Raw genomic sequence first — 114086 nt, forward strand, 5'->3', positions numbered from 1 at the left:
AAGGAACTTACCCTTTAATGATCATGCAGAAACGTGCCTGTCAACGCATGCATATGCGTCCGCCCTACCCCACCGCATGAGCCCTACTATCGGCTCGCCATGACAGCAGCAGGGAAGCACCAGGTGAGCCGCGCGGAAACCTCACGCCGAGGCAGCAAGCCGGGTCGAGCGGGCATCAGGGACGTGGCCGCCGCCGCCGGAGTCTCCATCACGACCGTCTCCGATGCCCTCAACGGCAAGGGCAGGCTCCCGGACGCCACCCGGCGCCACGTCCGCGAGGTCGCCGACAGACTGGGCTACCGGCCCTCGGCCGCCGCCCGCACGCTCCGTACCGGCAAGTCGGGACTCATCGGCCTGACCGTGACGACATACGGGGAAGAACCTTTCACCTTCACCGAGTTCGCGTACTTCGCCGAGATGGCGCGTGCCGCCACCTCCGCCGCGCTCGCCCGCGGCTACGCCCTCGTGATCCTCCCCGCGACCTCCCGACACGACGTGTGGTCCAACGTCGCTCTGGACGGCACGGTCGTCATCGATCCCTCGGACCAGGATCCGGTCGTCAGTGAACTGGTCCGGCAGGGTTTACCGGTCGTCTCCGACGGCCGTCCGGCCGGCTCGCTCCCGGTCACGGCCTGGGTGGACAACGACCACGAGGCCGCAGTCCTCGGCATCCTCGACCACCTGGCCGCCGCGGGCGCCCGCCGCATCGGCCTGCTGACCGGGACCACGACCGACACCTACACCCACCTGTCGACCACCGCGTATCTGCACTGGTGCGAGCGCGTCGGCCAGGACCCGGTGTACGAGTCCTATCCGGCACACGATCCGTGCGCCGGCGCCGTCGCCGCCGACCGGCTGCTCGCCCGTCCCGACCGTCCCGACGCCGTCTACGGCCTGTTCGATCCCAACGGCACCGATCTGCTCGCCGCCGCGCGCCGCTACGGCCTGCGCGTCCCGGAGGACCTGCTGCTCGTCTGCTGCAGCGAGTCCACCGTCTACGCCAGCACCGAGCCGCCCGTCACCACCCTCTCGCTCAAACCACGACGCATCGGCACGGCTGTGGTCCAGCTGCTCATCGACGCCATCGAAGGGGTCGATCCGGAACACACGGTGGCGCAGGTGATACCCACCGAGCTGATCGTGCGCACCTCGTCGCAGCGCCGACCACCACGCACGACGGTCAGCCCGCCGCGGTCGCCGGCCTGACCGGCAGAAAAACCGCAGGCCCCCGGAAAGGACGACCGGGCCCGGCTCCCGGAGGGGGAAGGGACGGCTCCCCCTCCGGGAGCCGCTGCTTACGGAAGTGGGCCGGCTGCCCTGAGACGGACGTACGCGGTCCCAGGAGGAGCCGGCACGGCCGGGTGGCCGCAACTACGGGCGAAGCCCTGACCAAATGGGGCGAAAACCGCGGCGAGCTGGAGTCTTGCTCCAATTCACCACCCCTGGGTCATCACATGGCACGATCCGCGTTCCTATGATGGGCCCACGACACCGCGGGCCGCTGCGACCAGGCAGTCCGACGCGGTGCAGTTGCGGCTTGATGGTGGAGGGGTCGATGACTCAGGGGGCCGGTCAGGGACCCGGGGTGGAGCGCACACCGACGGTGCGCGACTTCCGGGTGCCCGCGTACATCCACGAGACCGGTCCGTACGCCCACAGCATGCACCCCGGCGACGCGGCGGCCCCGCCGCCCTCGGAGAGCCTCCCGGAGGGATACACACCCACGCGTCGGGACCTTCCGGTCATCAATCGGGGTGACACTGTGCAGGTGATCGTCGACCCCGCGTCCGTCTCCGCCCCGCAGCCTCCCACCGGGCCCGGCCCGCTGTACGTGGTCGGTGACGTCCACGGGTACCTCGACGAATTGGTCGCCGCCCTCCAGGAGCAGGGTCTCATCGACTCCGCGGGCCAGTGGTGCGCCGGCCCCGCACGGCTGTGGTTCCTCGGCGACTTCACCGACCGGGGACCGGACGGCATCGGCGTCATCGATCTCGTGATGCGGCTGTCCGCCGAGGCCGCCGCGGCCGGCGGCTACTGCAAGGCCCTGATGGGCAATCACGAACTGCTGCTGCTCGGCGCCAAGCGGTTCGGCGACACTCCCGTCAAATCCGGCGCGGGCACCGCCACCTTCCAGGCGGCCTGGCTCCTCAACGGCGGGCAGAAAACCGACATGGACCGGCTCCAGGACCACCACCTGCAGTGGATGGCCCGCCTGGACGCCGTCGAGGCCGTCGACGACCACCTCCTGCTGCATTCCGACACCACCGCCTACCTCGACTACGGCCACTCCATCGAAGAGGTCAACGACACCGTCCGCGAGACGATCACCCGCAACGACGCCGACGAGGTCTGGGACCTGTTCCGCAAGTTCACCAAGCGGTTCTCCTTCCGCGACGAGGGCGGCGCCGAAGCGGTGCGCTCCTTGCTGAATACGTACGGTGGCACCCGGGTCGTTCACGGCCACAGCCCCATTCCGTACCTACTGGGCGAAGTCGGCTCCGAGGACGGCGGGGACGACAGCGGTCCCGTCGTCGAGGGTCCGCACGTCTACGCCGAGGGACTGGCCATCGCGATGGACGGCGGCGTGACGATGGCCGGAAAACTGCTGGTCCAGAAGCTGCCACTCGCCAAGTGAGCGGGTCCCGGGCCAGGCGTCACCGGCCCGGGACCGCACCGGACAACGGCCAATTTCGGTAAACCCCCTGTCACGGCGCACCGTCAGCGCTCTACCATCGGCTTATCCGTAGCAGGCTCCCCTCCGTTTCTGCCCAGCGGCTCGTCAGCATGCCGAGCCACAAGCCCTACGGAGCATCGGGGGATGCACATGAACAGCGTTCCGCAGCACCTGTTGACCGAGGACCGCCAGGAATACGAGCGGATTCTCGATGAGGTGCTGCGCTCCGCACCACACCGCCCGGAACTGACCGCTGTCGGTCAGCGGCTCAACTCCGAACAACTGCGCACCATGGCGCTCAATGCCACCGCGATCATCACGGCGGCCGCGGCGACCGAGTACCAGCACTACATCAAGGTCCGCGAGGAACTGCGCCGGCCACCGGCGTCGGCCACCCCGGCCGTGCGCGAGTCGGGCTCCTCCGAGCCGGAACCCGGCACAGCGGGGCTCGCCGCCGCCATGGGGGAGGCCGCCGAGACCGCCGGCGCGGGTGCGGTCGCCGTCATCGCCGTTCTGGCACCCGTCCTGGCCGGAACGGCGGCCGTGCTCTTCCTGCTCGTCGGCTACATCCTGCGCGTGCTCGACCTCAGCGCGGCCTTCGCCCGGACCATGCTCACCACGGGCTGGACGTTCGGCGCCGTGACCGCGGTCGCCATCCTGGTCGCCGCCGTGGGCCTGCTCCTCACCGCGCTGCGCAACAAGCCCTCGGCCCGGAGCGGGCCGTACGTGGAAGGCGACAAGGAGTTGGCCCTGGCCAGGGATGCCTGGCACGAGGCACTGCTGGAGCGGGGAATCATGCCGTTCCTGCGGGACGCTCTCACCGATCCCGGCACGGCAGCCGCACTGCGCTACGCGGCACCGTCCGAACCGACCAGCCGTATCCCGAACCTCGGCTACCACCGGCCGGGATTCACCAGCCCCGGGGAAGGCCCGAGCCGCGGCCCGCGGCCGAGCTACTCGAGTCCGGACTACAGCAGCCCGGACTTCGGGGGGCCGGAACACCAGCCTGAGTAGGCGAACGGCCGAAGTACCGGCCCGAGTCCGTGGTCGCCGGCCGGCGCTCCCTCACCGGCGGAGCCCTCTCGAGAGGCTCCGCGACGGGGGCGTGTGCCGGGTGCACGGGTCAAGTCATGTCTGGGTCAGTTCATGCCCGGGCCAGATCGTGCCCCTGGTCATAGGATGCCCGCCCGGCTCGCAGCTGTGATCCACAACGGGAACTCGGACAGCAGACGGTCGTACAACTCCGGGTCCGGCACGGTGCTGATGTCGTCGACGGCGAAGAACCCGACGTTGTCGACGCGGCGTCCGGGCAGCGTGTCGAATCGTTCCAGCACGCCGTAGTTCGACCGTCCGAGCCCCACGAACTGCCAGAAGACGGGTTCCTCCACCGCTTCGCGGAGCTCACGCTCGATCTCGGTGTTCCGGTAGACCCCGCCGTCGGAGAAGAACAGCACGAGCGTCGGGGCCGCCGCGGGATTGCTCCCGACGAACGAGCGGACCTCGGCGATGACCTTCTGCTCCTCGTTCTGGATGCCGACCTCCCGCATGTCGACCTGGCTCGGGTCCAGGCCCTTCTTCCGCCCTCGCCGGAAGAGGCTCATCTCCCCCACCCGCACGTGCAGCCGGAGCCAGTCGGACAGCTCGCCCAGCCGCAGGTCCGGCAGCCGTGCCGGATGCGAGGCGAACGTCCATGCCTGCATCTCGCCGTCGTCGTCCAACTGCGCGGCGACCGCGGCCATGCGCTCGACGACGTCCGCCACGACTCCCTTGGAGTACTGGGGTGCCATGGAACCGGAGGCGTCCAGTACGAGGATGACGCGCGCGGTGACCTCGGCGGCCCCGTGCTTGCGCAGGCTGACGGCCACCTGCTCCTTGCGCAGCGACAGCCGCTTGCGCATGTCCACGGGCAGCCGCTCCTCTCCCTTGGTGAGGCGCGGAGCGGCCGGGGAAACGGCCGGGACCGGAGGCACCGGAGCGGGAGGCACCGGAGCGGAGACGGCAGGCGTGACGGGGGACGCGACGACCGGAGGCACGGCGGCGGGGGCCGCCGGGGGAGCGTCGTCCACGGTGATACCGAAGTCAGTGGCCAGCCCCGCGAGCCCGGAGGCGTACCCCTGGCCCACCGCGCGGAACTTCCACTTCCCCTGGCGCCGGTACAGCTCGCCACCGATGAACGCGGTCTCCGTGTCGGCCACCATGTCGAACCGGGCGATCTCGGTCTCCGCCCCGGCGTCGAGCAGCCTGAGCACCAGCCCCGGGACCTGGCCGAAGGTCCCGCCGTCGGAGGACGCGCACAGCGCGATCCGCTCGACGGCCGGTTCCAGCAGGCGCAGGTCGACCTCGACCGTGTCGGTCGCGGCACCGACGGTGCTCCGCTTTCCCCGATGTGTCACAGCGTTGGAGGCGTGCCGCAGCTGGTTGTAGAAGACGAAATCGCCGTCGTCCCGCACTCGTCCGGCCGCCGTGAGCAGGAGAGCCGACGCGTCGATGTCGGGCACACCGGCCCCGGCGGTCCAAGCAAGCTCGACGCGCACCACCGGGGCATCGACGGGAAGGTTGGACCCCTTGCTCATTGATTGCGCTGTCATGGCATACAGTCTGCCGATCCGTCCCCGTGAGGAGCGAGAGGGGCGGGCCCGAACGACCCGCCCCTCGCCCGTTCAACCAGTTCGATTCAGTCAGTTCAGTCCGTCAGCGGCAGGTACACGCGGTTGCCCGCCTCCGCGAACTCCTTCGACTTCTGCAGCATCCCCTCGGCGATCTCCTCGGCCGAGGCACCCTCCGGCGAGGCACCGCCGAACCGCTCCGTGATGCTTTGGCTGATCTTCATGGAACAGAACTTCGGCCCGCACATCGAGCAGAAGTGCGCGGTCTTGGCGGGCTCTGCCGGAAGGGTCTCGTCGTGGAACTCCCGTGCCGTGTCCGGGTCGAGGGCGAGGTTGAACTGGTCCTCCCAACGGAACTCGAAGCGCGCGTCGGACAGCGCGTCGTCCCACTCCTGCGCACTCGGATGTCCCTTGGCCAGGTCGGCGGCATGGGCGGCGATCTTGTAGGTGATGACGCCGATCTTGACGTCATCACGGTTGGGCAGGCCGAGATGCTCCTTGGGTGTGACGTAACAGAGCATGGCGGTACCCCACCAGGCGATCATCGCGGCACCGATACCGGAGGTGATGTGGTCGTACGCGGGCGCGACGTCCGTCGTCAGCGGGCCGAGCGTATAGAACGGGGCTTCATCGCAGATCTCCTGCTGAAGGTCGATGTTCTCCTTGATCTTGTGCATCGGGACATGCCCCGGCCCCTCGATCATGGTCTGCACATTCAAACGCTTCGCGATCCGGTTGAGTTCCCCGAGTGTGCGCAACTCGGCGAACTGGGCCTGGTCGTTGGCGTCCGCGATCGACCCCGGCCGGAGCCCGTCGCCGAGCGAGTACGTGACGTCGTAGGTCGCGAGGATCTCGCAGAGTTCCTCGAAGTTCTCGTACAGGAACGACTCCTTGTGGTGCGCCAGACACCACGCCGCCATGATCGAGCCACCGCGCGAGACGATGCCCGTCTTGCGGTTGGCGGTCAGCGGCACGTACGCCAGCCGTACGCCCGCATGAACCGTCATGTAGTCCACGCCCTGCTCGGCCTGCTCGACGACCGTGTCCTTGTAGATCTCCCAGGTCAGCTCCTCGGCCCTGCCGTCGACCTTCTCCAGCGCCTGGTAGAGCGGCACGGTGCCGATGGGGACGGGGGAATTGCGCAGCACCCACTCCCGGGTGGTGTGGATATTGCGGCCGGTGGACAGGTCCATGACCGTGTCGGCGCCCCAGCGGGTCGCCCAGGTCATCTTCTCCACCTCCTCCTCGATGGAGGAGGTCACCGCGGAGTTCCCGATGTTGGCGTTGACCTTCACCAGGAACCGCTTGCCGATGATCATCGGCTCGGTCTCCGGATGGTTGACGTTGGCGGGCAGCACCGCGCGGCCCGCCGCGATCTCCTCACGCACGACCTCCGGCGACACGTTCTCCCGGATGGCCACGTACTCCATCTCGGATGTGATCTCACCGCGACGTGCGTACGCCAGCTGCGTGACCGCCCCGCCCGCGCGGCCGCGGCGCGGCTGACGGGGCCGGCCCGGGAACACCGCGTCGAGGTTGCGCAGGCCGCCGCGCGGCGAGGTGTGCTTGATCCCGTCGTCCTCGGGACGGCCGGGACGGCCCGCGTACTCCTCGGTGTCGCCGCGCGCGATGATCCAGTTCTCCCTCAGCGGCGCCAGCCCCCTGCGTACATCGGTATCGACCAGGGGGTCGGTGTACGGGCCCGAGGTGTCGTACAGCGTGACCGACTGGCCGTTGGTGAGGTGCACCTGACGGACCGGCACCCGTAGACCGGGGCGCGTGCCCTCGACGTACGCCTTGTGCCATCCGATGGACTTCCCGGCCTCCTCCTGCTCCGACGTCTCCGTCGGGTTCTGCGTGGAGGCAGGCGTGCGTGTGTCCTTGCTGGTCATGAGACCTACTCCCTACGCCGGCATTACCCGGTAACAGGTTCAGCGGTCGACGCAGCGGTTTCCGTCGGTCGGCGTTCCGTGGGGAACATCACTCGGACAGCAGTGATGTTTCATGTGAAACGTCGCTGGGACGGAGGTCAGCGTCCTCTCAGCCCGGTGCTCCGAGCTCCCGCGTGTACAAAAGGTGCCCCCACGCTAGCGTCAATTCTGGCGCGGTGAACAGAGGGCCCTCGTTGTTCTTGCGATGATCGGGCGGTGACCTCGACGCAACATCCCCCGTACCCACCGCCCGAACCACCCTTCGGCTCCGGCGCCCGAAACGGCGGCGGCCGTGGCAGAGGGCCCGCAGCCGGCAACAGCACAGGCCGTGAGGACGGCCAGGGAGACGGCTCCGGTTCCGGAGACTGGTTCGGGCGCGGGCCCGGAGCCGGCCACCCGAGCCAGGAGCAGGAGCGGCGGGGGCAGGGGGCGGGGCAATCGCGGGGGCAAGGTCACGGCCGGGGTCCGGAGCCGGGCAGCGGCCACCATGACCGTGGCCCGGGCGGGGGCGGGGGCGGCCACAGCGGCGGCCACGGTGGCCCCCCTCCGGTCGACGACGGACACGAGCACGGTCCGGACTCCGGCGGCGGACACGGCCACTCGCACGGGCACAGTCACAGTCACGGCCCCGCGGCCCCCGTCTCGAAGCACCTGCGCAAGGTCATCGCGGCGGTCCTCATCCCGTTCACCGCGGCGGTGCTGGTCGGCCTCGTCGTGCTGTGGCCGGGCGGCGCACCGGGACACGAGCGCACCGGCGTCGGTTTCGACCGGCAGACGCAGGAGGCCACGGTCACCAAGGTGGTCGAGGTGAGCTGTTCCTCCGTCAACGCTTCCGGAGGCGTCCCGACCGGCGACACCTCGACGGCCGAGGGCTCCTCCGCGCAGCAGCAGGCGGACGGCACGTGCAAGAGGGCGACGATCCGGGTCGACAGCGGCAAGGACCAGGACCGTACGTTCACCGAGATCGTGCAGCCGGACCAGTCCCGTCAGCTGAGCGAGGGTCAGGAGGTCGTGGTCGCCTACGAACCTTCCGCTCCGAAGGACCTGCAGTACTCGGTCGCCGACGTGAACCGGCGTCTCCCCTTGGCCCTGCTCGCCGGTATCTTCGCGGTCGCCGTCGTGGCCGTCGGACGGCTGCGCGGCGTGATGGCACTGATCGCGCTGGCGGTCAGCTTCCTGGTGCTGAACTTCTTCATCCTGCCCGCCATTCTGCAGGGATCGAACCCGCTGGTCGTGGCGGTGGTGGGGGCGAGCGCGATCATGCTGCAGGCCCTGTATCTCTGTCACGGGCTGTCGGCGCGCACATCCGTGGCGGTGCTAGGCACTCTGGTCTCGCTGCTGCTGATCGGCATTCTGGGCTCGGTCTTCATCGACTGGGCCGTGCTGACCGGCAACACCGACGACAACACCGGACTGATCCACGGCCTCTACCCCGAGATCGACATGAGCGGTCTGTTGCTGGCCGGCGTCATCATCGGGTCGCTCGGTGTGCTCGACGATGTGACGGTCACCCAGACATCGGCCGTCTGGGAACTGCACGAGGCCAACCCGTCGATGGGCTGGCGGGGGCTGTACCGCGCGGGCATCCGTATCGGCCGCGATCACATCGCGTCCGTGGTCAACACTCTCGTTCTCGCCTACGCGGGCGCCGCGTTGCCGTTGCTGCTGCTGTTCTCCATCGCGCAGAGCAGTGTGGGGACGGTCGCCAACAGCGAGCTGGTCGCGGAGGAGATCGTGCGTACGCTGGTCGGCTCGATCGGTCTGGTGGCCGCGGTGCCGGTCACCACGGCTCTGGCCGCCCTGGTGGTCTCGGCCGACCGTGCGGCGGCGCAGACACCCGGGGAGAGCGTCCGGGCGGTTCCGGCGCGGGGCGGGAGGGGCAGGCGCCGGAAGCGGTGACCCCGTTACGGCACGGCGCCGGAGAGCCTGCTGCCGACACATGACCGGCTGCGGCCCCGCCCCGGGTGACCGGCCCACCGGAGTGGCTCGTCCACCGGCGCAAAAGCGTTCCTGCACCGATGTGACGGAACACGATGAACGGTTCCGCCACCGGCTGTCCGAGTGGCGGAACCCTCTACCCGGCGCCCTGCTCCGCCAGGATGCGGTCCAGTGCGTCGTCGAGATGGGCGTCGAAGTCGGCGAGCGCTCCCTCCTGGCCCAGCGGCACCAGCTTGTCGGTGCGGTCGAGAAAGGCCACGAGCGGCGCCGTCGACGAACGGAACAGCGCGTGGTCGCCACCGACCTGAAGCCGGATCAGCACCTCGCCCAGGGCGTCGGGCTCGACCGGTGACACCCGCACGTCGCCCTCGCCACATGGTCTGCCGACGCCGTCGATCAGCAGCTCTCTGCCGAACGCCCAGGTCACAGGCGCGTCACCGGGAAGATGGAAGGTCAGCCGCACGGCGTAGGGATCACAGGTGTCATAGCGAAGCTCCACCGGGATGCGGAAGGACAACTCCTCCGACACGAGAAAGCTCATCATGACCTCTGCCTGTACGGACTCGCGCATCGCCTACCCCGTCATTAGCCGCGGACCAGCCGGGAATGGACCCCTGACACTGGGTGAATCTTGCTCAACGTACACGGTGAATCACAAGGAGTGAGTTTTCAGATGGTGATAGAGAGCCCCAACGGCCCGAGCAGACGGCCCACTTCCGTCTGCAGTTGTTGCGCGGCGGGGAGCAGCCGGTGGGCCTGATGCGCGGGCAGGGAGATGGCGATCGTCGCAGCCGTGGTGCCGGCCGTGATCGGGATGGCCGCGCACACCGTGCCCAGGGCGTATTCCTGGCGCTCGATCACCGGTTCCATGCGCCGGGTCCGCTCCAGGCGTCGGAGAAGACCGTGTGCGTCGCGCACGGTGTACGGCGTGACGGGTTGCACGGGGAAGCGGTCGAGGTGGTCGCGGCGGGCGGCCTCGTCGAGCTGGGACAGCAGGCACTGCCCGATGGCGTGCGCGTGGCCGGTCGCCCGGAAGTCCGCCCATTCCTGGACCGCGGGATTGCCGGGAGTGTCGGAGACGCACACGAGGTCGATCTCGCCCTCGCGGTACACCGCGTAGTACACGGGAGCCCCGATCGCGTCACGCCACCGCGCGAGCGCGTCGACGACCGTGCTGCGACGTTTCTGCGGGGCCCCGCTGCTGCTCAGCCTCTCGGCTGCGTCGCCGAGAAAGAACAGTCCTTTGTCACGGCGCAGATAGCCCTCGTGCACAAGGGTGCGCAGCAGGTGGTACGTCGTGGGAAGGGCCAGTCCGGTCTCGCGGGCCAACTGTTTGGCCGGGGCTCCGTACTCATGCCCGGCGACGGATTCCAGCAGACGCATCGCGCGCTGCACGGAGCCGATGAGGGTGGCGGTGGGCGCCGGTTCGGAGACCGCCCGCGCACGGGGCTGGCAGGGAACAGCAGGCAGCTGTGCGGTGACGGTGTCAGCCGTGGCCAAGGGTCACTCCCGAAGCGAGGGGGGCAGCCCGTGCGGGGGAACACGGGTGGGGGTGTACGCCGCTCGCGGGGATTGCCCCCGCATGGCGTTCCGGACTCTAACCGTCTGTCACCGCACGCGGACGGCCCGTCCGGGAAACTTCCCCCGCCCGAGGGAACCGGTGTCGCCCGTTACCGCTTCACCGGCTCCCCATGGGGCTCACCAGTCGCCGCGCGACGACGAACTCGACGTGAACTTCCGTACGACGTAGATGACTCCGCCGACCAGGGCAGCGAAGACCAACACCTTGAAGAGCAGGCCGATCACGAAGCCGACCACGCTCGCTATCAGCCCCCCGAACACGACCAGGGCGATGACCGGCACCGCGATCCACTTCACCCACCACGGCAGTCCCGTGAAGATCTCTCGCATCGCCTTCGTCCTTACCTCTCCGCCCGTCTCGTGCCGGGTCGCGTGAATGATGTCCTGCACTCGATGCTAGGTCGCCAGGAGCCCCACCGGGGGCCTCGGATCCCTTGTCCTCCCCTGACCGGTCCCCTAGGGAACCCCGAGACCGCGGCTCAGCTCTCGGGGGGAGAGAACACCACCAGGACCCGCAGGTCCTCACTGATGTGGTGGAACTTGTGCGCGACCCCCGCCGGCACGTACACCACGCTGCCGCGTGCCACCTGCGTGGTCTCCAAGCCGACGGTGATCGCCGCCCTGCCGCTGACGACGAAGTACACCTCGTCCTGGTGGTGCGGCTGCTGCGGATCCTGCCCGCCCGCGTCCAGGGCGTACAGGCCGACCGACATGTTCCGCTCCCGCAGGAACTGAAGGTACGCGCCCTCGTTGGCGGCGCGTTCGGCCTCCAGTTCGTCCAGCCGGAATGCCTTCATATCCTGTCCGCCCTTGCCTCACTGCTCATGTCCGGTCCTGTCTGCCACGATCAGACACATGAAGAATTTCGTAGTCAAGACGATCGCCAACGCCGCCGCCCTCGCGGCGGCGGTGTGGCTGATCGACAAGATCACCCTCACAGGTGACAGCACGGGCAAGGAGATCGGCACCCTCATACTCGTCGCGTTGATCTTCGGCGTGGTGAACTTCCTGGTCAAGCCGATCGTGCAGCTCCTGAGCCTCCCGTTGCTCATCCTGACGCTCGGGTTGTTCACACTGGTGGTGAACGCGCTGATGCTGCTGCTCACCTCCTGGCTGGCCGGCCAGTTCGACCTGAGCTTCCATGTGGAGGGCTTCTGGACGGCCGTACTGGGCGGTCTGATCATCTCGGTCGTCTCCTGGGCCCTCAACGTCGTTCTGCCCGACGGGGACTGAGCACCATGACGTACCGCGTCTGTTTCGTCTGCACCGGCAATATCTGCCGTTCCCCGATGGCCGAGTCAGTCTTCCGCGCGCGCGTCGTGGAGGCCGGCCTCGACGGCACGGTCGAGGTGGACAGCGCCGGCACCCACGGCTGGCACGAGGGCGACGGCGCCGATCCCCGCGCGGTGGCCGTCCTGGAGGAGAACGGCTACGTCGCGGGCCACACGGCCCGGCGGTTCGACCCGTCGTGGTTCGCCCGTCTCGATCTCGTCGTCGCGCTCGACACGGGCCACCTCGGAGCACTGCGCCGCCTGGCACCCACCCCACAGGACGCGGACAAGGTGCGCCTGCTGCGCTCGTACGATCCCGGGGCGGGCGACGATCTCGACGTACCGGACCCGTACTACGGAGGTGCGGACGGCTTCGTCGCATGTCTTGAGATGGTGGAGGCAGCGAGTACCGGGCTGCTCACCGCGGTACGCGAGCAGACGGAAGGACGAGCGGCATGAGCGATTCCACAACGGACGGCGGCCACGGGACGGACCCGAAGAGGCCCTTCCCCGGTGACGGCACACGCGCGGTGCGGGCCGGACTGCCCGAGCCGGTCAAGCACGAACCGACCCTGCCCGGCCCCGTCTTCGCCGCCCATTTCCACCTGCCCGGCGACCCCTCCGGCCCCTACACCTACGGCCGGGACGAGAACCCCACCTGGACGCTGCTGGAGCAGGCCATCGGGGATCTGGAGGCACCGGGGCAGGACGGCGCCGAGACCCTGGTGTTCGCCTCGGGCATGGCCGCGATCTCCTCGGTGCTCTTCTCGCAGCTGCGCACCGGGGACACGGTCGTCCTGCCGAACGACGGCTATCAGGTGCTGCCCCTGGTGCGCACCCAGCTGGAGGCGTACGGCATCGAGGTGCGTACCGCACCGACCGGCGGCGACGCCCAGCTCGACGTCCTCGACGGCGCGCGGCTGCTGTGGATCGAGACGCCGTCGAACCCTGGGCTCGACGTGTGCGACGTGCGACGACTCGCGGAAGCAGCACGCGCGCGCGGCGTGCTGGTCGCCGTCGACAACACCCTCGCGACACCGCTCGGCCAGCGTCCGCTGGAGCTCGGTGCCGACTTCGCCGTGGCCAGCGGAACCAAACAGCTCACCGGCCACGGGGACATCCTCCTGGGGTACGTCGTCGGCCGCGACGCCGAGGCGATGGCCGCCGTGCGCCGCTGGCGCAAGATCGTCGGTGCCATCCCCGGCCCCATGGAGGCATGGCTCGCGCACCGCTCGATCGCCACACTCCAGTTGCGGGTCGACCGGCAGAACGCCACCGCCCTGACGCTCGCCCGGGCCCTGCGGGAACGGCCCGAGGTGACGGGGCTGCGCTATCCGGGGCTGCCGGACGACCCCTCGCACCGGGTCGCCTCGCGGCAGATGCGGCGCTTCGGGTGCGTGGTGTCCTTCACGCTGCCCACACGCGCGCATGCGGACCGTTTCCTCGAGGCGCTGCGGCTCGTGGACGCCGCGACCAGCTTCGGCGGCGTGCGGTCCACGGCCGAGCGACGCGGTCGCTGGGGCGGGGACGCGGTTCCGGAGGGCTTCGTCCGTTTCTCCGTCGGAGCCGAGGATCCGGCCGACCTGGTGGCGGACGTGCTGCACGCACTGGACGAAGCAGCCGCCTGACCGAGCCGTCCAGGCAGATGACAGGCGCCCTGCTCCGGATGACGGGCGGTCCGAGCCTCCCCCCTCGTGGCTCGGACCGCCCTCGGTTCTGCGCGCGAAGAACCGCGCGACCAAGGCTAGTTGACTCAGTGTCAGTGTCCAATCACCGTAGCGACAGCGACCTATCGACATATTTATAGTTGGGCCGAGGTGGCAACGGGGCTGACGAAGAGGAGGGCGTGCTGTGGACCTGGCCTTGTTGCGGACCTTCGTGACCGTGCACCGAGCCGGCTCCTTCACCCGGGCCGCCGCCCTGCTCGGCCTCTCCCAGCCGGCCGTGACCTCACAGATACGGACCCTGGAACGGCAGCTGGGTCGACCCTTGTTCCTGCGGCAGGCCCGCGGTGTGACACCGACGACCATCGGGGACGAACTCGCCCACAAAGCAGCGCCGCATCTCGACGCTCTGGTGGAGATCACCGAGACCGGACTCGAAGAGGACTCCTCCTCGCGGACACTGCACCTGGCAGGGCCTCTCGAATTCACTGCCGAGCGGGCGGTGCCCGCGCTCACCGCGCTGGCACGCGAGAACGGCCACAGCTTCGCCTTACGCACCTCCTTCGGGACCGCCGAGGAGACGCTGGAAGGGCTGGCCGCGGGGCGACATGATCTGGCCATCAGCACGGTCCGGCCGCGTGGCACGCTGCTCTCGGCGACCGCGCTCTGCGACGAGGAGCACGTCCTGGTCGCCGCACCCCGCTGGGCTCGGCAAGCCGAATCCGACAAGCTCCACCACACCGGGGGATCCGCGCTGGGACAGATCCCGGTGATCGAGGTGCACGAGTCACTGCCCCTCGTCTCCCGCTACTGGGCCTCTGTCTTCGATTCCCGCCCTGGCACCCCGGGTACCGTCATCGTTCCGGATCTACGCGCGGTGCTGGCCTGCGTCGCCGCGGGTGCCGGGCTGGCCGTACTGCCCCGGTACCTGTGTACGACCGCACTCGAACGCGGAGAGGTGATCGCGTTGCACGAGCCCGCCGTGCCACCGCTGCGCACGTACTTCCTGGTGGTCCGAAACGGCACGCTGGCGATGCCGCATGTCGCGCGCGCTCATGAGTGGTTGCAGCAGACAGCCGCCGACTGGTGCTGATCCTTCGGCCGCGCGGCTCATCCGGGAAAACCGGCCGGCGGCGTGTCGCGATGTTTCACGTGGAACAAGCTGGGCCACATTTCCTCCATGACCGTCCGCCCCGTGGTCAAGCGCACCGCCCGTGCCGTCCTGCTGGACGGTGACCACTTGATCCTGATCAAGCGAACCAAGCCCGGCGTGGATCCCTACTGGGTCACCCCCGGTGGAGGAGTCGAGCCGGAGGACCCGACCGTCGTCGACGCTCTGCACCGAGAGGTGTACGAGGAACTCGGCGCCAAGATCACCGACGTGGTGCCCTGCTTCGTCGACACGGTGGAGCACATCGGCGAGGACGGTGGCGCCACCGGTGTGAAGGTGCAGCATTTCTTCGTGTGCCGGCTGGAGTCCATGGATCCGTCGTTGCGACACGGCCCGGAGGTCGACGAGCCCACCGGCGAGTACCAGATCGTCCGCGTGCCGTTCACCCGCGTGGGCATCGCCTCCGTCCATCTCGTCCCGTTGTCACTACGGCACTACCTGGACGGCAACATCGAGGGCGTACGCGCCATGCACGCTCCCGACCTGGGATGACGCACGGGCATCACGCGAAGGGCACCGGCTCGTGGGCTTCCCGGAGATCTCGGAAACAGGTGGACACCAGCAGCCTCTGTCGGACAGCCTGACCCGCGTGTCGACACTCTCCCTTGCTTCTCTGCCCATCCGTCGCCTCGCCCCCCGCGATCTCTCGGCCTGCGCCGACCTGTCCGAGGATCGCGGGTGGCCGCGTGAGGAGCACAAGTGGGGGCTCCTTCTCTCCGCGGGGAAGGGCTATGGGATCGACGATCCCGACGGCGGTCTGGGCGCCGCCTGTGTCGTCACCGAGTACGGCCCTCAGGAGCACCCCGCGCTCGGGGCCATCGGTATGGTTCTGGTCGCCGAACGGCATGCCCGCCAGGGCATCGGACGCCGCCTGATGCGCCACGTCATGTCGGCGATGAGCGCCACGCCCCTGACACTGCACGCGACACCGAACGGCCTCCCCCTCTACGAGGAGCTCGGCTTCAAGGTCGTCGGCCGGGCGGAGATGCTCCGCGGGCACTTCGTCCCGAACTGGGCAGAGGTTCCAGGGACCTTCACCCGCACCGCCACCGCCGCGGATCTGCCCGCCCTCCTCCGGCTCGACGAGGAGGTGTTCGGGGCGGACCGTACGCACATCGTCACCCGACTGCCCTCGTTCGCCGACCAGGTGCGCGTGGCCGAGGAGGACGGCCGGATCATCGGTTACGCGGCCGCGTGGCCCAATATGGACACCCATGTCGTGGGCCCGCTGATCGCCCGCGACACCCCTACAGCCATGGCACTCCTCGCTTCTCTCGCCGCTCACACCGACCGGCCGCTGCGGACGGACATCGATGTACGGCATGGAGAGCTGCTGACCTGGGCGAAGGGCCATGGTCTGGCGTCCATCGCCTTCAATGCGGTCATGACGTACGGGATCACGGAGATGCCCGGGGACTGGACCCGAAGGTTCGCCCCCGTGACGGTCGCGGCCGGCTGAGGCTCCGGACACGACGACGCCGGTTCCCGGAGGTTTCGGGAACCGGCGTGCTCTGTGGGGACCGCCCGTCAGACGAGGGCATCCACGGCGGCCGTGGCGAAGGAGTGATCCTGCTCCGGCGCACCGCCGCCGACGCCGACCGCGCCGATCAGACGGCCGCCGCGCCGGACGGGCACACCACCGGCGATGAACAGCAGCGGTCGGTCCAGTGCGGTGGGCAGGGTGTGGAAGAGCCCTCCCGGCTGCACGGCCTCGACGAGGTCCGCGGTGGGCACGTCCAGTTGAAGCGCGGTGTACGCCTTGCGGGTGCTGGTCTCACCGGAGATCAGCACGGCGCGGTCGTCCCGCCGGAAAGCGAGCGGATGCCCTCCTGCGTCCAGAACGGTCACGCTGACCGTGACCCCGGCGGCCTCGGCAGCCTGGTGTGCGGCCGTGACCAGGGCTTCGGCGTCGGCGGTGGTGAGCGGGGCGACAGCGGCGGTGGTGCTCATGAGCAAGTACTCCTTGGTGTACGGGCGATGCCGGGTTGTAGCGGTGACGTCGGTGGTCGTGGTGAGGAAGTCGGCCGGTGGCGGCCGAAGACGGGGTGAGGACGGCCCCGGCCTCGTTCTCACCGGCGTTCAGATCAGTGGGGGACCGAGGTCCGCTGTGTGGTGGGCGCCGAGCCTGCGACCCGGGTGCTGGAGGCCTTGTCCCGGTGGTCGAGGGCGGCGGACACGAAGGCCAGCACCAGGGCACCCGCCGCAAGGACGGCGCCGACCCAGTTGGGAGCGGTGTAACCGAGCCCTGCCGCGATCACGAGACCACCGAGCCATGCGGCCAGGGCGTTGCCGAGGTTGAAGGCGCCGATGTTCATGGCCGAAGCCAGGGTGGGGGCGCCGTGAGCCTGGTCGAGAACCCGCTTCTGCAGGGGCGGGACGGTGGCGAAGCCCAGACCACCGATCAGGACGATCGTGACGGCCGCCAGGATCTTGTGGTGCGCGGTCAGTGTGAAGAGTGCCAGGACGACGGCGAGAGCGCCCAGGGACACGTACAGCATGGGCATCAGGGCGCGATCCGCGTACTTGCCGCCGATGAGGTTGCCCCCGACCATGCCGAGGCCGAAGAGGACCAGCAGCCAGGTGACGGATCCGTTGGCGAAGCCGGCGACGTGCGTCATCATCGGCGCGATGTAGGTGATGGCCGCGAAGACACCGCCGAAGCCCAGGACGGTCATCGCCATGGCCAGCAGGACCTGGACGTTCTTGAACGCGGCCAGTTCGTCACGCAGCCGTACGCCCTCTGGCCGGGGAAGATCGGGAACGAGCTTGGCGATGCCGACCAGACCGACGGCACCGAGCGCGGTGACTATCCCGAACGTGACGCGCCAGCCGGCGGACTGGCCGACGAGAGTGCCCAGGGGAACACCGACGACATCGGCGACGGTCAGTCCGGTGAACATCATGGCGATGGCTCCGGCCTTCTTGTCGGGGGCGACCAGGTCGGCCGCGACCACGGAGCCGATACCGAAGAAGGCACCGTGGGCCAGCGAGGCGATCACCCGCCCGAGCAGCATGGCGCCGAAGACGGGGGCCAGAGCCGAAAGCAGGTTCCCGGCGATGAACAGGCCCATCAGCAGCATCAGCATCCGCTTGCGGGAGACCTTGGTGCCGAGCACGGTCATCAGCGGGGCACCGAACATGACACCCAGGGCGTAGCCGGTCACCAGATGGCCGGCGGTGGGAATGGAGACGCCGAAGTCACCTGCGACCTCGGGCAGCAAACCCATGATCACGAACTCCGTCGTTCCGATCCCGAAGGCCCCGATCGCGAGGGCAAGGAGCGCGAGAGGCATGAGGGAAACAGACCTTTCAACTGGTTGCGCATGCGCCTTACAGGCAAGGACAATAGTTGCATGCGCGGGTTACTTGCAAACGCGGTCTATTTCGCTCTTGCTCTACCCTGGCCTCAGCAGCACCTGAACGGAGGGAACGCCCATGACCGCCACGGACCCCGCACTGACCGCCCTCACTCAGGGCTGGTGCGCGCTCTCGCTGCTGCACGGGAGAATCGAGGCCCATATCGAGCGGGCCCTCCAGGCCCAGCACGATCTGAGCGTGCGGGAGTACTCCCTGCTAGACGTCCTGAGCCGACAGCACGACGGCGTCGGGGGGCATCTCCAGATGAAGCAGGTGGCCGACGCGGTCGTACTCAGCCAGAGCGCCACCACCCGCCTGGTCACCCGGCTCGAGAACCGCGGCCTGCTGGAGCGCTACCTGTGCCCCACGGACCGGCGCGGCATCTACACCAATGTCACGCAGGCCGGTCTCCTGCTTCTGGAGAAGGCACGGCCGACCAATGACTCCGCGCTGCGCGAGGCTCTCGACGCGGCGGCGAAGAACCCCGATCTGGCCCCGCTGGTCCGCGCAGTGGAGACACTGAAGACATCGGTATCGGTACCTGCATGAGGCAACCTCCTCGGCACATGTCTGCGTAGGGTGCGACCATGGGAGATCTTGAGATACGCCCCGCGGCCACCGACGACATCCCGGCGATCGTCGACATGCTTGCGGACGACCCCTTGGGCGCACAGCGCGAGTCGCCGGACGACCACCGCCCGTACCTGGCCGCTCTGGAGCGGCTCAGCGCCGATCCGAACCAGCATCTGGTCGTCGCGGTCCGCCAGGGCCGTGTCGTCGGCACGCTCCAACTCACGATCGTCCCCGGGCTGTCCCGGCGCGGTTCCACGAGGTCGATCATCGAAGGCGTCCGCATCCACAGCGACGAGCGCGGCAGCGGCCTCGGGGCCCGGCTCATCGAGTGGGCCATCGACGCGTCCCGCCGCCAGGGCTGCCAGTTGGTCCAGCTGACCTCCGACAACACCCGCACCGACGCCCACCGCTTCTACGAGCGGCTCGGCTTCTCGGCTTCCCACGTGGGTTTCAAGCTCGCACTGTGAAGGCAGGCAGGGGGCTGTTTCACGTGAAACAGCCCCCTGGGCAAGTCACCGTGCAATCGGGCCCTATCCGACCCCCCGCCACCCCTCGGGATCCACTCCGCCCGGCACAAAAGCTTCCTCGTCATACGGTCGACGGCTGAACACGAAGGACCCGAGGTCCAGATGGCTCACCGATCCGTCCGGCCGTCGTACGGGCTTCAGGAGCTCTCCGGCGTAGTAACCCTCCAGTCCTGTCCAGGTGCCGTCGCCGTTCGATCGGAAACTCGAGCTACGACCCTTGCCGGACAGCGGCTCCAGCGACACCAGTCCGTCGGCCGACAGCCGCAGGGCAAAGCCGAGCGTCCCCCAGTACCACTGCCCCACCAACTCCAGCACAGCGGAGTCCTCCTCCCGCAACGGCCTCCAAGGCGCGGGGATACGGGGTTCCGCCTCGGCAACGATCCGAACGAGATCGGCGGCGACCGGGAACAGCATTGGTCCGGACGTGCAGTTGGCCAGGACCACTGCGGCTACGTCGTCCTCCACGCTCATCACAAGACAGGCGAGGAAGCCCGGCAGTGATCCGGTGTGCCCGATGAGGGCCTGCCCGTCCCGGTGACGCACCTCCATTCCCAGGCCGTACGCATAGCCACTCGCCACGTCCGCCGCCTCCACCGGCGCCGCCGGCCTCCTCATCTCTCGCAACGACCCGATACCCAGCACCCGCTCGTCACCACGGGCCAGAAACGCGGCAAAGCGCGCCAAGTCGTCTGTGGTGGACCAGAGTTGCCCGGCGGGCGCCATCCGTCCGAGGTCCTCGGCGGGCTCACGCTGCATCACGTCGGCCCACGGATGCACCGCCCAGCCTTCCGCGTACGGCACCTGCGGACGCACACCCGTCCGATGCAGACTCAGGGGCTCGAGAACTTCACGTCGGAGAACGGCCTCCCACGAAGCACCGCGCACCTTCTCCACGAGCGCGCCGAGCAGCGCGTATCCGGGGTTCGAGTAGTGGAACCGCCTACCGACCGGGTGGACCAGGGGGTGCTCGCCCAGTACATCGGCGAGGTCGGGCCGCAGGGAGCCAGGAGTGCGCTCCCACCAGGGGCCCGGCGTCTCAGCCGCCAGACCACCGGTGTGCGCGAGCAGTTCGGCGATGGTCGCCTCCCCCACGCCCGTACCCGGCAGGTACTTCTCCAACGGCTCGTCGAGGTCGATCGCCCCCTCGTCACGCAGCCGGAGCACCAGAACGGCGGTGAAGGTCTTGGTGAGGGAACCGATCCGGTACTGCGTGTCCCCGTCCGGCGCGTGCCCCTCCAACGACGTCCGCGCGCCCGTCCACACCGCTTCTCCGTCCCGCACCACGGTCGCGACGAGAGACGGGGCCCGCTCTTCGGCCTGGGCGACGGCGATCCGGCGCAACAACGCCCGACGCGTGCCGGCCAGCAGTTCTTCCTGAGGTGTCGTCATGCCCTCAGTTCAGCAGGAATCCGATCAGGTCTGCGCCATGTCCACGAAGCGCGAGTAATGCCCCTGGAAGGCGACCGTGATCGTCGCCGTTGGGCCGTTTCGGTGCTTGGCAACGATCAGGTCGGCCTCACCCGCACGCGGGGACTCCTTCTCGTACGCGTCCTCACGGTGCAACAGGATGACCATGTCGGCGTCCTGCTCGATGGAACCGGACTCTCGCAGGTCGGAGACCATCGGCTTCTTGTCGGTGCGTTGCTCGGGACCACGGTTGAGCTGGGAGAGTGCGATGACCGGCAGTTCCAGTTCCTTGGCGAGCAGCTTGAGGTTACGGGACATGTCCGATACCTCCTGCTGGCGACTCTCCGCTCGCTTGGAGCCACCGGACTGCATCAGCTGAAGGTAGTCGATGACGACCAGTCTCAGGTCGTTGCGCTGCTTCAGCCGACGGCACTTGGCGCGGATCTCCATCATCGACAGGTTCGGGGAGTCGTCGATGTAGAGCGGCGCCGCGGATACGTCCGGCATCCGGCGCGCCAGGCGGGTCCAGTCCTCGTCGGTCATCGTGCCGGACCGCATGTGGTGCAGGGCGACCCTGGCCTCGGCGGACAGCAGGCGCATCGCGATCTCGTTGCGCCCCATCTCGAGTGAGAAGACGACACTCGGCAGGTTGTGCCTGATCGACGCCGCGCGGGCGAAGTCCAGCGCGAGCGTCGACTTGCCCATCGCGGGACGCGCGGCGATGACGATCATCTGCCCGGGGTGCAGCCCATTGGTGAGCGAGTCGAAGTCCGTGAACCCCGTGGGTACACCGGTCATCTCACCGCTGCGCGAGCCGATCGCCTCGATCTCGTCGAGCGCGCCCTCCATGATGTCGCCGAGCGGCAGGTAGTCCTCACTCGTGCGCTGCTCGGTGACGGCGTAGATCTCGGCCTGCGCACGGTTGACGATCTCGTCGACGTCGTCGTCAGCCGCGTATCCCATCTGAGTGATGCGGGTACCGGCTTCGACCAGGCGGCGCAGCACGGCGCGCTCGTGCACGATCTCCGCGTAGTACGCCGCGTTGGCCGCCGTGGGCACCGTCTGGACGAGGGTGTGCAGATACGAGGCCCCGCCGACCTTGTTGATCTCACCGCGTTTGGTCAGCTCAGCGGCGATCGTGATGGGATCGGCCGGCTCCCCCTTCGCATATACGTCGAGGATGGCCGTGTAGACGGTTTCGTGAGCCGGTTTGTAGAAATCGTGGCCCTTGAGGATCTCGACGACATCCGCGATGGCGTCCTTGGACAGCAGCATGCCGCCCAGAACGGACTGCTCGGCCTCCAGGTCCTGCGGTGGCACCCGTTCGAACGCGGCGCTTCCGCCGTCCCACGCTCCGGAGTCCCGGCCGCGGTCGTGCTGGCCCTCGCGGCCCCTGCCTCCGTCGTCACGGCGGCGGGAGGCAGGCAGACGATCACTGGGGCTGCTGTCGGCCCACGGGTCGTCCAAGGGCTCGGAAATGCTCACCGAGCCACCTCCTCCCGTCCGCCGAGCGGACCTAGCCGTGGCCCTCTTTCTACGGCACGGCGCTGACAAATAGGACGCCCGACTCCGGTTGTCGCGCGCCGGATTTGCAGCCATTCGGAAACCGGCGGACGGAGCGGGCGCCGGACCACCGTAGGCCCGTCTGCACCGTCAGCCAATCTGGTTATCCACAGGCCCTGTGGACGACCGGGCCAATGCTGTGGAGAAGTCCGCCAAACCTGTGCACGACCCGGTGGACAGCCCTGTGAACAAGGAACTCCCGGCGCTGCGACAAGCACGTTGACCTGGGGTTTCATAGTCCACTGCCTGTGTAGAAGAAAAACTTTCCCAGACGGGCCAAGATCCCTTCGATCGCTGTGCGCATGCACACACTCTGCGCCATCAAGTAAGGGTCTATAGAGCTTTGCATCTCTTACCTGTGGACGATTAGATTGGTGCGCATGACACAGGCCCCCGGGCGCCCCCGCGCCGTCCGACGGCAGCACGACCGTGAGATCGTCCTGCTGGCCGTCCCGGCTTTCGGCGCACTTGTCGCCGAGCCCCTTTTCGTCCTGGCCGACAGCGCCATCGTCGGCCATCTCGGCACCGCACAGCTCGCCGGTCTCGGCATCGCGTCGGCCCTTCTGGTGACCGCCGTGAGCGTCTTTGTCTTCCTGGCCTACGCCACCACCGCCGCCGTCGCCCGGCGCGTCGGCGCCGGCGATCTCCCTGCCGCCATCCGCCAGGGCATGGACGGGATCTGGCTTGCCCTGTTCCTCGGTGTCGCCGTCATCTCTGTCCTCCTGCCCACGGCACCGGCCCTGATCGACCTCTTCGGCGCCTCGGACACAGCGGCTCCCTACGCGATCACCTATCTGCGCATCTCTGCCCTCGGCATACCGGCCATGCTGATCGTGCTCGCCGCGACCGGTGTGCTGCGCGGACTGCAGGACACGAAGACGCCTCTCTACGTCGCCGTCGGTGGCTTCGTCGCCAACGGCATCCTCAACGTCGGGCTGGTCTACGGCGCCGGCCTCGGTATCGCGGGCTCCGCCTGGGGCACGGTCATCGCCCAGTGCGGCATGGCCGCCGTCTATCTGATCGTGGTGCTCAGAGGGGCACGCCGACACGGCGCCTCACTGCGCCCGGACATCGCAGGGATCAGGGCCTCTGCCCAGGCCGGCGCACCGCTGCTGGTGCGCACTCTCTCACTCAGGGCCATCCTCATGATCACGACCGCCGTCGCTGCCCGACTCGGCGACTCCGACATCGCGGCTCACCAGATCATCCTCTCCCTGTGGAGTCTGCTCGCCTTCGCGCTGGATGCCATCGCGATCGCCGGACAGGCCATCATCGGCCGCTATCTGGGAGCCGGCGACGCGCAGGGCGCCCGTGAGGTATGCCGTCGCATGGTGGAGTGGGGCATCGGCGTCGGAGCCGTTCTCGGCGTGCTCGTGATGCTCTCCCGGCCGATTTTCCTGCCCCTGTTCACCGGCGATCCCACGGTCACCGACGCGGCACTGCCCGCTCTGGCGATCGTCGCCCTGTCCCAGCCGATCTCCGGCATCGTCTTCGTTCTGGACGGAGTACTGATGGGCGCGGGCGACGGACCGTACCTGGCCTGGGCGATGCTCATCACCCTGGCGGTCTTCACCCCGGTCGCCCTGCTGGTCCCCGTGTTCGGGGGTGGCCTCACCGCGCTCTGGGGCACGATGACGCTCATGATGACCATTCGGTTGCTGACCTTGTGGGTCCGTACCCGTTCGGGCCAGTGGGTCGTCACCGGCGCCACGCGCTGACACGTTTCCCGCGGAACGCCATGTTTCACGGGAAACGACGGTGGGGGCCGCACCCCGAAGGGTGCGGCCCCCACCTCACTGCTTCAGTGAGCAGTACTTACTCCGAGACAACCTCGATGTCGACCTTGGCGGCAACCTCGGGGTGCAGACGCACATACGTCTCGTGGGCGCCCAGGGTCTTGATCGCCGTGCCCAGCTCGATGCGGCGCTTGTCGACCTGGGGACCGCCGGCAGCCTTGATCGCGGAAGCGATGTCGGCCGGGGTGACGGAACCAAAGAGACGACCGGCGTTGCCGGAGCGGACCGCGAGGCGGACCTTGACGCCCTCGAGCTGGGCCTTCACCTGGTTGGCCTGCTCGATGGTCTGGATCTCGTGGATCTTGCGAGCACGACGGATCTGCTCGACGTCCTTCTCGCCACCCTTGGTCCAGCGGATCGCGAGCTTCCGCGGAACCAGGTAGTTGCGAGCGTAACCGTCCTTGACGTCGACGACGTCGCCCGCGGCACCGAGGCCGGAGACCTCGTGGGTGAGGATGATCTTCATGAGTCGGTCACCCTTCCCTTATCGCGCGGTGGAGGTGTAGGGCAGCAGCGCCATCTCACGGCTGTTCTTGACGGCCGTGGCGACGTCACGCTGGTGCTGCGTGCAGTTGCCGGTCACGCGGCGGGCACGGATCTTGCCGCGGTCGGAAATGAACTTCCGCAGCATGTTCGTGTCCTTGTAGTCCACGTACGTGACCTTGTCCTTGCAGAATGCGCAGACCTTCTTCTTCGGCTTGCGCACAGGCGGCTTCGCCATGATGTATCTCCTGTGTGATCAAGAAGTGTGGGTGCGGCCCCACCTAGAAGGGGGGCTCGTCCGAGTAGCCGCCACCGCCGCCGGAGCCTCCGCCCCAGCCGCCGCCACCCTGGCCACCGCCCTGGTTGCCACCGGCGGGAGCGCCGGTCGCCCAGGGATCGTCGGCCGGGGCGTTGCCGCCCTGCTGGCCGCCACCGGGGCCTCCGCCCCAGCCACCGCCCTGCTGGCCGCCTCCGCCGTAACCACCCTGTCCACCGCGGCCGGTGGTCTTGGTGATCTTGGCCGTGGCGTTGCGCAGGCTGGCGCCGACTTCCTCGACGTCCAGTTCGTAGACCGTGCGCTTGACGCCCTCACGGTCCTCGTAGGACCGCTGCTTCAGTCGGCCCTGCACGACGACGCGCATGCCTCGCTGGAGCGACTCGGCGACGTTCTCCGCCGCCTGACGCCAGACCGAGCAGGTCAGGAACAGGCTCTCGCCGTCCTTCCACTCGTTCGTCTGGCGGTCGAAGGTACGGGGAGTCGACGCGACACGGAACTTCGCGACGGCCGCACCGGACGGGGTGAAGCGCAGCTCGGGGTCATCGACAAGGTTGCCGACGACCGTGATGACGGTCTCGCCTGCCATGGGGGAACCTCTCGGCGGGTTTGCTGCTGGCTGCTGGTACTGCTACTCGGATCCCGAGAGCGGCTGAGCGGAAACGCTCAGTGGTTCTCGGGACGGAGGACCTTGGTCCGGAGGACCGACTCGTTCAGGTTCATCTGGCGGTCGAGCTCCTTGACGACCGCAGGCTCGGCCTGCAGGTCGATGACCGAGTAGATGCCCTCGGGCTTCTTCTTGATCTCGTACGAGAGACGACGACGGCCCCAGGTGTCGACCTTCTCGACCTTTCCGCCGCCGTCACGGACGACGGAAAGGAAGTTCTCGATCAGCGGGGAGACAGCACGCTCCTCGAGATCGGGGTCGAGGATGACCATCACCTCGTAGTGACGCATGTGGAACCCACCTCCTTTGGACTCAGCGGCCACGGTCGTTCCGTGGCAGGAGGGTCGTGATGCGTTGCGCAACGATGTCTGTCAGTAGAACAGCCGCCACTGACAATCGATGTCGGGCGGCGGTTTCCCCAGGCCGACCGGGGCGGACCGTGGTCCTGCCCTGATCCTGACTGGATCTGTCCGGACAGACACCGGTGCAGACGGTACACAGTACCCGCACAGTGGCTTCCGGTTGAAATCCGGCCCGGAAGCCCGTCAGTCTGTACACATCGGGTGTGTACGGCGCTACGATGCGCCGCCTTTCGCAGGAGGTGCCCATGGCACAGGCATTGCGACCCAACACCGCCGGAGGCCTTTTCGCCACGGATGGAAAGCCCCACCCACTCCAGGACACCCTGCTCGCAGTGACCCTGGTGCTGGGCATCACATCCTTCGTCACAGCGATGTTCCAGCAGCTGCACCTGCTCAGCTCCTGGACCGGCCTGGTGGGAATCCTCACCGGCGCGTACGGCCAGTGGGTCTCGCAGACGACACGGGCGCGCTTCGGTCTCATCGTGGGCTTGGGCGCATCGGCCGTCGGCTTCTTCTTGGGCATGGCCCACGGCGGCCTCTTCGGCGGGCTTCTCGACTGACTCCGGGCACCCCCTCCTGAATACCGTGGAGCGCCCCGGCCGACGACCGGCCGGGGCGAAGGTCCGTGCGCCCAACCGGGTCGGCCCCAAGGCGCAGTAGGCTTCGCGCGAGAGCCGGAGCCCCTGATCCCATGGGGACACACCAGCCCGAGGAGCGCCCCGAATGACCCTGACCCTGAGGACCATCAGCCGAGAGCAGCATCTGGCGTACATCCAGAGCCTGCCGTCGGCGAGTCACATGCAGGTCCCGGCCTGGTCGGACGTCAAGGCGGAGTGGCGCGCGGAGAACCTCGGCTGGTTCGACGACCGGACCGGGGAGATGGTCGGCGCCGGCCTCGTCCTCTACCGGCAACTGCCCAAGATCAAGCGCTACCTGGCCTATCTGCCCGAGGGCCCGGTCATCAACTGGTTCGCGCCAAATCTTCAGGAGTGGATCGAGCCGATGCTCGCGCACCTGAAGCAGCAGGGCGCGTTCTCGGTGAAGATGGGCCCGCCGGTGGTCATCCGGCGCTGGGAGGCGGCGACCATCAAGAAGGGGATCCAGGACCCGGACGTAAAGCGTCTGCGTGACCTGGAAGCCGACTTCATCGAGCCCCGTGCCTTCGAGGTCGCCGACAAGCTGCGCCGCATGGGATGGCAGCAGGGCGAGGACGGCGGGGCCGGCTTCGGCGACGTCCAGCCCCGCTACGTCTACCAGGTGCCGCTGGCGAACCGGTCCCTGGAAGAGGTCCACAAGAACTTCAACCAGTTGTGGCGCCGCAACATCAAGAAGGCCGAGAAGGCCGGCGTCGAAGTCGTCCAGGGCAGCTACGACGACCTGCCCGAGTGGCAGCGGCTGTACGAGATCACCGCCGTGCGCGACCGCTTCCGGCCGCGCCCGCTGTCGTACTTCCAGCGCATGTGGACCGCCCTCAACGCCGAGGACCCCAACCGCATGCGGCTGTACTTCGCCCGGCACAACGGCGTGAACCTGTCGGCGGCCACGATGCTGATCGTCGGCGGCCACGTCTGGTACTCCTACGGTGCCTCCGACAACATCGGCCGTGAGGTCCGGCCCTCGAACGCGATGCAGTGGCGGATGCTGCGCGACGCCTACGCGCTCGGCGCCACCGTCTACGATCTGCGCGGCATCTCCGACTCGCTGGACGAGACGGATCACCTCTTCGGCCTGATCCAGTTCAAGGTGGGGACGGGCGGCCAGGCCGCCGAGTACCTCGGCGAGTGGGACTTCCCGCTGAACAAGCTGCTCCACAAGGCGCTCGATATGTACATGTCGCGCCGTTGATCCCGCACCCGTCGCACTGTTCGATCCATCAATTCCCCTGTCTCTGATCCCCTGCCTCTGATACACCGCAGCCACCAGAAAGGTTCCAGGTCCGGCCATGGCGCTCACGCTCTACGTCGACACCGCGCGCTGGCGGGCGCACCACAAGCACGTGCAGCAGCAGTTCCCGGGGCTCGTCCCGGTCTGCAAGGGCAACGGCTACGGCTTCGGTCACGAGCGGCTGGCCGAGGAGGCCACCCGGCTGGGCTCGGACGTCCTCGCCGTCGGCACGACGTACGAGGCCGCCCGGATCAAGGACTGGTTCGGCGGCGACCTGCTGGTGCTGACGCCGTACCGGCGCGGCGAGGAACCCGTCCCGCTGCCCGACCGGGTGATCCGCTCGGTTTCGTCGGTCGACGGTGTGTACGGTCTGGTCGGCGCCCGGGTGGTCATCGAAGTGATGTCCTCGATGAAGCGGCACGGCGTCAGCGAGCAGGATCTGCCCCAGCTGCACTCCGCCATAGAGAACGTCCGGCTGGAAGGCTTCGCCATCCACCTGCCGCTGGACCGCACCGACGGATCGGACGCCGTCGAGGAGGTCATCGGCTGGATGGACCGTCTGCGGGCCGCCCGTCTCCCCCTGCACACGATGTTCGTCAGTCATCTCAAGGCCGAGGAACTGGTCCGGCTGCAGCAGCAGTTCCCGCAGACCCGTTTCCGCGCCCGTATCGGTACACGGCTGTGGCTGGGGGACCATGAGGCCACCGAGTACCGCGGTGCCGTCCTGGACGTCACGCGCATCGCCAAGGGGGAGAGGTTCGGCTACCGCCAGCAGAAGGCCGCGTCCGACGGCTTCCTGGTGGTCGTGGCGGGCGGTACGTCGCACGGGGTGGGTCTGGAGGCCCCCAAGGCTCTGCACGGTGTCATGCCGCGCGCCAAGGGCGTTGCCCGCGCCGGGCTCGCCACGGTGAACCGGAACCTCTCTCCGTTCGTCTGGGGCGGCAAGCAGCGCTGGTTCGCCGAGCCGCCGCACATGCAGGTGTCGATCCTGTTCGTGCCCACGGAGGCACCGGAACCTCAGGTCGGCGAGGAACTGGTGGCCCATCTGCGGCACACCACCACTCAGTTCGACCGAATGCTCGACCGCTGAGCGGCGGCGTGGGGACGAGGAGCGCAGAACGCGGTGGAGGCGTCTGAGCAGGCGCCCAAACATGAGAAAGGCCGTGCACGGGATTCCCGTGCACGGCCTTTCTCATGTCTCTCGCCCGCCTCCAGGGCGACCGCCCACCAGCCGTTCGCTCAGAGTGAACCGCTGGTGGCACCTGCCCCGCCCCACTTGACCCGTGGCCCCTCGAAGTGTGCGACATGCCGTACGGGTCGGGCGGCGGGGCCGAGCACGAAGACGTCCTCGGCTCGGTCGAGCACCCCTCCCGAAGGATCGTCGTCACCGGAGCGGCGCACCGGGTCCCGCTCGGGCAGCAGGATGTCACGCACGATCATGACGCACAGGTAGAGCGTTCCGAGCAGATGCAGGCCGATGGCCCAGTGATAACCGTCGGCGGGCAGTCCCTTGTGGTCGTCTCCGCTGGTCGTGTACGCGAGGTACATCCAGATGCCGAGGAAGTAGGCCACCTCGCAGGCCTGCCAGATCAGGAAGTCCCTCCACTTCGGCCTGGCCAGGGCGGCCAAGGGCACCAACCACAGGACGTACTGGGGTGAGTAGACCTTGTTGGTGAGGATGAACGCCGCGACGACCAGGAAGGCGAGCTGCGCGAAGCGCGGTCGGCGGGGAGCCATGAGGGCGAGTGCGGCAATACCCACGCAGCACAGCAACATCAGCGCTGTGGCGAGTGTGTTCACGGTGTCCGTACTCAGCGGGTCGGACGAGTTGTGGGCGATGATCAACCAGAAGGAGCCGAAATCGACGCCCCGCTCCTGGCTGAACGTGTAGAACTTCGACCAGCCGTCAAAAGCGAAGAACATCACTGGCCCGTTCACCACGGCCCAGGCGACGACCGCACCGCCCAGGGCGGTTCCGTACTCCCTCCAGCGGCCGGCGCGCCAGCACAGCACCAGCAGCGGCCCCAGGAGAAGCACGGGGTAGAGCTTGGCGGCCGTGGCAAGCCCCAGGAGGACGCCGAAGGCGAGGGGGCGGCCACGCGACCACATGAGCATCGCTGCGGCCGTCAGGGCGACCGCCAGCAGGTCCCAGTTGATCGTCGCGGTCAGGGCGAAGGCGGGCGCCAGAGCGACCAGGAGACCGTCCCAAGGCCGCCGGGTGTGCGTGCGAGTCACACAGACGGCGATGACGGCCGCGCACACCATGAGCATCCCGGCGTTGACCATCCAGTACCACTGCTCCTGGTCCTGGATGCTGCCGCTGCCGGGCGTGAGCCAGGAGGCGACCTCCATGAACACACCGGTCAACACCGGGTACTCGAGGTACTGCATGTCGCCGGGAAGCTGATCGAAGTACGGCACGAGGCCGTCGGCGAAGCCCCGCCCCTGGTAGAGGTGCGGGATGTCCGAGTAGCACGCGTGCGTGTACTGGGAACCGGCGCCGAAGAACCACGCGCCGTTGTAGCAGGGCGCCTTCTGTACCAGGCCGAGGGTGAACAAACCGATCGCCACGAGCACGATCACCCGGACCGGACTCCACCAGGACGCCCCGAGGAGGGCATGCCGCCCGAGCGGACCACCGATCAGCTCGCTGCCGGCCTCGGCGACCTTGTCCTCCCGGGTCGGTTCCACCGGCTCCGGCTCGTGGACGCTCGCTTGCGTCGATTCTCCACTGGGCATGCCGCACATCCTGCCGTACGTGCCGGGGCTACGCAGAGGGCCGCCGTACCCGTGGGGTACGGCGGCCCTCGTTTCACGTGAAACACCCAAGTCGGGCAAGTGGACGGTTACGGTTACCCGGCCGGGCCTCCGAAGAGACCACCGTTGTTGCCGTTTCCGTTGCCGTTTCCGCGGTTGTTGCCTTCCTCTTCCGATTCCGAGGCCGACGGTGAGCTGGTCACCCCTCCGTCCGTCCCACCGGCGTCCGCTCCGCCAGGTCCGGTGCCCCCCGTGTCGTCCTCCTCCTTGCAGCGGAAGTCGAACGGCCCACAGGTATTGGTCTCACTCGGCGTGGGGGTGCTGGGCTCCGGCTCCGGCTCCGAAGTCGACGGAGACGCCGACGGGGTCTCCTCTTCGGTCTCGGTGGGGGAAGGAGTGGGGGTCGGCGACGGAGTGTCGTTGACGATCTCTCCGATGGGCTCCGGTGTCGGGAAAGGCACCGACTTCTGGCCCTTCAACGCGACCTCCATGTAATCCGCCCAGATCTCGGACGGGAACGAAGCACCGTGGATCTTCTTCTGGCCGCCCGTGCCGAACATCTTCAGGAACTCGCGGTTCTTGATGGTCTCGTCGTCGGGGTACCGGAACATGCTGATCGCGGTGGACAACTGCGGGGTGTAGCCGACGAACCAGGCGGACTTGTTGCCGTCCGTGGTACCGGTCTTGCCGGCCACCTCACGGCCCTCGAGCTGGGCGTTGGAGCCGGTTCCGTCCTCGACGACGGTCTTCAGGACGTCCGTGACGTTGTCCGCGACCAGAGCGGTGAACGCCCGCTCGGTCTGGGTCCTGTGCGTGTAGACCGTGCCGTCCTTGCTGCTCGTCACCTTCTTGACGGAGAACGGCTCACGCTGCTCACCACTGGCCGCGAAGGTGGCGTACGAACCCGCCATCCGGATCGCGCTGGGGCTGGAGGTACCGAGGGAGAACGACGGGTAGTTCGTTCCGGCGAGGCTGCTCTCCAGAAGCCCGGACAGCATCGCGGATTCCTTCACCTTGTCCAGGCCGACATCCACGCCGAGCTGGACGAACGAAGAGTTCACCGAGTACTGCATCGCCTCACGGAGATCGATCTTGTAGTCGGGCGCAGTGCCGTGCGTCTCGTCGCCGTCATTGACCTGCTCCCACTGCTCGCCCTTCTCGTTCTGCCAGATCGACCCGTCGTACTCCTTGATCTTGAGCCTGTTCTTGCCGCTGTACAGGCTCTTCTCGGACACCTTCGTCCGCTCGTCCTGGGCCTGTACCCGGTCCCCGTCGGGGTCCCGGACGCCCCACTGCATGGCGGCCGCCAGCACGTACGGCTTGAACGTCGAGCCGACCTGGGCACCGGTCGCGTCGGCGTTGTTGGTGAAGTGCTTGGTCGCGTCGGTACCGCCGTAGATGGCCACGATCGCGCCGGTCGCCGGGTCCACCGTGGCCCCGCCGAACTGGACGTGGGTGTCCGTCTCCGGGCGCTCCTCGGGCTTGATGTTCTTCTTGTAGACCTTCTGGACCGACTCCTCGAGTGCCTCAACCTTCTTCTTGTCGAAGGTCGTGTAGATCGAGTAGCCGCCCTGCTCCAGCATGTCGGCGGTGATGCCGGTTTCCTCGCTGTTGTTGACGATGTACGCCTTGGCGAGGTCCACGAGGTAACCGATCTGCCCGCTCAGCGCGGTGTTCGACCGGGGGTTCTGCACCTTGGGCAGCTTGGTGTACTTGGCCCTTTCCGCAGGATCCAGGCGGCCGTACTCGACCATCTTCTCCAGCGTGTCCTGCATCTGGAGCAGGGCACGCTTCTTGTTCGCCGCAGGGGCGGCGTTGACCGGGTCGATGGAGCTGGCACCGGCCGGGTCGTAGTAGGTGGCTCCCTTGAGGACCGCCGACAGGAAGGCGCACTCGCCCACGCTGAGTTTCTCGGCCTTCTTGTCGAAGTAGGCCTGGGCCGCGGCCTGGATCCCGTAGGCCCCACGTCCGTAGTAAGCGGAGTTCAGGTAGCCCTCGAGGATCTCGTCCTTGTCCTTGGTGGTGCCCACCTTGACCGAAACGAAGATCTCCGTGATCTTGCGGGAGATGGTCTGCGACTGATCGTCCAGCATGGCATTCTTGACGTACTGCTGGGTGATCGTGGAGCCACCCTGCGTATTGCCGCCTCTGGCCATGTTGAACACGGCGCGGGCGATGCCCTTGGGGTCGATGCCGCTGTCCTCGTAGAAGGTCTTGTTCTCCTGAGAGATGACCGCGTCCTGCATCGCCTTGGGGATCTCTTCGAGGCCGATGATCTGGCGGTTGCGCTCACCACCCGTGGCGACCATCTGTGAGCCGTCGGCCCAGTAGTAGACGTTGTTCTGCGCCGTGGCCGTCTCAGCGAGGTTCGGCACACCCACCAGTGCGTACCCGATTCCCGCGGCAGCCACCATGCTGCCGAAGAACGCGATGCACAGACCGGTAACAAGCCTCCAGGACGGCATCCAGCGGCGCCAGCCGTACTTGTCGTGGCGCGGATAGTCGACGATCCGCTTCTTGCCGGGAGGCGCCGCCCGGCCCCGGCCGGGCCCGGTGGAACCGGCCCGGCGACCCCCGCCTCTCTGTGCCGCGCGTCGCGCTTCGGCGCGGCTTCCATAACTGTGGCCCTCACCACCCGAGTCGCGGGAGTCCGACCCATAGGAATCGGACGGAGACCCGGTGGCGCCTCGCGGCGCCGCGCGGCGGCCGGAGGACGAGCCTGACTGGCCGCGTCGGGCCGCGGCACGTCCGCCACCCTGCGGCTGCGGTGGTTTGCGACGGTGCTCGCTCATCGAACGACTACTCCTCGGGCAGGCGCGTCTCACGCGCCTGGAAACGGCAGCTGGTTTCCGGTCCCCCCGAAGTACGGATGCGGTGGGTTCCGCATTCATCCCGTACTGCACCGGGGACGAGGACGCCCCCAGGCGTCACTCGGTTCCCGGTGTGTTGTGCATGGCGCACAGACTACGCATCGTCAAAACCTGCCGAGCGCAGAAGTTCGGCCCAAATCAGGCAACTTGCTCGGATTGAATCGGTGATGTGATCCCGTTCACCACCCATCCCCTTGCCCCAGCCGGACCACCGTTCTATCGTCGTGATGTATCGAGTCGATACATCAGCTCGGCATAAAGACGGCGATGAGCCAGACACGAGGCCGTCACGGCACGACCGCGGCAGAGAGGAGGCGACGATGAGCCGGCGTTCCGGGATTCTCGAGTTCGCCGTGCTCGGCCTGCTCCGCGAGTCTCCGATGCACGGCTATGAGCTGCGCAAACGACTCAATACGTCACTGGGTGTGTTCCGTGCCTTCAGCTACGGGACGCTCTACCCCTGCCTCAAGACGCTGGTCGCCAACGGCTGGTTGATCGAGGAACCGGGGAACACCACAGAGGACGCCCTCGCCGCTCCGCTCACGGGCCGTCGCGCCAAGATCGTCTACCGGTTGACGGCCGATGGTAAGGAGCACTTCGAACAACTGCTCTCCCAGACGGGCCCCGACGCGTACGAGGACGAGACCTTCGCCGCGCGGTTCGCCTTCTTCGGACAGACGTCACGCGACGTACGCATGCGTGTGCTGGAAGGCCGCCGCAGCCGGCTGGAGGAGCGCCTGGAGAAAATGCGGGTCTCACTGGCCCGGACCCGGGAGCGTCTCGACGACTACACGCTCGAACTCCAGCGTCACGGGATGGAGTCCGTGGAGCGGGAAGTGCGCTGGCTGAACGAGCTCATCGAGAGCGAGCGGGCCGGGCGAGACCTCAAGGGTCCCGCCTCCGGGGCGACCCCTCGACAGGACACCACATCTGGAACGTCGGGCGACCTGCCCCGGTCCGGGGACCACCCCCGGCCGGATTCGCCCGACGACACCGCCACGTGAGTCCCCCTCAGGGCCTCACTCGTATACACAGGGAGCAACCGGAATGGGTTCGGTTCGCGTAGCCGTCGTCGGCGTGGGCAACTGTGCCGCATCGCTGGTGCAGGGAGTCGAGTACTACAAGGACGCCGACCCGGCGTCCAAGGTGCCGGGCCTGATGCACGTTCAGTTCGGCGACTACCACGTCCGCGACGTCGAGTTCGTCGCCGCTTTCGACGTGGACGCCAAGAAGGTCGGCCTCGACCTCGCTGACGCCATCGGCGCCTCCGAGAACAACACCATCAAGATCTGCGACGTCCCCAGCACCGGTGTGACGGTCCAGCGCGGTCACACCCTCGACGGTCTCGGCAAGTACTACCAGGCCACCATCGAGGAGTCCGCGGAGGAGCCGGTCGACGTCGTCCAGGTCCTCAAGGACAAGCAGGTCGACGTCCTGGTCTGCTACCTGCCCGTCGGCTCCGAGGACGCGGCGAAGTTCTACGCCCAGTGCGCCATCGACGCCAAGGTCGCCTTCGTCAACGCCCTCCCGGTGTTCATCGCCGGTACCAAGGAGTGGGCGGACAAGTTCACCGAGGCCGGCGTGCCGATCGTCGGTGACGACATCAAGTCCCAGGTCGGCGCCACCATCACGCACCGCGTCATGGCCAAGCTGTTCGAGGACCGCGGCGTGGTCCTGGACCGCACGATGCAGCTGAACGTCGGCGGCAACATGGACTTCAAGAACATGCTCGAGCGCGAGCGCCTGGAGTCCAAGAAGATCTCCAAGACGCAGGCCGTCACCTCCCAGATCCCCGACCGGGACCTCGGCGAGAACAACGTGCACATCGGCCCGTCCGACTACGTCGCCTGGCTGGACGACCGCAAGTGGGCCTACGTGCGCCTCGAGGGCCGTGCCTTCGGCGATGTCCCGCTGAACCTGGAGTACAAGCTCGAGGTCTGGGACTCCCCGAACTCCGCGGGTGTCATCATCGACGCCCTGCGCGCCGCGAAGATTGCCAAGGACCGCGGCATCGGCGGCCCGATCCTGTCGGCTTCGTCGTACTTCATGAAGTCCCCTCCGGTGCAGTACTTCGACGACGACGCCCGCGCCAAGGTCGAGAAGTTCATCCAGGGCGAGGTCGAGCGCTAGAACCTCCCCGCTGTGGGCAGCTGGGGGTCCCCGGGTCGTGTGACCCGGGGACCCTCCCCGTATGTGAGGCTGTGGCTCATGGCCGTCGTCCGTGACCTGCGCGTCCTGCTGCGTTTCCAGGGCTTCAGACGCCTGCTCGCCGTCCGGCTGCTCTCTCAGGGCGCCGACGGTGTCTACCAGGTCGCCCTCGCCGCCTACGTGGTCTTCTCACCGGAGAAACAGACGTCCGCCGTGGCCGTCGCCTCCGCGATGGCGGTCCTGCTGCTCCCCTACTCCCTGGTCGGCCCTTTCGCCGGTGTCCTGCTGGACCGCTGGCGCCGCCGTCAGGTCTTCCTGTACGGCAACCTGCTGCGCGCGCTGATGGCCTCGGTGACCGCCGTCCTGATCCTCGGCCAGGTCCCCGACTGGCTTCTCTACGTCTCAGCCCTGTGTGTCACCGCCGTCAACCGCTTCGTCCTCGCCGGCCTGTCCGCGGCCCTGCCGCGCGTGGTGGACTCCGAACGGCTGATCGTCGCCAATTCCCTCTCGCCGACGGTCGGCACGCTCGCCGCGACCGCGGGCGCCGGTCTGGCCTTCGCCGTACGCCTGGTCGTCGCCGACTCCGACGCCGCCGTGGTGCTCGTGGGCGCGGCGCTGTACCTGTGCGCGGCCCTGGCGTCGCTGCGCATCGCGAGGGAACTGCTCGGTCCTGACCGGGCGCTGGTCCATCCACGGCTCGCCACGGCGCTCACCGGCACTGCTCGCGATCTGATGGCAGGTCTGCGCCACCTTGCCGCATCCCCGCGCAGGGAGGCGGCCTGGGCGCTCACCGCGATGTCCCTGATGCGGTTCTGCTACGGCGCCATGCTCGTCATGGTGCTGATGCTGTGCCGGTACGCCCTGACCGACACCACGGCCGAGGGACTCGCCCTTCTGGGACTGGCGTTGGGTGTGTCCGGCGCCGGCTTCTTCGTTGCGGCCGTCATGACCCCTTGGGCCGCGGGGCGGTTCGGGCCCGGCCGATGGATCATGCTGTGCTCGGCGGCCGCCGCGGTCCTGGAGCCCGCGCTCGGACTGCCCTTCGCCACCGGCCCCCTACTGATCGGGGCGTTCGTCCTGGGGCTGACCACCCAGGGCGCGAAGATCGCCACGGACACCATCGTCCAGGCCTCCGTCGAGGACGGTTTCCGAGGCCGGATCTTTGCCCTCTACGACGTCCTGTTCAACGTGGCTTTCGTCGGTGCCGCCGCGGTGGCCGCCCTGATGCTGCCACCGGACGGCCGGTCGGTCCCACTGGTGGTAACGATCGCCGTTATCTACGGAGCAGTAGCTGTGGCTATCAGTCGTTTTGAGCGCCGGTAAGTGTCACATCAATGCCACAGAGCTCCAGCACGGCGTGGCGTTGTCAGTGGCACCCGATACCTTACGTACGTCTTATCAACGCGCTTTTCACGCCACGCACTCACGTTCCAGGGGGACCTCCAAGTGACCACTCCGCCGCCTCAGGGCAACCCGTTCGCCCAGGGTCAGCAGCAGCCCCAGGGCCAGGCTCCGCACCCGCCCCAGGGTGGTTTCCCCCAGCAGGCCGGTCAGCCTGGCTTCCCCACGCAGGGCGTCCCGGTTCCTCCGCCGGCTCCCGCCGGGCGTTTCAGCAAGAAGCTACTGCGCATCGTCGGCTTCATCGTCATCGCGGTCCTCATAGCCGTGGGCAAGTGGCTCTTCGGACAGACGGACGCAGAGACCACGTCTGTGGGCAGCTGCATGCACAACGAGGGCACACAGGTAAGTCCGGACCTCAAGACGGTCGACTGCTCTTCAAGCGATGCTCAGTACAAGGTCGTCGAAAAGTTCGACAACACCAGCGACGACAGCAAGTGCGAGGCCGTCGAGGAAGCGACGATCTCGTACTACCAGACGGGCAACAGCAGCCACAACGTGGTCCTCTGCCTCAAGGAAGTGAAGTAACACCTCCAATCAGGCCACGTGGGGGGCGGTGTTTCACGTGAAACACCGCCCCCCACGCATGCCAACGGGGGCTACGTTTCACGTGAAACGTAGCCCCCGTTGGCATGCTCTCAGCCCTGCTGCTCGGCCCACCACTCCTTGAGGGCCGCCACCGCCGCGTCATGGTCCATCGGACCGTTCTCCAGTCGAAGCTCCAGCATGTGCTTGTACGCCTGGCCGACCGCCGGTCCGGGCTTGACGCCGAGGATTTCCATGATCTGGTTGCCGTCGAGGTCCGGGCGAATGGAATCCAGCTCCTCCTGCTCCTGGAGCTTGGCAATGCGCTCCTCCAGGCCGTCGTACGCACGGGACAGCGCGGCCGCTCTGCGGCGGTTACGCGTCGTACAGTCCGAGCGGGTCAGCTTGTGCAGCCGATCCAGGAGTGGCCCCGCGTCCCGGACGTAGCGGCGGACGGCGGAATCCGTCCACTCTCCCGTGCCGTAGCCGTGGAAACGCAGATGAAGCTCGACCAGGCGCGAGACGTCCTTCACCAGTTCGTTGGAGTACTTGAGGACCGTCATGCGCTTCTTCGTCATCTTCGCGCCCACCACCTCGTGGTGGTGGAACGAGACCCGGCCGTCGCCCTCGAAACGGCGCGTGCGCGGCTTGCCGATGTCATGCAGCAGAGCCGCAAGGCGCAGTGTCAGGTCAGGGCCGGTGTCCTCCAGCGCCATTGCCTGCTCCAGGACGATCAGCGTGTGCTCATAGACGTCCTTGTGTCGGTGGTGCTCATCGCTCTCCAGACGCAGGGCCGGCAGTTCAGGCAGCACGTGGTCGGCAAGCCCGGTGTCGACGAGCAGTGTCAGTCCCTTGCGGGGGTGAGCGGACAGGACCAGCTTGTTCAGCTCGTCCCGGACTCGTTCGGCTGAGACGATATCGATGCGTCCGGCCATCTCCCGCAGAGCCGTGACCACCTCGGGAGCCACCTCGAAATCAAGCTGAGCGGCAAAGCGCGCGGCTCGCATCATCCGCAGCGGATCGTCCGAGAAGGACGCCTCAGGGGTGCCCGGTGTGCGCAGCACACGGGCCGCGAGATCGTCCAGGCCGCCGTGCGGGTCGATGAACTCCTTCGCGGGAAGTGCGAGGGCCATCGCGTTCACCGTGAAGTCACGGCGGACGAGGTCCTCCTCGATGGAGTCTCCGTACGCCACCTCCGGCTTGCGTGACGTGCGATCGTAGGCCTCCGAGCGGTAGGTCGTCACCTCGATCTGGAAGCTTCGGTCAACGTCTCCGACGCGGACATCCTTCTGGGCTCCGACGGTGCCGAAGGCGATCCCCACCTCCCAGACGGCGTCCGCCCACGGGCGGACGATCTTCAGAACGTCCTGCGGGCGGGCGTCGGTCGTGAAGTCGAGGTCATTGCCGAGCCGGCCGAGCAGAGCGTCCCGGACCGAACCGCCGACCAGGGCGAGTGAGAACCCGGCCTCCTGGAAGCGGCGAGCGAGGTCGTCGGCGACAGGGGCGACCCGCAGCAGTTCGTTGACCGCTTGGTCCTGCACCTGGCTCAGGGCACTGGTTTGTTCGTTGGCGTTCGGCACAACAGAAAAGGGTACGTGGCTCGGGCGGCCGGAGGCTCCCCCTGGGGCAGACGCGGTCACCTCCGGCGAGACCCGCACAAGGCCTGCGCCCGAGGCACGGGACGTGCTCCCCTTATACAGCCACATAGAGGGCAGGGCGGCGCTCCCCCCGATCTTGTGGACCGGTCCGCGGCACTCACCCCCGCCGCTCCTCGTTACCATGCGTGGACGTACATTCCGACGACCACTGACGACGACAAGGGACGGGCGAGCGCGTGGCCGAGGCGGCAGACTTCCAGGGGACGAGTGCCTCACCTGCCCGCCGCTGGCTGCGGCGCACCGGAACCCTGTTCGCCGGAGTACCCCTGCTGGCCGGCCTGCTCCAGTTGCCCGCCGCGTCTCCGGCGGACGCCACCGCGCAGAACGCCCGGCAGGCTCCCTCCGGTACTGGCTCGGTCTCCGTCTCCGTGAACTCGCTCACCCCGAGCGCCCCCACCGAGGGAGACACCGTCACCGTGTCCGGCACGGTGACCAACAAGGGCGGTAAAGCGGTCACCGACGCCCACGTCGGTCTGCGTGTGGGCCCCCTGCTGAACACCCGCTCCGGGATCGAGACCGTCGCCAGCAACAGTGACGACATCCAGGGCACCGTCGGTCCGGAGATCGACGACAAGTACTCCCAGGAGTTCGAACGTCTCGCTCCGGGCGTCTCGCAGCCCTTCAGCATCTCCGTGCCGGCGGACGAGCTGAGCCTCGGAAAGAACGGCGTCTACCAGCTGGCGGTGGCCCTCTCCGGGCAGACCTCCGCCCAGCCGTGGGAACAGACCCTCGGCGTCCGGCGCACGTTCCTGCCGTGGCAGCCCGAGGAAGCCGACAAAAAGACGAGAACGACGTTTCTGTGGCCGCTGATCTCCACGGTCCACACGACGGCGGAGACCGGTTCGGACGAACAGCAGACCCCGGTCCTCCGCGACGACGACCTGGCCAAGGAGATCTCCCCGGGCGGCCGTCTGGACCGGATGGTGGCACTGGGCAAGGACCTCGATGTCACCTGGGTGGTCGATCCGGACCTGCTGGCGTCCGTCGACGCGATGACCGAGAGCTACGAAGTCCGAAGTGAGAGTGACACCACCACGGCGGGCCGTCATCAGGCTGTCGCCAAAAGATGGCTCGCCCAGGTGCAGAGCGCGGTGGCGGACAACGAGGTCGTCGCGTTGCCCTTCGGCGATCCGGATCTCGCCTCCCTCGCCCACAACGGCACGCCGGTCACCGGCTCCCTGAGTCATCTCAAGGAGGCCACGGACGTCGTCGTCAACACGGTGGAGCCGATACTCCACGTGAAACCGACCACCGACTTCGCCTGGCCCGTCAACGGCGCGGTGGACCCCTCCATCGTCAAGGTCGCCACGTCCGCCGGTGCCGACAAGGTGATCGCCCGCAGCGACAGTTTCCGGGAGACCGGTGACCTGCCGTACACGCCTTCGGCCGCACGCCCCATCGGGGGCGGCACCACGGCGGTGGTCGCGGACGCCCGGTTGTCCACCCTGTTCCAGGGCGATATGACCAAGGCCTCCACGTCCACGTCCACGGTGCAGCGGTTCCTCGCACAGAGCCTGACGCTCAGCCTCCAGACCGGTCGGCAGCGCAGCGTCGTCGTGGCCCCGCAGCGCACCCCCTCCGCGAGCCAGGCCCAGACGATGGCCGAGGTGCTGAAGGCCGTCCGGGACGGAAACTGGTCGGAGTCCCAGGACCTCACCGCCGCCGCGAAGGCGAAGCCGGACCCCGCCGCCACCACCGAGGTTCCCTCGGCCTCCTCGTATCCCTCCTCGCTGCGCAAGCAGGAGCTGCCGCAGTCGGCGTTCGAGCAGATCGCGAGAACACAGGACAAGCTCGACAAGTTCCAGGTGATCCTCTCCGACCCGTCCCGGGTGGTGACCCCGTTCGGCCGGGCCCTGAACCGGGGGATGTCCGTTTCATGGCGCGGCCGGATCGCCGAGGCGGCCACCTACCGCAGCGGGGTCGAGGCGTACCTCGACGGACTCCTCGACCAGGTGAAGCTGATCGAGAAGTCGGAGACGAAACTGTCCGGCCGCAGTGCCACGATCCCCGTGACCGTCCAGAACAACCTGGTACAGGGCGTCGAGCACCTGACACTGCGGCTCACCTCGACCAACCCGACCCGCCTCGAGATCAGTGGGGCCGCCTACGAGGAGCAGCCGGTCACCGTCTCGGGCGGTCACAGCCAGTCGGTGAAGTTCACCACATCCGCCAACGCCAACGGCCGGGCAACGGTGATCGCCCAGCTGTACACGCAGGACGGCCAGAAGTACGGCGAGCCGGTCACCTTCGACGTCAAGGTCACCGAGATCACCGCCACGGTGATGCTGGTCATCGGCGGCGGTGTCCTGTTGCTCGTCCTTGCCGGCTTCAGGATGTACACCCAGCGCAAGCGTGCCGCGGCCCGCGAGGCCCAGGAGGAGAAGCACACGCTGGCCGGGGGCACCGAAGGTCCGCAGAACCCGGACGCCCCCGCGGTATGTCTCACCAAGGAGCCGGAGGACGGTTCGGAAACGGACGCCCCGGAGCAGCCGAGTGACCCGGCGTCGGACACCGCACCGGAAAGCGCAGACCCGTCCGACACGGGTGAGAGAGTGAACCGTTGAGGATGTCGTGGCCGGGTGGGCCAGGGACGATGAGGTGGGGTAACCATGAACGCGCCGTACGACGGTGACCGCGGTCATGCCGCGGGCAACTCGGGCCATCCCGAGTCGGACCCGCCCGAGGGTCCGCCGCCCGGGCACGACCAGGCTCCGCAGCCGTCCGCTGATACGTATCTCCAGGACGCCTACGACCAGGACCCCTACCGCGCACAGGACATCGCCGCCCAGGACCCGGTCGCGGAGGCCCTGTACGACCGTGCGGCGCATCCCCCGCCCCCGCAGGGCGCGTACACCCCTCAGCAGCCGCTGTACGGGCAGCCTCCCCAGTCGCCCCACGCGCCCGATCCACGGGTATGGGCCCAGGCCCCGGCGCCGGAACCGGACGGTCCGACCCAGTACCTCCCGTACGGGGATGATCCGCGCACGACGCAGTTCGTGGGCGTGGACGACCTGGTCGGCCAGGCCGGAGGCCAGCGCCGTGAGCCGGACGCCTTCGCCCACCTGCTCCGCGATCAGCAGCAGGACGGCTACGCCGAACAGCACGGCGGTGGGTATCCCGGCCACCAGCCGGTGGCCGGCCGACAGTCCCCCGAGTCGATTCCGGTACCCGGCACGGCCTCCGCGGCACCCGGCCACTACGCGGGAGCCACACCACCGCCTGCCGCCGAGTCGCCCGCACCGCAACCGGCTCCCGTGCCGCCCGCGAAGAAAGGCGGCCGGGCCGGGGGGCTGCTGAAGTCCAGTGCCGTGATGGCGGCGGGCACGATGGTGTCCCGCCTCACGGGATTCATCCGCTCCGCCTTGATCGTTTCGGCGCTCGGCCTGGGTCTTCTCGGTGACTCGTTCCAGGTCGCGTACCAGTTGCCGACCATGATCTACATCCTCACCGTCGGCGGCGGCCTCAACTCCGTCTTCGTCCCGCAGCTCGTCCGCGCCATGAAGGAGGACGACGACGGCGGCGACGCGTACGCCAACCGGCTGCTGACCCTCGTCATGGTGGCCCTGGCCGTGCTCACCTCCGTGGCATGGCTCGCCGCGCCACTCCTCGTGCGTGCGCTGTCCAACCCGGTCGCCTCCGACCCCGCGGCCAACGAGGTCGCCATCACCTTCACGCGCTACTTCCTGCCCTCGATCTTCTTCATGGGCGTGCACGTGGTGATGGGGCAGATCCTCAACGCGCGCGGGAGGTTCGGCGCGATGATGTGGACCCCGGTCCTCAACAACATCGTCATCATCGTGACGCTCGGTACGTTCATCTACGTCTACGGCACCGCCGCCGACTCCCAGATGACGGTCACCAGCATCCCGCCGGAAGGCCGGCGCCTCCTCGGCATCGGTGTCCTGCTCGGCCTCGTCGTTCAGGCCCTGGCCATGATCCCGTACCTGCGCGAGACCGGGTTCCGCATCCGTCTGCGCTTCGACTGGAAGGGCCACGGACTGGGCAAGGCGGCGATGCTCGCCAAGTGGACCATCCTGTTCGTGCTCGCCAACCAGGCGGGCGCGCTGGTCGTGACCCAGTTGTCCACAGCGGCCGGCCTGAACTCCGATGTCCAAGGCACCGGCTTCGCCGCCTACGCCAACGCCCAGCTTATCTGGGGCCTTCCGCAAGCCATCATCACCGTTTCCTTGATGGCCGCTCTACTGCCCCGTATCTCCCGCTCGGCGGCGGAGGAGGACAGCGGCGCCGTCCGGGACGACATCTCCCAGGGCCTGCGCACCACAGCCGTCGCGATCGTGCCGATCGCCTTCGGCTTCATCTCGCTCGGCATCCCGATGTGCACGCTGATCTTCGGCTCCTCGGGTATCAGCGAAGCGACCAACATGGGTTACATGCTGATGGCCTTCGGCCTCGGTCTGATCCCCTACTCCGTGCAGTACGTCGTCCTGCGTGCCTTCTACGCCTACGAGGACACCCGGACCCCCTTCTACAACACGGTCATCGTGGCCGCGGTCAACGCGATCGCCTCGGCCGTCTGCTTCTTCGTTCTCCCGGCCCGCTGGGCCGTGGTCGGCATGGCCGCCGCGTACGGCCTCGCCTACGTGACCGGCGTCGGTGTCGCCTGGCGTCGGCTGCGCAAGCGGCTGGGCGGGGATCTGGACGGCGCCCGGGTACTGCGGACGTACGCCCGGCTGTGCATCGCCTCGGTTCCGGCCGCACTGCTCAGCGGTGCGGTCTGCTACGGCATCGGGCACAGTCTCGGTCAGGGTGCCGGAGCTTCGTTCGCCGCACTGCTGGCCGGTGGGGCCGTCCTGCTCGGCGTCTTTTTCGTCGCCGCCCGCCGGATGCGCATCGTGGAGGTCAACTCGCTGGTCGGTATGGTCCGCGGACGCCTGGGACGCTGAGTCACGGGTAACCGCACAACCATCGTCAGCCCTTGTGTGTCGTGCATAGCGGCGGACTGTGGGCACAATTGGTTTTGGCGTCGGACGGCGCGCGAGGGCGGTCGCCGACGCGCAATGGATGGGGAGGCAGGGAACGACGGTGGCGGAACGGAGCACAGCTGCCGTCGACGTGGCAGACAACAGCGGCGAGCAGCCGCTGACCGCGCAGGCGGACCAGTCCACGGCCGACGGGGTGGTCAAGAACCGGGAGCAGGACACGGACAGCGACGCGGCACAGGAGAACACCGGGACCGACGGCTCCAGGACGACGTCGCCGCTCGAGCTGCACAGCGGTCACAAGCTCGCCAGACGCTACCGTCTCGAAGAGTGCGTCACCCGTTTGGACGGATTCAGCAGTTGGCGTGCCGTGGACGAGAAGCTCCGCCGCGCCGTCGGTGTGCACATTCTGCCCGCGGACCACTCCCGTGCCCGCTCCGTCCTGGCCTCGGCCCGCGCCTCCGCCCTGCTGGGCGACCCTCGCTTCGTACAGGTCCTGGACGCCGTCGAGGAGAACGACGTCGTCTACGTCGTACACGAATGGCTCCCCGACGCCACCGAGTTGACCACGCTCCTGGCGTCCGGCCCGCTCGAGGTGTACGACGCCTACCAGATGGCCAGTCAGATCTCCTCCGCCATGGCCGCGGCCCACCGCGAAGGACTCGCCCATCTGCGGCTGAACCCCAATGCGGTCCTGCGCACCTCGACGGGCCAGTGGCGCATTCGGGGTCTCGCCGTGAACGCGGCGCTGCGCGGCATCGAATCCGACACCCCGCAGCGCACCGACACCGAATCCATCGGCGCCCTGCTGTACGCGGCGCTCACCCAGCGCTGGCCGTACGAGAGCGACGCCTACGGTCTGTCAGGGCTGCCGAAGGACATCGGTCTGATCCCGCCCGACCAGGTGCGGGCCGGTGTCCACCGCGGCCTGTCCGAGCTCGCCATGCGCGCACTGGCCAACGACGGCGCCACCGCCTCCCGCCATGAGTCCCCGTGCACCACGCCGGAGGAACTGGTGAAGGCAATCGGCGAGATGCCCCGCATCCGCCCGCCGGAGCCGGCCTTCACCACCCCGCCGGACTACCAGCGCACGACGTACCAGCAGGGCTCCTACGGACGTCCGGCGCCCGGTTTGGGCGTCACCCAACCGGTACCGGCCCCGCCGCCACCGCTGCAGAGCCGTACGGGCAAGGCACTGAAGTGGGCCGTGTCAGCACTGCTGATCGCCGCGCTCGGTCTGGGCAGCTGGCAGCTCGCTGACGCCCTCATCGGCCAGGGCGGCAGCGCGGACGACACCAACAAGACACAGACGACGGACGGCAACGACAAGAGTCCCAAGAAACCCAAGCCGGCCAAGCCACTCACGATCCAGGGTGCTCAGGAGTACGTCGCGAAGGGTTCGGCCCAGGCCCCCGGCGACGTGGACAAAACATACGACAACGACCCCTCGACCTACTGGCGGACCAAGTACTACAACGACGGCCCGACGCTCGCGCCGTACAAACCCGGAGTGGGCATCGTCTACGACCTCGGCTCGGCCAAGGAGATCTCGACGGCGTCGATAGGGCTCCGGTACACCGGTGATCACACGGCGGTGCACCTCTATGCCACGGACTCACTGTCGCCTTCGACCGGGATCGACGGCATGAAGAAGATCGGATCCGCCACGACCAGTGGTGGGTCGCTGGAAGTGAAGGTGTCGGACTCGGTGAAGACGCAGTACGTACTGCTGTGGATCACGGCCGTCCCGAACGCGCCCGCCGACGGCTACAGCAGTGCCGGCTACAAGCAGGCCATCACCGACCTGAAGTTCACCGGCTGACGTCTCACCGAGCAAGGGGAGGGGGTCCGATGCCGGACGGCACCACGCACCACGATGCAAGCGATCAGGACCTCCTCGCCCACCATGTGAAGGGCGATCCCGAAGCCTTCGGTGAGCTGGTGCGCCGGCACCGGGACCGGTTGTGGGCGGTGGCCCTGCGGACACTGGGGGATCGTGAGGAGGCCGCTGACGCGGTTCAGGACGCTCTTGTCTCCGCCTATCGGGCCGCCCACACCTTCCGAGGTCAGTCGGCCGTCACGACATGGCTGCACCGGATCACGGTGAACGCGTGCTTGGACCGTGCGCGCAAGGCTGCATCCCGGAAGACCTCCCCTGTCGACGACACAGAGCGCCTGGAGCAGCTGCTGGAGCCCCACGAGTCCGCCTCGGCTCCTGCGGAACGCAACGATCTGCACCGTCAGCTCATAGCGGCCATGGGAACTCTCCCACCCGATCAGCGGGCAGCTCTCGTACTGGTGGACATGCAGGGCTACCCCGTCGCGGAGGCCGCCCGCATCCTCGATGTGCCCACCGGCACGGTGAAGAGCCGCTGCGCTCGAGGCAGAGCCAGACTCCTTCCCCTTCTGCAACATCTACGGCCGGACGGGAGCGGTGACGGCAGGAAGCGGGGTGAGGAACGGAACCGGCCGCAGGGGGCATCCGTCCCATCCGCAGCGGGACCGCGTCGACCGGATCCGCCGGATACCGGACCAAGTGACCCAGCGGCAGTGAAGGGCGGAGGTGGGAAAGCGTGACATCGACGACAGGCATGACGGAACACCCAGACGTCACGGAGATCTCCGACCTCACCGAGGGACTCCTGCCGCCCACTCGAACCGCCGCTGTGCGCCGACACCTGGACGAGTGCGACCTCTGCGCAGACGTCCATGCGTCGCTGGAGGAGATCCGGGAACTGCTTGGCACGATGCCGGGTCCACCGCGTATGCCTGCCGAGGTGGCAAGCCGTATCGACGCCGCGCTCGCCGCGGAAGCGCTGCTGCAGGCCAGGGCACCGGGGTCCGAGAACGTCGCAGAGCCGGCCGGTGTCTCCCCTCCCCAGTCCGATGAGGACCGCGCGCATGTTTCACGTGAAACATCGACGCCGACGGACCGCCCCACAGGGCGTCCTCGCCCTTCCACGACCGGCCCAGGTCGCAAGGGCCGTATGCAACGTGGCCGCCGTAGGGCCGCGGTGCTGGGGACCGTGTTCACCGTTGCGGCTCTGGGGCTCGGCACGCTGTTCGTGACGTCCCAGAACGACGAAACGGGTCCGGGTGGCGTTCAGCAGACGACCTCGGACACATTCTCCGAGGGTGAGCTGGGGAAGCAGGTCTCCGATCTCCTCGCGCAGAACCAGCGGAAGGGCGAATCCTCTCGCACGCCGCAGACCTTGGAAATGGAGTCGGAGGCCGGAGCCGCCAGCCCCAGGGTTCTCCAGCAACCCGCGGTCCCGGCATGCATCCGTGAGGGAATCGGCCGCAATGACGCCGCACTCGCCACAGAGCAGGGCATCTACAAGGGGCGAAAAGCCATCCTGGTAGTACTTCCCAACCCCTCCGACGACACCCGTGTGACCGCCTACATCGTCGATGCCACCTGCGTCGGCAACCCATCCTCGGCCACCACGGCAAAGGTTCTGCTGAAGAGCTCCTACGCCCGCGGCTGACAGTCGACGCTTCGTCTCCGTCCTGAGTGGTATCTCGTACGGTGTGTGCCTGCCCGCGCCCACCTGAGAACCGCGTCCGTCAGCTCCATCGGTGTGCTCAGGCACAGCGGGAATGCTCGCCCCTTAGGATCCGTTGGGTGAGGTGAGAGTTCCGACAGAAGCTCCCACCGGTCGGATGACACAGACCAGAGACGAGGAAACAAGCCGTGAGCGACGTCCGTAACGTGATCATCATCGGTTCGGGGCCGGCCGGCTACACGGCAGCCCTCTACACCGCCCGTGCGTCGCTGAAGCCCCTGGTGTTCGAGGGCGCCGTGACCGCCGGTGGTGCGCTGATGAACACCACCGATGTCGAAAACTTCCCCGGCTTCCAGGACGGCATCATGGGCCCCGAGCTCATGGACAACATGCGCGCCCAGGCAGAGCGCTTCGGGGCAGAGCTCATTCCGGACGACGTGGTCGCCGTCGACCTGACCGGAGAGATCAAGACCGTCACGGACACCGCAGGAACCGTTCACAAGGCGAAGGCGGTCATCGTCGCCACCGGCTCGCAGCACCGCAAGCTCGGCCTGCCGAACGAGGATGCCCTCGCCGGCCGCGGTGTCTCGTGGTGTGCCACATGTGACGGCTTCTTCTTCAAGGACCAGGACATCGCCGTCATCGGCGGCGGCGACACCGCAATGGAGGAGGCCACTTTCCTCTCACGGTTCGCCAAGTCCGTCACGGTCGTCCACCGCCGCGACACCCTGAGGGCCTCGAAGGCGATGCAGGAGCGTGCCATCGCCGACCCGAAGATCTCGTTCGTCTGGGACAGCGAGGTCGCAGAGGTCCAGGGTGACCAGAAGCTCTCGGGTCTGAAGCTGCGGAACGTCAAGACCGGCGAACTCTCGGACCTGGCGGTGACCGGCCTGTTCATCGCGATCGGGCACGACCCTCGCACGGAGCTCTTCAAGAGCCAGCTGGAGCTGGACGGAGAGGGCTACCTGAAGGTCGATGCGCCTTCGACACGTACAAACCTCACTGGAGTGTTCGGTGCCGGTGACGTGGTCGACCACACCTACCGCCAGGCGATCACTGCGGCCGGTACGGGCTGTGCCGCCGCCCTCGACGCCGAGAGGTTCCTTGCCGCTCTCACGGACGGGGAGCAGGCCGAGCCCGAGAAGACCTCTGTCTGACCTCCACCCTCACCACGCACCAACCAGTTAAGGAGCCCGCCGTGGCCGGCACCCTGAAGAATGTGACTGACGACTCCTTCGACCAGGACGTCCTCAAGAGTGACAAGCCCGTCCTGGTGGACTTCTGGGCCGCCTGGTGCGGTCCGTGCCGCCAGATCGCCCCTTCCCTCGAAGCGATTGCCGCGGAGTACGGGGACAAGATCGAGGTCGTCAAGCTGAACATCGACGAGAACCCGGGTACGGCCGCCAAGTACGGCGTCATGTCCATCCCGACCCTGAACGTCTACCAGGGTGGCGAGGTCGCCAAGACCATCGTCGGTGCCAAGCCGAAGGCCGCGATCGTCCGCGACCTCGAGGACTTCATCAGCGAATGAGCGTCGACCGCCTCGTAAGGGGCACATGTTTCACGTGAAACACGAATGGGCCGACCCGTCTGGGTCGGCCCATTCGCATGACGCGCACCAGCACGTGGCACATCAGAGGGGGCGCAACACCGGCTCCTTCTGGACGGCTCCGAGCAACCGGTCCAACGCCATCTCGACATCGTCCTTCCACGACAGTGTTGTCCTCAGCTCCAGTCTGAGCCGGGGATACGCGGGATGTTGACGAACCGTCTTGAAGCCCACCGCCAAGAGGTGATCAGCGGGCAGAACACAGGCTGGCTCTTTCCAACGCGCGTCGCCGAAGGCTTCGATCGCCTTGACCCCGCGACGCAGTAGGTCCTTCGCCACCGTCTGCACCATCACCCTCCCCAAGCCTTGCCCCTGGTAGCCCGGCACGATAAACCCGGTCATCAGCTGCACGGCATCAGACGACACAGGGCTCGTGGGAAACGCCATGGCACGCGGCACATAAGCAGGCGGGGCGTAGAGAACGAAACCCACGGGGAGGTCATCGACATAGACGACCCTTCCGCACGACCCCCAGTCCAGCAGCACAGCCGAGATCCACGACTCCTTCTCGACCGCCGCCGTTCCCGCTGTTACTGCTGCCTCACCACTGACGGGGTCGAGCTCCCAGAAGACACACGAGCGACAGCTCCGGGGAAGGTCTTGAAGGTTGTCCAGCGTGAGCGGTACGAGCCGACGCCCCATGAAGCCTGTCCCTCGCTTCCTCCGCCTGCTGCCTCACAGGCGGCTGCCAGAGCATGCCGCTCCTTGAGGAGGCTGCCGATGAACCCTCCGAAGACGGCAATCGCCAGCCCCGCTCCCACCCGTCCGGTGCGGCTCATCATTCGCATGGCCCTGCCTTGCGCTCGAAGATTCAGGTACTGGCGGCGGGCACACCCTGTCTCACCGCATCGTATCCATGAAGCGATTCCGTCGATACCGCCAGAAAGCAAAGGGCGGATCGTTTCCGGGATATACCGGACACGATCCGCCCACGGGCGACTGTTCGGCTGACCGAGCCGAAGCCTCAGAAATCTTCCACGGAGTCGTCGTCCACAAGACTCTTCTGCAGAACCGGCCCCTCATCAGGAGCAAGAGTGCCAAGAATGCGCTCGAGGTCCTCCATGGAGGCGAACTCGACGGTGATCTTCCCCTTCTTTTGGCCTAGGTCGACCTTCACCCGCGTCTCGAAACGATCCGAAAGGCGGGTGGCCAGATCGGACAGCGCCGGAGACACCAGGGCACCCGCCCTCGGCCCCTTGGAGCGCGGCGACTTCTGCGGCCCGGACCCCATCAGGGTCACGATCTCCTCGACAGCCCGCACCGAGAGACCCTCGGCCACGATCCGATGGGCCAGCCGGTCCTGCTCCTCGGAGTCCTCCACGGAGAGCAAGGCCCGCGCGTGCCCGGCGGAGAGCACTCCGGCAGCCACCCGGCTCTGAACTCTCGGCGAGAGCTTCAGCAGACGCAGGGTGTTGGAAACCTGCGGGCGGGAACGACCGATGCGGTCCGCCAGCTGATCATGCGTGCAGTTGAAGTCCTTCAGCAGCTGGTCGTAGGCGGCTGCCTCTTCCAGCGGATTCAGCTGGGCACGGTGCAGATTCTCCAGAAGGGCGTCCAGGAGGAGCTTCTCGTCCTCCGTGGCCCGCACGATCGCCGGGATGGCTTCGAGCCCCGCGATACGGCACGCCCGCCAGCGGCGCTCACCCATGATGAGCTCGTAGTGCGCGGGCCCGACCTGCCGTACCACGACAGGCTGGAGGAGACCGACCTCCTTGATGGACGTGACAAGTTCTGCCAGCGCATCCTCGTCGAAGACTCCGCGCGGCTGGCGCGGATTCGGCTTGATGGATTCGAGGGGAATCTCCGCGAAGTGTGCCCCCAGGGGAGGCATGGGCATCTCCGCCGCGCCATGCGTCGACGACTCCTCTGTTTCACGTGGAACAGAGGGAAGTGCGGCCAGTTTGGCCACGGCCACCCCGCGCTCGTTCGACAGCACCGGAGGCGCGGCGGAAGAGGCGGAAGCTGCGCCTCCTGTCACGGTCGGGGAGACCGTCTTCTCTGCCGGGGCAGCAGGGATAAGTGCGCCAAGACCACGGCCCAGCCCCCTCCGTCGCTCACTCACTGGACGCCCTCCACCATGCTCGGATCGTTCTGCTGTGCACCGATGTGTGCGTTCGACGCGTCATAGCTGACGCCAACGCCCCTCAGCGCGATCTCGCGTGCCGCCTCAAGGTAGGAGAGGGCACCGCTCGATCCAGGATCGTAGGTCAGCACCGTCTGCCCATAACTCGGCGCCTCCGAGATGCGCACAGAGCGAGGAATGCTTGTCCGCAGCACCTCGTCGCCGAAGTGACTACGCACCTCGTCCGCAACCTGGGACGCAAGGCGCGTCCGGCCGTCGTACATGGTGAGCAGGATCGTCGATACGTGCAAGGAGGGGTTGAGGTGGCCCCGCACCAGATCGACATTGCGGAGCAGCTGTCCCAGGCCCTCCAGGGCGTAGTACTCGCACTGGATCGGGATCAGGACCTCCTGTCCCGCCACCATCGCGTTGACCGTCAGCAGGCCGAGGGACGGAGGGCAGTCGATGAGGATGTAGTCCAGCGGCTGCTCGTAGGCATGGATGGCACGCTGCAGCCGGCTCTCCCGTGCCACCAGCGACACCAGCTCGATCTCCGCGCCGGCGAGATCGATCGTGGCGGGTGCGCAGAAGAGACCCTCCACGTCGGGGACCGGCTGGACAACCTCCGCCAGCGGCCTGCTCTCGACCAACACGTCATAGATGGAAGGAACTTCGGCGTGGTGGTCGATCCCCAGGGCCGTAGAAGCATTGCCCTGAGGGTCGAGGTCGATCACCAAGACCCGAGCGCCATGGAGCGCAAGCGACGCGGCGAGGTTGACGGTCGTCGTCGTCTTGCCCACGCCACCCTTCTGGTTGGCGACCACGATGAGGCGTGTCTGCTCGGGCCGTGGCAGGCCCTCGCCTGCGCGACCCAGTGCATCCACCGCCAGCTGGGCAGCACGACCGATGGGAGTGTCGTCCATAGGAGGCGGTGTTTCACGTGAAACATCCGCCCCCATCGATTCGGCACGGGGACCGGGGACCGGGTCGGTCATCGGTCCCGCGATGTTGGCGTCGGACCGCAAGGTGGATTCACTCTCCTCGACTTCAGGCTCGCAATGAACAGAGCCTCCCATGTCTTCGGGGTCGTGAACCAGTGAGGCCTGACGTTCTGTGGAGAAATCCACTTCTGTGGACAACTCCGCACCCCCTGAGGGGGGCGAAGTCTCGTTGGGAGCAGGCCCCTCTCCGAGTGAACCGAGAGGCTTACGATCGCGGGGTTCGGCCGCGGCGCGACCGCGACTGATGATGCCGTGCAGCAGGGAGCGACGTTTCACGTGAAACACGATGCACAGCAGCCGGGGCTGCACTGCCGCGACACTCCGGCCTACGGAGGTTCGGCAGCTTGTGTGGAGTACGTCTGCCCCTTCAGGGGGTAGGCCTGCCCGCCAGATGTCCTGCAGCCCGGCAGACCACGCCTCTATCCGCGTCGGCGCCGTGCACGCCCGGCGCGAGCGGCCTTCGCGCGCTTCGCCGCGAAGCGCACACCGCCGGGACTTTCCCCCACCTCGACCCGCACCACCGTGGACATCGGATCCACCACACCCTCACCCACATGCACGACCGATGTCGCCACGGCGCCGAGCTTGCTCAGCGCCGAGGTCGCATTCTTCAGCTCCTCCTCGGCGGCATCACCCTTGAGCGCGAGCATCTCTCCGTACGGCCGAAGGAGGGGGATGCCCCACGTGGCGAGGCGGTCAAGGGGCGCCACGGCCCGTGCGGTCACCACGTGCACCGGAGACATCCGGCCCATGACCTCCTCGGCCCGGCCACGCACGACCGTCACATGGTCCAGTCCCAGCAGCTCCACGACTTCGGTCAGGAAGGTGGTACGCCGCAGCAGTGGCTCCAGCAGTGTGATCTTGAGGTCCTCGCGGACCAGCGCCAATGGGATACCCGGCAGACCGGCACCCGAACCGACATCGCACACCGTGACGCCTTCGGGCACGACTTCCGAGAGCACCGCACAGTTCAGCAAATGCCGCTCCCACAGGCGCGGCACCTCCCGCGGGCCGATCAGACCACGCTGAACGCCCGCCTCAGCGAGCAGCTCCGCGTAACGCACCGCGTCCGCGAAGCGCTCGCCGAACACCTCGCGAGCCTGCTCGGGCGCGGGGGGAAGCTCCGCTGCCTCCGTCACGGGGGACCGTCCTTCCGTAGCGTGCCGACATCGGGCGCCGACACCACAGAACTATCAGGCTGACAAAATTCGGCCCCGCCTGCGCAACAGACGGGGCCGGTTGAACGTGGAACCGTTCAGGCGGGAAGCACGACGACGAAGCGCTGCGGCTCCTCGCCCTCGGACTCACTGTTCAGGCCGGCGGCCTTGACCGCGTCGTGCACGACCTTGCGCTCGAACGGCGTCATCGGGTCGAGCTTCACGGGCTCACCGCTGCTCTTGGCCTCGGCGGCGGCCTTCGCCCCCAGCTCGGACAACTCGGCCCGCTTCTTGGCGCGGTACCCCGCGATGTCGAGCATGAGCCGACTGCGGTCCCCGGTCTCCCGGTGCACGGCCAGACGCGTGAGCTCTTGGAGCGCTTCCAGCACCTCACCGTCCCGACCGACCAGCTTCTGCAGGTCACGGCCGGCCGAGTCGCTGATGATCGAGACGGAGGCACGGTCGGCCTCGACGTCCATGTCGATGTCACCGTCGAGGTCGGCGATGTCGAGCAGACCCTCCAGGTAGTCCGCTGCGATCTCACCTTCCTGCTCCAGGCGGGTCAGGGTGTCTGCGCCCTCGGCAGCGGTGGAGGTGGTGCCTTCCGTCACGGGATGGACTCCTTCTTACTTCTTGGACGGGGACTTGGGCCGCTGCGGGCCCTTGCGCTGTCCGGACTGGGCCCTGCTGCGGGTGCTTCCGCCGGACTTCGCGTTGCCCTTCTTGGCAGCGGCGGCGGGCTTGACGTCGTCCTGAGGCGTTTCGGGCTTGGACAGCGAGGTGGGCTCACCAGCCGCCTTCGCCGCACCGCCCTGCCGCTGGGACTTGGTCTGCCGCTTGGGCTGCTGACGCTTCGCGGTCTGGATCGTGGCCGTAGAGCCGTCCTCGGCCTGTGCGGCGGCCGTGGCATCGCCCTTGATCACCGCGCCATCGGTCTGGGCCACGAGGCCCGCCTTGCTCAGACCGTTGATGAACTTGCGCTCGTATTCGTTGCGGTCCCGGCCCTTGGCCATGATGGCCTTGACGATGGCACGCTCACGGCGGTTGCGGGTCTTGCCGTGGTGGGTGACGTGCTTGGCAAGGCGCTCCAGGTAAGCGGCCTGCGCCTTCGAACCCGGCGTCGGGTTGTTGTGGATGACGTACATCTGCTGGCCCATGGTCCACACGTTGGTGGTCAGCCAGTAGACGAGGACACCGACCGGGAAGTTGATGCCGAAGACGGCGAAGATGACGGGGAAGACATACATCAGCATCTTCTGCTGCTGCATGAACGGCGTCTTCACCGTGGTGTCGACGTTCTTCGTCATCAGCTGGCGCTGCGTGTAGAACTGCGACAGCGACATCAAGACGATCATCAGGGCCGTGACGATCCGCACATCGGTCAGCGAGGCGTTGAGGGCTTCGACCTTGTCCGCGCTGTCCGTGAACTTCGCCGCGAGCGGGGCACCGAAGATGTGCGCCTTCTGCGCACTCTCCAGCAGACGCTCGTTGATCACACCGATGGTGTCGTTGGACGCGATGCTGTTGAGCACGTGGTACAGAGCGAAGAAGAACGGGGACTGCGCCAGGATGGGAAGGCACGAGGAGAGCGGGTTGGTACCCGCGTCCTTGTACAGCTTCATCATCTCTTCGGACTGACGCTGCTTGTCGTTCTTGTAGCGCTCCTGGATCTTCTTCATCTCCGGCTGGAGCGTCTGCATCGCGCGCGTCGCCTTGATCTGCTTCACAAAGAGCGGGATCAGGCAGATACGGATCAGGATCACCAGGGACACGATGGACAGGCCCCAGGCCCACCCGGTGTCGGGGCCGAAGATGGCCCCGTACACGGAGTGGAACTGGACGATGACCCAGGAGACAGGTGTCGTGATGAAGCTGAAGAGGCTGGCAATCGTGTCCACTAATCATGCTCCTTGGGCATGGGGCGAGGTCTCTGCGGCCGGATTCGAAGGGCTCGTCGGACTTACGGAAGAAGTCTGTCCTTCGGTGGCCGGTTCGGCGGAGGCAGGCCCGCCCTTGCGTGCACGCCAGGCGTCACGCAACATTTCGTGCCACCGCGGGCGCTTGCGCGGCGGGACATGGTCCACGCCACCCAGCGACCACGGATTGCACCGCAGGATGCGCCAGGCCGTGAGTGCTGTGCCCTTGACGGCACCGTGCCGGTCGATGGCCGTGTAGCCGTAGTGGGAACACGACGGGTAGTACTTGCACACGGGCCCCAGCAGCGGACTGATCGTCCACTGATAGAGCTTGATCAGAGCCAGCAGCGGGTACTTCATCGCGTGCCCCCTCCCAGCAGCCGCTGCAGAGCGGCATCCAGGTCTTGGGCCAGTTGTGCATGGTCGGCGTCGCCCGCGCCGGGCAGCGCTCGTACGACTACCAGGCTACCGGGGGGCAGCAGGGCTACTCGATCGCGCATCAGGTGGCGAAGTCTGCGCTTCACCTTGTTCCGCACGACCGCTCCACCCACAGCCTTGCTCACGACGAAACCCGCACGTGTCGGGGGAGCGCTCTCCCCAGGCACATGCGGGTCCGTGACACCGCTGCGAAGGTGTACGACGAGGTGCCTGCGTCCGGCCCGGCGTCCTCGTCGTACCGCGGTCGCGAAGTCCTCGCGCCGCCTCAGCCGGTTGTCGGTGGGCAGCACGACGTCATGACCTGATCGGGATCAGGCGGACAGGCGGGCGCGACCCTTGCTACGGCGGGACGCGAGAATCGCGCGGCCGGCACGGGTGCGCATACGCAGCCGGAAGCCGTGGGTCTTCGCGCGACGACGGTTGTTCGGCTGGAAGGTGCGCTTGCTCACTCGGGGGCTCCAGAAAGATGTCGTTGATTGCGGGGTGCCGTCCTGGCTGTCACCGTGCGCCCACGAGTAGCTCGCGTTACGCCCGAGTGCACCGCTGACCGATCATCTTGCGCGATCTGTGCCCATCGGAGGCAGGCGGCAGCAGCCATCGACAACTCGACCTCGTCACGGTACGCGCGGCTGCCTCCTTCGGTCAAACCAGCAGCCTCGGGGAGACACTTGTCCACAGGCTGGGGACAACGACTTGAACAGCACCGGCCGCCCTGACTACCGTGACGGAACTCCGATTCGTTCCTTTGTCCCTCGACCACCCCCTTTACAACCCCGACCCGTCCCCGAATCACACGTTCGAGGGACCTGTGAGAGAGCGTGCCCTGTGGCTGACGTACCTGCCGATCTTGCCGCAGTGTGGCCACGCGTCCTGGAAGAGCTGCTCGGAGAGGGCCGGGGCCAGGGAGTCGAGGGGAAGGACGAACACTGGATCCGGCGCTGCCAGCCGCTGGCACTGGTCGCCGACACCGCGCTGCTCGCCGTGCCGAACGAGTTCGCCAAGGGCGTGCTCGAGGGCCGCCTCGCGCCGATCGTCAGCGAAAGCCTGAGCCGCGAGTGCGGACGCCCCATCCGCATCGCCATCACCGTCGACGACTCCGCGGGGGAGCCCCCGGCTCCGCCGGCCGCCCGCCCCCAGCCGCGCTACGAGGAGCCCGAGTTCCCTCCCACCCGGCAGGACCGACCGGACCGGCAGGACCGCCAGGAACACGAGCAGTACGAGGGCTATGGCCGGCGCCGCGCCGACCAGGACCCCGGACCGCCCGGCGACCAGCTCCCCACCGCCCGCCCCGCCTACCCCTCGGAGTACCAGCGCCCGGAGCCCAGCTCCTGGCCGCGACCGGGTCAGGACGAGTACGGCTGGCATCAGCAGCGCCTCGGTTTCCCCGACCGCGACCCGTACGCCTCGCCCTCGCAGAACGCCTACGGCTCCCCGGACGGCTACGGCGGCGCGCCCTCGCAGGACTACCGTCCGCAGCCGATGGAACGGCCCTCCTACGAGCAGCAGCGCTCCGACTACGAGACGTCACGCGCGGAGTACGACCGCAGTAACTACGACCGGGGCGGCTACGACCGCGGTGACTACGACCAGCGCGACACCGCCCGCCGCGAGCTCCCCGAGCCCCCGTCCGGCTCGGGGCACGTCCACCGCGGTGGCCCCGTCGGCCCGAACCTGCCCACGAGCGGGGCGCCCGGCCCACTGGCCGCACAGCCCGCGCCGGCGACCGGCCCCGGCGAGCCGACCGCGCGGCTGAACCCGAAGTACCTCTTCGACACGTTCGTCATCGGCGCCTCCAACCGCTTCGCGCACGCGGCGGCGGTGGCGGTCGCCGAGGCACCCGCGAAGGCGTACAACCCCCTGTTCATCTACGGGGAGTCCGGGCTCGGCAAGACCCACCTGCTGCACGCGATCGGACACTACGCGCGCAGTCTCTACCCCGGCACGCGGGTGCGGTACGTGAGCTCGGAGGAGTTCACCAACGAGTTCATCAACTCCATCCGCGACGGCAAGGGCGACAGCTTCCGCAAGCGGTACCGGGAGATGGACATCCTGCTCGTCGACGACATCCAGTTCCTCGCGGACAAGGAGTCGACGCAGGAGGAGTTCTTCCACACCTTCAACACGCTGCACAACGCCAACAAGCAGATCGTGCTCTCCAGTGACCGGCCGCCCAAGCAGCTGGTGACGCTGGAGGACCGGCTGCGGAACCGTTTCGAGTGGGGTCTGATCACCGACGTCCAGCCTCCGGAGCTGGAGACACGTATCGCGATCCTTCGCAAGAAGGCGGTGCAGGAGCAGCTCAACGCCCCGCCCGAGGTGCTGGAGTTCATCGCCTCCCGGATCTCGCGGAACATCCGCGAGCTGGAGGGCGCGCTGATCCGGGTGACGGCGTTCGCCTCGCTCAACCGGCAGCCGGTGGACCTCGGGCTGACGGAGATCGTCCTGAAGGACCTGATCCCCGGCGGCGACGACTCCGCGCCGGAGATCACCTCGACGGCCATCATGAGCGCGACCGCCGACTACTTCGGGCTCACGGTCGAGGACCTGTGCGGCACCTCACGCGGCCGCGCCCTGGTGACCGCACGGCAGATCGCGATGTACCTGTGCCGTGAGCTGACGGACCTGTCGCTGCCGAAGATCGGCGCGCTGTTCGGCGGCCGCGACCACACGACGGTGATGCACGCGGACCGCAAGATCCGCAACCTGATGGCGGAGCGACGCTCCATCTACAACCAGGTCACCGAGCTCACCAACCGCATCAAGGCCGGCTGAGCACCCGCAGGCCCCCGCAGAGGGCGTTCCCGGAGCACATCCGGGAACGCCCCTCTTCGTGCGCCCGCCGACCGGCCTTCGCGTACCTGCCGACCGGTGGGGGCCGACCCTCGCGGCCTCCGGTGTCCCGCCCACTGTTCGATTTCGGCACCGGGTTACGGCTGTCCTCCACAGATGTGGCAACTTTCTCCCGTCCACATCCTGGGGACTGTGAAGTTGTCCCGAAACTGTCCACAGCCCTGCTTGCTGGGGCAGCATCGAGCCAGGTCAACCGGCTGTGGATCCGTGGACAAGCGATCTCCACAGGCTGTGGACAAGCCGGTGCCCCACAGGCTGTGCACAAAGTTTTCCACCAGCAACCCACAGGCTGAGGCCAGTTGTCCCCAATGATCAGGCGCTTCTCCACACGCCTGTCCACTGTTCGGCAACGCCACGCGCCTCCTCACCGGGTCGAGTGAAAGGCGTCACAGCAAGGTGCCGAGGCCGCCTGTGGGAAAGACCGGCAAACCTGGGGACGGAGCTGGGGAGAACTCGCCCCTCCCTGTGCACGGAGTGTGCAGAACTTTTTGTTCTCCACAGAAACCCCGAGTTGTCCACCGCCTCCACCCACAGGCCCGGTGGACAAAATCTTGGCCCTGAGCTGGGAAAACAAGGTTATCCACGGTATCCACAGGCCCTACTACTACTCCCAACTAGAGAGAGGGAGAAATTCGTTTCGAAGAGGGTCCTGTGCACAACTCGCCGGTTCGACGCCGACTGCCGCTCGTCACGACTTGACCCCGAGGGGCACCTACTGTCAGTGCGGTGCGTCAGACTGGTCTCCGGTGTCCTTCCCTCACAGAGGCAGACGACACCGAGGCAGACGACGAAGGCGAAGCAGGGCGTGAGAACGCCGGCAACAGCAGGAGGCGGCTTACGGTGAAGATCCGGGTGGAACGCGACGTACTCGCGGAGGCAGTGGCCTGGGCTGCGCGCAGCCTCCCGGCCCGTCCGCCGGCGCCGGTCCTCGCCGGCTTGCTGCTGAAGGCGGAGGAGGGACAGCTGAGCCTGTCCAGCTTCGACTACGAGGTCTCCGCACGGGTCTCGGTGGAGGCGGAGGTCGAGGAGGAGGGCACCGTCCTCGTCTCGGGCCGTCTGCTCGCCGACATCTCCCGCGCGCTCCCCAACCGGCCGGTGGAGATTTCCACAGACGGTGTGCGGGCGACGGTGGTGTGCGGTTCCTCGCGGTTCACACTCCACACCCTGCCGGTGGAGGAGTACCCGGCCCTGCCTCAGATGCCGAACGCGACAGGCACCGTCCCCGGCGAGGTCTTCGCGTCCGCCGTGCAGCAGGTCGCCATCGCGGCCGGCCGGGACGACACCCTGCCCGTCCTGACCGGTGTCCGCATCGAGATCGAGGGCGACACGGTGACGCTGGCCTCCACCGACCGCTACCGCTTCGCGGTCCGCGAGTTCCTGTGGAAGCCGGAGGACCCGGAGGCCTCGGCGGTCGCCCTGGTGCCCGCGAAGACGCTCCTGGACACCGCCAAGGCGCTGACCAGCGGCGACCAGGTGATCCTTGCGCTGTCCGGCTCGGGCGCGGGCGAGGGGCTGATCGGCTTCGAAGGAGCGGGCCGCCGCACCACCACGCGGCTGCTGGAGGGCGACCTCCCGAAGTACCGCACGCTGTTCCCGACCGAGTTCAACAGCGTCGCCGTCATCGAGACCGCCCCCTTTGTGGAGGCCGTCAAGCGCGTGGCCCTGGTCGCCGAGCGCAACACCCCGGTGCGGCTCAGCTTCGAGCAGGGCGTGCTCATCCTGGAGGCCGGCTCCAGCGACGACGCACAGGCTGTGGAAAGGGTCGACGCCCAGCTGGAGGGCGATGACATCTCGATCGCCTTCAACCCGACGTTCCTGCTGGACGGCCTGAGCGCCATCGACTCCCCGGTGGCGCAGCTGTCGTTCACCACGTCCACCAAGCCCGCGCTGCTCAGCGGCAGGCCTGCGGTGGACGCGGAGGCGGACGACGCCTACAAGTACCTGATCATGCCGGTGCGGCTCAGCGGCTGACCCGCACCACCTGGCCGCGGCTGCCCCCGGCAGTCCACAGTTGTGCACAGTCCTTCCGGGCCCGGTGGACACCGGATCGTGGATACCGGTCAGAGCCGGACCCGGAAGTGGCCGTGAGCGAAGCCGCAGGTGAGGGCGTGCGCATGAGCGCGTATGCCCACAGATGTGCGTGAGCGCCCGGGTTTAGGGTCGTGCCGGTACGTAAGTGCCGCGGCACACCCGTGCCGCCATGCCACGTCGCAACCTAAGGAACACAACTGATGGAGCTCGGTCTCGTCGGCCTCGGCAAGATGGGCGGCAACATGCGTGAGCGGATCCGCCGCGCGGGCCACACCGTCGTCGGATACGACCGCAACCCGGACCTCGCCGATGTCCACAGCCTGGAAGAACTTGTGGGCAAGCTCGAGGGCCCGCGTGTGGTCTGGGTGATGGTCCCGGCCGGCCAGGCGACGCAGTCGACCATCGATGAGCTCGCCGAGCTGCTCCAGCCCGGCGATGTCGTCGTGGACGGCGGCAACTCCCGCTGGACGGACGACGAGAAGCACGCCGAGGAACTGGCGGCCAAGGGCATAGGCTTCGTCGACTGCGGTGTCTCCGGCGGCGTCTGGGGCCTGGAGAACGGCTACGCGCTGATGTACGGCGGCGACAAGGAGAACGTCGCCAAGGTGCAGCCGGTCTTCGACGCCCTCAAGCCGGAGGGCGACTTCGGCTCGGTGCACGCGGGCAAGGTCGGCGCGGGCCACTTCGCCAAGATGGTCCACAACGGCATCGAGTACGCGATGATGCAGGCCTATGCCGAGGGCTGGGAGCTCCTGGAGAAGGTCGACTCGGTGACCGACGTCCGGGAGGTCTTCCGTTCCTGGCAGGAAGGCACCGTCATCCGCTCCTGGCTCCTCGACCTGGCGGTGAACGCGCTTCACGAGGACGAGCACCTGGACAACCTCCGGGGTTATGCACAGGACTCCGGTGAGGGACGCTGGACTGTGGAGGCCGCGATCGACCACGCGGTCCCGCTGCCGGCGATCACCGCGTCGTTGTTCGCGCGGTTCGCCTCCCGTCAGGAGGACTCGCCGCAGATGAAGATGATCGCGGCGCTGCGCAACCAGTTCGGCGGTCACGCGGTCGAGAAGAAGTAGTCCGAAGAGCTGGTCCGAAGAAGTAATCCACAGACCGCAGAGCGGCCAGGAGTGGCTACAGCACAGCCGTAGAAGCAGTCACGGGGCATCTCCCTGGCTGTCCGTCCGCAGGACCGTACGACGGTCCACAACGTCGGGGAGGTCGGCGCACGACCATGCACGTCACGCATCTGTCGCTGGCCGATTTTCGTTCCTACCCCCGGGTCGAGGTCCCGCTCGATCCGGGGGTGACGGCCTTCGTCGGCCCCAACGGGCAGGGCAAGACGAATCTCGTCGAGGCGGTCGGCTATCTCGCCACACTCGGCAGCCACCGTGTCTCCTCCGACGCCCCGCTGGTTCGCATGGGCGCCGATCGCGCGATCATCCGGGCCCAGGTCCGGCAGGGCGAGCGGCAGCAGCTCGTCGAGCTCGAGCTGAACCCGGGCCGTGCCAATCGCGCCCGTATCAACAGATCCTCGCAGGTCAGGCCCCGGGACGTGCTGGGGATCGTCCGCACCGTGCTGTTCGCCCCCGAGGATCTCGCCCTGGTGAAGGGTGATCCCGGCGAGCGGCGCCGCTTCCTGGACGATCTGATCACGGCCCGTTCCCCGCGCATGGCGGGTGTCCGTTCCGATTACGACCGGGTCCTCAAGCAGCGCAACACGCTGCTGAAGACGGCCGCGCTGGCCCGCCGGCACGGCGGGCGCACCATGGATCTGTCCACCCTCGACGTCTGGGACCAGCATCTCGCCCGTGCGGGTGCCGAACTGCTGGCTCAGCGTCTGGATCTGATCGCCGCGATCCAGCCACTCGCCGACAAGGCGTACGAACAGCTCGCGCCGGGCGGCGGTCCCGTCGCCCTGGAGTACAAGCCGTCGGCGCCCGGTGAGGCGCACACGCGCGAGGACCTGTTCGAGCAGTTGTCGGCGGCTCTCGCCGAGGCGCGCAAGCAGGAGGTCGACCGGGGCGTCACCCTGGTCGGCCCGCACCGGGACGATCTGCTGCTCAAGCTCGGTCAGCTGCCGGCCAAGGGCTACGCCTCCCACGGCGAGTCCTGGTCCTACGCCCTGGCACTGCGCCTGGCCTCCTACGACCTGCTGCGTGCCGAGGGCAACGAGCCGGTGCTGGTGCTCGACGACGTCTTCGCCGAGCTGGACGCACGCCGCCGCGAGCGCCTCGCCGAGCTCGTCGCGCCAGGGGAGCAGGTCCTGGTGACCGCGGCCGTCGACGACGACGTTCCCCGTGCGCTGTCGGGGACGCGGTTCGTCGTGGCCGAGGGGACGGTGCGGCGGGTATGAGCGAGCCCGGCCGGCCCGAGGGCCCCCCTACGGGAATGCCCGGGGCGGCTGCTGAGCCCTCGGGCGTCGACCTGGCACGCGTGGCGTTGCGCGCGGCCAGGGAGGCGGCACGCGCGCGTGGGGATGTGGCGCAGCAGAAGAAGCAGGCACGGCGCGGTGGCCTGCGCTCCGGCGCGCGCGGCGACCGGCGCGATCCCATGGCGCTCGGTGCGGCGATCAACCGGCTGCTCACCGAGCGTGGCTGGGAGGCCCCGGCCGCGGTGGGCGGTGTGACGGGGCGCTGGCCCGAGATCGTCGGTGAGGACGTGGCCAAGCACTGTGAACCGGAGCGCTACGACGAGGACGAGCGAGTGCTGTTCGTGCGCTGCGACTCCACGGCCTGGGCGACGAACCTGCGGCTGCTCGCCCCGACCCTGGTCGCCCGGCTGAACGAGGACCTGGGCCACGGCACGGTGAAGCTGATCAAGGTCAATGGACCGGGTGGCCCCGCCCGCCGCTACGGCCCCCTGCGTGCTCCCGGGAGCACCGGGCCCGGGGACACGTACGGGTGACCCGGAGGCCTGTTCCGGGCCGTCCACTACAAGGTGATCGACGTCACATCGGGGCTTTTCGGGAGTGCGTTCGGTCCACCGATGCCCCTTTCATCGTACGACCGGACGGGGTGCGGAATCGCCACCTGACTCATAAGTAGCCAAGGGTTGACGGTCGGAAGCGCTGGGTGCCCTCGTGAGCCTCTTGGGGCCCCCATCCGTATACCGGGAGTCGGACGAGACCGGTTGAGGGCGGCACATGCGGACTCAGGCACCGGCAAACCCCCATCAATGTCCGAGCTACCGGTAGACTGGAAGCAATCCCGCCCCGACCGTGGGGACCGCCCGGGAAAAGCTGAGCAACGCTGATCAAGGCTTACCAACGCAACATGCCGCAGCCGCTCCGGCAACCCGCCGCCGAGCCTGGCTCGTGGTGTGCCAGAAAGGGCGCTTCGTGGCCGATTCCGGCAACCCCAACGAGAACATCCCGTCCACCGACACCGGCGTGAACAGCGAGGCGACCGCCCTCGACAGCGAGGTCACCGCCTCGTACGACGCCAGTGCCATCACCGTCCTCGAGGGCCTGGACGCGGTCCGCAAGCGACCCGGTATGTACATCGGCTCGACCGGTGAACGAGGCCTGCACCACCTGGTGCAGGAGGTCGTCGACAACTCCGTCGACGAGGCGCTGGCCGGGCACGCGGACACGATCGATGTGACGATCCTGGCCGACGGCGGCGTCCGGGTCGTCGACAACGGCCGAGGCATCCCGGTGGGCATCATCCCCTCGGAGAACAAGCCGGCCGTCGAGGTCGTGCTGACCGTGCTGCACGCGGGCGGCAAGTTCGGCGGCGGCGGCTACGCGGTCTCCGGCGGTCTGCACGGCGTCGGTGTCTCCGTGGTGAACGCCTTGTCGAGCAGGGTCTCCGTCGAGATCAAGACTGACGGCCACCGCTGGACGCAGGACTACAAGATGGGCGTCCCCACGGCACCGCTGGCCCGGCACGAGGAGGTGGAGGAGACCGGGACGACGGTCACCTTCTGGGCCGACCCGGACATCTTCGAGACCACCGACTACTCCTTCGAGACGCTCTCCCGGCGTTTCCAGGAGATGGCGTTCCTCAACAAGGGTCTGCGGATCAACCTCTCCGACGAGCGCGAGTCGGCGAAGGCCACCGCCGGGGCGGACGAGGCGGGCGAGGACGAGAAGCATGAGGTCAAGAGCGTCTCGTACCACTACGAAGGCGGCATCGTCGACTTCGTGAAGTACCTCAACTCCCGCAAGGGAGATCCGGTGCACCCCACCGTGATCGACCTCGAGGCCGAGGACAAGGACAAGCTCCTGTCCCTCGAGGTCGCCATGCAGTGGAACGACGGTTACACGGAGGGCGTGTACTCCTTCGCCAACATCATCCACACCCACGAGGGCGGTACGCACGAGGAGGGCTTCCGCGCGGCGCTCACCAACCTGGTGAACAAGTACGCGCGCGAGAAGAGGCTGCTGCGCGAGAAGGACGACAACCTCACGGGTGACGACATCCGCGAGGGTCTGACCGCGATCATCTCGGTCAAGCTGAGCGAGCCCCAGTTCGAGGGCCAGACCAAGACCAAGCTGGGCAACACCGAGGTGAAGACCTTCGTCCAGAAGGTCGTCTACGAACACCTCAACGACTGGCTGGACCGCAACCCCAACGAGGCCGCGGACATCGTCCGCAAGGGCATCGCGGCGGCCACCGCGCGTGTGGCGGCCCGCAAGGCCCGCGACCTGACCCGTCGCAAGGGCCTGCTGGAGTCGGCGTCCCTGCCGGGCAAGCTCTCCGACTGCCAGTCGAACGACCCCACCAAGTGCGAGATCTTCATCGTCGAGGGTGACTCCGCCGGCGGCTCGGCCAAGTCCGGCCGGAACCCGCAGTACCAGGCGATCCTCCCCATCCGGGGCAAGATCCTCAACGTCGAGAAGGCGCGCATCGACCGGATCCTGCAGAACCAGGAGATCCAGGCGATGATCTCCGCGTTCGGCACCGGTGTGCACGAGGACTTCGACATCGAGAAGCTCCGCTATCACAAGATCATCCTGATGGCGGACGCCGACGTCGACGGCCAGCACATCAACACCCTGCTGCTGACGTTCCTGTTCCGGTTCATGCGGCCGCTGGTCGAGGCGGGGCACGTGTACCTCTCCCGTCCTCCGCTCTACAAGATCAAGTGGGGCCGGGACGACTTCGAGTACGCGTACTCCGACCGCGAGCGCGACGCGCTGATCGAGATGGGCCGCCAGGCCGGCAAGCGCATCCGCGAGGACTCCGTCCAGCGCTTCAAGGGCCTCGGCGAGATGAACGCCGAGGAGCTGCGCGTCACGACCATGGACCAGGAGCACCGCGTCCTCGGCCAGGTCACCCTCGACGACGCCGCCCAGGCCGACGACCTGTTCTCGGTCCTCATGGGCGAGGACGTCGAGGCCCGCCGCGCGTTCATCCAGCGCAACGCCAAGGACGTCCGCTTCCTCGACATCTGAGTCGGTCTCAGCTGACCGCACCAGGAAGGACCTTCACCAGCAATGACCGACGAGAACACTCCCGTCACGTCCGAAGAGGACGGCCTCGCCCTGCGCGTCGAGCCCGTCGGGCTCGAGACGGAGATGCAGCGCTCGTACCTCGACTACGCGATGTCCGTCATCGTCTCGCGTGCGCTGCCGGACGTCCGTGACGGGCTCAAGCCCGTCCACCGCCGCGTGCTGTACGCCATGTACGACGGCGGCTACCGCCCCGAGCGCGGCTTCTACAAGTGCGCGCGCGTCGTCGGCGACGTCATGGGCAACTACCACCCGCACGGCGACTCCTCGATCTACGACGCGCTGGTCCGCCTCGCGCAGCCGTGGTCGATGCGGATGCCGCTGGTGGACTCCAACGGCAACTTCGGCTCCCCGGGCAACGACCCCGCGGCGGCCATGCGGTACACCGAGTGCAAGATGGCGCAGCTGTCGATGGAGATGGTCCGCGACATCGACGAGGAGACCGTCGACTTCACGGACAACTACGACGGCCGCTCGCAGGAGCCGACCGTCCTGCCCGCACGCTTCCCGAACCTGCTGATCAACGGATCGGCCGGCATCGCGGTCGGTATGGCGACCAACATCCCGCCGCACAACCTGCGTGAGGTCGCCACCGGTGCCCAGTGGTACCTGGAGAACCACGAGGCCTCGAACGAAGAGCTGCTCGACGCGCTCATCGAGCGCATCAAGGGCCCCGACTTCCCGACCGGCGCCCTGGTGGTGGGCCGCAAGGGCATCGAGGAGGCGTACCGGACGGGCCGCGGCTCGATCACCATGCGCGCGGTGATCGAGGTCGAGGAGATCCAGAACCGCCAGTGCCTGGTGGTCACCGAGCTGCCCTACCAGACCAACCCCGACAACCTCGCGCAGAAGATCGCCGACCTGGTGAAGGACGGCAAGATCGGCGGCATCGCGGACGTCCGTGACGAGACGTCGTCCCGTACCGGCCAGCGCCTGGTCATCGTGCTCAAGCGGGACGCGGTCGCCAAGGTCGTCCTGAACAACCTCTACAAGCACACCGAGCTGCAGACCAACTTCGGCGCCAACATGCTGGCGCTGGTCGACGGTGTCCCGCGCACGCTCTCCCTGGACGCGTTCATCCGCCACTGGGTGAACCACCAGATCGAGGTCATCGTCCGCCGTACGCGGTTCCGGCTGCGCAAGGCCGAGGAGCGCGCGCACATCCTGCGCGGTCTGCTGAAGGCCCTGGACGCCATCGACGACGTCATCGCGCTGATCCGGCGCAGCGACACCGTCGAGATCGCGCGCGGGGGCCTGATGGACCTCCTGGCGATCGACGAGATCCAGGCCAACGCGATCCTGGAGATGCAGCTCCGCCGGCTGGCGGCACTGGAGCGTCAGAAGATCGTCCAGGAGCACGACGAACTCCAGGCGAAGATCAACGAGTACAACGAGATCCTCGCCTCCCCGATCCGTCAGCGGGGGATCGTCAGCGCGGAGCTGACCGCGCTCGTCGAGAAGTACGGTGACGACCGCAAGACCAAGCTGGTGCCCTACGAGGGCGACATGTCCATCGAGGACCTGATCGCCGAGGAGGACATCGTCGTCACGGTCACGCGCGGCGGCTACATCAAGCGCACCAGGACCGACGACTACCGGGCCCAGAAGCGCGGCGGCAAGGGCGTACGCGGAGCGAAGCTCAAGGAAGACGACATCGTCAACCACTTCTTCGTGTCCACCACGCACCACTGGCTGCTGTTCTTCACCAACAAGGGCCGGGTCTACCGGGCGAAGGCGTACGAACTGCCCGACGCCGGCCGGGACGCACGCGGCCAGCACGTGGCCAACCTGCTGGCCTTCCAGCCGGACGAGTCGATCGCCGAGATCCTCGCGATCCGCGACTACGAGGCGGCGCCCTACCTGGTTCTGGCCACCAAGGCGGGCCTGGTCAAGAAGACGTCGCTGAAGGATTACGATTCACCCCGCTCGGGTGGTGTGATCGCGATCAACTTGCGGGAGCAGGAGGACGGTTCCGACGACGAACTGATCGGGGCTGAACTCGTCTCGGCAGATGATGATCTACTACTGATCAGCAAGAAGGCACAGTCGATCAGGTTCACCGCGACGGACGAGACCTTGCGGCCCATGGGCCGTGCGACCTCGGGCGTAAAGGGCATGAGTTTCCGCGAAGGGGACGAGCTGCTCTCGATGAATGTTGTTCGACCCGGTACGTTCGTGTTCACTGCCACAGACGGCGGGTACGCGAAGCGGACCGCTGTCGACGAGTACCGCGTCCAGGGTCGCGGCGGCCTCGGCATCAAGGCCGCCAAGATCGTCGAGGATCGTGGGACCCTCGTCGGCGCGCTGGTGGTCGAGGAGACCGACGAGATCCTCGCCATCACGCTGTCGGGCGGTGTGATTCGCACGCGGGTCAGCGGAGTCAGGGAGACGGGCCGTGACACCATGGGCGTCCAACTGATCAATCTGGGCAAGCGCGATGCCGTGGTCGGCATCGCACGTAACGCCGAGGCGGGACGCGAGGCGGAGGAAGTCGACGGCGACGTGGCCGTGGACGAGACCGACGAAGGTGCCGTGACCACCGGCACGGACGAGGGTGAGGCGCCCTCGACCGAGTAGCACGAGGAGTGAGTCAGCGTGAGCGGAGCCACGGGCACCGGGCCGACCGGTACCAGTACGGGCACGGACGGCGGTGGCCGTGGCTCTGCCACGCGGGCGACAGATCCGCACACGACCAACCTGAAAGCGATCAAGTCGCCCGGCAAGGACTCGCCTCCGTCCGACAGACATGGATCCCAGGGGGGGACTGTGACGGACACCCGAGGTCATCAGCAGAGCACGCCCGGACAGGGCGCCGCCGCTCATACGACCTCACCGCTGCCGGGGGAACGGCAGCCGCAGCAGCAGGCGGGGCCTTACCACCCGCCGCAGGCCTACCAGGCGCAGGCCGGTACGGCAGAGGGTCCGGGCGGCGCGGTACGCCGCCCGCGCACCGGGGCGCGCACCACACCGCGCGTGCGCAAGGCACGCCTGCGGGTGGCCAAGGCCGACCCCTGGTCGGTGATGAAGGTCAGCTTCCTGCTCTCCATCGCCCTGGGCATCTGCACGATCGTCGCGTCCGCGGTGCTGTGGATGGTCATGGACGCGATGGGCGTCTTCTCGACGGTCGGCGGCACGATCTCCGAGGCGACGGGCTCCAACGAGTCGAACGGCTTCGACCTCCAGTCGTTCCTGTCGCTGCCCAACGTGCTGTTGTTCACGACGATCATCGCGGTCATCGACGTCGTCCTGGCAACGGCTCTGGCGACCCTCGGTGCGTTCATCTACAACCTCTCCGCGGGCTTCGTGGGCGGTGTCGAGCTCACGCTGGCCGAGGACGAGTGAGCGGCGCCCGGCGGCTTCCCGGCCTGCTCTGACGGTCCCCCGGCAACCGATTTTGGGACTGCCCGGGTCGTGCGCTAATCTTCAGGAGTCAGCGCGCGGAACGCATACCGCAGAGCGCGGCGGGGCTATAGCTCAGTTGGTTAGAGCGCATCCCTGATAAGGATGAGGTCACAGGTTCAAATCCTGTTAGCCCCACCAGCCAAAAGACCCCCAGCCGGTTACGGTTGGGGGTCTTTGACATCCACGGGTGACATCAGCCGATGAGCGGATCTTCCAGAAGCTCGGCGAGCATGCCGACCGCTTCCCGCTCACTGTCGCCGACCACGTGCGTGTACACGTCCATGGTCATGCTGATCTGGCTGTGCCGGAGGATCGCCTGAGCCACCTTGGGATGCACCTTCAGGAAGGCCAGCAGGGTCCCGCAGGTGTGCCGAGCGAGGCGGACCGTGATGCGGCGGACACCGGCCCGCTTGACCAGCCGATCGAAGGTACGGGAGAAGCCCACCGGGTCGATCATGCCGCCGTGCTCGGACGAAAAGATCAGGTCATGGTCCGGCTCCTGCGACCAGTGATCACCGGCGATCTTCCGTTCCAGCTCTTGCAGCTCCCGGCGCTCCTCCAGGGCACGGGCGCAGAACTCCGGAAGCGGGAGCACCGCCTGTGAGGACTCTGTCTTGAGGTCCTTGAGGACCAGGCCCACGCCCTTGACCCGCTGCACCTGCTTGACCGGGGTGAAGTGGCCGGCCTCGAAGTCGATGTCCTGCCAACGTAGGCCGAGCACCTCGCTGCGACGGAGACCGAGGACCAGGACGAGGACGCAGGCCGCGTAGAGCCGGTGGGCACGGGCCGACCGAAGAAAGGCGATCGCCTCCCGAGCGTTCCACGCCTTGCCCTTGTCCTTGGCGACCTTGGGCATGTCGACCAGGAGCGCGACGTTACGCGTGACCAGCTCCTCGCGGATGGCCCGGTTGAGGGCATTGCGGAGAACGCGCAGCACCTCGAAGCGGGCGGAGGCGCCGACCTTCTCACGCCTCAGCGCGGCCATGAAGATGCGGATCTGTGCCGGAGTGAGCTTGACCAGTGGCTTCTTCCCGAGGTGTGGCACCAGGTAGAGGCGAACCTTGGACTCGTACTTGACGTACGTGTTGTGCTCGCGCTCCGGAGCGACGATGTGCTCGAGCCAGTAGGACAGCCACTCGCCGAGCGTCCAGGACCGGGACGGCACGGGGACGCCGTTGCGCTCCTGGTCCTGGAGCTTGCCGAGCTTCTCGTTCGCTTCGTCCCAGGTCCGGCCGTACACGTACTTGCGCACCCGGTTGCCGTCCGTGTCGGTCACGTAGGCAGCGCCCTGGTAGCGACCGTCGGACCGTTTGGTGATCGTGCCGCCGCCGTTGGGCCGACGCTTCGCCATCAGGCAGCCTCCCCGATCTGCCCGGCGATGAAGTCGCGAACCGCGTGGTCCGGGATGCGCCGGCACCCGTCGACCTTGATGGAGACGAGGCGGTGCGTACGGATCAGGTCGTAGACCTTGGTACGGCCTACCTTGAGCTGCGCCATGACCTCGGGCACGGTCAGCAGTTCGGGGGCAGCGGTGGTCATGTGGCGGCTCCTTCCAGGTCGAGCAGGGCGGGTAGTTCCTCGCGGGCGGTTTCGCGGTTGTGCTGGATGTCGCGGCGGATGTTGGCGGCGAGCCAGGACTCGCCGGGAGTGTGGCCGTGGCCGGCGTAGGTCCAGTGGGCGAGGGTCAGGGTGGTTGCCTCTTCGCTGTCGGGGTCGGGCAGGCCGAGGGCTTGGCGTTGCTGGGCGGCGCGGTAGTCGGCGCGGGTCTGGCGCAGCGCCCCGAGGGTGGTGGAGTAGCTGCGCGACTTGGTGGAGAAGTGACCGCGGAAGCCGAGCATGTGGGCCCAGTCGCGGAGCTTGCGGTCCGGGTAGAGCGCGTGCAGGTCCAGGCAGGCGGCGATCAGCCGGGCGGGATGGTCGGCGACGCCGAGCAGGACGAGGGCCTCCTTGTTGCCGATCCGGCGGTCGACGGTGCCCGTCGTTTCGGCGGCTTTGGTGGCGTACTTGGCGACGTAGGAGGCGACCGCCTGTTCGCTGATCTCTTCACCGTCGCCGAAGGCCCGGATCGGGCGTACGTCGAGCTGTGTGCCCCACCGCAGCGTGCGGGCCGGGAGCTCCCCGGCGGCGGGTACGTCGACTTCGGCGCGGGCGGCAGCTGCGTGGACGGCGTCGGTGAGCAGGTCGAGGGTGGCCCAGGTCGGCGGGGGTTCGCCGGGCCCGGCGGGTCCGTCGAAGCGGATCACGGCATGGAAGTGCACGGCCCCGCGCTTCTGGTACTCGGCGACCTTGCCGAAGGAGACGCGGGAGGCTTCGCGCGCTGCCTTCTGGGTGAGCCCGGCCCGCTTTGCGATCTCCCGCCGGAGGTAGATCGTGAAGTAGCGCCACAGCTCGGAGGCGTGGTTGTTCCACAGCACCGCGCCCGCGTAGTCGTACGCCTCGGGGTCGAGCGGGGTGCCCAGCTCCGGGGCGTCCTCGTCGTGGCGGGTGCCGCAGCGGCAGGGCCGGTTGCCGGGCCGGTTGTGGACCGGGCCGAACGAGGGGGCGGTGAGGGTGGCGAACACCCGCGGGTGGTCCCGGATGGTGTACGGGGTGCCCTTGGCGGGGTCGCCGACGAGGCCGGCGCGGATGAGGTGGTAGGTGTCGCCCGCATACGTCCAGGCGCAGGCCGGGCAGCGGGAGGCCCGCCGGTTGCCGCACGCGACGCGGAGTCGTCCGCCGGGCTCGGTCTCGGTCGAGTAGGAGTGCAGCACCTGCCCGGTCGCGGCATCGCGGGTGACGGTCGAGCCCTGCAGATGGATCGGGTCGGTGCAGCCGCCGGTGCGGCGGATCTGCTCCTGGACGCGGTCGAAGCCGGGGGACCCGGCCAGCCTCAGCACATCGGCGAGGGTGGCCGGGTCCAGGCCCGCCGCGGTGGCGGTGTCGGTCACGCGAACATCTCCTGCCGGGCGGTCAGGAGGGCGCGGCCGGTGCCCTCGCAGGCCGGGCAGGCGATGCGGAGGGTGGCGCGGGTGCCGTCGCGGTGGCGGGTGCCGGTGGTGACGGCGACGACCGGGAAGCCGTCGCAGGCGCGGCAGACGCGCGTGGTCCGGGTGCGCTGGGGCATCATGAGGTCTCCCTTTTCGGGTCCGGTGGATCTGGATGGGGTGCAGGCGCCCGGAGCGGACGAAGTTTGGCGACCGAGGCCGCTCCGGGGGCCGTTCAGCGGTTCTTGTGCTGCGCGCCGACCAGCGAGCGCAGGACGACGGCGCAGACGGCGACCGAGGTGGCGGTGACGGCGACCGCGAGGAGCATGGAGACCAGGACCGCGCCGACGACCAGGACCACGGCGGTGCCGCCGCCGACCAGGGCGAGCGCGGTACCCGGGGTGAACTGCACGACCGGCCGGGACGGCGCCGGGGCCGGGGCGACCGGAACCGTCGACGGGGCCGGGGTGGTCGGCGTGATGGGGGTCGGCTCGACGACGGCGGGCGGGGTGACCGTGCCGGTGGGCTGGGGCATGGTCGGGGGCTTGGGCCGGAGCATGGGCGGATCTCCTTTCGGGGATTTACTTGACGGCGGTGTCGATGACCGGGGCCAGCAGGCTGTCGGCGAGGAGGTAGCCGCCGAGCAGCAGCACGGCGATCAGCCACCAGGGCGGGCGGATGAGCTTGACGCCGAGCCAGCCGACGACGATCAGGGCGAGCCAGAGGGGAACGTCCATGACGCGGTGTCCTCCTATGCCGTGCAGCGGTGGGTGCGAGCGGCGAGTTCTGCGGCCGAGCGGTCGTGGTAGTCGGCGGAGAAGCCGCAGCGCGGGGCGGTGCAGGCGGCGGTGTGCATCTCCCGGCCCCGGCCGTCGTAGTAGGTGGCGACCTGCACGGGGCCGATGCGGATGCGGTTGCGGAAGCGGCGGTAGACGGCCATGAGGTCAGTCCTCCTGTCGGAGGCTGTGGCCGGGGAACTCGGCGAGGATGCGGGCCTTGTCCTGCGGGTTCGAGGTGCGGTCGGCGGCCTCCTCGGCGAGCAGGCGGGCCAGGGTCGGGCGGCCGGCGGCGGCCATCTCGCGGGCCGCGTCCATGTAGTCGGACGGGCGGTCGAAGGTCTGCACGGGCTTTCCTCCTGTGCGGGGTGGGCGGTCAGGTGAGCTGGAGCTGGGCGGCGATCGCGTTGGTCATCGGGGCGGGCAGGCCGAGCCGGGCCGAGAGCGTGTCGGCGGGCATCGGGGCGCCGGTGGACGCCTGATGTGCGTCGGCGAGCTTCCGGGCGTGGTCCAGCAGCGCGGCCGGGACGGTGGGCACCTCGGTGGGTTGAGGCGGCGCCGGGGTCAGTTCCGGTGCGGCAGGCGCCGGGGCCGGGACCGGGGTCGGCTCGGGGGTGTCGGTGCGGGTCACGTCGACTTCCGGCGGGGTTGCCGGTTCGTCGTCCACAGGCTGTGGAGCGGACTTGGCGGCGGGGGTGTGGACCAGCAGGGTTCCGCCGAGGAAGGCCAGGGCGGGCCAGCCGGCGACGAGGATGCGCAGCCAGGCCGGGACGTCGCCGAGGTCGAGGAGCCCGGCGGTCGCGATGTTCGCGCCGAGTGAGGCGAACAGGGCGATCACGAACCAGGTCCAGGCCGAGCGGTCCCGGCGGGCCGTGCGCAGTCGGCTCCAGGCGGCGACCAGGAGGAGGTCGACGGAGACCGGGTAGGCCCAGGCTTTCCAGCCGGTCTGTCCGGCGGCTTCGGCCAGGTCGTGCAGGTGGGCGAAGGACAGCGCGCCGGCGATGACGGCTTGGACGAGGACGGCGTCCGGGCGGATCGAGCGGAGCATGGGCACCTCCCTTCGAAGGGGTGGGGCCGGGGACGGGCGGTCAGCGGTGTTCCGGCCGCCCGGTCCCGGTGGTCAGTCGGTGGGGGCTTCACCCGAGCCCAGGCAGGTCAGGCAGAGGGCTTCCTGGCGGTCGTCACTGATGCGCTTGCGGCGGGCGCCGACCTGGAAGGACTCGGAGATCTGGCCGGTCTGGCAGTCGGGGCAGGGCGTCGGGGTGGGCTTGCGGCGGGGGGTCTTCCGGGGGGCCATGGCGTCCTCTCTTCGGGCATGGCTCGGGTAGGGACCTGGCGTGAGGCGGTCACGCCGACCGGGCGGAACGGGGGGGGGTTAGTCGGTGACCGGGCGGGGCTTGACCAGCGACGGACCGGCCGCCGGCGCCTCGACGGGCACGTGGGGGCGGAACGGGTCGAGGGCGGGGAAGTCCGGGACCAGGTGGGCGAACTTGCGGCAGGCCTCGACCACGTCCGCGCGGGAGGTGTGCGGGGTGCGGATCTTCGACCAGCCGCCCGCGGAGTCCACCGCGACCGCGGTCCCGGGGCGTTCCATCGGGATCAGGCCGGCGGCCAAGACCGCGTCCGGCGCCACGTCGGCCAGGCCCATTTCGGCGGTCTGCTTGTCATTGACCCGGTGCACCACGCGGCCGGTGAGCTGGGCCCGGAGCATGGTGGCGCCCTTGCCCAGGTCGGAGCCGAAGCGCTGCCCGCAGATCTCCAGGTAGATGCCGACCGCCCGAGCCATCTGCGCCAGCCGGATCAACGCGGTCACGATCTTCTCGCGGCGTTCCTCGTCCTTCTTCGAGGAGATCAGGAACAGTTCCGCCACCTCGTCGACCAGGACCACGACCGGCACCGGCCGCAGGCGTGCGGGCAGCTCCCACACATCGGAGACGCCGTGACGGCTCAGCAGGTCGAAGCGGTCTTCCATCTCCGCCACCAGGACGGCGAGCAGCGAGGCGGCATCGTCGGGGGTGGTGACCAGCGCCGACAGCCGGGGCGCGAACGCGGACTGTTCCACCCCGCGCTTGCAGTCGATGCCGACCAGCGCCACCGGCAACTGCGCCAGACCCTTGATCAGGTTGCGCTGATACATCGACTTGCCCGAGTGGTTCGCGCCCAGCGTGAGCGCCATGGGGGCCTTGCGGTAGTCCCGCTCGAACGCGGTCCCGTCCTCCCGCAGCGCCACCGGCACCACCAGGTCACGCGGGGCGGCGTGGCGCGGCATGCGCACCCGGCGCAGCACGTCGTAGCCGGTCATCCGCAGCTCGACGAAGCCGGGCCGGGTCTCCACCACGGTCACCGAGTGCACCCCCCAGGCGTGCCGCAGCCGCTCGGAGGAGGCGGCCACGTCGGCGGGCTCCAGGCCGGCCGGGAGCCGCAGCGTGGCCCGCAGGCCGGTCGAGGTGGGCCGGATGCGGCGGATCTTCGGGGGCACCGGCCGCACCTCGCGGCGGGCGACGTTGCGGGTCATGAACGCCCGCAGGCCGGACGGCTGCACCGTCAGCCCGCACACGTCCATGGTCGAGGCGTAGGAGAAGGTGAAGCGGCCCCAGGTGACCGGCAGGCCGACCAGCGACCAGTACACGCGCGGTGCGCGTACCTTCGCGTAGCCGAGCCCGCCGGCCCCCGCTATGGCTCCGGTGGCCTCCAGCCACACCGTCAGGTCGGCCATGGTCAGGCCGCCGTGATCGCGACGGCGCGGAACGAGATGCCGTGCCGCTTCTCACCGTTGAAGGTGTTCTCCCAGTCGCGGGCCTTGAGGCCGACCACCCGCACCGGCATGCCCGGCACCAGGCCCTCCGGGTAGCCGGTCTCCGGGATGGTGACCTGGTACAGGTTGCCCTCCCCCTCGTCCGAGACGAGCAGGCCCACGGTGGACAGGCCCGCACCGGTCTCCCGGTCCAGGGCCCGCTCCCCGGTCTTCTTGTTGGCCATCTTGGGTTCCGGGGCAGTCGCCACGAACACCACGGCGGACGAAAGGTCGATCTTGAAGGACGGCATGACTTCTCCCTGCGTTGACGTCGGGCAGCCCAAAGAAGGCCTCCCGGAGCCCGCTGTCCTAGGACTGCGAGCAACTAAGAGAGATAGTGCATCGCAGTCCTGGGACTGTCAACAGTCCTGGGACTATGTTTCACTGGAACCGTCGAGAGGGGTTCGAGATGGCGCCCAAGTGGCGAGAGCTGGCTGACAGGCTGGCTGAGCGGATCAAGAGGGGTGACTACGCACCGGGCCAGCAGTTGCCGCACATCAGAGAGCTTGTCGAGGCCGGCGAGGGTTCCAAGTCCACCGTCCATGCCGCGTACAAGGCGCTGGAAGCCGAAGGCCTGGTCACCTCGTCGCGGGGGCACGGCACCGTCGTGCGCCAGCAAGTGCCGCTCAAGCGACTCGGCATCGCCCGGTATGACAAGGCCAAGTGGCGGGACGGCGACGAGGTGGCGTTCATCGCGGACAGGGTGGCCTCTGGGCGCGGGTATCGCCGTAACGAGCAGACCCAGACGATCAGTCTTGTTGAAGCACCGGCCGAAGTAGCCGCCGCGCATGGCTTGCCGGTGGGTGCCGAGGTCTACGCACGCGCGCGGCTGGTGAAGGAAGGCGAGCAGCCAACGCACACGCTGACCAGCTACTACCGTCCCGAGCACGTGGAAGGCACGCGCCTGGTGGACCCCACGCCAGGACCGGCCGGCCGGGGCGGAGGATTTCGCGTGCTGTACGACGCGGGTTACGAGATCGATCACATGAAGGAAGAACTCTTTGCCCGTGCTCCCACACCGGATGAAGTGAAGTTGCTTCAGCTGCCACCCGGCGAACCGGTTGTGGAGCTGCACCGGACTACCTATACGGCGTCAGGCACAGTGGTTGAGTTCGCCATCGGGGTACACGCGGCTTCACGCTTTGCCTGGGCGTACGACTTCAAGGTGCCGGACTCAGCGAAGGACAGGGAAGGTCAGCAGTGATCTCGACGCAGGATTGGGCAGATGCGCGGCGCCTGTGGGAGTACCACCAGATGGGCCACTCGCTCCGACCGTGCTCGGTCGCCATCGGTCTCGGCAGCCACGACCTAGGGGTCGCCGACACGGCGGTGGACCTGTACAAGCGCGGCATGGCTCCACTGCTCGTGTTCACCGGAGCCACCAGCCCTACGACGCGGGACCGCATGCCGCGGGGCGAAGCCGTCCACTATCAGGAGCGGGCCCTTGAGCTTGGTGTCCCCAGCTCAGCCGTGCTTGTTGAACCCCGAGCCCGCAACACGGGTGAGAACATCCGCTTCTCCCGAGAGCTGTTGGAAGAGGCCGGCGTCGACGTGTCCTCTGTCCTCCTGATCAGCAAGCCGTATGAGGAGCGGCGAGCGTACGCCACCGCACGCAAGCTGTGGCCCGACATCGAGATCGTGAGCGCTTCCACTCCGATGACGTTCGCCGAGTACGTCGACTCCATCGGTGACGCTCGTTTGGTGATCGACATGCTGGTGGGCGCGCTCCAGCGTCTGATGATCTACCCGGCGCAGGGATTCATGGTCAGCCAGCCGGTACCGGGCGACGTCAGCGAGGCATACGAGCGACTGTGCCAAAGCGGCTTCACGAGCCGGCTCCTCACTGCGGGCACGCCCTCCGCTTGACGCTCGAAGGCACGAGGCCTACAGACGCCGAGCCAGTTGTTACAGGTTTCTCTACCTCATCAAGCACCCGTCGTCGCTTCGCTCCTCCGGGCGGGCGCGGGCGGCCGGCGGCGCCCGCGCTCCTGTCTCCGCCCCGCTCGGCACCGCCGGCCGCCCGCTCCCGCCCAAGAGGCAGGCACACAGTGCATGAGGTCAGAACACGTCGTGGCTGGGGCGGTCGGCTCCACGGCTTTAGGCAGCCACTTTGGGGCGAGCCTCTAAGATCATGGCCCCAACGTCGTGCTTTAACGGGCAGGTCCACAGACTGCCCGACGCGCCGGAAGCTTACGGGGCCATGATCACTCGCCCCAAAGCAGCTCCAGCCCAAAGCCGCTCCACCGACCTCACGCTGTCCGCAACCCCATCCCAGGCACCACATGATGGCAATAGAGGGCGTCCATGAAGCCGACTCGCGGCTACCACTTCTGGGACCGCTGGTTCGACTAGTCGGCCGATGCTAGAAACAACGTTCGACTATTGAGAGATGGCTGCCAGCCCCGACCAGCCGGGGTCGGCAACCATCCCCTCATCAGAGGAGAACAGTTGACGGATGTCAGGCTGGTCATAATCGCCACTGGGACGGCCCTCGGCTCACTAGGCGCAACGATAGGGACGCGACCCGGCGTGCTCGAGCGCTTCGCCTGGATAGCGGCCGGAGTGCTGGCCTGGGGGTATCTCTACTACTGCGCTACAGAACAGATAAGGAAGCTCCGTAGCTCGTCCGTTGCCCAGGACGCCGAATCGGAAGCAGCCGACGCAGCGGCGACCACCCGACGGGCCACGGGGGGGCTTGTCTTCGTCGGCGTCTTCTACACATCTGCCGGGCTCCTGGGCGCAGCCTGGAGGAGTTGCCAGACCATCGAGCCCGGCCTTGTGTTCGCCCACGCGGGCGCATCGTCGCTGATCGCAGCAACTGTCGCATTGGTTGCATGGAACAGCAGGGCTCGGGCCGAAGGCGGACTGCGGGTGTTCTTGGCCCTCCTGGCCGTACCCTTGGCCGGAGTGCTCCTGGCCTGGCCGTCGATGGCGGTGTGGCATGTGGTGATGGATTCCTCCGGTGCTGAGTGCGGGCTGACCGGGGCTCCTGACTGGTGGCCGTCATGGCTGCCGCTCGGATGAGGCGGTGGAGCAAGGTAGCTCCAGCCCAACCAGCGCGTCTTGTCAAGACGGGGTAGGGCGGCTGACATCAGCGGCTGACACCAACAAGGGCGCACGGCGACGGCCGCCGCCGGCCCTTAGGGAACGATCGACCAAAGCACATAGCCGGATGGTCAACGCCGCAGCCCCGGCATGATCGACCTGATAAGGATGAGGCCACAGGTTCAAATCCTGTTAGCCCCACATCGCCATGAGACCCTCGGCCATTTCGGCCGGGGGTCTTTTGCGTCCGTCTTGGCCTGCCTCGTCTCGGCCTGCCGGCCCTCACCTCGTCCCACCCGGTCTGCTCCATGCCCTTGCCCGGGGCGTGAGTGCTGGTGTGGAGGGGTGGGGTTCCGCTCCCTCCGGACCCGTTCGCCGGTGGGGCGGGGTGCGGTGGCGGCCGGGCCCTGACGCGCTCGGTGGTGAGGGCATGGGGAAGGCCCGGTTGCTCGTTGCCGGGCAACCGGGCCTTTCGCGTGCCGTCGGGGCCGTACGCGAGTTCGCCGGGACTTCGGGGGAGCCGGGACGGCACGGGTGGGGTGTGGTGAGGCAGTGGGCCTCCATGGGCCCGGCGGCTCAGCGCTGGAGCGGGAGGTGGCCGGTGCGGGGCGCCGCGGGGGATGTGGTGTCGTCGGAGCAGGGGGTGGAGGCCGGGGCAGGGGCCAGGTTCGCGAGCGGGCGGTGGCGGCACCTGGGGGATCCTCCGTGGGCCTCCGCGCGGATGCGCTGTTTCATCGTGGGGGGCAGGGCCCTCGTATGGGACCAAGGCCGGACGGACGCGGCCGGCGTCGTCACGTCCGGGGCGCTCTTGCTGTTGCGGGTCGTCTCGGTCTGGGATACCGCCGCGGCGGAGGCGGTCGTGGTGATGAGTCCGAGCGCCGTGCACAGCGCGAGGAAGGCGGTGACGATGGCGGTCCACAGCTTCATGACCTTGTTCCGGGCCATGGCCCCTCACTTTCGGGTCGGGCGATTTGCGTACTTTCCTCATCATGTGTATGTGGGCTGCGAAGTGGTGGACCAACGTCCGTGGCGCGTCGATGTTCAGATGAACACCACCCGGATGGTCGCAAGAGGGGAGAAAAGTGCAAGAGTCCGGAGGGAGGCGGTCAAATTCACCGACTGTGCGGAGGTGGTCACCCTCTGGTCCGGTCGGTGTGCTCCGCTCCTACTGCACAGTAAAGATGGGGAGTTGCGCGGCCGACACAGGTCACTGATCGGTATCGGTCGGTGTGTATAGTCGGGCGCCAGAGGTCCCCTACGTCAAGAAAGACGAGGTCGCGCGGTGAAGAAGCTTCTCCTGGTCGCACTGGCCGCCATCGGCGGGCTCCTCGTGTACCGCCAGATCCAGGCGGATCGCGCCGAGCAGGATCTGTGGACGGAGGCGACTGACTCCGTGCCCACGGGTTCGTGAGTACCGACATACGACGCTGAACAGACCCCGGCCGCGCTCGCGGTCGGGGTTTTGTGTGTCGTGGGGCCTTGCCGACGGGCCTTGTCCGCGGGGCAGGATGGGGCACGGTGCGACGTCCGGGCGACGACGAGGGGTGGCGCGTGAGGGGACGGCGGTGTATGGCGTGGGGGCGGCACGCCCGAGCGGGGCGTGGTCGGGCGCCGGCTGCCCTGCGCGCGGGCGTGGTGACGCTCGCGTCGGTGATGCTGCTGGGGGCCCCGGGTGCGTCTGCGCGGCCGGAGGCGGCCGCCGCCGGGGCCCCCGAGGTGGTTTCCCGGGCTTCCGGGAACGCCGGGGCCCCCGAGGCCTTCCGCGCTGCTTCCGGGGCTCCTGGAGCCTCTGAGGGGTATGCCTTCACCGAGGGCGCGCAACGGATCGACGGGGCGGGGAGCACCGCCGATGCCGTACGGCTGGAAGCCGGTCGGACCTACCGGAGCACTCTTCCTGCGAGCGGCAGGATCCACTACCGCCTGGAACTCGACGCCGGCTCGGACGTCCACGTCTCCGCCACCGCCGTCCCCCCGGGCCGTGGCAGCGCCGCCGTCATCGACGGCGTCAAGGTGTCCGTGCAGGACGCGGACGGCCGCTCCTGCGACGTGGACACCGCGACGTTCGGCGCCGCCGCCAGCCCGCACCCGGTCGCCGCGTCGGCCGTGCGCGAGATCTCCCCCAGGAAATCCCTCTGCCAGGACGCCGGTACGTACTACGTGACCGTCGAACGCGCCGATCCGGACGGAAAGGGCGCCTCCCCCGACGCCTGGCAACTGGAACTCACCATCGCGTCGGAACCGCGGCTGGAACGAACCGAAGTGACGACCGCGCCCGAGGAGTGGAACTCCGCCTCGCCCCAGCCCGTCACCGGAGAGGCCCAACGGCGCGCGGGCGGCGTCGGTTTCGCCGAGGCCACCCCGCTCGATGAGGGAGTCTGGCGGGACGACATCCGGCCCGGCCGGACGCTCTTCTACAAGGTTCCCGTCGACTGGGGCCAGCAGTTCCACGCCACCGCCGAACTGGGCAGTTCGAGCTCGGACGGCACCGGGTTCGTCCCCGCCGCCCTGGACCTGGACCTCTACAACCCCGTACGCGGGCATGTCGCGGACGTGGGCATCGGCTACGACGGCAGACAGAAGTCGGGCAGCCTCCCCCCGCTCCCCCACGTCGCGTACGCCAATCGCCATGCCACCGGCGCCCAGGTCGGCGCGATGCGCTTCGCAGGCTCCTACTACCTCGTCGCACACCTCACGGCGGAGGTGGCGGACGACTTCGGTGACGGACCCGTCCCGCTGAAGCTGCGGGTGCGGGTCAGCGGTGCGGCACAGGACGGGCCGGAGTACGCGGGGGAGTCCGTTCCGGCGGACATCTTCGCGGTCACCGCGCAGGACCGCGAGGCGGCGACTCGTGGCCGGTCCACGGGGGACGGCACCGCGATGACGGCGCTCGCGGTGGGCGGTATCGGAACCGGCAGCGCACTGCTGGTGGGACTCGCTGTGTGGACGGCGGCCGCTCGACGAAGAACCGTTTCCCAGGACGATCCGGGCATCAGACCCGCGTGAGGGCCCAGAACCCCACGGCATAGCAGGCCAGCGCCAGGAGCAGGAGGGGGACGGCCACCCGTGCGGGAGGACCGGTGCGGCGCCGTCGCCGTCGCCGGCCGGTCGCCCCGTGCCGTGAAACCGCCTTGTCCGAAGGCGGAACCTGCGGGACGCGGGCGGTGTACTCAGCAGTGGAGGCATCGGCGCGATGCGACCCGGGGCCGGGACACGCCGACGGCGGGAACGACGGCGGGAACAGGGGGGAGCGCAGTGGGTGAGCGCCGTCGGGCGGGGACAGGGGGTCGGCGTGGGCCACCTGCTGTGCGCCGTAAGGAGGCTGGGACGGTGTCCGGCCCTGGGACTGTGCCCGGGCGTGCACCTGTCCCGGTACCCGTCCCTGCCCCTGACCCGGTGGGGTGGGCGCGTGGGGCGGTCGAGCAGGTGCGGGGGAGGACGTGACCGTGGCCTGGGGCGGTGGCAGGTGAAAGCTGCCGGTGTCCGACATCGAGGGCTGTCGCGGCGGGGCGGACGGTGCCGGGCCGGTGCCGGCGACACCGGCCGCGGTGGACCGGCTCGCGGGAACCGGGCGGCCGGCCCCACCGCTGTGGGGGGAGGTGCCGCCGTGGCCCGGTTCGGAACGGGAGGGGGAGTCGCCACGCCCGGAGGTCCCGAGCAGAGCGCCTGCCGCTCCGGCCTCGGGCGGGCGGTCCGTCTCCCCGCCCTCCGGGTGCTGTCCCGCCCCTCCCGGACGGCTCGGGGCCGAGCGCACGCCCGAAGCCGCCTTCAGCGGGCCTTCGGGGCCGAAACCCGGGGGGAGCGGCCCGAGTTGGTCGAAGATCTCGATCAACTCGTTGTCGGCGCCGGGCACCGGGAGGAGCTCCCTGGCCGCGGCCAGGGCCTTGCGCGCCCCCGTGGCCGTACGGAACCGTGCCTGCGGGTCCGGCTGCAGCAGGGTGGCCACGACCTGCCACAGCGGGTCGGGGATGCCCTGGGGAGCCCCGGGCGTGCCGTGCTCGGCGAAGTGCTGGATGAGCGCCTTGGCGTCCGGTTTGGCGCCCTCCAGCAGATACAGCGCGACCAGGCCCACCGCGAACAGGTCCGCGGGGAAGTCCGGTTCGGAGCCCATCAGCTGCTCCGGCGCGAGATAGCCGGGCGTGCCCACCACCAGATCGGTCTCGGTCAGGCGCGGTTCACCGAGCCGCATGGCGATACCGAAGTCGGACACCCGCAGACGTGGTCTGCCCGTACCGGTGGCTTCCAGGAGCAGGTTGGCGGGCTTGATGTCGCGGTGTACGACGCCTTCCGTGTGCACCGCGGTGAGCCCTGCCAGCAACTGGTCGAGCAGGGTACCGACGAACGCCGGCGGCAGGGGTCCGTAGTCGCCGATGAGGTGAACCAGTGAGCCGCCGGCGACCAGGTCCATGGTGAACAGGACCTGGTCGTCGTCGGCGGCCCAGCTGCTGGGGGCGAGCACATGGGGGTGGTCGATCCGCAGGGCCTGCTCGCGCACGAAACGGAGCAGGGAGTGGGCGTCGCTCTGCAGCAGGACCTTGGCCGCCACATAGCGGCGACGGCGGTGGTCCCAGGCACGCCAGACGGCACCGACACCCCCGCGCCCGATCGGGTCGACCAGCTCGTACCGGCCGGCAAAGACCTCACCCATGGCTGTGCGTCGCTCCTCCCCCAGCGGGATCTCCCCTTGCCCTACCCCTTTGCTTACCCCTTCTGCCCCTGCCCCGACTGCGGCCGGGGATCAGTTCTGGTGGGACTGGTAGTGCGTGACCGCGTCGGAGGTGCGGCCGGCGCCGTAGACCCGGAGGAACTCTGCCAGCTCGGGGTGGGTCGGGGCGAGGGCGTCGGCGGCGTCGATGATGTCGCCGGCAGCGGCCACCGAACGCAGCAGTGACTGGATCTCCCGCACCACCCGCTTGACCGTGGGCGCGCCCGAACTGCTCGTCGTCTGCGTGGTGTTGCTGAGCACCGAACCCCCCTGCGACTTCTTGATCTCCTCCATGCGCTCGGTCGCCTCGGCCGCGCTGACACTGCCGTCCGCGACCTGGCCCGCCAGGTCCTGCAGCAGCTGCACCCGCTGGACCACCGCGGGGTTGCCGATCTTCGCCCGCTGACCGCTCATCAGCTGCGACAGCATCGGTGCGGACAGCCCCAGTACCCCAGCGAGACGAGCCTGGTTGAGGCCGAGGTCGTCTATGAGCTTACGGAAGAGCGTCCCCAGCGGCTCCCCGTACCAGTTCCGCTGCAGTTCCCGCGCTCTTGCGGTGGCTTCCTGCTGTGCGGCGTCCATTGCGTCTCCCCATCGCTTCCCCGAGAACCGTGGTTCGCTGTAGCGAACCACGCCGAGCATCTTACGGAGAGTGGTTGGTCACGGGGACCCCCAATCTTTTTGCGGAACCCCCCGGGGGACCCGGTACTCTTGTTTCCGGCGCCCACCCGGATGTGCTTGTTCCTGGTGGACGCTTCACACACGGGGCCTTAGCTCAGTTGGTAGAGCGCTGTCTTTGCATGGCAGATGTCAGGGGTTCGACTCCCCTAGGCTCCACAAGGAAACCCCTCCCACCTGCGGAAAGCAGGGGGGGAGGGGTTCTTTCTCAGTAACTCCAGGAGCCCGGCGTCATGGCTCCAGGAAGCCTTCGGGGCCCTGGCTTCAGGGCCGGGGTCCCGGGCCCACCGGGCTGTTTCACGTGAAACAGCCCGGTGCAGCAGAAGACGCTGAAGTCTCCCGCCCCACCAGGCTGTTGGTACCGCAGGCGATGGATGTCGCAGACCGACGGCACCGAGATCCTTCGATGCCGCCCGAGCGTCAGGGCTGCTCGTCGCGCTTGGCGGCCTCCTCCTCGGCCTCCTTCGCCCGGACCTCGGGATCGAGGCTGGAGCCGCGGCTGCCGTCCACGGACGACAGCGCGCCCGGCTCCCCGACGTCGGTCGCGGCCGGCGGTTCCACCAGCCAGTCCGGGTTGGCCTGCTTGTCCCACCACTTCCAGGCGGCGAACGCACCGCCGACGACGGCACCCAGGACCACGAGCACCTTCGCGGCCCGGCCGGCCTTCGCGCGCCGCTGCTGCTTGCGGACGAGTTTCTGGATCTGTTTGGCCGAGACCTGACCGCGCAGTGCGGCCAGTACCGCCGCACTGCGGGCCGCGGCCTCGTCCCGCGCCGGACCGGCGGCGGCCTTGGCCTGCTCGATCCTCGGCCGGGAGTAGTCCGCCGCCTGCTGGGCAGCCTTGCGGGTCCGGACGGCGGCCTCGTGAGCAGCCAGATCGACCTTCGGCGGCACATGGCTCCGGGCCTGCTCCAGATACGGCTGCACATGGGCGCCGTACTGGACACGGGCCTGCCCCGCGGCCTGGGTCATCTTGGGCGCCAGCCGTACGCGCGCCTCCTGTGCGTAGTGCGCGGCCTTCACCTTGGCCGTGTCGGCGTAGGGCGCCACCACTTCCGCGGCATGCAGCACGCTGTCCTTCGCCGAATCAGTCGCGGCGCGCACGCTATCGATGCGGGTCACGGTTCCTCCTCCTCGGTGGCGTACGTTTTTCGACTGTCCACCCATTTACGGATCATGCCTTCCGCCTCCCTGTCGGGCATGTGCGGAGGGGCATACGGGTGCCGATGGCACTGATCGAGTGCAATAGCGGATGAATGCGGGAGAACGGGAGCTTGTCGTCGACAATGCCACGGATCGTTCCCGAGTGCCCCCGTCACGGAAGGACTCACCCGGTTTTCTGCAAGCGGTTCGGCCCTGTTGCCCCCTGTGGACGGGCGGCGGGCGACTGGACGCCCCGTCCGTGCGAGGATCGGGGAGTTACGGAAAGACAACGGAAGGCACATCGTGGCTGATCAGCTCTACGCCACCCTGAAGACCAACAACGGCGACATCGAGGTCCGGCTCTTCCCGAACCAGGCGCCGATCACCGTCAAGAACTTCGTCGAGCTCGCCAAGGGCGAGCGGGAGTGGACCCACCCGGAGACGGGCGCCAAGTCCACGGACAAGCTCTACGACGGCACGGTCTTCCACCGGGTGATCAGCGGCTTCATGATCCAGGGCGGTGACCCGCTGGGCAACGGCACCGGCGGTCCCGGCTACCAGTTCGAGGACGAGTTCCACCCGGACCTGCGCTTCGACAAGCCCTACCTGCTGGCCATGGCCAACGCGGGTCCGGGCACCAACGGCTCGCAGTTCTTCATCACCGTCTCCCCGACGGCGTGGCTGAACCGCAAGCACACCATCTTCGGCGAGGTCACCGACGCCGCGAGCCAGAAGGTGATCGACACCATCGCGGCCACGCAGACCAACCCCCGGACCGACCGTCCGGTCAACGACGTCGTCATCGAGTCGGTCGAGATCCGCGAGGGCTGAGAACGCCGTAAGGGCCGAGTGCGGCCCTGCCCCCAGGAGTGCGAAAGCCCCCAGAGGGAACCAATCGCCCCGCTCATCCGTAAGGATGGGCGGGGCGGGGCCTTTTCCACACGACCTAGGGGATCCCATGGACGACCAGGCTGCAGGCAGCCCGCAGGACGCCCGCAGTATCCCGGTCTGCTATCGCCACCCGGACCGCGAGACCGGCATTCGCTGTACCCGCTGCGAACGCCCGATCTGCCCCGAGTGCATGGTCAGCGCCTCGGTCGGTTTCCAGTGCCCCGCATGCGTCCGCAGGGGAGGCCCGGGCGCCGGGCACGCGCCCGCCGCCTCGAGGCCCCGCACGATCGCCGGCGGCACCGTCGCCGGGGACCCCCGGCTGATCACCAAGATCCTGCTCGGTATCAACATCGCGGTGTTCATCGCGGTGCATGTCTGGTCGCCGCTGCTGGACCACCTCGTGCTGATCGGGACCTGGCCGCCGCTCAGCCCCGTCGAGGGCGTCGCCGAGGGCGAGTGGTACCGCCTGGTCACCTCGATGTTCACACACGAGGCGATCTGGCACATCGCCTTCAACATGTTCGCTCTGTGGTGGCTCGGCGGTCCGCTCGAGCAAGCCCTCGGCCGGGCCCGTTACCTCGCGCTGTACCTGATCTCGGGCCTGGCGGGCAGTGCGCTGACCTATCTGCTGGCCCCGGGGACCACGGCCTCGCTCGGTGCCTCCGGTGCCATTTTCGGGCTGTTCGGTGCGATGGCCGTTCTGGTGCGCCGGCTCAATTACGACATACGGCCGATCATCGTCCTGCTGGTGATCAACCTGGTCTTCACCTTCAGCCCGGGCTTCAACATCGCCTGGCAGGCCCATATCGGAGGGCTCGTCGCCGGTGTGGTGATCGGGTACGCCATGGTCCACGCCTCGCGCGAGCGGCGGGCTCTGATCCAGTATGGAACCTGTGCACTGGTCCTTGCCGTGATCGTGTTGATGACCCTGCTGAGGACGGCCCAGCTCGCCTGAGCACCGGTTGTCCACAGTCTGTGCCGGATCTTGTGCACAGTGTGCAGGAACATCTGTGCCTGCTGTCGCTGGCCCGTGTTTCCGCAGGTCAGCGATGCGCGAACGCGCTTTCGGTTGCTGGTGCTTCTGTCACACCGGCGTCAATCTCCGACAGGTTATCCACAGATCGTCGTTTCTTTTCCCCATGCTGTGGACATGCCTGTGGATAACTCGGTGGACAGCCCTGCCCAGAGCTGCCGGACAACTCTGCCCTGAACCGCCGGGCGGTCCAGGGCAGGGCTGGGGCAGGTCCGTACCGCTCAGCGCTACTTCCACTGAGTCGAGACGCCGAAGCCGGCGGCGATGAATCCGAAGCCCACCACGATGTTCCAGTTGCCCAGCGCGTCGACGGGCAGCTTGCCGTCGGTGACGTAGAACACGACGATCCAGGCCAGGCCGATCAGGAACAGGGCCAGCATCACCGGTGCGACCCAGGAGCTGCTGGTCAGCTTGAGATCGGTCGTCTGCTTCGCCGGCGGGGGCGTGTAGTCGGCCTTCTTGCGGATACGTGACTTCGGCACGAGGGTCTCTCCTGTCGATGCGCTGCGTGGCCGCGCAGGGAACTGGGTCGTGCTCGGGGCGGTTGCAAGGGGACTCCGAGCGCTCCCCCGGGCGTCAGTTAGCGTAGTGCTTCCGTGGCGCCGAAGGAGATAAGGGTACGTTGAGCAATTCTGCCGACTCCCCAGGGACGGAAGCCAGCCCTGTCCGCCGACGCGGCTTCCGGCCCGTCCGGATGCTCACCGCGGGTGTGTTCGCCCTCGCGGGTCTCCTCTTCTTCACCAGCTTCAACACGGCGAAGGGCACCAACATCCGCACGGACGACTCCCTGCTGAAGCTGTCCGACCTCATTCATGAGCGCAGCCACAAGAACGGCGAATTGGAGGAGTCCAACGGGGCGCTCCGGGGAGACATCGAGTCCCTCGCCGAGCGTGACGACGGCAGGACCGAGGCGGAGGACGACCAGCTCGCCGACCTGGAGCACCGCGCGGGCACGCAGAAACTCAAGGGCGAGGCCATCACGGTCACGCTCGACGACGCCCCGCCGAACGCCACCGCCAAGCTTCCCGGATATCCCGAGCCGCAGCCCGACTACCTGGTCATCCATCAGCAGGACCTCCAGGCCGTGGTGAACGCGATGTGGCAGGGCGGCGCCGAGGGCATCAAGGTCATGGACCAGCGGCTGATCTCCACCAGTGCGGTGCGCTGTGTGGGCAACACCCTGATCCTCCAGGGCCGCGTCTACTCGCCGCCGTACAAGATCACGGCGGTCGGCGATCCGGAGAAGCTGAAGAACGCGCTCGCGGCCTCCCCGTCGGTCCAGAACTACATGGTGTACGTCAACGTCTACGGGCTCGGCTGGAAGGTCGAGGACGAGGGGTCGGTGACCTTGCCCGGCTACTCGGGCACAGTGGACCTGCACTACGCGAAGCCGGTGCGGTAGAGCCCACGGGGCGGGCCCCGGGCCGGACGGGCTCCGGGAGCGGGGCCGCGAGCCGTCGGTGAGCCCCGTCCGTACGAAACCGTTCCCTCGGACATCGAGGTGATCGGCCCTGCGCCACGTACTTCCGGATACACGCGTCCCGGCCGCTGTCCGACGCTGACGACGTGCGAACCGGGACGGGGCACAGTCATCGGCCGACCGTCCGGGCGCATCCGGACTCCACGCAGCCTGTGGAGGCCGGGAAACCGGAGGCGTTGCGCCGTTAGTCTGGTGACGAACGGCGTGGGTCCGGTGCCGTGGTGCGACGGAAGGGACGGCATGTACAGCTGGATCTGGCGGCATCTGCCGGGGAACGGATGGGCGAAGGCGCTCATCTCACTCGTGCTGATCATCGCTGTGGTCTATGTCCTCTTCCAGTACGTCTTCCCCTGGGCCGAGCCACTGCTGCCCTTCAACGATGTGACGGTGGACAACCAGTGAGCGCGCGCATTCTCGTCGTCGACAACTACGACAGCTTCGTCTTCAACCTGGTCCAGTACCTGTACCAGCTGGGCGCCGAGTGCGAGATCCTGCGCAACGACGAGGTGTCGACGGCGCACGCGCAGGAGGACTTCGACGGCGTGCTGCTGTCCCCGGGGCCCGGGGCCCCCGAACAGGCCGGTGTCTGCGTGGACATGGTGCGGCACTGCGCGTCGGCCGGAGTGCCCGTCTTCGGTGTCTGCCTCGGTATGCAGGCCATGCAGGTGGCCTACGGCGGTGTGGTGGACCGCGCGCCCGAGCTGCTGCACGGGAAGACCTCGCCGGTCGAGCACGGGGGCAAGGGCGTTTTCGCGGGCCTGCCCTCGCCGTTCACGGCGACGCGCTACCACTCCCTGGCGGCCGAGCCGGCCACCGTACCGGCGGAGCTGGAGGTGACGGCCCGGACACCGGACGGCATCGTGATGGGTCTGCGCCACCGTGAACTGCTCGTCGAGGGCGTGCAGTTCCATCCCGAGTCGGTGCTCACCGAGCACGGGCACCGGATGCTCGCCAACTGGCTGGTGGAGTGCGGGGACGACGGGGCGGTGGCGAGATCGGCGGGGCTGGCCCCGGTGGTGGGCAGGTCGTCGGCGTGACCGCGCTGCGCCCCGAGCGCGAGTCCGGTGCCGGATACGGGCAGTCCTTCACGGACGGTTCCTCGTACGGCGCCGGCGGCGAGCAGGGGGCCCCGTACGGGCAGCAGCCGTACGGGGGGCCCGGCGCGTACGGGGCGCCCGGTACGTTCGAGGACGGCGGCTGGTACGACACCACTCAGCAGGGCGCCTACTCCTACGGCGGTGCGGGCGCGGTCGGGGGCGGTGCTGCCGGGGCCGACGACAGTACCGCGTATCTGCCGCCCCTCGACGAGGAGACGGTGGCACTGCGGATCCCCGATCCGCCGGAGCGCACGGAGTACGACGCGGGCGCGGAGTACGACGCGGGCGCGGGACCCGCGACGCACGGCTCGCGCGGGGAGCCCTCGGCGGCTTCCGCGGCTCCCGGGGGCCGGGCGGCGCGCAGGAAGGCCGCCAAGAAGCGTCAGGGGCGCCGTGGCGGCGCGAATCGGCCCGCCGAGGCCCCGGACGCACTCCACGGCCACGACGAGCCACAGGCGCCGCTCTCGCGTGTGGAGGCACGGCGGCGGGCACGGGAGCAGAAGCCGAGTGCCGCCGTCGCCGCGAGCCGGGGGATCGGCGAGGTGTTCATCACCTGCGGTGTGCTGATGCTGCTGTTCGTCACCTACCAGCTGTGGTGGACGAATGTGCGCGCGCAGGCACAGGCCGGCCAGGAGGCCAGTGACCTCCAGAGCGACTGGGCCAACGGCAAGCGCAGCCCGGGGGCGTTCGAACCGGGCAAGGGTTTCGCGCTGCTGCACATTCCGCGGCTGGACGTGGTCGTGCCGATCGCCGAGGGGATCGACAGCAAGAAGGTGCTCGACCGGGGCATGGTGGGCCACTACGCGGAGGGCGCGCTGAAGACGGCGATGCCCGACGAGAAGGAGGGAAACTTCGGGGTCGCGGGGCACCGCAACACGCACGGGGAGCCGTTCCGGTACATCAACCGGCTGGAGCAGGGCGACCCGATCGTGGTGGAGACGCAGGACACGTACTTCGTCTACAAGATGGAGTCGATCCTGCCGGTGACCTCGCCGAGCAACATCAGCGTGCTCGAACCGATCCCGAAGGGATCGGGCTTCAAGGAACCCGGCCGCTACATCACGCTGACCACCTGCACGCCGGAGTTCACCAGCAAGTACCGCATGATCGTCTGGGGCAAGATGGACGAGGAACGGCCGCGCAGCAAGGGCAAGCCGGATGCGCTCGTCAGTTAAGGGCAGAGGAAACGTGGCAGCGACCGCCGACGACACCGAAGAGCACACCGCCATGCCCGCGTCACCGTCGCCTCCGGCGCGCCGCCGCATGGGGCCGGTCGCGATCGCGGTGAGCGCGCTCGGAGAACTTCTCATCACCGTGGGCCTGCTGCTCGGCCTGTTCGTCGTCTACTCGCTGTGGTGGACGAACGTGCTCGCCGATCGCGCGGCGGACAAGCAGGCGGACAAGGTACGGGACAACTGGGCCCAGGGGCCCGGCGTCGGCACCGGCGACGGCCCCGCCTCCTACGACAGCAAGGACGGGATCGGCTTCCTGCACGTGCCCGCGATGGGCAACGACATCCTGGTCGAGAAGGGCACCACGATGGAGGTGCTCAACGACGGCGTCGCCGGCTACTACACCGACCCGGTGAAGGCGACCCTGCCGACGTCCGGCAAGAAGGGCAACTTCTCGCTGGCCGCGCACCGGGACGGCCACGGGGCCAAGTTCCACGACATCCACAAGATCAAGGAAGGCGACCCGATCGTCTTCGAGACGAAGGACACCTGGTACGTCTACAAGACCTACGCGATCCTTCCCGAGACCTCGAAGTACAACATCGAGGTCCTCTCCAAGGTCCCCGAGGAGTCCGGCCGCAAGAAGGCCGGCCACTACATCACCCTGACGACCTGCACCCCGGTGTACACCAGCAAGTACCGCTACATCGTCTGGGGCGAACTGGTCCGCACGGAGAAGGTCGACAAGGACCGGACCCCGCCGAAGGAACTGCGCTGACCGAGGTTCTGCAGGACTCCGGTCCCCTAACATGACGAAGGCCCGAAGCCGCAACTTGCCTTTGCGGCTTCGGGCCTCCGCGATCCGCTGCTACCGCAGTGCCTTGAGACGCACTCCGGCGGTCCAGGCTTCCACTTCCTCCCGATTGACCGTGACGACTCCGGTCAGGTCGGCGATCGCCTGCGACTCGTGGCTGAAGTTGCAGGTGGCGACGAAGAGCGCGAGGTCCACACGGTCGATGGCACACGTCGCGCCCGCGAACTTCTGCATGTCGGCACTGGGCACGGTCCAACGGCCGGACCGGTTCTTGCGCTGGACGGCCACGGTCCGCCCGTCCGCGGTGCGGCCGGTGATGTCGATGCCCCTGTCGCTGCGGGCCTGCCGTACGACGACATCGGTGCAGCCGTCGCGCCGCAGCAGGTCGGCGACATGCTGTTCGAACGCCTGCCAGGTCATCGCCTTGAGCGTCGACCTGACATTCTCCGCGGGAGCAGCTCCTTCCAGGGTGGCGAGGCGCTTGTGATGCCAGCACAGCCTGCGTTCGACGTTCTCGATGTCCGCGCGGAGTTCGAGGAGCTCGCGGCGGTGCTCACCGGATGCGGCGATCAGGGCGTTGAACATCGGCACGACCGTCTTGCCGAGGATGTGGGTGATGCGCCGGTCGATGCGGTCATCGAGGCTGACGGGTTCTGTCGGGACCGGGTTGTCCACAGGCTGTGTGCGGGCCAGGTGCTCCATGTCCAGGAGGTACACACGCACCTGACGGGCGACATGGCTGTCGCGGAGAAGCATCGCGACATTGAGCACGGCTCGCCGGGAGTAGAGAGTGAGGCTCGACCGAGGCTGTGGATAACTTCCAGGAAAGAGTGACAGGACGTCACGCTTAAATCGTGCGAGCTCAGGGCCTTGGAGTGTCGTCATTCCGTTGCATGAGAGTTCCTCGCGATGCCGTGCCTTGAGCTGCCGGATCACCTCAGTGGTGACACCGAAGTACGCCGCCACCATCGCCGTCGTCACGTGCATGCCGTCCGGCAGCAGCGACAGGGCCTTGACCTTGTCGAGTACGTCCGTGCGGTCCAGGACGCCGCTGCGCAGCGTCTGTGATTCCAGAAGTACTGATTCCTTGAGCACCCTCTGCCCCTTGTGTTGTCGTGGTCGGGGCAGAGGTCGGACGGCCCACCCCACCTGATCAACGAGCGGTGACAGACGAAGGCACGAGCGAAGCGGGAACGCGTGTTCAGGCCGGGCCATGAAGGAGCCCCGGCGCCCTCCGGAGAGGGGGCCGGGGCTCTGGCGTGTTCGGGGCGTTCCGGGAGGGGTCAGTCGTCCCTGTTGCCGCCGGTGAGGCCGCCGAAGAAGCCGCCGGGGCCACCGCCGTTGTCGCCGTTGTTGCCGTCCTGCTGGCCAATGGCGGTCAGGGTGACTTTGTCGCCCTTCTTGACCTCCTGGCCTTCCCGCGGGTTGCTTTCGAACACCAGGGCGTTGTCGTTGTCCACGCCCTGGACCCTCTCGAGTTGCAGGCCCGCCCCGGCGAGGACCTGCTTGGCCTCGCCGACGGTGATCCCGGTGACCTTTGGCATCGCGAACTTCTCGTTCGCCGGCGCCTTGGCGATCTTGATGGCGACGGTGCTGCCCCGGTCGACGTCCGTGCCCGGGCTGAGGTTCTGCTCGAAGACCGTTCCTTCGGGCTGGGCCGTCGACTCCTCCTCCGTCTGGGCGCCGAGCACCAGGCCCTTCGACTCCAGCAGTGTCTTGGCCACGTCGGGGGTACTGCCCAGGAGGTTGGGCACGGTCACCTGGGATACCTCCCTGGCGACGGTGAGGGTGATGGTGGTCCCTTTTTCCCGGGTGGTTCCGCCCTCGGGATCCTGGGAAAGCACGGTGTCCGGCGTCTCGCTGGACTCCTGGCTCTCCTTCTCGGCCTCGAAACCCTTCTCCTTCAGGGCCTTCTCCGCGTCGGCGAAGGCGAGGCCCTTGACATTCGGAACCTCGACCTTGGGTGCCCCGGTGGACACCACCAGGTTGACGGTGGACTCCTTCTGGGCGTCGGTGCCCGGCTCGGGGTCCTGGTCGCAGATCTTGCCCTTGGCCTGCTCCTCGCAGGGCTCCTCGGTGAACTTCAGGATCAGGTCAGTGTTGGTGGCCTGTTTCTCGGCGGCTTCCTTCGTGAGGCCGACGAAGTTCGGGACCCGGACGTCGTCGTTGCCCACGCCGCCGTTGCCGCTGAAGATCGAGCGGCCGAGCAGGATCGCGCCGATCAGGACCAGGACGCCCGCCGCGACCAGCAATATCGTCGAGGTGTTGTTCTTCTTCTGCTGCTGGCGGCGCCTGCCGGGGCGGTCGTCGTAGCCGTAGCCGCCGTCGTCCGGGTTCATGGGCGGCAGCATCGAGGTGGCGGCGCCGGCGTCCGTGCGCAGAGCCGTCGTAGCCTGGCCGTCGGGGTAGCCGCCGTAGCCGACCGCGCCCATCGCCGCGGTGGCCGCGACCGGCTGGCCGTCGAGGTAGGCCTCGATGTCGGCGCGCATCTCGTCGGCCGACTGGTAGCGGTAGTCGGGGTCCTTGACGAGCGCCTTCAGCGTGATCGCGTCTATCTCGGGCGTGACCTCGGGGTCGAAGACGCTCGGTGCCTGCGGTTCCTCGCGGACGTGCTGGTAGGCGACCGCGACGGGGGAGTCGCCGACGAACGGGGGACGGACGGTCAGCAGTTCGTAGAGCAGGCAGCCGGTGGAGTAGAGGTCGGAGCGGGCGTCGACCTGCTCGCCTTTGGCCTGCTCGGGCGAGAGGTACTGCGCGGTGCCGATGACCGCGGAGGTCTGGGTCATCGTCATGCCGGAGTCGCCCATCGCGCGGGCGATGCCGAAGTCCATGACCTTGACCTGGCCGTTGCGCGTCAGCATGACGTTCGCCGGCTTGATGTCGCGGTGGACGATGCCGGCCCGGTGCGAGTACTCCAGTGCCTGGAGGATGCCGATGGTCATCTCCAGCGTCCGCTCCGGCAGCAGCTTGCGGCCGCTGTGCAGGAGTTCCCGGAGGGTGGAGCCGTCGACGTACTCCATGACGATGTACGGGATGGACACCCCGTCGATGTAGTCCTCGCCCGTGTCGTAGACCGCGACGATCGCGGGATGGTTGAGCGAGGCGGCCGACTGGGCCTCCCGGCGGAACCGGGCCTGGAAGGACGGGTCGCGCGCGAGGTCGGCGCGTAGCGTCTTCACAGCAACGGTGCGGCCGAGGCGGGTGTCATGCGCGAGGTAGACCTCCGCCATGCCACCGCGGCCGAGCACGTGGCCCAGTTCGTACCGGCCGCCGAGGCGACGCGGCTCTTCCATAGCTAACTACCAGCCCTCTCCGTCGGTCCCGGTCGGCACGTTCGTGCGGCCGGAGGCTGCCGTCCGGGCCCTACCGTACCCGGCTCGCTTTGTGTGACCTGGCCAAGTTCCGCAGCCGATACAGGACCGGTACCGCAACGTGCACCGATGTGAAGCGGACGTGATCGGGGTCACTGCTTGCCCTTGAGGACCGCCTCCATCACGCTCTTCGCGATCGGGGCCGCGAGGCCACCACCGGAGATGTCGCCGCGCACGGCGTCGTCGTCCTCGACGATCACGGCCACGGCCACCGGTGAGCTGCCGTCCTCGCCCTTGGCGTAGGAGATGAACCACGCGTAGGGGTTCTCGCTGTTGTCCACGCCGTGCTGGGCGGTACCCGTCTTGCCGCCGACGGTGACGCCCTCGATCTTCGCTTTGCCGCCGGTGCCCTCGGAGACGACGGTCTCCATCATCGACTGGAGTATCTGGGCGTTCTCCGCCGACATCGGCTCGCTCAGCTTCTCCGGGTCCGTCTTCTCGATGGTGTCGAGGCTCGGGGCCTGGAGTTCGTCGACCATGTACGGCTTCATCAGGGTGCCGTTGTTGGCGATGGCGGCGGTGACCATGGCCATCTGCAGCGGGGTGGCGGCGGTGTTGAACTGGCCGATGGAGGAGAGCGCGGTCTGCGACTCGTTCATGTCGTCGGAGAAGACCGAGGCGCTGGAGCGGACCGGGACGAACTGCTCCTCGGTGAAGCCGAACTTCTTGGCGTACTCGAGCATCGTGTCGTTGCCGAGGTCCGCGCCGATCTTGCCGAAGACGGTGTTGCAGGAGACCCGGAGCGCCTCGCGCAGGGTGGCGTCCTCGCAGGGGAGGTCGCCGTCGTTCGGCAGCTCGGTCGTGGTGCCCGGCATGGTCCACGGCAGCGGTGTGTCGGTCTTCTCGTCCGCGCTCTTGTACAGCCCCTCCTCCAGGGCGGCGGCGGCGGTGAGGACCTTGAAAGTGGAGCCGGGCGGGTAGACCTCGCGCAGCGCCCGGTTCTGCATCGGGTCGGCGGGGTTGTTCTTCTTCTGCAGCTTCTGCCACGCCTCGGCGTCGGAGTTGCTGTTGCCGGCGAACGTGGACGGGTCGTAGGAGGGGAAGGAGGCCAGTGCCAGGATCTTGCCGGTGGACGGCTCGAGCGCGACGACGGAGCCCTTGCCGCCCTGCTTCTTCAGGCCCTCGTACGCGGCCTTCTGCGCGGCGGCGTTGAGCGTGGTGACGACGTTGCCGCCTTCCTTCTTTTTGCCCGTGAGCATGTCGAGCGTGTTGCGGAAGAAGAGGCGGTCGTCGTTGCCGGTGAGGGTGCCGTCCTCGACGGCCTCCAGCTGGTTGGCGCCGAAGGCCTGCGAGGCGTAGCCGGTGACGGGCGACCACATCGGGCCGTCCTTGTAGGTGCGCTTGTACTCGAAGTCGCTGCCCGACGTCTGCTTGGAACCGGTGATCGGCTTGCCGTCGACGATGATGTCTCCGCGCGGCTGAGCGTAGCGCTCGATGGCGATGCGTCGGTTGTTCTCGTTCTTCTGCAGGGAGTCCGCCTGGACGTACTGAAGCCAGTTGCTGCGGATGAGAAGGGCGAGGACGAGGAGCCCACAGAAGATCGCGATGCGGCGCAGGGGCTTGTTCACGGTCGGACCACCTGAGTCATCTCAGCGTCTGGATTGGTGGCGGGCGTGGGGGCCGGGCGGCGGGCGGTGTCGCTGATTTTGAGCAGTATGCCGATCAGGGCCCAGTTGGCGATGACCGACGACCCGCCGGCGGCGAGGAACGGCATCGTCATACCCGTCAGCGGGATGAGCCCCATGACACCGCCGGCCACCACGAAGACCTGCAGGGCGAAGGCTCCGGACAGACCGATCGCGAACAGTTTGCCGAAGGGGTCACGCGCTGCCAGGGCAGTCCGCACACCGCGCTCGATGACCAGACCGTAGAGCAGCAGGATGGCCATGACGCCGGCCAGGCCGAGTTCCTCGCCGAAGGTGGAGAAGATGAAGTCGGAGTTGGCGGCGAAGCCGATCAGATCGGAGTTGCCCTGCCCGAGGCCGGTGCCGATGACGCCGCCGGATCCGAAGGACATGATCGACTGGCCGATCTGCTCACAGGCGCCGGAGGTCTTGTAGCAGCCGAACGGGTCCAGCCAGGCGTCGACGCGGGCTTGGACGTGGCTGGCGAACGAGGCCACGCCCACGGCGCCGGCAGCGGACATCAGTAGACCGATCACGATCCAGCTCGTCCGCTCGGTGGCGACGTACAGCATGATCACGAACATGCCGAAGAACAGCAGCGAGGTACCGAGGTCGTTCTCGAAGATGAGAATGAGCAGGCTGACGGCCCAGATCGTGATGATGGGGCCGAGGTCCCGGCCGCGGGGCAGGTACAGGCCCATGAACCGGCGGCTGGCCAGCGCCAGCGCGTCCCGCTTCACCATCAGGTAGCCGGAGAAGAAGATCGCGATGATGATCTTGGCGAACTCGCCGGGCTGGATGGAGAAACCGGCGACGCTGATCCAGATCTTGGCGCCGAACACGTCGGCGCCGACTCCGGGTACCAGCGGCAGCAGCAGCAGGAACAGTGCTCCCACCATCGAGATGTAGGTGTACCGCTGGAGGATCCGGTGGTCCTTCAGGAAGACGAGCACCGCCACGAACAGAGCCAGCCCCACAGCCGAGTACAGCAGCTGGTTCGGCGCCGACGGGCTGAACACCCCGTACTGGCGCTCTGCCAGGTTCTGCAATCGCTCGGACTGGTCCAGCCGCCAGATCACGACCAGCCCGAGACCGTTCAGCAGCGTGGCGAGAGGCAGCAGCAGGGGGTCGGCGTAGGCGGCGAACTTCCGCATCACGAGGTGCCCGACTCCTCCCAGCAGACCGAGCCCCAGCCCGTAGGCGAGCAGCCCGGAGGGGACGGAGCCGTCGAGGGCCAGCCCGACGTTGGCGTAGGCGAAGACCGGGATGACGACGGCGAACGCCAGCAGCGCGAGCTCGGTGTTGCGCCGGCTCGGCGCCCCGATCGCGCCGATCGTGGACGTGTGCTGCGCCGATGGGTTGGTAGTACTGCTCATCGTGTGACAGGGCCTCTCACGGCTTGCCTACTGCTTACCGCACAGCGAGACGACCTTCTGCTCTTCCTCCGAGAGGCTGGGGCCGGGGCTGGGAGTAGGTGCGGTCGTGGACTGGGGCGTGGACTTCTGCGGAGCCTCGGTCGAACCCGAGGGGTTCGGCGTCGGCGTGTTGGACGTGAAGGAGGCGGGGGTGGTTCCCGTGGTGCCTCCGGCCTCGCCCTCGCCGGTCTTCGCGTTGCTCTCGCTCTCTGCGGCGCGTCGCTCGGCCTCCTTCCTGCATGCGGAGGCCTGTACCGCGAGTTCGTCGATCTTCGACCGGGCGCCGTGCAGGTCGCCCTCGGCGATGGTCGCCTCGACCAGCTTCCGCTGGTAGGGCGGCAGGTACTTGAGTTCGATCTCGGGGTGGTCCTTCTCGACCCGCGACAGCGAGACCCAGGCCAGGTCCTGGCTGATGCCCTGGTAGAGCGCGACGTGCTCGCCGTTGGTGCCGACGTAGTACTGGGTCTGCGTCCAGCGCCAGCCGCCGTACACGCCGCCGCCGAGGACGGCGAGGGTGAGCAGGCTGAAGAAGGAGCGCTTGATCCACTTTCGGCTCTTGCGGGGCTTGACGAAGTCGTTCTCGTCGTAGCCGAAGCCGTCGGTCTGGATGAAGCCGGTGACGTCCCCGCTGCCGGGCGGGCCGAACTCGCCCCCGTCGCCGCCCTGGCCGCGTCGGCGGCCGAGACCGGCGGCGCGGCCGGCCGGGGTCTGCATGGCGCTGCCGTCGTGCGGCTGGTTCTGGTTCTCGGCGACGGCGCCGACCACGACCGGGGTGTCGGAGAGCTGGCCGGCCAGGGTGTCACCGGTGTCGAGGTCGAGGACGTCGGCGACGATCACGGTGATGTTGTCCGGGCCGCCGCCGCGCAGCGCCAGCTCGATCAGGGTCTGCACGGTGTCCTCGGGGCCCTGGTAGCCCGCCAGGGCCTCTTCCAGGGTCTGGTGGGAGACCACGCCGGACAGGCCGTCGGAGCAGATCAGGTACCGGTCGCCGGCCCGCACCTCGCGGATGGAGAGGTCGGGTTCGACGTGTTCGCCGCTGCCGAGGGCCCGCATGAGCAGGGACCGCTGGGGATGGGTGGTCGCCTCCTCCTCGGTGATCCGGCCCTCGTCCACCAACCGCTGCACCCAGGTGTGGTCCTGGGTGATCTGAGTGAGGACGCCGTCGCGCAGGAGGTAGGCCCGGGAGTCGCCGACGTGCACCATGCCGAGGCGCTGGCCGGTCCACAGCAGGGCGGTCAGGGTGGTGCCCATGCCCTCGAGCTGGGGGTCCTCCTCGACCATCATGCGCAGCTGGTCGTTGGCGCGCTGCACTGCCGTACCGAGGGAGGTGAGCAGGTCGGAGCCGGGAATGTCGTCGTCGAGCGCGACGATGGTGGAGATGGCCTCGGAGGAGGCGACCTCGCCGGCCGCGGCGCCGCCCATGCCGTCGGCGATGGCGAGCAGGCGGGGACCCGCGTAACCGGAGTCCTCGTTGCCCTCCCGGATCATTCCCTTGTGTGATCCGGCGGCGAAGCGCAGGGACAGGCTCATGCGCACCTCGCCCGTCGGCTCCGGGTACAGCCGGTCGTGTCGAGCCACACTGCCCACCCTCCGGTCGGGAGCGCGCCGGGGTCCTGGGTCGGGACCCCCACCGTGTGCTCGCTCCGCTCGCGTTCTGTCATTGGTGTAGCACTACTTCCGCAGCTCGATGACGGTCTTGCCGATGCGGATCGGCGCACCCGGTCCAATCGGTGTGGGTGTCGTCAGCCGGGACCGGTCCAGGTACGTGCCGTTCGTGGAACCCAGGTCCTCGACGATCCACTGGCCGTCGCGGTCGGGGTAGATCCTGGCATGGCGGCTGGAGGCGTAGTCGTCGTCCAGCACGATCGTGCTGTCGTGCGCCCGGCCCAGCGTGATGGTCTGGCCCTGGAGCGCGACGGTGGTGCCGGTGAGGGTGCCCTCGGTCACGACCAGCTTGGTGGGGGCGTTGCGGCCGCGGCGGCCGCCCCCGGACTGCTGGCGCTGCGGCGGCGGTGCCTGCCGGGCGCTCTGTTGCGGCCGGGTGGCCTCCCGGCGTGCTCCGCGCTGGGTGACCCGCGTACCGAAGAGGTCACTGCGGATGACCTGCACGGCCACGATCACGAACAGCCACAGTACGGCCAGGAAACCCAGCCGCATGACCGTGAGGGTCAGCTCTGACATTGCCCCCGCTTCACCCTTCGGCTTGCCGGTAAATGATGGTGGTGCTGCCCACGACGATCCGCGAGCCGTCGCGGAGCGTAGCGTGGGTGGTGTGCTGTCCGTCCACCACGATGCCGTTGGTGGACCCGAGATCCTGGATCGTCGAGGGCGTTCCGGTCCGGATCTCGCAGTGCCGGCGGGAGACACCGGGGTCGTCGATCCGTACGTCGGCCTCGGTGCTGCGGCCCATTACCAGTGTCGCGTTGGAGATCTGGTGGCGGTTGCCGTTGATCTCGACCCAGTAGCGGGTGCGGCCGGCGGACGGGGGTGCGGCGGGGGGCCGCTGGCCGCCCGCCGCAGGCGGGTAGCCGTAACCGCCGGGCCGGCCGCCGGGCGGCGGCGCGGCCGGCATGGGCGGGGCTCCCGTGGGAGCGGCCGGCGGGTACCCGTAGCCGCCGGGGCGGCCGGCGGGCGGGTAGCCCGTGCCGGGGCCCGCGGGGCCGGGGCCGGTGGGCCCCGCCTGGCTGCTGGAGGAGGCGAGCGTACGGCTGCGCACCCGGTACAGGCCGGTGTCGAGGTCCTCCGCCTTCTCCAGGTGCACCTTGATGGGGCCCATGAAGGTGTAGCGCTGCTGCTTGGCGTAGTCGCGGACCATGCCGGCGAGTTCGTCACCGAGCTGTCCGGAGTACGGGCTGAGCCGCTCGTAGTCGGGGGTGCTCAGTTCGACGATGAAGTCGTTGGGGACGACGGTGCGGTCACGGTTCCAGATGGTCGCGTTGTTGTCGCACTCCCGCTGGAGTGCTCCCGCGATCTCCACGGGCTGCACCTCGGACTTGAACACCTTGGCGAAGGTGCCGTTGACCAGGCCTTCGAGCCGCTGCTCGAATTTCTTCAGGACTCCCATGGGGCACCTCCTCCGTCGTCGCCGTCCTGTGTACTGCCCTGTCCACTGCGTCTACTGCCCGGTGCGCCGATCCGCGCACCGTCTACCTGGTACTGCTTACTGATCGTATCCACGCCCCGGTCGATCGGCTGGTTCCCCCTGCTTGCCCGGCCGACCGGTGTCGACGCCTGACGGAGTTCCCCCGGAGTTCCCTCCGGGAGCCCCTTCGAACTCCTTCGGCCGTGCTCGTGCGAGCCGCCTTGCCATGGATCGTAGAGGGGACTGTGGACCAGTGTCCCGCATGCGGCTGTGCACTCCGTCCGGCACCTGGGGAGACGGGGGCTACCGGTACGAGGTTGATACGTGAAGCGGTTCTTGTGGAGGGGACGGGGACATATCCAAGCGCATCCATGCCTATTCATACCCATTGGCACCTGTCCATGCGTGCGTGTCCGGGTCGCGGCGTCGTTTCTGTTCGAGGTGATGTCGCCGCGCGGCGGTGCGGTGCGGGGCTTCGCCGGGTGTCGAAGGGGGCTCGCGCGTGCCGCTGGTGCTGCTCGTGCGCGGCGGTATCGCTCAGGCCGGACGGGGTCCGGGGCGGGTGGAAAGGGATGTGAACCCACCCCGGACAGCGTGCTAATGTTCTGGTGTCGGAAGGCGCCGAACCCCTGCGGGACGGGGCCGATGACACACCCAATGCGCGGGTGGCGGAATAGGCAGACGCGCTGGATTCAGGTTCCAGTGCCCGCAAGGGCGTGGGGGTTCAACTCCCCCCTCGCGCACACCGTCGGACGGGCGGCATCCATCACGGATGCCGCCCGTTTCGCATGCCCGGGCCGAGGCTGCCGAGCCCGAAGCGCTCCCTGGAACCGGTCCCGTCGTCGACGATTGAACCGGGTCGGAAGCGGGGCGGAAAGAGGGGTGGGGTCCGAGGGTGAGGGCCTGGAACGGGGCGCGGCCGTGTGAGGAACATCTCATGATCTTTTCGGGTGGCCGGTGACCGGGTGTGTGGAGTTCGGTGCGGAGTGTATGGGGGTCGGGCTGTTCGGGCCTGATGGAGGGCGTGGATGCGCGGCCGGAGCTGACGCCGCCCTCTACGCCTCCTCGGCAATTGCAAACCGTCTGGTCGGTTCGGGATCAGGGGTGGTCGGTCAGCCGGGGGTGAGGAACGACCGGTACCAGGGGGCCGCGGGCGGGAAGGCGCGGGTGAAGCCCTCGCCGGGTGCGCAGTCCAGGTTCTCCCAGAAGGCGTCGTCCGCGAACCGGTGGTCGACGGTGAGCATGCCGAGGTGATGCAGCGCGCGAGGGGAGCCGGCGGCTCGTGCGTAGGCGGTCGTGACGTCCACCGACGCGCCCTCGCCGGGCTGTTCCACGTGCGCGCACACGGCCGCGAGCAGCTCCGACGCGGGAACGGGGGCCGGGTGGTTGACGTAGTGGACGCCGGGCCCGTGGGCCGGTGAGAGCGCCGCGGCGACGGCGGCGCGGCCCAGGGTGCCCACGTCGATCATCGAGTGCAGGGCTTCGCAGCCCGTCACGGTCGCCGACAACTCCCGCAGGAGTCCGACCAGTCCGGGCACCAGCCAGCGGTCGCCCTCGCCGTACACCAGGTGGGGTCGTAGCACCAGGCCGCCCGCGTCGAGGACGTGCCGTTCGGCGGCGGCACGGGTGCGGCTGGTGGCGGAGGCGGGGGCGACGGGGGCCTCGCCCGGCCGTACGCCGTGGAAGGGGCCCCGGCCGTGGACGGCGGCGGTGCTCATGTAGAGGATGCGGCGCACCCCGCTGCGTACCGCTTCTTCCACCAGGGCTTTCGTGCCCCGGTCGTTGACCGCCGCGAGCGATTCCGGGTCACCGCTCACGCGTGAGGCGCAGTGGACGAGTACGTCGATGCCGGTGCAACTGCCGTACAGGGAAGCGGGAACGGCGAGGTCGCCGGGTACGGTCTCGGCCTTGGTCTCGGCCGTGGTCTCGGTCTCGACCGTGGCCTCGGCGGGTGTGCGGAGGGCGCGGCGGGACAGCAGACGGACGTGGGCGTCCGGGCGTTGGTGCGCGGCCGCCGCGACCCGGCTGCCGATGAAGCCGGTGCCGCCCGTGATCAGAAGGTTCACCGTTCTCAGCGTCACAGCGGCGAACGTACCGGGGCGTGGTCCGGGGTGCGGCCGTGAGGTGCTGAGGTGAGGGTGGCGGTGAAGACGGGCTTGTCGTTCTGCCGGCCGGAGACCTGCACGGTCACCTCGCCGTTCTCGGTATCGGCGTCGGTGTCGGTGTCGGCCTTGTCCTTGTCCTTGTCAAGGACTTCTGCTTCGAGCAGGCACGGGCTGTCCAGTTCGGCGTAGCGGCTGAAGGAGGTGGCCATGTCGACCGGCAGGAAGGACCGTCTGCCGGATGCCGCGGTCGCGGCCTGACGGGCCGCCTCGAACAGGACCATGCCGGGGACGTGGTCGTTGGGCCGGGGGAAGAGGACGGGGTGGCCGGTGTCGACCCGCAGGAGCCAGGTGCCGGGGCGGTCGGCGGGGGCGAGGACGACGTCCTCCGCACGGTCGCGGCCGACCAGTTCGGGGGGAACGGGGGGCAGCAGGGGTATCGCGCTGTCCGTGGCGTCCAACTGCCGGGCTCGCAGGCGGCGGTAGGCGGCCGGTGAGGTGCAGCCCGTGCTGCCGGTGCCCCGGGCGACGAGCCGTCCCGCGCGGCGGAACTCCATGGTCGTCCGCATGCTGCTCAGACCACGCCCCCGGCGGCGCACCTCGGAGCAGACGACGTCGATGGTGACCGGCTCGGTGGCGTCCACGAGTAACAGCCCGGAGGGGTCCGCGGTGACCGACAGGTCCCACATGACGAAGTGTGTGTCGAGTGGGGTGCCGAACTCGGCGTGGGCGAGGGCCATCGTGGTCTGGCGCAGGGTCTCACCGATGATCATCGGGTCCTGGTGGCGATCGTCGGCCGGGCCGAAGAAGGAGTGGTCGGCGGGCCAGTGCGCGGTGACGCGGAAGGCGAGGTCGGAGAGGCGTATCCAATCCGCGGGGAAGACGTCCGCCGCGCGGGTGCGGTGCGCGAGCTGCTCGGTGATCCGGGTGGTGCCGGGGCCGGTGCGGGCACCGGCAGCCTGGCCGGCCACGCTTGCGGGCTCGCCCCCCTGTCCGGTCTGATCCTCCGTGGGTGTACTTGAGGGACCTGACTGCGGCATGGAGAACCCCTCGAATGGACGGCCTGGATCCGGTCGACTTTCGCACTAAGATACGGACGAGCCGGTTTTTTTCAAGGGTGATCCATACCGTTGGAGACGAGCCCACGCGCCCGTACGGCGTCACGCATGGCGCCCGCGCGGCGACTTCACGGCGATCCGCGAGATCCACGGAGATCAGGAGGCACCCGATGGCGCGACAGGAGCGCGCGATCCGCACGCGGCGGACCATTCTGGCCGCGGCCGCGGCCGTCTTCGACGAACGCGGCTACACCTCCGCGACCATCGGGGAGATCCTGGACCGGGCCGGGGTGACCAAGGGTGCCCTGTACTTCCACTTCGGCTCCAAGGAGGAGCTGGCGCTCGGCATCTTCGAGGAGCAGCTGGCGGTCGCCCTGCCGCCCCAGTCGAGCAAACTCCAGGAGCTCGTCGACTCCGGTCTGGTGCTGGCCCTGCGGCTGCGGACCGATCCGCTGGTGCGGGCCAGTGTCGGACTGGCTCTGGACCAAGGGGCGTTGGGGCTGGACCGAACCCCGGCTTTCCGTATGTGGATCGACCAGACCACCCGGACCCTGGCCGAGGCGAAGGCGGGGGGCGAGCTGCTGCCGCACGTCGAAGTGACGGAGACGGCGGAGCTGTTGGTCGCGAGTTACTCGGGGGTGCAGCTCCTCTCTCAGCTGCGCTGCCAGCGGCAGGATCTGGAGGACCGGGTCGTCGTGCTGTTCCAGCACATGCTGCCGGGCATCGCGGTCCCGGCGGTGCTGGCCCGGCTGGACATCTCGGCGGACCGCGCCCAGCGGGCCCTCGCGGAGGGACGGTTGGAACCGGTTGTGGGAGATGTCGCCGAGGCGGGGTAGACGGGCACGGGCGTGGGCACGTGTGGGCGTGGGCGCGATGAGGCTGGGGGCGGCGGCTGCAGCGGGCAGTCACAAGGGCGCGTGTGGGTGAGGGAGTTGTCCACAGCCCGGAGTTGTCCACAAGACCTGACGCGTTTCGTCCACCGGGTTGTACGGTCGGCACGGTTGATGTCATGGCCTGCGCCGATGCCTGTGTCGACGCGGGGCCGGCGGTCGTTCGTTTCGGTTGTCGATGCGTGCGCGTGGTCGAACGTGTGCAAGGACGTACGCGTGGGCGTACGGGGGAGGCGGTTGTTGTGACCGAGATCGTTGCCGGTGGGGTCGGCACGGAGGAGGTGCCGGCGCAGGCGGGACCGGGCGGCCGGGCGACCGGTGAGGTGCGGCGGCTGCCGCGCGTACGGGGCTTCGCCGCATGGCCGCCCGAGGGCTCGGCCAAGGAGGACGGCAAGGCCCTGCGCAGGCTGGTCCCCCGCAACGCCCACGCCGGTCTCGACCTGGACCCCTCCCGCCCCGACGCGGTGAGCGCGGTCGAGGAGTCCAGCCGCGGCCGGCTGTCCGAGTTGACGCCGATACGGGTGGGCAGGATGGCGGCGACACCGTTCGCCTTCCTGCGCGGCGCGGCGGGCCTCATGGGCCACGACCTGGCCCGCACCCCCATGACGCGGATCCGCGCGCAGATATGCGGCGACGCGCACGCGGCCAACTTCGGCCTCTACGGCGACGCGCGCGGCGGACTGGTCATCGACCTGAACGACTTCGACGAGACGGTGTGGGGCCCCTGGGAGTGGGACGTCAAGCGGCTCGCCACCTCGCTGGTGCTCGCGGGACGGGAGGTCGGCGCGGACGAGGACACCTGCCGCAGGGCCGCTCGTGACGTGGTGGGCGCCTACCGTCGCACGATGCGGCTGCTGGCCAAGCTGCCGGTGCTGGACGCCTGGAACGCCATCGCCGACGAGGAGCTGGTCTCCCACACCGACGCGCACGATCTGCTGGGCACCTTGGAGCGGGTCTACGCGAAGGCCCGCGCCAACACCAGCGGTCGTTTCGCGGCCAAGTCCACCGAGGTAACGGCGGACGGCGGACGCCGTTTCGTCGACGCCCCGCCGGTACTGCGGCGCGTCGACGACGCCGAGGCCGCCGCGGTGGCCTCCTCCCTGGAGGAGTACGTCGGCACCCTCCAGCCGGACCGGCTTCCGCTGCTGGCCCGGCACGCGGTGCAGGACGTGGCGTTCCGCGTCGTCGGCACGGGCAGCGTGGGCACCCGCTCGTACGTGGTGCTGCTCCTGGACCACCGGGGCGAGCCCCTGGTCCTCCAGGTGAAGGAGGCCCGTGCCTCGGCGCTGGTACCGCATCTGCTGACGGCCGGCTTCGACGTCCCCGACGCCGACCACGAGGGCCGGCGCGTGGTCCTGGGTCAGAAGAGGATGCAGGTGGTCAGCGACAACCTGCTGGGCTGGACGACCGTCGAGGGGCGGCCCTTCCAGGTCCGGCAGTTCCGCAACCGCAAGGGCAGCGTCGACCCGACGGCCCTGGCCGCCGACCAGGTCGACGACTACGCCCGCATGACCGGAGCCCTCCTGGCCCGCGCCCACTCCCACAGCGCCGATCCCCGCCTGATCGCCGGCTACTGCGGCAAGAACGACGAGCTCGACGAGGCGATGGCCGACTTCGCGCTCCGCTACGCCGACCGCACGGAGGCCGACCACGCGGACCTGGTGGCGGCGGTGCGGTCGGGCCGGATCGCGGCGGAGACGGGGGTCTGAGCAGCGGGCCGGAAGGGGCAGGGCCGGATGGCCGGATGGACGGATGCCTGCGTTCCGTTTCCGGCGCATCCTCGGTGGGCCGACAGGTGGTCCGGCAGGTGGGCCGGCCTGTGGTTCGGCAGGTGGGCCGGCCTGTGGTTCGGCGGGCCGGGTGGGCTCCGGGGGTGGCGGTGGTGGCCTACGCTGTGCGGGTGACGACCTCGGAGGGTGAGCAGGGTGGTGGCGGCGCCGGTGCGGAGCAGCAGGTGACGGCCGAAGGCGGTGCGCAGCGGCCCGAGGCGCGACTGGAGCAGGCCGTGCGGGCCGCCGAGCAGGCGCTGATCGAGTTCGAGATCGCGGTGGACACCTTCCGCATCGAGGTCGAGAACTTCTCCCGGCTGCACGAGCAGCGGCTCGGCCCCATGTACCTGCGCCTCGAGGAACTGGATGCCCGGATCCTGGAGGCCAAGGCCGACCGCACCGGTGATCCCGAGGACCGACGGCTGGCCGAGGACGCGCGCTCCCGGTTGCTGCCGATCCCCGGTGTGGAGCAGCTGCTGAACGGCTGGATGGACGGCGACGGTCTCTTCCCGGAGGCCGCGGCCATGCTCACGGACCAGCCGGTCCGGACCCCGGAGCGGGTGCGGCCCAGCGAGGGGGCCCGCAAGCTCTACCGCGACCTCGCCCGCAAGGCGCACCCGGACCTGGCGCAGGAGGAGTCGGAACGCCGCCGCCGCGAGGAGTTCATCACCCGCGTCAACGCCGCCTACGCCCGCGGCAGCGAGGCGGAGCTGCGTGAGCTCACCGAGGAATGGGCCGCGGGCCCGAAGCCGAAGGAGCAGGCCCCGAGTGCCGTCGACGAGCTCTACGCCCGGCTCGAGTGGCTCGCCCAGCGCAAGGAACTGCTCACGCTGGTCGCGAAGGAACTCGAGGAGGGTGCCATCGGCTCGATGCTCCGGCTGGCCCCGGACGACCCGGACCGTCTCCTGGAGGAGATAGCCGAGCAGCTGCGCGCCCAGGTGAGCGAACGCGAGGCGGAGCTGGCGGCCCTGCAGGGCTGAGCCGCGGAGCGGCCGGAATCTCGGCCGCCCCGCGGGTGTGAGATCCGGCTCGGTTGCTTCCGGTAGCGTCGGGGGCATGAGTTTTGCGACTGGGGTGCCCACGGTCGGGGTCACGGACCTCGAGGACGGCGATTTCCTGTTGGACGTCCGAGAGGACGACGAGTGGAAGTCCGGTCATGCCGAAGGGGCGCTGCACATCCCGATCAGCGAGTTCGTCGCCCGTTACGGCGAGCTGACCGAGGCGGCCCCGCAGGACGGTCGGGTGCATGTGATCTGCCGTTCCGGCGGGCGCTCCGCCCAGGTCACCATGTACCTGGTCCAGCAGGGCGTCGACGCCGTGAACGTGGCGGGCGGGATGCAGATGTGGGAGTCGGCGGGGCGCTCCGTGGTCACGGATGACGGGCAGCCCGGACACGTGCTGTAGTCCGGATGCCGGAACAGGCTCTGGAAGCGGGGAACGGGCGTCAGCGGTCGAAGTCCAGCTCCACTCTCTCCGTCACCGGATGCGACTGGCAGGCCAGTACGTAGCCCGCCTCGGTCTCCTCCGACTCCAGCGCGAAGTTGCGGTTCATCCGCACCTCGCCCGAGACGAGAAAGGCACGGCAGGTTCCGCACACCCCGCCCTTGCAGGCGTAGGGGGCGTCGGGGCGGTTGCGCAGCACCGTTTCCAGCAGGGATTCGCCGTCCTGGACGGGCCAGGTGCCGCCGCGCCCGTCGAGCAGGGCGGTGACCGTGCTGTGGGCGGGGGCGGGGGCGGGGGCGGGTGCCGTGGGGACGACCGGTGTGCCGGTGTCCACGTGGAAGATCTCTTCGTGGATGCGGGAGCGGGCCACGCCCAGGCCGCGCAGAGCCCGCTCTGCCCCCTCCACCAGTCCGTACGGGCCGCACAGGAACCAGCCGTCCACCTGCTCCACGGGCAGCAGCGCCGGCAGCAGTCCGGTGAGCCGCTCCTGGTCGAGCCGCCCGGACGGCAGCCCCGCCTGCTGCTCCTCCCGTGACAGCACCGTCACCAGCTGGAGCCGCTCGGTGTAGCGGTCCTTCAGGTCGGCCACCTCTTCCAGGAACATCGTCGATGCGGCCGTGCGGTCACTGCGGATCAGGCAGAACCGGGCATCGGGCTCGCGTCTCAGCAGGGTCGAGACGATGGACAGCACCGGTGTGATGCCGCTTCCGCCGACGATCGCCGCGTACCGGCCGGGCGCGGGCCGGAGGGTGAACCGGCCCGCCGGGGTCATCACCTCCAGCTCGTCCCCGACGCCGATCTCCTTCAGGGCGTACGTCGAGAAGGCCCCGCCGTCGACCAGCCGCACCCCCACCCGCAGCGTGCCGGGCCCCTGGCCGTCGGGCGCCGGGGAGCAGATGGAGTAGGTGCGCCGGATGTCCTCGCCCTCGGCCCTGCGCCGCAGGGTGAGGTGCTGGCCCGGGGCGTGGCGGTACTGCTCGCGCAGTTCCGGGGGGACGGTGAGGGAGAGGGCGACGGAGTCGTCGGTGAGCCGCTCGACTGCGGCCACCCGGAGCCGGTGGAAGCGCGCCATCACAACTCCTTGAAGTGGTCGAACGGTTCGAGGCAGGCCAGGCACCGGCGCAGCGCCTTGCACGCCGTGGACGAGAAACGGCTGAGCAGTTCGGTGTCGGCGGAGCCGCAGTGCGGGCAACGCACCGGCTCCGGAACGGCGGATGTCTCGCCTGCCGACGGGCCGCCGGTCAGCGGGTCGCGGGTGCGGGTCGGCCCGAGGTCCACCGGGACCGCGCCGGACGGCGGCCGTACACGAGGCGGGGCGATGCCGAACTCCCGCAGCTTGCGCCGCCCCTCCTCGGTGATGTCGTCGGTCGACCAGGCGGGCGCGAGCACCCTGCGGACGGTGACCTCACGCACGCCGTGTCCGCGCAGGACCCGCTCTATGTCCGCGGACATCGCCTCGACGGCCGGGCAGCCCGTGTACGTGGGGGTCAGCTCGACCTCGACGGCGTCCGTTCCGCGCGCGTGCACCGCGCGCACCACGCCCAGCTCGCGCAGGGTCAGCACGGGCAGTTCGGGGTCGGGCACCGAACCGGCCAGTTCCAGGAGTTCGGCCTCCAGCGGGGTGGTGGGCGCCGTGGTCACCATGTCGCCCCCGGGTGGCTGCGGTGCAGGTGCTGCATCTCGGCGAGCATCCGGCCGAAGGACTCGGTGTGCAGTCCCTGGCGGCCGGCCCCGGCCGTCCAGGCCCCGGTGCGCGGTCCCCCGGGCACGGTGAGGGTGGCCCGGCGCAGTACCTGGGTGATCCGCTCCAGCCAGGCCGTCTCCAGGGCCGGCCAGTCGATGTCGAGGCCCTCGACCGGCTGGAACATCTCGCCGGTGTACCGCCACAGGGCGTCCACGGCCCGCTGGGTCCGGGCCCGGCTGGCGTCCGTGCCGTCGCCGAGCCGCAGGGTCCACTGCTCGGCGTGGTCGCGGTGGTAGGAGACCTCCTTGACGGCCTTGCCGGCCAGCGGCGCGAACGGTCCGTCCCCCGCGGCGAGCTCGGTGTGCAGGAGGTGCTGGTAGGTGGAGAAGTACAGCTGGCGGACGATGGTGTGGGCGAAGTCGCCGTTCGGCTGTTCCACCAGCTGGAGGTTGCGGAAGGCGCGTTCCTCGCGGAGGAACGCCAGCTCGTCCTCGTCGCCGGCCGTCGACAGCAGCACCCGGGCCTGGCCCAGCAGGTCCAGCGCGATGTTGGCGAGGGCGACCTCCTCCTCCAGCACCGGGGCGTTGCCCGCCCACTCGCCCAGGCGGTGGGAGAGCACCAGGGCGTCGTCGCCGAGGGCGAGTGCGGCCGTCGTGCGGGCGGTGTCGTCCCCGGAGGCTGCCTGTGCGGGGGCGCTGGGTGGCGTCGTCACAGGTGCCGCACTCCCTCGGGGATCTCGTAGAACGTCGGGTGCCGGTAGGGCTTGTCGGCGGCGGGTTCGAAGAACGAGTCCTTCTCGTCCGGCGAGGACGCGGTGACCGCGGAGGACGGTACGACCCAGATCGAGACGCCCTCACCGCGGCGGGTGTACAGATCGCGGGCATTGCGCAGGGCGAGCTCCGCGTCCGGGGCGTGCAGGCTGCCGGCGTGGGTGTGGGAGAGCCCCCTGCGGGAGCGCACGAAGACCTCCCACAGGGGCCAGTCGGTGTCGGTCATGTACGGGTCGCTCCTGTCTCGCCGTTCGCGTGCTTGGCCGCGTGGGCCGCTGCCGCCTCCCTGACCCAGGCGCCCTCCTCGTGGGCGCGCCTGCGCCGGGTCAGCCGCTCCTCGTTGCACGGGCCGTTGCCCTTGAGGACGTCCCAGAACTCGCTCCAGTCGATCGGGCCGAAGTCGTGGTGCCCCCGCTCCTCGTTCCACCGCAGGTCCGGGTCGGGGAGGGTGAGGCCGAGCGACTCGGCCTGCGGGACGCAGATGTCGACGAAGCGCTGACGCAGCTCGTCGTTGGAGTGCCGCTTGATCTTCCAGGCCATCGACTGCGCGGAGTGCTGCGACTCGTCGTCGGGCGGGCCGAACATCATCAGGGACGGCCACCACCAGCGGTCCACCGCGTCCTGGGCCATCGCGTGCTGCTCGGGGGTGCCGCGACTCAGGGCCAGCAGCAGCTCGTAGCCCTGACGCTGGTGGAAGGACTCCTCCTTGCAGATGCGCACCATGGCGCGCGCGTACGGGCCGTACGAGCAGCGGCACAGGGGCACCTGGTTGGTGATCGCGGCGCCGTCCACCAGCCAGCCGATCGCACCGACGTCGGCCCAGGTCAGCGTGGGGTAGTTGAAGATCGAGGAGTACTTCTGGCGGCCGGAGTGCAGCTTGTCCAGCAGCTCCTCGCGGCTGGTGCCGAGGGTCTCGGCGGCGCTGTAGAGGTACAGGCCGTGTCCGGCCTCGTCCTGCACCTTGGCCATCAGGATCGCCTTGCGGCGCAGCGACGGCGCGCGGGTGATCCAGTTGGCCTCCGGCTGCATGCCGATGATCTCGGAGTGCGCGTGCTGGGCGATCTGCCGGACGAGCGTGGCGCGGTAGGCGTCGGGCATCCAGTCGCGCGGTTCGATCCTCTCGTCGGCGGCGACGGCCGCGTCGAAGGCACGCTCGTGCCCCGCGCTGTCGACGAGCGGATCACCGGTGCTGTCGACGGCGCCGTCCGGTGCGTCGTGCGTACGGTCGCCGACCGTGCCGCGAGCGGCTGCTGTCGCCATGAGGTCCCCCTCGACCTTGGTTCTTCCCGACCTTGGTTCTTCTCGCTCTGGGTTCTTCTCGCTCTGGGTTCTTCCCGGAACACGCTCCCGACCGATCGTTCGGTTCGTGCGATTCCATGGTGAGACGGCCGCCGCAAGGTGTCAACAGCTGTGGATGACCTCCGGCGCTGTGCCTCGGCGGCCGGTGCTGAGTACCGTTCCCGTGCGACACGGTGAAGCCGCGAAGCGGTATGCGGGCGGTACGACGGCGCCGCGGCCGGGACACGGACCGGGAATGTGGGAACGGGGCGGGATGAACGCGCACGACGAGGGCTCGCACGCCCGGCAGGGGCGGACCGGGCCGGAAGGGCCGGACGGACTGGAGGAACCGAGCGGCCCCGCCCCGCCGCCCGAGCCCGCCACTGGCGTGGCCGCCCTCTCCCCGCTCCATCGGATCGCCGCCGCGGTGGCCCTCGGGGGCGTCGCGATCGTGGTCTGCGTGCACCTCGGCATGACGTTCCTGCACGTCGCGCCCGCGAACACGGTCTCCAAGGAGCACGGCACGGCGATCGAGGACTGGATCTACCCGGAGTTCGAGCAGAACTGGAAGCTGTTCGCGCCCAACCCGCTGCAGCAGAACATCTCCGTCCAGGTCCGTGCCGAGATCCTGACGGCGGACGGGGGAGTGCGGACCACCGGCTGGTACGACCTGTCCGCCCAGGACGGCCGGGCCATCGACGGCAACCTCCTGCCCAGCCACACCCAGCAGAACGAGCTGCGCCGGGCCTGGGACTTCTTCGTCGCCACGCATGACGACGACGATCGTCCGGTGGGCATGCGGGGCGCGCTGGCCGAGTCGTATCTGCGCCGGATCATGGTGATGCGGCTCGAACGGTCGGACGCGGCCGGGCCGGGTGACGTCGTCGACCGGATCCAGGTTCGCTCCCGCACCGTCGACGTGCCGTCGCCCCGGTGGAGCGAGGAGCAGGTCTCGACGAAGCCGGTTCACCGCACCCTGCCCTGGTGGCCGGTGCCGGAGGACGAGGCCCGGGGAGGCATCGGGTGAACCGCTTCTCCCGCGTGGTCTCCGGCGCCGTCGAACGGGTCACCGACGCCGCTCTCGGCCCGCACCAGACCGCCGTGATCCGGATCGGCTTCAGCGCGACCTGGCTGCTGTTCCTGCTCCGGGAGTTCCCCCACCGCCAGGAGCTGTACGGTCCCGACGGCCCGTGGGACTGGGATCTCGCCGATCAGCTGGTCGGGTCCAACGGTGCCTTCACCGCGCTGCTGTGGTCGGACGGCCAGGGCTGGTTCGAGGCCGGCTACGCGCTCACGGTGGTGTGGAGCGCGCTGCTGCTGCTGGGCTGGCGCACCCGCACCATGTCGGTGCTGTTCATGGTGGGCGTGCTGTCGCTGCAGAACCGCAGTGTCTTCATGGGCGACGGCGGCGACAACGTCCTGCACCTGATGTCGATCTACCTCGTGTTCACCCGCTGCGGCCAGGTGTGGTCGCTGGACGCGCGGCGCGCCCGGCGGGAGGAGCGGGCACGCGCGTGTGGGGAGCGGCCGCGGGACCGGGTGGGCCCCGTGCTGTGGGG

At 68.6% G+C, this 114086-nt stretch carries 110 protein-coding genes, 3 tRNA genes, 1 pseudogene and 1 riboswitch (1 of these 115 running past the window's edge); of the genes and pseudogenes, 57 read left to right on the plus strand and 57 right to left on the minus strand.

The genetic code is table 11. The annotated features are described in order from the left end of the window. Positions 1-99 precede the first annotated feature (99 nt). The 3 genes from DIZ27_RS02390 to DIZ27_RS02400 all read left to right on the plus strand — a co-directional run bounded on the left by DIZ27_RS02390 (position 100) and on the right by DIZ27_RS02400 (position 3688). Positions 100-1206 (plus strand): LacI family DNA-binding transcriptional regulator, encoded by a 1107-nt coding sequence (locus DIZ27_RS02390; RefSeq protein WP_109376540.1) that lies wholly within the window; start codon positions 100-102, stop codon positions 1204-1206. 334 nt (positions 1207-1540) lie between these two features. Further along, on the plus strand, positions 1541-2635 hold the full coding sequence (locus tag DIZ27_RS02395) for a metallophosphoesterase (protein WP_109376541.1): 1095 nt from the start codon (positions 1541-1543) through the stop codon (positions 2633-2635). Positions 2636-2818: 183 nt separating this feature from the next. Further along, positions 2819-3688 carry a hypothetical protein gene (locus DIZ27_RS02400; protein ID WP_109376542.1) on the plus strand — a complete coding sequence of 290 codons (870 nt, stop codon included), beginning with the start codon at positions 2819-2821 and terminating at the stop codon, positions 3686-3688. A 158-nt stretch (positions 3689-3846) separates the two neighbouring features. Here the strand turns inward: DIZ27_RS02400 and DIZ27_RS02405 are convergent, their stop codons facing one another. Next, a complete protein-coding gene (locus tag DIZ27_RS02405; RefSeq protein WP_109376543.1) occupies positions 3847-5262 on the minus strand; it encodes a VWA domain-containing protein in 1416 nt (471 codons plus the stop codon). A gap of 95 nt (positions 5263-5357) precedes the next feature. Continuing rightward, the gene (thiC, locus tag DIZ27_RS02410; protein WP_109376544.1) at positions 5358-7172 is read right to left on the minus strand and encodes a phosphomethylpyrimidine synthase ThiC; all 1815 of its coding nucleotides are present in this window, start codon (positions 7170-7172) and stop codon (positions 5358-5360) included. Further along, positions 7165-7355: riboswitch (TPP riboswitch) on the minus strand. Its footprint overlaps the gene before it by 8 nt. A gap of 72 nt (positions 7356-7427) precedes the next feature. On the opposite strand from thiC, the gene DIZ27_RS02415 reads away from it, so the two are divergent. Next, positions 7428-9110 (plus strand): YibE/F family protein, encoded by a 1683-nt coding sequence (locus tag DIZ27_RS02415; protein WP_109376545.1) that lies wholly within the window; start codon positions 7428-7430, stop codon positions 9108-9110. Positions 9111-9285: 175 nt separating this feature from the next. Here DIZ27_RS02415 and DIZ27_RS02420 read toward each other — a convergent pair whose 3' ends face one another. The 4 genes from DIZ27_RS02420 to DIZ27_RS02435 form a co-directional block, all read right to left on the minus strand. Next, the gene (locus DIZ27_RS02420) at positions 9286-9720 is read right to left on the minus strand and encodes an SsgA family sporulation/cell division regulator (RefSeq protein WP_109376546.1); all 435 of its coding nucleotides are present in this window, start codon (positions 9718-9720) and stop codon (positions 9286-9288) included. 98 nt (positions 9721-9818) lie between these two features. Continuing rightward, positions 9819-10544 (minus strand): IclR family transcriptional regulator C-terminal domain-containing protein, encoded by a 726-nt coding sequence (locus DIZ27_RS02425; protein WP_109376677.1) that lies wholly within the window; start codon positions 10542-10544, stop codon positions 9819-9821. A gap of 303 nt (positions 10545-10847) precedes the next feature. Further along, the gene (locus DIZ27_RS02430) at positions 10848-11060 is read right to left on the minus strand and encodes a DUF5326 family protein (protein WP_109376547.1); all 213 of its coding nucleotides are present in this window, start codon (positions 11058-11060) and stop codon (positions 10848-10850) included. A 149-nt stretch (positions 11061-11209) separates the two neighbouring features. Further along, positions 11210-11527 (minus strand): cupin domain-containing protein, encoded by a 318-nt coding sequence (locus DIZ27_RS02435; RefSeq protein WP_109376548.1) that lies wholly within the window; start codon positions 11525-11527, stop codon positions 11210-11212. Positions 11528-11585: 58 nt separating this feature from the next. Between DIZ27_RS02435 and DIZ27_RS02440 the strand changes: the two genes are divergently transcribed. From DIZ27_RS02440 to DIZ27_RS02465, 6 genes are all read left to right on the plus strand, one after another. Continuing rightward, positions 11586-11963 (plus strand): phage holin family protein, encoded by a 378-nt coding sequence (locus DIZ27_RS02440; protein WP_109376549.1) that lies wholly within the window; start codon positions 11586-11588, stop codon positions 11961-11963. A 5-nt stretch (positions 11964-11968) separates the two neighbouring features. Continuing rightward, positions 11969-12460 carry a low molecular weight protein-tyrosine-phosphatase gene (locus DIZ27_RS02445; protein WP_109376550.1) on the plus strand — a complete coding sequence of 164 codons (492 nt, stop codon included), beginning with the start codon at positions 11969-11971 and terminating at the stop codon, positions 12458-12460. Further along, positions 12457-13629: a cystathionine gamma-lyase gene (locus DIZ27_RS02450; protein ID WP_109376551.1), complete on the plus strand. Its 1173-nt coding sequence runs from the start codon at positions 12457-12459 to the stop codon at positions 13627-13629. Before DIZ27_RS02445 ends, DIZ27_RS02450 begins: the two co-directional genes overlap by 4 nt. Before the next feature lie 223 nt (positions 13630-13852). After that, on the plus strand, positions 13853-14758 hold the full coding sequence (locus DIZ27_RS02455) for a LysR family transcriptional regulator (RefSeq protein ID WP_109376552.1): 906 nt from the start codon (positions 13853-13855) through the stop codon (positions 14756-14758). Between the two features lie 87 nt (positions 14759-14845). Next, positions 14846-15328, plus strand: a complete 483-nt coding sequence (locus DIZ27_RS02460) for an NUDIX domain-containing protein (protein WP_109376553.1) — start codon at positions 14846-14848, stop codon at positions 15326-15328. A 97-nt stretch (positions 15329-15425) separates the two neighbouring features. After that, complete coding sequence (locus tag DIZ27_RS02465) at positions 15426-16295, plus strand: GNAT family N-acetyltransferase (protein ID WP_109376678.1); 870 nt, start codon at positions 15426-15428, stop codon at positions 16293-16295. A gap of 68 nt (positions 16296-16363) precedes the next feature. On the opposite strand, the gene DIZ27_RS02470 is transcribed toward DIZ27_RS02465, so the two are convergent. Both DIZ27_RS02470 and DIZ27_RS02475 read right to left on the minus strand, forming a co-directional pair. Then, a complete protein-coding gene (locus DIZ27_RS02470) occupies positions 16364-16786 on the minus strand; it encodes a heme-binding protein (RefSeq protein WP_109376554.1) in 423 nt (140 codons plus the stop codon). A gap of 134 nt (positions 16787-16920) precedes the next feature. After that, complete coding sequence (locus DIZ27_RS02475) at positions 16921-18129, minus strand: MFS transporter (RefSeq protein ID WP_109376555.1); 1209 nt, start codon at positions 18127-18129, stop codon at positions 16921-16923. A 142-nt stretch (positions 18130-18271) separates the two neighbouring features. Between DIZ27_RS02475 and DIZ27_RS02480 the strand changes: the two genes are divergently transcribed. Together DIZ27_RS02480 and DIZ27_RS02485 are read left to right on the plus strand one after the other, a co-directional pair. Next, the gene (locus DIZ27_RS02480) at positions 18272-18742 is read left to right on the plus strand and encodes a MarR family winged helix-turn-helix transcriptional regulator (protein WP_109376556.1); all 471 of its coding nucleotides are present in this window, start codon (positions 18272-18274) and stop codon (positions 18740-18742) included. A 38-nt stretch (positions 18743-18780) separates the two neighbouring features. Beyond that, positions 18781-19233 (plus strand): GNAT family N-acetyltransferase, encoded by a 453-nt coding sequence (locus DIZ27_RS02485; RefSeq protein ID WP_109376557.1) that lies wholly within the window; start codon positions 18781-18783, stop codon positions 19231-19233. 63 nt (positions 19234-19296) lie between these two features. Here DIZ27_RS02485 and DIZ27_RS02490 read toward each other — a convergent pair whose 3' ends face one another. Together DIZ27_RS02490 and dnaB are read right to left on the minus strand one after the other, a co-directional pair. After that, the gene (locus DIZ27_RS02490) at positions 19297-20682 is read right to left on the minus strand and encodes a serine hydrolase (RefSeq protein WP_109376558.1); all 1386 of its coding nucleotides are present in this window, start codon (positions 20680-20682) and stop codon (positions 19297-19299) included. A gap of 24 nt (positions 20683-20706) precedes the next feature. After that, a complete protein-coding gene (gene dnaB, locus DIZ27_RS02495) occupies positions 20707-22185 on the minus strand; it encodes a replicative DNA helicase (protein ID WP_109376559.1) in 1479 nt (492 codons plus the stop codon). Positions 22186-22643: 458 nt separating this feature from the next. Here dnaB and DIZ27_RS02500 point away from each other — a divergent pair, with 458 nt between their 5' ends. Continuing rightward, positions 22644-23981 carry an MATE family efflux transporter gene (locus DIZ27_RS02500; RefSeq protein ID WP_109376560.1) on the plus strand — a complete coding sequence of 446 codons (1338 nt, stop codon included), beginning with the start codon at positions 22644-22646 and terminating at the stop codon, positions 23979-23981. 97 nt (positions 23982-24078) lie between these two features. Here the strand turns inward: DIZ27_RS02500 and rplI are convergent, their stop codons facing one another. From rplI to rpsF, 4 genes are all read right to left on the minus strand, one after another. Further along, positions 24079-24525, minus strand: a complete 447-nt coding sequence (gene rplI / locus DIZ27_RS02505) for a 50S ribosomal protein L9 (protein ID WP_109376561.1) — start codon at positions 24523-24525, stop codon at positions 24079-24081. Positions 24526-24543: 18 nt separating this feature from the next. After that, positions 24544-24780, minus strand: a complete 237-nt coding sequence (gene rpsR / locus DIZ27_RS02510; protein ID WP_003949403.1) for a 30S ribosomal protein S18 — start codon at positions 24778-24780, stop codon at positions 24544-24546. A gap of 43 nt (positions 24781-24823) precedes the next feature. After that, entirely contained in the window at positions 24824-25405 is a 582-nt protein-coding gene (locus DIZ27_RS02515) for a single-stranded DNA-binding protein (RefSeq protein ID WP_109376562.1), read from the minus strand. Between the two features lie 77 nt (positions 25406-25482). Beyond that, entirely contained in the window at positions 25483-25773 is a 291-nt protein-coding gene (gene rpsF / locus DIZ27_RS02520; RefSeq protein WP_062188887.1) for a 30S ribosomal protein S6, read from the minus strand. A gap of 317 nt (positions 25774-26090) precedes the next feature. Here rpsF and DIZ27_RS02525 point away from each other — a divergent pair, with 317 nt between their 5' ends. The 3 genes from DIZ27_RS02525 to DIZ27_RS02535 all read left to right on the plus strand — a co-directional run bounded on the left by DIZ27_RS02525 (position 26091) and on the right by DIZ27_RS02535 (position 28819). Then, a complete protein-coding gene (locus DIZ27_RS02525; protein WP_109376679.1) occupies positions 26091-26405 on the plus strand; it encodes a hypothetical protein in 315 nt (104 codons plus the stop codon). A 163-nt stretch (positions 26406-26568) separates the two neighbouring features. Further along, positions 26569-27690, plus strand: a complete 1122-nt coding sequence (locus DIZ27_RS02530) for a peptidoglycan bridge formation glycyltransferase FemA/FemB family protein (protein WP_109376563.1) — start codon at positions 26569-26571, stop codon at positions 27688-27690. A gap of 97 nt (positions 27691-27787) precedes the next feature. After that, positions 27788-28819, plus strand: a complete 1032-nt coding sequence (locus DIZ27_RS02535; RefSeq protein ID WP_109376564.1) for an alanine racemase — start codon at positions 27788-27790, stop codon at positions 28817-28819. A gap of 149 nt (positions 28820-28968) precedes the next feature. Here DIZ27_RS02535 and DIZ27_RS02540 read toward each other — a convergent pair whose 3' ends face one another. Further along, the gene (locus DIZ27_RS02540; RefSeq protein ID WP_109376565.1) at positions 28969-30477 is read right to left on the minus strand and encodes a glycosyltransferase family 87 protein; all 1509 of its coding nucleotides are present in this window, start codon (positions 30475-30477) and stop codon (positions 28969-28971) included. A 104-nt stretch (positions 30478-30581) separates the two neighbouring features. After that, entirely contained in the window at positions 30582-33278 is a 2697-nt protein-coding gene (locus DIZ27_RS02545; protein WP_181383340.1) for a transglycosylase domain-containing protein, read from the minus strand. 398 nt (positions 33279-33676) lie between these two features. Between DIZ27_RS02545 and DIZ27_RS02550 the strand changes: the two genes are divergently transcribed. From DIZ27_RS02550 to DIZ27_RS02565, 4 genes are all read left to right on the plus strand, one after another. After that, positions 33677-34360 (plus strand): PadR family transcriptional regulator, encoded by a 684-nt coding sequence (locus DIZ27_RS02550; RefSeq protein ID WP_109376566.1) that lies wholly within the window; start codon positions 33677-33679, stop codon positions 34358-34360. A gap of 43 nt (positions 34361-34403) precedes the next feature. Continuing rightward, positions 34404-35486 (plus strand): inositol-3-phosphate synthase, encoded by a 1083-nt coding sequence (locus tag DIZ27_RS02555; RefSeq protein ID WP_109376567.1) that lies wholly within the window; start codon positions 34404-34406, stop codon positions 35484-35486. A 78-nt stretch (positions 35487-35564) separates the two neighbouring features. Then, positions 35565-36827: an MFS transporter gene (locus DIZ27_RS02560; protein WP_109376568.1), complete on the plus strand. Its 1263-nt coding sequence runs from the start codon at positions 35565-35567 to the stop codon at positions 36825-36827. A gap of 123 nt (positions 36828-36950) precedes the next feature. Further along, a complete protein-coding gene (locus DIZ27_RS02565; RefSeq protein ID WP_109376569.1) occupies positions 36951-37430 on the plus strand; it encodes a hypothetical protein in 480 nt (159 codons plus the stop codon). A gap of 110 nt (positions 37431-37540) precedes the next feature. On the opposite strand, the gene DIZ27_RS02570 is transcribed toward DIZ27_RS02565, so the two are convergent. After that, a complete protein-coding gene (locus DIZ27_RS02570) occupies positions 37541-39007 on the minus strand; it encodes a CCA tRNA nucleotidyltransferase (protein WP_109376570.1) in 1467 nt (488 codons plus the stop codon). Between the two features lie 254 nt (positions 39008-39261). Here DIZ27_RS02570 and DIZ27_RS02575 point away from each other — a divergent pair, with 254 nt between their 5' ends. From DIZ27_RS02575 to trxA, 7 genes are all read left to right on the plus strand, one after another. Beyond that, positions 39262-41649: a DUF6049 family protein gene (locus tag DIZ27_RS02575; RefSeq protein ID WP_109376571.1), complete on the plus strand. Its 2388-nt coding sequence runs from the start codon at positions 39262-39264 to the stop codon at positions 41647-41649. A 45-nt stretch (positions 41650-41694) separates the two neighbouring features. Further along, positions 41695-43989 (plus strand): murein biosynthesis integral membrane protein MurJ, encoded by a 2295-nt coding sequence (murJ, locus tag DIZ27_RS02580; protein WP_109376572.1) that lies wholly within the window; start codon positions 41695-41697, stop codon positions 43987-43989. A gap of 139 nt (positions 43990-44128) precedes the next feature. Beyond that, entirely contained in the window at positions 44129-45847 is a 1719-nt protein-coding gene (locus DIZ27_RS02585; RefSeq protein WP_109376573.1) for a protein kinase family protein, read from the plus strand. Positions 45848-45876: 29 nt separating this feature from the next. After that, positions 45877-46602, plus strand: a complete 726-nt coding sequence (sigM, locus tag DIZ27_RS02590) for an RNA polymerase sigma factor SigM (protein ID WP_109376574.1) — start codon at positions 45877-45879, stop codon at positions 46600-46602. Then, on the plus strand, positions 46599-47513 hold the full coding sequence (locus DIZ27_RS02595; protein ID WP_109376575.1) for an anti-sigma factor: 915 nt from the start codon (positions 46599-46601) through the stop codon (positions 47511-47513). Before sigM ends, DIZ27_RS02595 begins: the two co-directional genes overlap by 4 nt. 206 nt (positions 47514-47719) lie before the next feature. Continuing rightward, the gene (trxB, locus tag DIZ27_RS02600; RefSeq protein WP_109376576.1) at positions 47720-48688 is read left to right on the plus strand and encodes a thioredoxin-disulfide reductase; all 969 of its coding nucleotides are present in this window, start codon (positions 47720-47722) and stop codon (positions 48686-48688) included. Positions 48689-48729: 41 nt separating this feature from the next. After that, positions 48730-49062, plus strand: coding sequence for a thioredoxin (trxA, locus tag DIZ27_RS02605; protein WP_109376577.1), 333 nt, complete (start codon positions 48730-48732; stop codon positions 49060-49062). A gap of 102 nt (positions 49063-49164) precedes the next feature. On the opposite strand, the gene DIZ27_RS02610 is transcribed toward trxA, so the two are convergent. The 9 genes from DIZ27_RS02610 to rpmH form a co-directional block, all read right to left on the minus strand. Next, the gene (locus DIZ27_RS02610; RefSeq protein WP_109376578.1) at positions 49165-49782 is read right to left on the minus strand and encodes a GNAT family N-acetyltransferase; all 618 of its coding nucleotides are present in this window, start codon (positions 49780-49782) and stop codon (positions 49165-49167) included. A gap of 322 nt (positions 49783-50104) precedes the next feature. Continuing rightward, positions 50105-51202: a ParB/RepB/Spo0J family partition protein gene (locus DIZ27_RS02615; protein WP_109376579.1), complete on the minus strand. Its 1098-nt coding sequence runs from the start codon at positions 51200-51202 to the stop codon at positions 50105-50107. After that, positions 51199-52278, minus strand: coding sequence for a ParA family protein (locus tag DIZ27_RS02620; RefSeq protein ID WP_109376681.1), 1080 nt, complete (start codon positions 52276-52278; stop codon positions 51199-51201). The genes DIZ27_RS02615 and DIZ27_RS02620 overlap by 4 nt, the downstream gene beginning before the upstream one ends. A gap of 344 nt (positions 52279-52622) precedes the next feature. After that, positions 52623-53342 (minus strand): 16S rRNA (guanine(527)-N(7))-methyltransferase RsmG, encoded by a 720-nt coding sequence (gene rsmG, locus DIZ27_RS02625; RefSeq protein ID WP_109376580.1) that lies wholly within the window; start codon positions 53340-53342, stop codon positions 52623-52625. A 116-nt stretch (positions 53343-53458) separates the two neighbouring features. Beyond that, positions 53459-53971 (minus strand): R3H domain-containing nucleic acid-binding protein, encoded by a 513-nt coding sequence (locus tag DIZ27_RS02630; protein ID WP_109376581.1) that lies wholly within the window; start codon positions 53969-53971, stop codon positions 53459-53461. A gap of 15 nt (positions 53972-53986) precedes the next feature. Then, entirely contained in the window at positions 53987-55258 is a 1272-nt protein-coding gene (yidC, locus tag DIZ27_RS02635; protein WP_109376582.1) for a membrane protein insertase YidC, read from the minus strand. Positions 55259-55261: 3 nt separating this feature from the next. After that, the gene (gene yidD / locus DIZ27_RS02640; protein WP_109376583.1) at positions 55262-55636 is read right to left on the minus strand and encodes a membrane protein insertion efficiency factor YidD; all 375 of its coding nucleotides are present in this window, start codon (positions 55634-55636) and stop codon (positions 55262-55264) included. After that, positions 55633-56004 carry a ribonuclease P protein component gene (rnpA, locus tag DIZ27_RS02645; RefSeq protein WP_109376584.1) on the minus strand — a complete coding sequence of 124 codons (372 nt, stop codon included), beginning with the start codon at positions 56002-56004 and terminating at the stop codon, positions 55633-55635. Before rnpA ends, yidD begins: the two co-directional genes overlap by 4 nt. Before the next feature lie 21 nt (positions 56005-56025). After that, a complete protein-coding gene (gene rpmH / locus DIZ27_RS02650; RefSeq protein ID WP_003956500.1) occupies positions 56026-56163 on the minus strand; it encodes a 50S ribosomal protein L34 in 138 nt (45 codons plus the stop codon). Between the two features lie 376 nt (positions 56164-56539). Here rpmH and dnaA point away from each other — a divergent pair, with 376 nt between their 5' ends. From dnaA to DIZ27_RS02700, 9 genes are all read left to right on the plus strand, one after another. Next, positions 56540-58486, plus strand: coding sequence for a chromosomal replication initiator protein DnaA (dnaA, locus tag DIZ27_RS02655; protein ID WP_109376585.1), 1947 nt, complete (start codon positions 56540-56542; stop codon positions 58484-58486). Between the two features lie 918 nt (positions 58487-59404). Beyond that, positions 59405-60535, plus strand: a complete 1131-nt coding sequence (dnaN, locus tag DIZ27_RS02665) for a DNA polymerase III subunit beta (RefSeq protein ID WP_109376586.1) — start codon at positions 59405-59407, stop codon at positions 60533-60535. A gap of 260 nt (positions 60536-60795) precedes the next feature. Further along, positions 60796-61671, plus strand: coding sequence for a phosphogluconate dehydrogenase (NAD(+)-dependent, decarboxylating) (gene gnd, locus DIZ27_RS02670; protein ID WP_109376587.1), 876 nt, complete (start codon positions 60796-60798; stop codon positions 61669-61671). A 155-nt stretch (positions 61672-61826) separates the two neighbouring features. Continuing rightward, positions 61827-62948, plus strand: a complete 1122-nt coding sequence (gene recF / locus DIZ27_RS02675; protein WP_109376588.1) for a DNA replication/repair protein RecF — start codon at positions 61827-61829, stop codon at positions 62946-62948. After that, positions 62945-63499 carry a DUF721 domain-containing protein gene (locus tag DIZ27_RS02680; protein ID WP_109376589.1) on the plus strand — a complete coding sequence of 185 codons (555 nt, stop codon included), beginning with the start codon at positions 62945-62947 and terminating at the stop codon, positions 63497-63499. Before recF ends, DIZ27_RS02680 begins: the two co-directional genes overlap by 4 nt. 433 nt (positions 63500-63932) lie before the next feature. Further along, the gene (gene gyrB / locus DIZ27_RS02685; protein ID WP_181383341.1) at positions 63933-65993 is read left to right on the plus strand and encodes a DNA topoisomerase (ATP-hydrolyzing) subunit B; all 2061 of its coding nucleotides are present in this window, start codon (positions 63933-63935) and stop codon (positions 65991-65993) included. 42 nt (positions 65994-66035) lie between these two features. Continuing rightward, entirely contained in the window at positions 66036-68627 is a 2592-nt protein-coding gene (gyrA, locus tag DIZ27_RS02690; protein ID WP_109376591.1) for a DNA gyrase subunit A, read from the plus strand. Positions 68628-68645: 18 nt separating this feature from the next. Continuing rightward, entirely contained in the window at positions 68646-69392 is a 747-nt protein-coding gene (locus DIZ27_RS02695; RefSeq protein WP_109376592.1) for a DUF3566 domain-containing protein, read from the plus strand. A gap of 121 nt (positions 69393-69513) precedes the next feature. Continuing rightward, a tRNA-Ile gene (locus DIZ27_RS02700) sits at positions 69514-69590 on the plus strand. A gap of 55 nt (positions 69591-69645) precedes the next feature. On the opposite strand, the gene DIZ27_RS02705 is transcribed toward DIZ27_RS02700, so the two are convergent. The 12 genes from DIZ27_RS02705 to DIZ27_RS02755 all read right to left on the minus strand — a co-directional run bounded on the left by DIZ27_RS02705 (position 69646) and on the right by DIZ27_RS02755 (position 76236). After that, positions 69646-70803: a site-specific integrase gene (locus DIZ27_RS02705; protein WP_109376593.1), complete on the minus strand. Its 1158-nt coding sequence runs from the start codon at positions 70801-70803 to the stop codon at positions 69646-69648. Next, positions 70803-70991 (minus strand): helix-turn-helix domain-containing protein, encoded by a 189-nt coding sequence (locus DIZ27_RS02710; RefSeq protein WP_109376594.1) that lies wholly within the window; start codon positions 70989-70991, stop codon positions 70803-70805. The genes DIZ27_RS02705 and DIZ27_RS02710 overlap by 1 nt, the downstream gene beginning before the upstream one ends. After that, complete coding sequence (repSA, locus tag DIZ27_RS02715; RefSeq protein WP_109376595.1) at positions 70988-72379, minus strand: replication initiator protein RepSA; 1392 nt, start codon at positions 72377-72379, stop codon at positions 70988-70990. The genes DIZ27_RS02710 and repSA overlap by 4 nt, the downstream gene beginning before the upstream one ends. Next, positions 72376-72555 (minus strand): hypothetical protein, encoded by a 180-nt coding sequence (locus DIZ27_RS02720; protein ID WP_109376682.1) that lies wholly within the window; start codon positions 72553-72555, stop codon positions 72376-72378. Before DIZ27_RS02720 ends, repSA begins: the two co-directional genes overlap by 4 nt. A gap of 95 nt (positions 72556-72650) precedes the next feature. Further along, complete coding sequence (locus DIZ27_RS02725) at positions 72651-72974, minus strand: SpdD-like protein (RefSeq protein WP_109376596.1); 324 nt, start codon at positions 72972-72974, stop codon at positions 72651-72653. 22 nt (positions 72975-72996) lie between these two features. Next, positions 72997-73152, minus strand: coding sequence for a hypothetical protein (locus tag DIZ27_RS02730; RefSeq protein ID WP_109376597.1), 156 nt, complete (start codon positions 73150-73152; stop codon positions 72997-72999). A 14-nt stretch (positions 73153-73166) separates the two neighbouring features. Further along, the gene (locus DIZ27_RS02735) at positions 73167-73355 is read right to left on the minus strand and encodes a mobile element transfer protein (protein WP_109376598.1); all 189 of its coding nucleotides are present in this window, start codon (positions 73353-73355) and stop codon (positions 73167-73169) included. Positions 73356-73359: 4 nt separating this feature from the next. Beyond that, complete coding sequence (locus DIZ27_RS02740) at positions 73360-73539, minus strand: hypothetical protein (protein ID WP_109376599.1); 180 nt, start codon at positions 73537-73539, stop codon at positions 73360-73362. Positions 73540-73567: 28 nt separating this feature from the next. Beyond that, positions 73568-74239, minus strand: a complete 672-nt coding sequence (locus DIZ27_RS02745) for a DUF2637 domain-containing protein (RefSeq protein ID WP_109376600.1) — start codon at positions 74237-74239, stop codon at positions 73568-73570. A gap of 72 nt (positions 74240-74311) precedes the next feature. Next, positions 74312-74488: a hypothetical protein gene (locus tag DIZ27_RS45540; RefSeq protein WP_181383342.1), complete on the minus strand. Its 177-nt coding sequence runs from the start codon at positions 74486-74488 to the stop codon at positions 74312-74314. Between the two features lie 78 nt (positions 74489-74566). Further along, complete coding sequence (locus tag DIZ27_RS02750; RefSeq protein WP_109376601.1) at positions 74567-75907, minus strand: FtsK/SpoIIIE domain-containing protein; 1341 nt, start codon at positions 75905-75907, stop codon at positions 74567-74569. 2 nt (positions 75908-75909) lie between these two features. Beyond that, positions 75910-76236 carry a hypothetical protein gene (locus tag DIZ27_RS02755; RefSeq protein WP_109376602.1) on the minus strand — a complete coding sequence of 109 codons (327 nt, stop codon included), beginning with the start codon at positions 76234-76236 and terminating at the stop codon, positions 75910-75912. A gap of 158 nt (positions 76237-76394) precedes the next feature. Between DIZ27_RS02755 and DIZ27_RS02760 the strand changes: the two genes are divergently transcribed. The 3 genes from DIZ27_RS02760 to DIZ27_RS02770 all read left to right on the plus strand — a co-directional run bounded on the left by DIZ27_RS02760 (position 76395) and on the right by DIZ27_RS02770 (position 79009). Next, positions 76395-77189: a GntR family transcriptional regulator gene (locus DIZ27_RS02760; protein WP_109376603.1), complete on the plus strand. Its 795-nt coding sequence runs from the start codon at positions 76395-76397 to the stop codon at positions 77187-77189. Continuing rightward, positions 77186-77851 carry a YdcF family protein gene (locus tag DIZ27_RS02765; protein ID WP_109376604.1) on the plus strand — a complete coding sequence of 222 codons (666 nt, stop codon included), beginning with the start codon at positions 77186-77188 and terminating at the stop codon, positions 77849-77851. Before DIZ27_RS02760 ends, DIZ27_RS02765 begins: the two co-directional genes overlap by 4 nt. Before the next feature lie 663 nt (positions 77852-78514). Further along, positions 78515-79009: a hypothetical protein gene (locus DIZ27_RS02770; protein WP_109376605.1), complete on the plus strand. Its 495-nt coding sequence runs from the start codon at positions 78515-78517 to the stop codon at positions 79007-79009. 597 nt (positions 79010-79606) lie between these two features. Here DIZ27_RS02770 and DIZ27_RS02775 read toward each other — a convergent pair. After that, positions 79607-79975 carry a DUF6344 domain-containing protein gene (locus DIZ27_RS02775; RefSeq protein WP_109376606.1) on the minus strand — a complete coding sequence of 123 codons (369 nt, stop codon included), beginning with the start codon at positions 79973-79975 and terminating at the stop codon, positions 79607-79609. Between the two features lie 337 nt (positions 79976-80312). Between DIZ27_RS02775 and DIZ27_RS46450 the strand changes: the two genes are divergently transcribed. Both DIZ27_RS46450 and DIZ27_RS02785 read left to right on the plus strand, forming a co-directional pair. After that, positions 80313-80441 carry a DLW-39 family protein gene (locus DIZ27_RS46450; protein WP_003999697.1) on the plus strand — a complete coding sequence of 43 codons (129 nt, stop codon included), beginning with the start codon at positions 80313-80315 and terminating at the stop codon, positions 80439-80441. A 158-nt stretch (positions 80442-80599) separates the two neighbouring features. Next, positions 80600-82033, plus strand: a complete 1434-nt coding sequence (locus DIZ27_RS02785; protein WP_181383343.1) for a hypothetical protein — start codon at positions 80600-80602, stop codon at positions 82031-82033. Here the strand turns inward: DIZ27_RS02785 and DIZ27_RS02790 are convergent. Next, the gene (locus DIZ27_RS02790) at positions 82020-83675 is read right to left on the minus strand and encodes a serine/threonine-protein kinase (protein ID WP_109376608.1); all 1656 of its coding nucleotides are present in this window, start codon (positions 83673-83675) and stop codon (positions 82020-82022) included. The two genes, DIZ27_RS02785 and DIZ27_RS02790, sit on opposite strands and share 14 nt — an antisense overlap. 90 nt (positions 83676-83765) lie before the next feature. Continuing rightward, positions 83766-84314, minus strand: coding sequence for a DNA-binding protein (locus DIZ27_RS02795; RefSeq protein ID WP_109376609.1), 549 nt, complete (start codon positions 84312-84314; stop codon positions 83766-83768). Positions 84315-84496: 182 nt separating this feature from the next. Here DIZ27_RS02795 and DIZ27_RS02800 point away from each other — a divergent pair. Then, positions 84497-84569: transfer RNA gene (locus DIZ27_RS02800), tRNA-Ala, on the plus strand. A gap of 261 nt (positions 84570-84830) precedes the next feature. Here DIZ27_RS02800 and DIZ27_RS02805 read toward each other — a convergent pair. Beyond that, positions 84831-85532, minus strand: a complete 702-nt coding sequence (locus tag DIZ27_RS02805) for a DUF5324 family protein (RefSeq protein ID WP_109376610.1) — start codon at positions 85530-85532, stop codon at positions 84831-84833. Between the two features lie 324 nt (positions 85533-85856). Here DIZ27_RS02805 and DIZ27_RS02810 point away from each other — a divergent pair, with 324 nt between their 5' ends. After that, complete coding sequence (locus DIZ27_RS02810; protein ID WP_109376611.1) at positions 85857-86384, plus strand: peptidylprolyl isomerase; 528 nt, start codon at positions 85857-85859, stop codon at positions 86382-86384. Positions 86385-86511: 127 nt separating this feature from the next. After that, entirely contained in the window at positions 86512-87399 is an 888-nt protein-coding gene (locus DIZ27_RS02815) for a rhomboid family intramembrane serine protease (protein WP_109376612.1), read from the plus strand. A gap of 305 nt (positions 87400-87704) precedes the next feature. Here DIZ27_RS02815 and crgA read toward each other — a convergent pair whose 3' ends face one another. After that, positions 87705-87959, minus strand: coding sequence for a cell division protein CrgA (gene crgA, locus DIZ27_RS02820; RefSeq protein ID WP_109376613.1), 255 nt, complete (start codon positions 87957-87959; stop codon positions 87705-87707). Positions 87960-88099: 140 nt separating this feature from the next. On the opposite strand from crgA, the gene DIZ27_RS02825 reads away from it, so the two are divergent. The 6 genes and pseudogenes from DIZ27_RS02825 to DIZ27_RS02850 all read left to right on the plus strand — a co-directional run bounded on the left by DIZ27_RS02825 (position 88100) and on the right by DIZ27_RS02850 (position 92004). Continuing rightward, the gene (locus tag DIZ27_RS02825; protein ID WP_109376614.1) at positions 88100-88879 is read left to right on the plus strand and encodes a DUF881 domain-containing protein; all 780 of its coding nucleotides are present in this window, start codon (positions 88100-88102) and stop codon (positions 88877-88879) included. A 69-nt stretch (positions 88880-88948) separates the two neighbouring features. Then, positions 88949-89145, plus strand: a pseudogene (locus DIZ27_RS46770) (class E sortase); the annotation flags it as partial. Positions 89146-89197: 52 nt separating this feature from the next. Further along, on the plus strand, positions 89198-89359 hold the full coding sequence (locus DIZ27_RS02835) for a hypothetical protein (RefSeq protein WP_109376615.1): 162 nt from the start codon (positions 89198-89200) through the stop codon (positions 89357-89359). Beyond that, the gene (locus tag DIZ27_RS02840) at positions 89356-89994 is read left to right on the plus strand and encodes an aminodeoxychorismate/anthranilate synthase component II (RefSeq protein ID WP_109376616.1); all 639 of its coding nucleotides are present in this window, start codon (positions 89356-89358) and stop codon (positions 89992-89994) included. The genes DIZ27_RS02835 and DIZ27_RS02840 overlap by 4 nt, the downstream gene beginning before the upstream one ends. Next, on the plus strand, positions 89991-91229 hold the full coding sequence (locus tag DIZ27_RS02845) for a class E sortase (protein WP_109376617.1): 1239 nt from the start codon (positions 89991-89993) through the stop codon (positions 91227-91229). The genes DIZ27_RS02840 and DIZ27_RS02845 overlap by 4 nt, the downstream gene beginning before the upstream one ends. 13 nt (positions 91230-91242) lie before the next feature. Then, the gene (locus DIZ27_RS02850; RefSeq protein WP_258308196.1) at positions 91243-92004 is read left to right on the plus strand and encodes a class E sortase; all 762 of its coding nucleotides are present in this window, start codon (positions 91243-91245) and stop codon (positions 92002-92004) included. Positions 92005-92094: 90 nt separating this feature from the next. Here DIZ27_RS02850 and DIZ27_RS02855 read toward each other — a convergent pair whose 3' ends face one another. The 7 genes from DIZ27_RS02855 to DIZ27_RS02885 all read right to left on the minus strand — a co-directional run bounded on the left by DIZ27_RS02855 (position 92095) and on the right by DIZ27_RS02885 (position 101515). Next, on the minus strand, positions 92095-93135 hold the full coding sequence (locus tag DIZ27_RS02855) for a restriction endonuclease (protein ID WP_109376618.1): 1041 nt from the start codon (positions 93133-93135) through the stop codon (positions 92095-92097). Between the two features lie 188 nt (positions 93136-93323). Then, on the minus strand, positions 93324-95333 hold the full coding sequence (gene pknB / locus DIZ27_RS02860) for a Stk1 family PASTA domain-containing Ser/Thr kinase (RefSeq protein WP_109376619.1): 2010 nt from the start codon (positions 95331-95333) through the stop codon (positions 93324-93326). Positions 95334-95503: 170 nt separating this feature from the next. After that, a complete protein-coding gene (locus DIZ27_RS02865; protein WP_109376620.1) occupies positions 95504-96979 on the minus strand; it encodes a penicillin-binding protein 2 in 1476 nt (491 codons plus the stop codon). Then, positions 96976-98412: an FtsW/RodA/SpoVE family cell cycle protein gene (locus DIZ27_RS02870; protein ID WP_109376621.1), complete on the minus strand. Its 1437-nt coding sequence runs from the start codon at positions 98410-98412 to the stop codon at positions 96976-96978. The genes DIZ27_RS02865 and DIZ27_RS02870 overlap by 4 nt, the downstream gene beginning before the upstream one ends. A 27-nt stretch (positions 98413-98439) precedes the next feature. Then, a complete protein-coding gene (locus DIZ27_RS02875; RefSeq protein WP_109376684.1) occupies positions 98440-99981 on the minus strand; it encodes a Stp1/IreP family PP2C-type Ser/Thr phosphatase in 1542 nt (513 codons plus the stop codon). A 141-nt stretch (positions 99982-100122) separates the two neighbouring features. Continuing rightward, positions 100123-100632: an FHA domain-containing protein gene (locus tag DIZ27_RS02880; RefSeq protein ID WP_109376622.1), complete on the minus strand. Its 510-nt coding sequence runs from the start codon at positions 100630-100632 to the stop codon at positions 100123-100125. Positions 100633-100642: 10 nt separating this feature from the next. Then, positions 100643-101515 carry a DUF3662 and FHA domain-containing protein gene (locus DIZ27_RS02885; protein ID WP_109376623.1) on the minus strand — a complete coding sequence of 291 codons (873 nt, stop codon included), beginning with the start codon at positions 101513-101515 and terminating at the stop codon, positions 100643-100645. A gap of 677 nt (positions 101516-102192) precedes the next feature. On the opposite strand from DIZ27_RS02885, the gene DIZ27_RS02890 reads away from it, so the two are divergent. Then, positions 102193-102276, plus strand: a tRNA-Leu gene (locus DIZ27_RS02890). Positions 102277-102645: 369 nt separating this feature from the next. On the opposite strand, the gene DIZ27_RS02895 is transcribed toward DIZ27_RS02890, so the two are convergent. Both DIZ27_RS02895 and DIZ27_RS02900 read right to left on the minus strand, forming a co-directional pair. Then, positions 102646-103599, minus strand: coding sequence for an NAD(P)-dependent oxidoreductase (locus tag DIZ27_RS02895; protein ID WP_258308197.1), 954 nt, complete (start codon positions 103597-103599; stop codon positions 102646-102648). 11 nt (positions 103600-103610) lie between these two features. Next, on the minus strand, positions 103611-104606 hold the full coding sequence (locus DIZ27_RS02900) for a ScbA/BarX family gamma-butyrolactone biosynthesis protein (RefSeq protein WP_258308198.1): 996 nt from the start codon (positions 104604-104606) through the stop codon (positions 103611-103613). A gap of 257 nt (positions 104607-104863) precedes the next feature. Here DIZ27_RS02900 and DIZ27_RS02905 point away from each other — a divergent pair, with 257 nt between their 5' ends. The 4 genes from DIZ27_RS02905 (at position 104864) to DIZ27_RS02920 (ending at position 108756) form a co-directional block, all read left to right on the plus strand. After that, positions 104864-105529, plus strand: coding sequence for a ScbR family autoregulator-binding transcription factor (locus DIZ27_RS02905; RefSeq protein WP_109376625.1), 666 nt, complete (start codon positions 104864-104866; stop codon positions 105527-105529). Between the two features lie 335 nt (positions 105530-105864). Continuing rightward, positions 105865-107292: a DUF2252 domain-containing protein gene (locus tag DIZ27_RS02910; protein WP_258308206.1), complete on the plus strand. Its 1428-nt coding sequence runs from the start codon at positions 105865-105867 to the stop codon at positions 107290-107292. 191 nt (positions 107293-107483) lie between these two features. Beyond that, positions 107484-108332, plus strand: a complete 849-nt coding sequence (locus DIZ27_RS02915; protein ID WP_181383345.1) for a hypothetical protein — start codon at positions 107484-107486, stop codon at positions 108330-108332. 94 nt (positions 108333-108426) lie between these two features. Then, positions 108427-108756, plus strand: coding sequence for a rhodanese-like domain-containing protein (locus DIZ27_RS02920; RefSeq protein ID WP_109376627.1), 330 nt, complete (start codon positions 108427-108429; stop codon positions 108754-108756). 40 nt (positions 108757-108796) lie between these two features. Here the strand turns inward: DIZ27_RS02920 and DIZ27_RS02925 are convergent, their stop codons facing one another. Genes DIZ27_RS02925 through paaA form a run of 5 tightly spaced genes read right to left on the minus strand, consistent with a single transcriptional unit; the run spans position 108797 to position 112509 of the window. Continuing rightward, positions 108797-109867 (minus strand): 2Fe-2S iron-sulfur cluster-binding protein, encoded by a 1071-nt coding sequence (locus DIZ27_RS02925; RefSeq protein ID WP_109376628.1) that lies wholly within the window; start codon positions 109865-109867, stop codon positions 108797-108799. Then, complete coding sequence (gene paaD / locus DIZ27_RS02930; protein WP_109376629.1) at positions 109867-110439, minus strand: 1,2-phenylacetyl-CoA epoxidase subunit PaaD; 573 nt, start codon at positions 110437-110439, stop codon at positions 109867-109869. Before paaD ends, DIZ27_RS02925 begins: the two co-directional genes overlap by 1 nt. Further along, positions 110433-111191: a 1,2-phenylacetyl-CoA epoxidase subunit PaaC gene (gene paaC / locus DIZ27_RS02935; RefSeq protein WP_109376630.1), complete on the minus strand. Its 759-nt coding sequence runs from the start codon at positions 111189-111191 to the stop codon at positions 110433-110435. Before paaC ends, paaD begins: the two co-directional genes overlap by 7 nt. Continuing rightward, the gene (gene paaB / locus DIZ27_RS02940) at positions 111188-111475 is read right to left on the minus strand and encodes a 1,2-phenylacetyl-CoA epoxidase subunit PaaB (RefSeq protein ID WP_109376631.1); all 288 of its coding nucleotides are present in this window, start codon (positions 111473-111475) and stop codon (positions 111188-111190) included. Before paaB ends, paaC begins: the two co-directional genes overlap by 4 nt. Beyond that, positions 111472-112509, minus strand: a complete 1038-nt coding sequence (gene paaA / locus DIZ27_RS02945) for a 1,2-phenylacetyl-CoA epoxidase subunit PaaA (protein WP_109376632.1) — start codon at positions 112507-112509, stop codon at positions 111472-111474. The genes paaB and paaA overlap by 4 nt, the downstream gene beginning before the upstream one ends. Positions 112510-112801: 292 nt before the next feature. Between paaA and DIZ27_RS02950 the strand changes: the two genes are divergently transcribed. Further along, positions 112802-113554, plus strand: a complete 753-nt coding sequence (locus DIZ27_RS02950) for a DUF5819 family protein (protein ID WP_109376687.1) — start codon at positions 112802-112804, stop codon at positions 113552-113554. Continuing rightward, positions 113551-114086 carry the start of an HTTM domain-containing protein gene (locus DIZ27_RS02955; protein ID WP_109376633.1) on the plus strand. It continues 730 nt past the right edge of the window, so the window shows 536 of its 1266 coding nt (coding positions 1-536); it begins with the start codon at positions 113551-113553; its stop codon lies beyond the right edge, outside the window. Before DIZ27_RS02950 ends, DIZ27_RS02955 begins: the two co-directional genes overlap by 4 nt.

Source organism: Streptomyces sp. NWU339 (assembly GCF_003143855.1).
Lineage (GTDB): Bacteria > Actinomycetota > Actinomycetes > Streptomycetales > Streptomycetaceae > Streptomyces.

Coding starts and splice junctions, on each gene's coding strand:
- DIZ27_RS02390 (WP_109376540.1), top strand. CDS start 100: ATGACAGCAGCAGGGAAGCACCAGGTGAGCCGCGCGGAAACCTCACGC.
- DIZ27_RS02395 (WP_109376541.1), top strand. CDS start 1,541: ATGGTGGAGGGGTCGATGACTCAGGGGGCCGGTCAGGGACCCGGGGTG.
- DIZ27_RS02400 (WP_109376542.1), top strand. CDS start 2,819: ATGCACATGAACAGCGTTCCGCAGCACCTGTTGACCGAGGACCGCCAG.
- DIZ27_RS02405 (WP_109376543.1), bottom strand. CDS start 5,262: ATGACAGCGCAATCAATGAGCAAGGGGTCCAACCTTCCCGTCGATGCC.
- thiC (WP_109376544.1), bottom strand. CDS start 7,172: ATGACCAGCAAGGACACACGCACGCCTGCCTCCACGCAGAACCCGACG.
- DIZ27_RS02420 (WP_109376546.1), bottom strand. CDS start 9,720: ATGCGCGAGTCCGTACAGGCAGAGGTCATGATGAGCTTTCTCGTGTCG.
- DIZ27_RS02430 (WP_109376547.1), bottom strand. CDS start 11,060: ATGCGAGAGATCTTCACGGGACTGCCGTGGTGGGTGAAGTGGATCGCG.
- DIZ27_RS02435 (WP_109376548.1), bottom strand. CDS start 11,527: ATGAAGGCATTCCGGCTGGACGAACTGGAGGCCGAACGCGCCGCCAAC.
- DIZ27_RS02440 (WP_109376549.1), top strand. CDS start 11,586: ATGAAGAATTTCGTAGTCAAGACGATCGCCAACGCCGCCGCCCTCGCG.
- DIZ27_RS02445 (WP_109376550.1), top strand. CDS start 11,969: ATGACGTACCGCGTCTGTTTCGTCTGCACCGGCAATATCTGCCGTTCC.
- DIZ27_RS02450 (WP_109376551.1), top strand. CDS start 12,457: ATGAGCGATTCCACAACGGACGGCGGCCACGGGACGGACCCGAAGAGG.
- DIZ27_RS02460 (WP_109376553.1), top strand. CDS start 14,846: ATGACCGTCCGCCCCGTGGTCAAGCGCACCGCCCGTGCCGTCCTGCTG.
- DIZ27_RS02470 (WP_109376554.1), bottom strand. CDS start 16,786: ATGAGCACCACCGCCGCTGTCGCCCCGCTCACCACCGCCGACGCCGAA.
- DIZ27_RS02475 (WP_109376555.1), bottom strand. CDS start 18,129: ATGCCTCTCGCGCTCCTTGCCCTCGCGATCGGGGCCTTCGGGATCGGA.
- DIZ27_RS02480 (WP_109376556.1), top strand. CDS start 18,272: ATGACCGCCACGGACCCCGCACTGACCGCCCTCACTCAGGGCTGGTGC.
- DIZ27_RS02485 (WP_109376557.1), top strand. CDS start 18,781: ATGGGAGATCTTGAGATACGCCCCGCGGCCACCGACGACATCCCGGCG.
- DIZ27_RS02490 (WP_109376558.1), bottom strand. CDS start 20,682: ATGACGACACCTCAGGAAGAACTGCTGGCCGGCACGCGTCGGGCGTTG.
- DIZ27_RS02500 (WP_109376560.1), top strand. CDS start 22,644: ATGACACAGGCCCCCGGGCGCCCCCGCGCCGTCCGACGGCAGCACGAC.
- rplI (WP_109376561.1), bottom strand. CDS start 24,525: ATGAAGATCATCCTCACCCACGAGGTCTCCGGCCTCGGTGCCGCGGGC.
- rpsR (WP_003949403.1), bottom strand. CDS start 24,780: ATGGCGAAGCCGCCTGTGCGCAAGCCGAAGAAGAAGGTCTGCGCATTC.
- DIZ27_RS02515 (WP_109376562.1), bottom strand. CDS start 25,405: ATGGCAGGCGAGACCGTCATCACGGTCGTCGGCAACCTTGTCGATGAC.
- rpsF (WP_062188887.1), bottom strand. CDS start 25,773: ATGCGTCACTACGAGGTGATGGTCATCCTCGACCCCGATCTCGAGGAG.
- DIZ27_RS02525 (WP_109376679.1), top strand. CDS start 26,091: ATGGCACAGGCATTGCGACCCAACACCGCCGGAGGCCTTTTCGCCACG.
- DIZ27_RS02530 (WP_109376563.1), top strand. CDS start 26,569: ATGACCCTGACCCTGAGGACCATCAGCCGAGAGCAGCATCTGGCGTAC.
- DIZ27_RS02535 (WP_109376564.1), top strand. CDS start 27,788: ATGGCGCTCACGCTCTACGTCGACACCGCGCGCTGGCGGGCGCACCAC.
- DIZ27_RS02540 (WP_109376565.1), bottom strand. CDS start 30,477: ATGTGCGGCATGCCCAGTGGAGAATCGACGCAAGCGAGCGTCCACGAG.
- DIZ27_RS02545 (WP_181383340.1), bottom strand. CDS start 33,278: ATGAGCGAGCACCGTCGCAAACCACCGCAGCCGCAGGGTGGCGGACGT.
- DIZ27_RS02550 (WP_109376566.1), top strand. CDS start 33,677: ATGAGCCGGCGTTCCGGGATTCTCGAGTTCGCCGTGCTCGGCCTGCTC.
- DIZ27_RS02555 (WP_109376567.1), top strand. CDS start 34,404: ATGGGTTCGGTTCGCGTAGCCGTCGTCGGCGTGGGCAACTGTGCCGCA.
- DIZ27_RS02560 (WP_109376568.1), top strand. CDS start 35,565: ATGGCCGTCGTCCGTGACCTGCGCGTCCTGCTGCGTTTCCAGGGCTTC.
- murJ (WP_109376572.1), top strand. CDS start 41,695: ATGAACGCGCCGTACGACGGTGACCGCGGTCATGCCGCGGGCAACTCG.
- sigM (WP_109376574.1), top strand. CDS start 45,877: ATGCCGGACGGCACCACGCACCACGATGCAAGCGATCAGGACCTCCTC.
- DIZ27_RS02610 (WP_109376578.1), bottom strand. CDS start 49,782: ATGGGGCGTCGGCTCGTACCGCTCACGCTGGACAACCTTCAAGACCTT.
- DIZ27_RS02620 (WP_109376681.1), bottom strand. CDS start 52,278: ATGGGAGGCTCTGTTCATTGCGAGCCTGAAGTCGAGGAGAGTGAATCC.
- yidD (WP_109376583.1), bottom strand. CDS start 55,636: ATGAAGTACCCGCTGCTGGCTCTGATCAAGCTCTATCAGTGGACGATC.
- gnd (WP_109376587.1), top strand. CDS start 60,796: ATGGAGCTCGGTCTCGTCGGCCTCGGCAAGATGGGCGGCAACATGCGT.
- recF (WP_109376588.1), top strand. CDS start 61,827: ATGCACGTCACGCATCTGTCGCTGGCCGATTTTCGTTCCTACCCCCGG.
- DIZ27_RS02680 (WP_109376589.1), top strand. CDS start 62,945: ATGAGCGAGCCCGGCCGGCCCGAGGGCCCCCCTACGGGAATGCCCGGG.
- gyrA (WP_109376591.1), top strand. CDS start 66,036: ATGACCGACGAGAACACTCCCGTCACGTCCGAAGAGGACGGCCTCGCC.
- DIZ27_RS02705 (WP_109376593.1), bottom strand. CDS start 70,803: ATGGCGAAGCGTCGGCCCAACGGCGGCGGCACGATCACCAAACGGTCC.
- DIZ27_RS02710 (WP_109376594.1), bottom strand. CDS start 70,991: ATGACCACCGCTGCCCCCGAACTGCTGACCGTGCCCGAGGTCATGGCG.
- DIZ27_RS02720 (WP_109376682.1), bottom strand. CDS start 72,555: ATGCCCCAGCGCACCCGGACCACGCGCGTCTGCCGCGCCTGCGACGGC.
- DIZ27_RS02725 (WP_109376596.1), bottom strand. CDS start 72,974: ATGCTCCGGCCCAAGCCCCCGACCATGCCCCAGCCCACCGGCACGGTC.
- DIZ27_RS02730 (WP_109376597.1), bottom strand. CDS start 73,152: ATGGACGTTCCCCTCTGGCTCGCCCTGATCGTCGTCGGCTGGCTCGGC.
- DIZ27_RS02735 (WP_109376598.1), bottom strand. CDS start 73,355: ATGGCCGTCTACCGCCGCTTCCGCAACCGCATCCGCATCGGCCCCGTG.
- DIZ27_RS02745 (WP_109376600.1), bottom strand. CDS start 74,239: ATGCTCCGCTCGATCCGCCCGGACGCCGTCCTCGTCCAAGCCGTCATC.
- DIZ27_RS45540 (WP_181383342.1), bottom strand. CDS start 74,488: ATGGCCCCCCGGAAGACCCCCCGCCGCAAGCCCACCCCGACGCCCTGC.
- DIZ27_RS02750 (WP_109376601.1), bottom strand. CDS start 75,907: ATGGCCGACCTGACGGTGTGGCTGGAGGCCACCGGAGCCATAGCGGGG.
- DIZ27_RS02755 (WP_109376602.1), bottom strand. CDS start 76,236: ATGCCGTCCTTCAAGATCGACCTTTCGTCCGCCGTGGTGTTCGTGGCG.
- DIZ27_RS02760 (WP_109376603.1), top strand. CDS start 76,395: ATGGCGCCCAAGTGGCGAGAGCTGGCTGACAGGCTGGCTGAGCGGATC.
- DIZ27_RS02775 (WP_109376606.1), bottom strand. CDS start 79,975: ATGGCCCGGAACAAGGTCATGAAGCTGTGGACCGCCATCGTCACCGCC.
- DIZ27_RS02785 (WP_181383343.1), top strand. CDS start 80,600: ATGGCGTGGGGGCGGCACGCCCGAGCGGGGCGTGGTCGGGCGCCGGCT.
- DIZ27_RS02790 (WP_109376608.1), bottom strand. CDS start 83,675: ATGGGTGAGGTCTTTGCCGGCCGGTACGAGCTGGTCGACCCGATCGGG.
- DIZ27_RS02795 (WP_109376609.1), bottom strand. CDS start 84,314: ATGGACGCCGCACAGCAGGAAGCCACCGCAAGAGCGCGGGAACTGCAG.
- DIZ27_RS02815 (WP_109376612.1), top strand. CDS start 86,512: ATGGACGACCAGGCTGCAGGCAGCCCGCAGGACGCCCGCAGTATCCCG.
- DIZ27_RS02835 (WP_109376615.1), top strand. CDS start 89,198: ATGTACAGCTGGATCTGGCGGCATCTGCCGGGGAACGGATGGGCGAAG.
- pknB (WP_109376619.1), bottom strand. CDS start 95,333: ATGGAAGAGCCGCGTCGCCTCGGCGGCCGGTACGAACTGGGCCACGTG.
- DIZ27_RS02870 (WP_109376621.1), bottom strand. CDS start 98,412: ATGAGCAGTACTACCAACCCATCGGCGCAGCACACGTCCACGATCGGC.
- DIZ27_RS02875 (WP_109376684.1), bottom strand. CDS start 99,981: ATGAGCCTGTCCCTGCGCTTCGCCGCCGGATCACACAAGGGAATGATC.
- DIZ27_RS02880 (WP_109376622.1), bottom strand. CDS start 100,632: ATGTCAGAGCTGACCCTCACGGTCATGCGGCTGGGTTTCCTGGCCGTA.
- DIZ27_RS02885 (WP_109376623.1), bottom strand. CDS start 101,515: ATGGGAGTCCTGAAGAAATTCGAGCAGCGGCTCGAAGGCCTGGTCAAC.
- DIZ27_RS02905 (WP_109376625.1), top strand. CDS start 104,864: ATGGCGCGACAGGAGCGCGCGATCCGCACGCGGCGGACCATTCTGGCC.
- DIZ27_RS02925 (WP_109376628.1), bottom strand. CDS start 109,867: ATGGCGCGCTTCCACCGGCTCCGGGTGGCCGCAGTCGAGCGGCTCACC.
- paaD (WP_109376629.1), bottom strand. CDS start 110,439: ATGGTGACCACGGCGCCCACCACCCCGCTGGAGGCCGAACTCCTGGAA.
- paaB (WP_109376631.1), bottom strand. CDS start 111,475: ATGACCGACACCGACTGGCCCCTGTGGGAGGTCTTCGTGCGCTCCCGC.
- paaA (WP_109376632.1), bottom strand. CDS start 112,509: ATGGCGACAGCAGCCGCTCGCGGCACGGTCGGCGACCGTACGCACGAC.
- DIZ27_RS02950 (WP_109376687.1), top strand. CDS start 112,802: ATGAACGCGCACGACGAGGGCTCGCACGCCCGGCAGGGGCGGACCGGG.